This is a genomic window from uncultured Nostoc sp. (assembly GCF_937863485.1).
Lineage (GTDB): Bacteria > Cyanobacteriota > Cyanobacteriia > Cyanobacteriales > Nostocaceae > Nostoc.
This window is the reverse complement of record NZ_CALMFY010000216.1, coordinates 1-83,218: the sequence shown is the minus strand read 5'-3', so window position 1 is coordinate 83,218 and position 83,218 is coordinate 1. Positions and strand designations below refer to the sequence as shown.

At 41.6% G+C, this 83,218-nt stretch carries 70 protein-coding genes, 2 tRNA genes and 5 pseudogenes; 45 read left to right on the top strand and 32 right to left on the bottom strand.

Annotated features, from left to right (window positions below; genetic code table 11):
• The 6 genes and pseudogenes from Q0541_RS29370 to Q0541_RS29345 form a co-directional block, all read right to left on the bottom strand.
• On the bottom strand, positions 1-3,318 hold a 3,318-nt coding region (locus tag Q0541_RS29370; protein WP_298919577.1), incomplete at its 3' end, for a tetratricopeptide repeat protein.
• A gap of 39 nt (positions 3,319-3,357) precedes the next feature.
• Positions 3,358-4,659, bottom strand: a complete 1,302-nt coding sequence (locus Q0541_RS29365) for a P-loop NTPase fold protein (RefSeq protein WP_298919575.1) — start codon at positions 4,657-4,659, stop codon at positions 3,358-3,360.
• A gap of 399 nt (positions 4,660-5,058) precedes the next feature.
• Positions 5,059-5,538, bottom strand: a complete 480-nt coding sequence (locus Q0541_RS29360; RefSeq protein WP_298919573.1) for a plasmid segregation centromere-binding protein ParR — start codon at positions 5,536-5,538, stop codon at positions 5,059-5,061.
• A gap of 5 nt (positions 5,539-5,543) precedes the next feature.
• The gene (locus Q0541_RS29355) at positions 5,544-6,713 is read right to left on the bottom strand and encodes a ParM/StbA family protein (protein WP_298919571.1); all 1,170 of its coding nucleotides are present in this window, start codon (positions 6,711-6,713) and stop codon (positions 5,544-5,546) included.
• A 239-nt stretch (positions 6,714-6,952) separates the two neighbouring features.
• A pseudogene (locus Q0541_RS29350) lies at positions 6,953-7,575 on the bottom strand (DedA family protein).
• Positions 7,576-7,877: 302 nt separating this feature from the next.
• Positions 7,878-8,960: a Gfo/Idh/MocA family oxidoreductase gene (locus Q0541_RS29345; RefSeq protein WP_298919569.1), complete on the bottom strand. Its 1,083-nt coding sequence runs from the start codon at positions 8,958-8,960 to the stop codon at positions 7,878-7,880.
• Positions 8,961-9,299: 339 nt separating this feature from the next.
• Here Q0541_RS29345 and queC point away from each other — a divergent pair, with 339 nt between their 5' ends.
• Positions 9,300-9,977, top strand: coding sequence for a 7-cyano-7-deazaguanine synthase QueC (gene queC / locus Q0541_RS29340; protein ID WP_298919567.1), 678 nt, complete (start codon positions 9,300-9,302; stop codon positions 9,975-9,977).
• Positions 9,978-10,015: 38 nt separating this feature from the next.
• Here queC and Q0541_RS29335 read toward each other — a convergent pair whose 3' ends face one another.
• Together Q0541_RS29335 and Q0541_RS29330 are read right to left on the bottom strand one after the other, a co-directional pair.
• The gene (locus Q0541_RS29335; protein ID WP_298919565.1) at positions 10,016-11,410 is read right to left on the bottom strand and encodes a hemolysin family protein; all 1,395 of its coding nucleotides are present in this window, start codon (positions 11,408-11,410) and stop codon (positions 10,016-10,018) included.
• A gap of 138 nt (positions 11,411-11,548) precedes the next feature.
• Positions 11,549-12,250, bottom strand: a complete 702-nt coding sequence (locus Q0541_RS29330) for a hypothetical protein (protein WP_298919563.1) — start codon at positions 12,248-12,250, stop codon at positions 11,549-11,551.
• Between the two features lie 295 nt (positions 12,251-12,545).
• On the opposite strand from Q0541_RS29330, the gene Q0541_RS29325 reads away from it, so the two are divergent.
• A tRNA-Ile gene (locus Q0541_RS29325) sits at positions 12,546-12,618 on the top strand.
• A gap of 245 nt (positions 12,619-12,863) precedes the next feature.
• Here Q0541_RS29325 and Q0541_RS29320 read toward each other — a convergent pair.
• Positions 12,864-13,298 (bottom strand): hypothetical protein, encoded by a 435-nt coding sequence (locus Q0541_RS29320; protein WP_298919561.1) that lies wholly within the window; start codon positions 13,296-13,298, stop codon positions 12,864-12,866.
• Positions 13,299-13,404: 106 nt separating this feature from the next.
• On the opposite strand from Q0541_RS29320, the gene pyrE reads away from it, so the two are divergent.
• Positions 13,405-14,028, top strand: a complete 624-nt coding sequence (pyrE, locus tag Q0541_RS29315) for an orotate phosphoribosyltransferase (protein ID WP_298919559.1) — start codon at positions 13,405-13,407, stop codon at positions 14,026-14,028.
• A gap of 292 nt (positions 14,029-14,320) precedes the next feature.
• Here the strand turns inward: pyrE and Q0541_RS29310 are convergent, their stop codons facing one another.
• Complete coding sequence (locus tag Q0541_RS29310) at positions 14,321-14,782, bottom strand: DUF29 domain-containing protein (RefSeq protein ID WP_298919558.1); 462 nt, start codon at positions 14,780-14,782, stop codon at positions 14,321-14,323.
• 30 nt (positions 14,783-14,812) lie between these two features.
• Positions 14,813-14,884: transfer RNA gene (locus Q0541_RS29305), tRNA-Thr, on the bottom strand.
• 388 nt (positions 14,885-15,272) lie between these two features.
• Here Q0541_RS29305 and argF point away from each other — a divergent pair.
• The 10 genes from argF to Q0541_RS29255 all read left to right on the top strand — a co-directional run bounded on the left by argF (position 15,273) and on the right by Q0541_RS29255 (position 24,014).
• A complete protein-coding gene (argF, locus tag Q0541_RS29300; protein WP_298919581.1) occupies positions 15,273-16,193 on the top strand; it encodes an ornithine carbamoyltransferase in 921 nt (306 codons plus the stop codon).
• A gap of 268 nt (positions 16,194-16,461) precedes the next feature.
• Positions 16,462-17,067: a transcriptional repressor LexA gene (gene lexA / locus Q0541_RS29295; protein WP_298919556.1), complete on the top strand. Its 606-nt coding sequence runs from the start codon at positions 16,462-16,464 to the stop codon at positions 17,065-17,067.
• A gap of 66 nt (positions 17,068-17,133) precedes the next feature.
• Positions 17,134-18,651 carry a DNA phosphorothioation system restriction enzyme gene (locus Q0541_RS29290; protein ID WP_298919554.1) on the top strand — a complete coding sequence of 506 codons (1,518 nt, stop codon included), beginning with the start codon at positions 17,134-17,136 and terminating at the stop codon, positions 18,649-18,651.
• A 308-nt stretch (positions 18,652-18,959) separates the two neighbouring features.
• Positions 18,960-19,133 (top strand): hypothetical protein, encoded by a 174-nt coding sequence (locus Q0541_RS29285; RefSeq protein ID WP_180277607.1) that lies wholly within the window; start codon positions 18,960-18,962, stop codon positions 19,131-19,133.
• Complete coding sequence (locus Q0541_RS29280; RefSeq protein WP_298919547.1) at positions 19,130-21,202, top strand: AAA family ATPase; 2,073 nt, start codon at positions 19,130-19,132, stop codon at positions 21,200-21,202. Before Q0541_RS29285 ends, Q0541_RS29280 begins: the two co-directional genes overlap by 4 nt.
• Positions 21,203-21,214: 12 nt before the next feature.
• Positions 21,215-21,784: a Uma2 family endonuclease gene (locus Q0541_RS29275; protein ID WP_298919544.1), complete on the top strand. Its 570-nt coding sequence runs from the start codon at positions 21,215-21,217 to the stop codon at positions 21,782-21,784.
• Positions 21,785-21,885: 101 nt separating this feature from the next.
• Complete coding sequence (locus tag Q0541_RS29270) at positions 21,886-22,290, top strand: Uma2 family endonuclease (protein WP_298919541.1); 405 nt, start codon at positions 21,886-21,888, stop codon at positions 22,288-22,290.
• A gap of 3 nt (positions 22,291-22,293) precedes the next feature.
• On the top strand, positions 22,294-22,437 hold the full coding sequence (locus tag Q0541_RS29265) for a hypothetical protein (protein ID WP_298919539.1): 144 nt from the start codon (positions 22,294-22,296) through the stop codon (positions 22,435-22,437).
• 113 nt (positions 22,438-22,550) lie between these two features.
• Entirely contained in the window at positions 22,551-23,024 is a 474-nt protein-coding gene (locus Q0541_RS29260) for a DNA phosphorothioation-associated protein 4 (RefSeq protein WP_298919537.1), read from the top strand.
• Between the two features lie 9 nt (positions 23,025-23,033).
• Positions 23,034-24,014, top strand: coding sequence for an HNH endonuclease (locus Q0541_RS29255; protein ID WP_298919535.1), 981 nt, complete (start codon positions 23,034-23,036; stop codon positions 24,012-24,014).
• A gap of 77 nt (positions 24,015-24,091) precedes the next feature.
• Here the strand turns inward: Q0541_RS29255 and Q0541_RS29250 are convergent, their stop codons facing one another.
• Together Q0541_RS29250 and Q0541_RS29245 are read right to left on the bottom strand one after the other, a co-directional pair.
• Positions 24,092-25,297 carry an AIPR family protein gene (locus tag Q0541_RS29250; protein WP_298919533.1) on the bottom strand — a complete coding sequence of 402 codons (1,206 nt, stop codon included), beginning with the start codon at positions 25,295-25,297 and terminating at the stop codon, positions 24,092-24,094.
• A gap of 123 nt (positions 25,298-25,420) precedes the next feature.
• Positions 25,421-27,019 (bottom strand): DGQHR domain-containing protein, encoded by a 1,599-nt coding sequence (locus Q0541_RS29245; protein ID WP_298919529.1) that lies wholly within the window; start codon positions 27,017-27,019, stop codon positions 25,421-25,423.
• A 181-nt stretch (positions 27,020-27,200) separates the two neighbouring features.
• On the opposite strand from Q0541_RS29245, the gene dndC reads away from it, so the two are divergent.
• Complete coding sequence (gene dndC, locus Q0541_RS29240) at positions 27,201-28,868, top strand: DNA phosphorothioation system sulfurtransferase DndC (protein ID WP_298919527.1); 1,668 nt, start codon at positions 27,201-27,203, stop codon at positions 28,866-28,868.
• A gap of 12 nt (positions 28,869-28,880) precedes the next feature.
• Here dndC and Q0541_RS29235 read toward each other — a convergent pair whose 3' ends face one another.
• On the bottom strand, positions 28,881-29,123 hold the full coding sequence (locus Q0541_RS29235) for a helix-turn-helix transcriptional regulator (protein WP_298919525.1): 243 nt from the start codon (positions 29,121-29,123) through the stop codon (positions 28,881-28,883).
• A gap of 122 nt (positions 29,124-29,245) precedes the next feature.
• On the opposite strand from Q0541_RS29235, the gene Q0541_RS29230 reads away from it, so the two are divergent.
• From Q0541_RS29230 to Q0541_RS29190, 9 genes and pseudogenes are all read left to right on the top strand, one after another.
• Positions 29,246-29,500 carry a hypothetical protein gene (locus Q0541_RS29230; protein ID WP_298919523.1) on the top strand — a complete coding sequence of 85 codons (255 nt, stop codon included), beginning with the start codon at positions 29,246-29,248 and terminating at the stop codon, positions 29,498-29,500.
• Positions 29,501-29,618: 118 nt separating this feature from the next.
• On the top strand, positions 29,619-31,604 hold the full coding sequence (dndD, locus tag Q0541_RS29225; RefSeq protein WP_298919521.1) for a DNA sulfur modification protein DndD: 1,986 nt from the start codon (positions 29,619-29,621) through the stop codon (positions 31,602-31,604).
• A gap of 68 nt (positions 31,605-31,672) precedes the next feature.
• A pseudogene (gene dndE, locus Q0541_RS29220) lies at positions 31,673-32,059 on the top strand (DNA sulfur modification protein DndE).
• A gap of 173 nt (positions 32,060-32,232) precedes the next feature.
• Positions 32,233-33,690, top strand: coding sequence for a DNA phosphorothioation-associated putative methyltransferase (locus Q0541_RS29215; protein WP_298919519.1), 1,458 nt, complete (start codon positions 32,233-32,235; stop codon positions 33,688-33,690).
• Between the two features lie 143 nt (positions 33,691-33,833).
• Entirely contained in the window at positions 33,834-35,135 is a 1,302-nt protein-coding gene (locus tag Q0541_RS29210; RefSeq protein ID WP_298919517.1) for an AmpG family muropeptide MFS transporter, read from the top strand.
• Positions 35,120-35,527: an ABC transporter permease gene (locus tag Q0541_RS29205; protein WP_298919515.1), complete on the top strand. Its 408-nt coding sequence runs from the start codon at positions 35,120-35,122 to the stop codon at positions 35,525-35,527. Before Q0541_RS29210 ends, Q0541_RS29205 begins: the two co-directional genes overlap by 16 nt.
• Before the next feature lie 105 nt (positions 35,528-35,632).
• Positions 35,633-35,824, top strand: coding sequence for a hypothetical protein (locus Q0541_RS29200; RefSeq protein WP_273769310.1), 192 nt, complete (start codon positions 35,633-35,635; stop codon positions 35,822-35,824).
• Positions 35,825-35,946: 122 nt separating this feature from the next.
• A complete protein-coding gene (locus tag Q0541_RS29195) occupies positions 35,947-36,474 on the top strand; it encodes a GNAT family N-acetyltransferase (protein WP_298919512.1) in 528 nt (175 codons plus the stop codon).
• 177 nt (positions 36,475-36,651) lie between these two features.
• Complete coding sequence (locus tag Q0541_RS29190) at positions 36,652-37,410, top strand: HEAT repeat domain-containing protein (RefSeq protein ID WP_298919510.1); 759 nt, start codon at positions 36,652-36,654, stop codon at positions 37,408-37,410.
• Between the two features lie 162 nt (positions 37,411-37,572).
• Here Q0541_RS29190 and Q0541_RS29185 read toward each other — a convergent pair whose 3' ends face one another.
• The 5 genes from Q0541_RS29185 to Q0541_RS29165 form a co-directional block, all read right to left on the bottom strand.
• Complete coding sequence (locus Q0541_RS29185; protein ID WP_298919508.1) at positions 37,573-37,980, bottom strand: phosphomannose isomerase type II C-terminal cupin domain; 408 nt, start codon at positions 37,978-37,980, stop codon at positions 37,573-37,575.
• A 170-nt stretch (positions 37,981-38,150) separates the two neighbouring features.
• Positions 38,151-39,494: a sorbosone dehydrogenase family protein gene (locus tag Q0541_RS29180; protein WP_298919579.1), complete on the bottom strand. Its 1,344-nt coding sequence runs from the start codon at positions 39,492-39,494 to the stop codon at positions 38,151-38,153.
• 372 nt (positions 39,495-39,866) lie between these two features.
• Positions 39,867-42,635, bottom strand: a complete 2,769-nt coding sequence (locus tag Q0541_RS29175; RefSeq protein ID WP_298919506.1) for a family 10 glycosylhydrolase — start codon at positions 42,633-42,635, stop codon at positions 39,867-39,869.
• A 97-nt stretch (positions 42,636-42,732) separates the two neighbouring features.
• On the bottom strand, positions 42,733-44,073 hold the full coding sequence (locus Q0541_RS29170; protein ID WP_298919504.1) for a TIGR03279 family radical SAM protein: 1,341 nt from the start codon (positions 44,071-44,073) through the stop codon (positions 42,733-42,735).
• 79 nt (positions 44,074-44,152) lie between these two features.
• On the bottom strand, positions 44,153-45,070 hold the full coding sequence (locus Q0541_RS29165; protein WP_298919502.1) for an undecaprenyl-diphosphate phosphatase: 918 nt from the start codon (positions 45,068-45,070) through the stop codon (positions 44,153-44,155).
• A 183-nt stretch (positions 45,071-45,253) separates the two neighbouring features.
• On the opposite strand from Q0541_RS29165, the gene Q0541_RS29160 reads away from it, so the two are divergent.
• The 3 genes from Q0541_RS29160 to nadB all read left to right on the top strand — a co-directional run bounded on the left by Q0541_RS29160 (position 45,254) and on the right by nadB (position 48,783).
• Positions 45,254-46,033 (top strand): DUF3120 domain-containing protein, encoded by a 780-nt coding sequence (locus Q0541_RS29160; RefSeq protein WP_298919500.1) that lies wholly within the window; start codon positions 45,254-45,256, stop codon positions 46,031-46,033.
• 498 nt (positions 46,034-46,531) lie between these two features.
• Positions 46,532-46,960 (top strand): photosystem II complex extrinsic protein PsbU, encoded by a 429-nt coding sequence (gene psbU, locus Q0541_RS29155; protein WP_298919498.1) that lies wholly within the window; start codon positions 46,532-46,534, stop codon positions 46,958-46,960.
• 146 nt (positions 46,961-47,106) lie between these two features.
• Positions 47,107-48,783 (top strand): L-aspartate oxidase, encoded by a 1,677-nt coding sequence (nadB, locus tag Q0541_RS29150; protein WP_298919496.1) that lies wholly within the window; start codon positions 47,107-47,109, stop codon positions 48,781-48,783.
• A 1,206-nt stretch (positions 48,784-49,989) separates the two neighbouring features.
• Here the strand turns inward: nadB and Q0541_RS29145 are convergent.
• The 3 genes from Q0541_RS29145 to btpA form a co-directional block, all read right to left on the bottom strand.
• The gene (locus Q0541_RS29145; protein ID WP_298919495.1) at positions 49,990-52,185 is read right to left on the bottom strand and encodes a CHASE2 domain-containing protein; all 2,196 of its coding nucleotides are present in this window, start codon (positions 52,183-52,185) and stop codon (positions 49,990-49,992) included.
• 441 nt (positions 52,186-52,626) lie between these two features.
• Positions 52,627-53,616: a vitamin K epoxide reductase family protein gene (locus Q0541_RS29140; protein WP_298919493.1), complete on the bottom strand. Its 990-nt coding sequence runs from the start codon at positions 53,614-53,616 to the stop codon at positions 52,627-52,629.
• A gap of 148 nt (positions 53,617-53,764) precedes the next feature.
• On the bottom strand, positions 53,765-54,613 hold the full coding sequence (gene btpA / locus Q0541_RS29135) for a photosystem I biogenesis protein BtpA (protein WP_298919491.1): 849 nt from the start codon (positions 54,611-54,613) through the stop codon (positions 53,765-53,767).
• Positions 54,614-55,285: 672 nt separating this feature from the next.
• Between btpA and rimO the strand changes: the two genes are divergently transcribed.
• The 3 genes and pseudogenes from rimO (at position 55,286) to Q0541_RS29120 (ending at position 59,095) form a co-directional block, all read left to right on the top strand.
• A complete protein-coding gene (gene rimO, locus Q0541_RS29130) occupies positions 55,286-56,605 on the top strand; it encodes a 30S ribosomal protein S12 methylthiotransferase RimO (RefSeq protein ID WP_298919489.1) in 1,320 nt (439 codons plus the stop codon).
• A 191-nt stretch (positions 56,606-56,796) separates the two neighbouring features.
• A complete protein-coding gene (locus tag Q0541_RS29125) occupies positions 56,797-58,326 on the top strand; it encodes a DEAD/DEAH box helicase (RefSeq protein WP_298919487.1) in 1,530 nt (509 codons plus the stop codon).
• A gap of 189 nt (positions 58,327-58,515) precedes the next feature.
• Positions 58,516-59,095 (top strand): annotated as a pseudogene (locus Q0541_RS29120) (Uma2 family endonuclease).
• Between the two features lie 10 nt (positions 59,096-59,105).
• Here Q0541_RS29120 and Q0541_RS29115 read toward each other — a convergent pair.
• The 4 genes from Q0541_RS29115 to Q0541_RS29100 all read right to left on the bottom strand — a co-directional run bounded on the left by Q0541_RS29115 (position 59,106) and on the right by Q0541_RS29100 (position 62,502).
• A complete protein-coding gene (locus tag Q0541_RS29115) occupies positions 59,106-60,053 on the bottom strand; it encodes an aldo/keto reductase (RefSeq protein ID WP_298919485.1) in 948 nt (315 codons plus the stop codon).
• A gap of 261 nt (positions 60,054-60,314) precedes the next feature.
• Entirely contained in the window at positions 60,315-60,539 is a 225-nt protein-coding gene (locus Q0541_RS29110) for a hypothetical protein (RefSeq protein ID WP_273769333.1), read from the bottom strand.
• 240 nt (positions 60,540-60,779) lie between these two features.
• Positions 60,780-61,460, bottom strand: a complete 681-nt coding sequence (locus Q0541_RS29105; RefSeq protein ID WP_298919480.1) for a hypothetical protein — start codon at positions 61,458-61,460, stop codon at positions 60,780-60,782.
• A gap of 31 nt (positions 61,461-61,491) precedes the next feature.
• Positions 61,492-62,502: a hypothetical protein gene (locus Q0541_RS29100; RefSeq protein ID WP_298919478.1), complete on the bottom strand. Its 1,011-nt coding sequence runs from the start codon at positions 62,500-62,502 to the stop codon at positions 61,492-61,494.
• A 252-nt stretch (positions 62,503-62,754) separates the two neighbouring features.
• Here Q0541_RS29100 and Q0541_RS29095 point away from each other — a divergent pair, with 252 nt between their 5' ends.
• From Q0541_RS29095 to Q0541_RS29085, 3 genes are all read left to right on the top strand, one after another.
• On the top strand, positions 62,755-64,188 hold the full coding sequence (locus Q0541_RS29095; RefSeq protein ID WP_298919476.1) for a BCD family MFS transporter: 1,434 nt from the start codon (positions 62,755-62,757) through the stop codon (positions 64,186-64,188).
• Positions 64,189-64,258: 70 nt separating this feature from the next.
• Positions 64,259-65,065 carry an inositol monophosphatase family protein gene (locus Q0541_RS29090; protein WP_298919474.1) on the top strand — a complete coding sequence of 269 codons (807 nt, stop codon included), beginning with the start codon at positions 64,259-64,261 and terminating at the stop codon, positions 65,063-65,065.
• 220 nt (positions 65,066-65,285) lie between these two features.
• Positions 65,286-65,825 (top strand): hypothetical protein, encoded by a 540-nt coding sequence (locus tag Q0541_RS29085; protein WP_298919472.1) that lies wholly within the window; start codon positions 65,286-65,288, stop codon positions 65,823-65,825.
• A gap of 68 nt (positions 65,826-65,893) precedes the next feature.
• Here Q0541_RS29085 and Q0541_RS29080 read toward each other — a convergent pair whose 3' ends face one another.
• The 5 genes from Q0541_RS29080 to Q0541_RS29060 all read right to left on the bottom strand — a co-directional run bounded on the left by Q0541_RS29080 (position 65,894) and on the right by Q0541_RS29060 (position 69,340).
• Positions 65,894-66,253 carry a cupin domain-containing protein gene (locus Q0541_RS29080; RefSeq protein WP_298919470.1) on the bottom strand — a complete coding sequence of 120 codons (360 nt, stop codon included), beginning with the start codon at positions 66,251-66,253 and terminating at the stop codon, positions 65,894-65,896.
• A gap of 93 nt (positions 66,254-66,346) precedes the next feature.
• Positions 66,347-66,634 (bottom strand): hypothetical protein, encoded by a 288-nt coding sequence (locus Q0541_RS29075; RefSeq protein ID WP_298919468.1) that lies wholly within the window; start codon positions 66,632-66,634, stop codon positions 66,347-66,349.
• Between the two features lie 108 nt (positions 66,635-66,742).
• Positions 66,743-67,789 carry a chlorophyll synthase ChlG gene (chlG, locus tag Q0541_RS29070; protein ID WP_298919466.1) on the bottom strand — a complete coding sequence of 349 codons (1,047 nt, stop codon included), beginning with the start codon at positions 67,787-67,789 and terminating at the stop codon, positions 66,743-66,745.
• 142 nt (positions 67,790-67,931) lie between these two features.
• The gene (locus tag Q0541_RS29065) at positions 67,932-69,032 is read right to left on the bottom strand and encodes an ArsA family ATPase (protein ID WP_298919464.1); all 1,101 of its coding nucleotides are present in this window, start codon (positions 69,030-69,032) and stop codon (positions 67,932-67,934) included.
• 119 nt (positions 69,033-69,151) lie between these two features.
• A complete protein-coding gene (locus Q0541_RS29060) occupies positions 69,152-69,340 on the bottom strand; it encodes a DUF2862 domain-containing protein (protein ID WP_298919462.1) in 189 nt (62 codons plus the stop codon).
• A 222-nt stretch (positions 69,341-69,562) separates the two neighbouring features.
• Between Q0541_RS29060 and Q0541_RS29055 the strand changes: the two genes are divergently transcribed.
• The 13 genes and pseudogenes from Q0541_RS29055 to rfbD all read left to right on the top strand — a co-directional run bounded on the left by Q0541_RS29055 (position 69,563) and on the right by rfbD (position 81,800).
• A complete protein-coding gene (locus Q0541_RS29055; protein WP_298919460.1) occupies positions 69,563-70,354 on the top strand; it encodes a Uma2 family endonuclease in 792 nt (263 codons plus the stop codon).
• A 57-nt stretch (positions 70,355-70,411) separates the two neighbouring features.
• Positions 70,412-70,823 (top strand): annotated as a pseudogene (locus Q0541_RS29050) (hypothetical protein).
• A 422-nt stretch (positions 70,824-71,245) separates the two neighbouring features.
• Entirely contained in the window at positions 71,246-72,322 is a 1,077-nt protein-coding gene (locus tag Q0541_RS29045) for an acyltransferase (RefSeq protein ID WP_298919458.1), read from the top strand.
• Positions 72,323-72,547: 225 nt separating this feature from the next.
• Positions 72,548-72,664: pseudogene (locus Q0541_RS29040) on the top strand (IS630 family transposase); the annotation flags it as partial.
• An 84-nt stretch (positions 72,665-72,748) separates the two neighbouring features.
• Complete coding sequence (locus Q0541_RS29035; protein WP_298919456.1) at positions 72,749-73,555, top strand: ABC transporter permease; 807 nt, start codon at positions 72,749-72,751, stop codon at positions 73,553-73,555.
• A complete protein-coding gene (locus tag Q0541_RS29030; RefSeq protein WP_298919454.1) occupies positions 73,556-74,281 on the top strand; it encodes an ABC transporter ATP-binding protein in 726 nt (241 codons plus the stop codon).
• Between the two features lie 129 nt (positions 74,282-74,410).
• Entirely contained in the window at positions 74,411-75,586 is a 1,176-nt protein-coding gene (locus tag Q0541_RS29025; RefSeq protein ID WP_298919452.1) for a glycosyltransferase, read from the top strand.
• 255 nt (positions 75,587-75,841) lie between these two features.
• Entirely contained in the window at positions 75,842-76,813 is a 972-nt protein-coding gene (locus Q0541_RS29020) for a GDP-mannose 4,6-dehydratase (RefSeq protein WP_298919450.1), read from the top strand.
• An 8-nt stretch (positions 76,814-76,821) separates the two neighbouring features.
• Entirely contained in the window at positions 76,822-77,982 is a 1,161-nt protein-coding gene (locus Q0541_RS29015; RefSeq protein ID WP_298919449.1) for a glycosyltransferase family 1 protein, read from the top strand.
• Positions 77,982-79,076: a glycosyltransferase family 1 protein gene (locus tag Q0541_RS29010; protein WP_298919448.1), complete on the top strand. Its 1,095-nt coding sequence runs from the start codon at positions 77,982-77,984 to the stop codon at positions 79,074-79,076. Before Q0541_RS29015 ends, Q0541_RS29010 begins: the two co-directional genes overlap by 1 nt.
• A 99-nt stretch (positions 79,077-79,175) precedes the next feature.
• On the top strand, positions 79,176-80,252 hold the full coding sequence (locus Q0541_RS29005; RefSeq protein WP_298919446.1) for a glucose-1-phosphate thymidylyltransferase: 1,077 nt from the start codon (positions 79,176-79,178) through the stop codon (positions 80,250-80,252).
• 73 nt (positions 80,253-80,325) lie between these two features.
• On the top strand, positions 80,326-80,871 hold the full coding sequence (gene rfbC / locus Q0541_RS29000) for a dTDP-4-dehydrorhamnose 3,5-epimerase (RefSeq protein WP_298919444.1): 546 nt from the start codon (positions 80,326-80,328) through the stop codon (positions 80,869-80,871).
• Between the two features lie 38 nt (positions 80,872-80,909).
• On the top strand, positions 80,910-81,800 hold the full coding sequence (rfbD, locus tag Q0541_RS28995) for a dTDP-4-dehydrorhamnose reductase (protein ID WP_298919442.1): 891 nt from the start codon (positions 80,910-80,912) through the stop codon (positions 81,798-81,800).
• A gap of 66 nt (positions 81,801-81,866) precedes the next feature.
• On the opposite strand, the gene Q0541_RS28990 is transcribed toward rfbD, so the two are convergent.
• Entirely contained in the window at positions 81,867-82,607 is a 741-nt protein-coding gene (locus Q0541_RS28990) for a 2-phosphosulfolactate phosphatase family protein (RefSeq protein ID WP_298919440.1), read from the bottom strand.
• Positions 82,608-83,218: the final 611 nt, after the last annotated feature.

Here is an 83,218-nt window from a genome sequence, read left to right as displayed (position 1 = left end):
CGCTTGTTCATATTTGCCCCAGCTTTGATGAATCCAGCCTAGTTGAAAGTAGGCACTAGCTATATCTGCTTGGTATTCTAACTTTTGATATTGTGCCAAGCACTTTTGCTGGCACTCAAATGCTTGTTCATATTTACCCCATTCTCGGTAGCAACTAGCAAGCCAGTCCCACTGGTTTGCTAGATCCTTCTCTTTGTCCAATTGCTCATAGAGGTCACGACTTTGTTGATAGTGGGCGATCGCTTCTTCGTATTTACCCCACTCTTGATAAGTTCTACCTATATTCCACAAATCACTTGCTTCATCTTCAGACTTCTGACGTTCTCTGTCTATATTCAACGCTTGCTGGAAGCATTCTAGTGACTGCTCGTATTTGGTGTGTAAGCGATGACAAATACCTCGATTTCTCCAAAACAGTAGAAAAGCAGATGGATGAATATATAAAACTAGTTTTTCAAAGCATTCCTGATAGTAGTCAATCGCTTGATCAAATTTATCTTGTTCCTGATAACAAGTTGCAATTGACCAAGCTATATAAGCACTATGCCTGACATTTGGCTGAACATTGATTCCTTCTAGAAGTTCAACAGCTTTTGTATATTTATCTGTACGAATATAAGATATTGCGGTGAGTAAGTTTAATGCCCTTTGAGAGTCTTGAGCGCCACTATAATTTTCCAGACTATTTTCTAAAGCAGGTGTCATTTCTTCACCTAGTTCTTTAACCAACTCTCTAAGACTACAAAATATATTAGGCTCTAGCTGATTAACAATATCAATGGCACAACTAACTAATCCTCCCCCTGATTCACCACAAGCAACATAAAGAATAGCTGTCTGTGCTTTTACCCGTATCTCTTCAGTAAGTATTGAGTCATTAGCAAATTCTTTCAGTCGTGCCAGAACTTCACCTTTCTGGTTAAACAGTTCAATTTGGCGTAACAGCCTCAGCAGTTGCTTAGTTGTATCATCCTCAAAGTCTGTATCTAAACCAAGATAAGTAATAACTAATTTTTGAATTAGTTTTTTGCGAGTATTGCTATTGACTTCAACTTGAGTTAAAATCTCACCAGCAAATAGCAAATCTTTCAACCGTAATTCCGACTGGTTACAGTTAGTAGTTGATTCCTCTTGCAAGCCTGACCAGATGATAATCGCATCCTGCGAAGATACATTTTTTATTTTTAACTTACCACCTTGAATTACAGGTTCATAAACCTCAAGATTACTGAAAAGCTGCTCAACTAGCTTATTAACCTGTTTAGGAGAATAAATTCCGTAATAGCCTAAAGCCAGTAGAATCGGCTCATTCCAGCGCGGCTCATGCAAATGTTTACGGATAATTGCTAATATATCGCTTACTTCATTGTCAGCGATATAACGTGCAGCAAAATACTCCTCAAACGTCAGGTGCATAAAACCGTAGACTCCAGGCGCACGTTCCACAAATAGACCTGTGGTTTCCCGCACTTTCCGTAAAAACTCCTGCACGGCTTGCCGTACTGAGTCGGATTCTAGATCAGTATCATTTAGTTCTGCTAGCTTTGCTGCTAACTGTTGTTCAACTTCTGCCTCAGTGACTAAACCAGAAGGCTTTTCCTCATGCATCCAGTAAGCGAGTGGTGCTAAAAATGCCACTACTTCATTTTGGTTCAGCAGCACTTTCGGAGCATCTGGCAACTTCTTACCTAGCTGCCAATCTTCAGTCAAGGTTTGCACTGCCAATTCATAAAGTTTCACCCGGCGGTTAGGTAGGCGTTCACCATTGCGGTGAATCAGTGCCAAAATTGTCAACAGTAGAGGGTTCGCTGTTAAGCGCTTTACACCCTCATTGTCTTTAATTGCCTCTAAAATCTTCCTTGCTTGGTCATCTCCTGCTCTTTGCCATTGCGCCTCACTAGCTTCTGGCTGCTGCGCTCGTTCTATCGCCAAACACCAGCGTTCCAGGAATTTTTCTACCTGTTCGCCACCCATATCTTCAATAGTGAACTCAGCAAAACGGCTGCTCAGTTTCACGTCGCGGTAGCCAGCTATGCGGCTGGTAATGACAAATTTATTAGTAGAAAAAGCATTGACAAACTGATCAATCCTTTCCACAATCAGCCTGCGGCTTTCTTGTTCAAATACCTCATCTAGCCCATCCAGCAGCATTAAGCACTGCCCTTGGTACATTTTTTCTAATAGTAGCGTCGCCATCTCAGTTCCCGCTTCAGCTTCATCTTGAAAGTAAGCTTCCCACTGGCGGTAGAATTGGCGCAGATAGTCCAGCAGACTTAACTCTGGTTCTTGTTGTAGTCGTTCTGCATAGTCGGCAATACGAAAGAAAATTGGCAACAGAGCTTTACCCAATTCTTCTTGGGGTTCGCCACCTATTACTGTTTCATTGCCATCACGTTTCGCTGTGGCAAAATGTAACGCCAGATAGCGCAGTAGCGTTGTCTTACCCGCACCTGGAGCGCCGAGAATCACGCAGTATTGATTCTCCCGCACTGCATGGGATAAATCAATTCTTTGTGTTACTGTTTTGGTGCTAGTCGCGGGTATTGAACTTAGTAAAACTGGTTCGTAATAGGAAGGTTCGTCTAAATCGTAGGGGCTAGAGATGCTCAACCTATGTTCAGCTTTGCGAAATGTAGTCATCTCTTGGTCTAGTTTCGACGTTTCTGTAACTTCCTGTCGCCTTACTGCTTGCAATGAAACATAAATTTGATCCAGAAAAATATCTACTTGGCGCTGGACTTGCATCACACCGCTGATTTTGAGATAGGAATTCTCAGCTATCAACCACTCCAGATAAGGATAGAACAGGGGATTTACGGGTGGACGTGCCTCAAATTTCACTAACTTACCCCGCCAATCCCAGAAATCAGGCGCACGGTTACGAAACTCTTCTAAAAATTCCTCTTTATTCAGCCAAAAAATTATGACTAATTCCCGCCCAAATAGCGAATCTCTCCCTAAATTCAACTGCTTCATCTCTTGTTTCAGGCGTGATGTCGGCAGTTGATCAATTCCAAACGCCATTACCAATTTGCGCTTAGTTTGAGTATCCTGTTCCCCAGTTTCATCTAAACTATAGAGAAAGTTATATAGTGAGTTATCACTGTAAAAAAAGTTTTGAGGTTCATTAAAAGTATGGTCACTCTCAGATAAAAGTAACTTAATTTCCTCGACTACCGGATGTTGTGGGCCACTCTCCGGTGCAATAGCAAAAATTGTCGTTGTTCCACTAGATAATTCTAAGAAATTAACTAGTTTATTTAGCTCTGTTGCGTCAGTTGCACTTATATAATAAGTGGTAGATTCGTTAGAAGCCATTTTTATTGATGAATAATTGCTGATTGCAAGAGAAAAAAGCTATTTTTTTGGAGAGTTAGCAGCTTGCCAACGCTGTAAATCTTCTAATAGAATAGGGTTCACATCAAACCAGGATTTTTTACTGCGATCGTAATAACCTAAGACAAATTTGTTTTGCAAAAGCTCATCACAAATCACAAACTGACCTTTGTTAGGCAAACTATGGGTATTAGTAGTTAAGCAACCTGTGCAGTGAACTTTATCCAGTTCGGGGAAATGGTAATCACTCAAATTGTATTCTCTGCGTACTTCTTGCACAGCCTCTTTAGCAACATCTAAATCTACATATATCAAATTTAGCCTTAAAGAAACTTCACAAGCTGTACGAGCCAGTCGTACCAAGTCACGCATCACACCGCCACTTTTTTCAGAAATTAGTTCTAGCGCATCTGGATTAAATAAACCCTTATAAGCAACACCCAAACTTGCTAAACGCTTATGAATTACACTATTAAGAATGTCTCTACCAAGTTGATTAGGGATTGTAGTAGGACATAAATTCTCATCGCACTCAAATACTGGTGGATTAGTTAAATCTAAGCATTTTTGAAAGCTTTCCATTGGTTGACGAAAGCTTGGAGAATACCTGAGTGAAATTGGAATCGCATATACAATATGGCAACTTAGCTGAGTCAGCAGTGGACTAGCGAACATTTCTAACGCTGTAACTTGATCATGTCGGTCAAGACCATCTACAATCACCAGTAACTTCTGCTTGTTTCTTTTCTCGGCAGCTTCTATGATGGCGTTAACTCGCTCAATGATTTTACTAAGCTGCGGACGAATATTGAGAGTTGTAGTAACTTTTCGAGTTAGACCTTGTTTGAGAATTAGACCTAGTTTTTTGAGAATTTCTGGAAGTTCAAGACCAGTATTTTCAGCGTCTTCATCTTGATAAACTACAGTTTTGAGACTTTCGAGCAAATCATTTAATAAATCGTCTTTTAAACCCCACTCTGGTTGAATAACTTTTTCAAAAATTTTAATTCCAATTAGTACTACAACCTCAGCATAGCCAATGTTGTACTGGTCAAGAGCAGTGACAGTATCAATCCAGATTACTGTATACTTGCTGTTCAAATGTTGTTTTAGTCGCCGCAATTCTGTAGTTTTGCCACCACCCCTGTGACCTGCTAATAAAAATTTAGCTGGGTCGTCTTCCATATCCAAGAAAGTGATTAAATTCTCTACAGGACTATTAGCTCGCTGGACATAAAAATTTCTCAGTTCTTCAGGTGTAGTGAGTGGTTCCTCTGGCTTAAAAAGCTGATAAGCAGGCTTCCAAAAACTGGTATTACTCATGGTTACAAATCTCAACTGACCCGAAACGGTGTTTTGACTTACACTCGTTTATCTCAGTATAACTGGGTAATTTCCGGCTGTAGATTGCTAGAAGTGAAAAACTTTATACTATAGTCCTAAATAATACTTTATCCCACTTTGAGCGCACACTAAAAATTGATGTGCGATCGCTCGTTTTACATAACTTGATTAGCCGCGTAGATGCATAGACGCAAAGCGGCTTCCCGTACCACTTTGTGGAAGCAAGCTACGCATAGCGTCTCCAAAGGAAAAGGGTGGCGGCTCGTTGCCAAATATTGTATCTATACAAAATATATATAAACATTAATAATCCTTAATAGTATTAACTATTAAGGATTGTTGGAAAAAGCAAAAGATGCTCACAAAGCTGATTGTTTCTTAAAAATCATCAAGAAACTGACTAAGGCGACTGATTACGGGGTCAACCTCTTGAGGAGGGGTAGCAACAGTATAAGAAGTATTATTTACTACTTCTAATTGAGTTGGAGACGGAATGAACGATCGATCATTGACTATGAGCGCCAATTGTGCAACTTGTTGAGAAAGTTGCAGTAGATGGTGTTCCATCGCCTCCAAACGATTAGATCCCTTGGCAAAAAAACGTTCCTCAAGTCCAGCCACTTGACGTTGCAGTTCACCAACTTGTTGTTCAATCGGTGTTGTTACTGTTGTTTGTGGAGCAGGTTGTACAGATTCCGGTACACATAAAGATTGCCACAAGGCTTCTTTACAGAGGTCGCTGAAAGTCTTGTCTGGTTGTTTTTCCAAATAACTTTCTACTTGCGCTAACAAGCTTTCATCAGCAAGCTCTGGGTTGAACGTGACGGATTTAACTACCTTTTTTGACCATTGGAACATCAGCTTTATGCCCTAGCAGCGCGATTGGAGGATAATTGTGCCTCTCCATAAATATACTGCCCCAAAGCATTCGCCTGTCGGGAAGGTGCTGCTAAATGAGCATTAATCTTTGCTTCCTTGAGTAGACGTTGAACGTCGTCCCAGAAGAACTCACCACCCCCGCCAGTGAGAATTACATCGGTGACGCGTTCTGGCAACCAGGCTAGCACACGGCTACAGATTTCGCGTGAAAACATCTCTGTGAGGTTGGGAAGAAAATCGTCTAGGTTGGTGGGCTTGCTAGCACCTTTAGGACGGTAATAGCGTTCACCTCTGGGTTTGTTAACAGTGGAAATCAGCGCTAGAGATTGACTATCTGCTCCCTCGATTTCGGCGGACACCAATTCATAAAACTTATTCATACCGAAGTCTTCGCTCTTAGAAGCACCTCTGGCAAAACGGAAGTTATCTACCATCAAAAGATCGACGGTTTGATGTCCAATATCAACGATCGCTACCGATATTTTTGTAAAATCGGGACTGCCAGGGCTTTTTTTCGGTTGAGCTTCAGACCACAGTAGGCTGCCGTAGCCCTCTGGCATTACCCATACCTTACTGACGTTCAGCGACACAGATTCGCCTCGGAAGTTCAACACATGAGGACCACCTACTTGGCTAATCAACTGTGCTTTTTCCTTTTCAAATTGCTCTAAGGAAAGAAAAGGTAGACCCAGTACGACTGAGATATCATCTTTGAGTTTGAAGTAGCCAGCACTTGCTAACACTTTTACCAGTGCAGCTTCTACCTTAGATTGTCCGACTCCTAAATTCGCCCCAAAATCTGCTGCCAGTTGACCAACAGCATATCCATTTCCTTGATACTCCAGCCACAAATCCATTAAGGGGTCAGTAGCCCTGGCTTCAAAAACACCGCCGCGTACCTGTTCTATTGACATCTGCTTCACGTTGGCAGGTACGAACACCACATTGTTTGGTTCACGACTCACACAAGTTTTTGTGGAAGTTCTGCCTAAATCAACACTGAGAATAGTTTTCCCAGGACCACCACCTAGCTTGGCATTAGCGGGAGGATTATTATTAACAGCATTTATGGGAGTCGTCGATGCTAACGGCTGCCTATTCATGGGTATAGCAGCACTATTCATAGGGTTAGCGGCGGAAGGTTGGTCTGTCATGAAAGCTCCTAGTTCAAACTTAACTGTAAAAAGTTGTCATGCTTATCTTACAAAAATGCGAGCAACCATAAATTCTAGGTTGCGTCAAGTGTAGCTAGAAATATGCCAAAAATTAATTCCGGCGATACCTCCGATAAGCTCTGCCAACGCACATCTAGTATTATTTGGCATAGTGTAGGCGAATTTTGGCCAGATGTAACCCCTGCTTTCACTGCTTTCAAACTAAAAGCGTCCGTGTTTCATCTTCTAGTACGTCTTAGCTGGCGCTTGAATATCCAGAAAACAAATGCCAAAACAAAACCCCCAAGTACGATTTTGGATACAGGAGCAAGGTACTTATCTACAAGTTCATACTGACTACCCAACGCGTATCCTGAGTATGTTAGCAAACCCACCCAAGCAGCGCTACCTAAGGTTGTATAAAACAGAAATGGTAGCAAGGGCATATTGCTGATACCTGCGGGAACAGAAATCAAGGTGCGGATTCCCGGTACAAGGCGACCGATTAATACTGCTTTTTTACCTTATCGGTCAAACCACTCTTTGGCTTTGGTGATATCTTTACTGGATATAGCCAGCCATTTACCATACTTATCAGCCTAAGCTTTCAAACGGGTTTCGCCAAAAAGCTTACCCGGATAATACCAAATAAGTGCGCCTAATACAGAACCTAAAAGTCCGGCAAAAAATACACCAATGATATTCAGCTTTGCCCCTTCTGGTTGATATGGACTTGCTGTAAATCCAGCCAGTGGCATGATCAATTCTGAAGGAATGGGGGAAAAAGGTTCTCTAGAAACATTAGTAGGGCAATTCCCCAATAGCCAAAATAGTTGATAGTATTAGTTATCCATTCAAGCATTGAGTCAATTCCTGAAATTGCTGCACTGCTCTAGTCCTTGAAATTGAGCCAGAAATCGCTCACTACGAACCTCACAAAATTAATGAAACGAACCACTAGGTTTTGTTTTCTAATTTTTTAGATCCCCCTTTGTCGGTTTTTTAAAAGGACTAGGAAGGATCTAAAGATTTGATATCAAGTTTAAAAACATACTTTAGGGTTTTCTTCTCAGGTTGGGGCTGTAGTGGAGATGAGGCAGAAAAAAAGACAAGGGAGAAAATTTTATCTTGTCCTCCTCATCCCCCTCTGCCCCTTTTCTTGTTCTAAGCTGTCGGGGTCAACGATTGTACTCTTGGTTCCGATTGCCAATCTAATGGATTCCAAACTCGATCTTCCAGCGCCATCTGCTCAATCAAACTTGCCAGTCTCAGGGCTTTGAGAGCTTGTTCACCACCTACTGAGGGTTGATTGCCACCGTGTACACAGTTAACAAAATGTTCTAATTCTGCACTCAAGGGTTGAATATTGCTGGTGTAGACTTTTTCAATCACACCATCTTGCCTGTAAAGTACTTGTCGGTGGTCGGTGAGACAATTGGTACTAGTTTGTCGGTGAATCAAAATTTCATTCTTGAGAAAATCTGCCTCAGTAAATGAATTTTTGCAATGGGCGACAATCCGGCGAATTTTTCGGTGGGTGACTTTACTAGCAGTCAGAGTAGCAACAATACCATTGGCAAACCCCAAGGTGGCAGTTACGTAATCTAAATAACCAGAGTCCAGGGCACGAGTACCGCTAGCAGTCAATTTCGTTACTGGGGAAGCAGCTAATTCCAAAAGTAGGTCGATGTCATGGATCATTAAATCCAGCACAACCGAAACATCGTTTGCCCGATCTGAGTAAGGACTCATCCTGTGGGCTTCTAGCGCCAGCAATGCCTCAGTTTTCAGCACTTGGCTCAGTTCTTTAAAAGCTGGGTTAAAACGCTCAATATGACCTACTTGCAGGATACACCCAGACTCAGCTGCGGCATTTACTAAAGACTCTGCCTCAGAAATACTGGCTGCGATCGGTTTTTCAATCAAAACATGAATTCCCGCTAACAGACAGTTGATCCCCACGGCATAGTGCAGACGGGTGGGAACAGCTACACAAACTGCTTCCACAAGGGGTAGCAGGTCACAGTAATCTTCAAAAAAACGCACCTTGTAGTTGCTGGCAGTTTCTAACCCTCGCTCAACGTTAATATCTGCCACTCCGACTAGTTCAACATCTTTCATTGAACTCAGCACGCGAGCATGGTGTTGTCCCATGTTACCCACTCCAATCACGCCTATGCGGATCGGTCGTGGCTGGTTGCGCTGTGTGTATGGATTCGGTTCTGCCACTGACATGCTATCTTGCACTATTATTATCTCCTCAACCACCAAATTTAGAGACGCTACGGCCGTTGGCGTTTATACTCGAAAGCCAGTTACGATCCGTCTAAAACCATCCAGATGGTAACATAGAGCCTATGTTTATGAAGAATTTCAAAGTTTGTGATCGGTTCCCGTAATCCAGATATCTTTTGTATAGATAGTTCGGGTTTGCTTTGTATTTTGCACTTTCGACAAAAAATATATGTCTTTTTATTAACTTGAAAAAATTCAATCAGACCGAAGTCTAAATTCTCCTCGACATTGCTTCCTGGCATCTTGTTAAGGTGTAATTTAGCGATTTTAAATCCAAAATTTGCAACCGAGATGAAAGCTGTAATTTTGTTATCTGGGGGATTAGACTCTTCCACAATTTTGTACAAAGCTAAGGCTGATGGCTGTGAATGTCATGCCATTTCCTTTGATTACCAGCAGCGACACCGACGAGAGTTACAGTCAGCCTTTTTTGTTGCTCAAAAAGCTGGGATCGTGAAACATCAGGTGGTTAATTTTGACTTACGACAATGGGGCGGTTCAGCACTTACGGACGACGCCATTGATTTACCCCAGGAACGTTCCCTGGATGAAATGTCTCAAAATATTCCTGTCACCTATGTTCCGGCTCGTAATACCATATTCTTAAGCTTTGCTCTTGGTTACGCTGAAGCGATCGCAGCAGAACGTGTCTATATTGGCGTCAACGCCTTAGATTACTCAGGATATCCTGACTGTCGCCCCGACTATATCCAGGCAATGCAGGAAGTTTTTCGCCTGGGAACCAAACAAGGGCGTGAGGGACAACCAATTAATATTGTTGCACCCCTAATCAACTTGAAAAAAACCGAAATCATCCAACTGGGTAACCAATGGGGAGTTCCTTGGGAGCTAACTTGGTCTTGCTATGTAGGTGGAAATGTCGCCTGCGGCGTGTGTGATTCTTGTCGCTTGCGGCTAGCAGCATTTTCCGAATTGGGACTCGTTGATCCAGTGGCGTATGCTTCTTGAGTGGGGAGTGAGGAGTGAGGAGTTTTAATTCCTAACTCTTAACTCTCAACTCCTAACTCTTCTAAGCGTTGCAGTTGAATTTGATGGAGGCGTGGACCAACAATTGACACCACGGTGAATTCGAGATTTTCATAACAGAAGGTTTCGCCTTTGGCAGGAATTTTTTGTAACTGATACAGCAAAAAGCCCCCTAGTGTTTGGTATTCTCTTGTCAAGGGCAAATTGAGATGCAAAACCTCGTTGAGGTCTTCGAGGTTAATTTGTGCCTGCACCAAAAATTTCTGCTCATCTAACATCTGAATCAGTAAGTCGTCGCTGCTTTCAGGAACGCCTGCGTCGCCAATGATTTCGGCAATGACATCTTTGATTGTCACTAATCCCACAGTAGAGCCAAATTCATTGACTACCATGACCATAGCTGGTTTCTCTTGCTGCATCAGTGGCAAAAGTTCACTCAAGGATGTGTGTTCCGGAACAAACCGGACGGGACGCATCCAAGGTTGGATCTGTGTGTCTAAAGTTAGCTTTCCTACAGCCAAAGGTTGTGCCAAATCTTTAAAATAAACAATGCCACGAACATCGTCCAAAGATTCACCAATTACGGGATAGCGAGAGTAACTAGTGGAAGCCATTTCCTCGAGTAATGTCTGGAAGGTAGCATCTTTTGGCAGGGTGACAATACTGGTGCGGGGGATCATCACATCTTGGGCCATGACATTCCCAAACTCAAAGACATTATTGAGCAGTTCTCGCTCTGCAAGCTGTAAACCAGTAGACCCCCATTCTGTAGAGATAATCAGTTGCAATTCTTCGGGAGTCACAGGCGGTCTCCAGCCTTGACCTGTGTATTGGATACCAAAAATACGCAATAAGCAACGAGTTGATTGGTTGAGAATCCAGATGAAGGGGCCAAAAAAACGCACGATCGCTTTTACCGAAGGCCCCAAAAACCTAGCTAGCTGTTCTGAGTACAGCATGGCTAAGGATTTGGGACATAGTTCTCCGATCACAATTTGCAAATAGGCAATTAAGAAAAAGGCGATGGGAATTGATAGGGAATGAGCCAGAAAGGTAGTCATCACACTGGGTAAAGGCCAGGATTTTAACCATGCATTCACTAGCACGACAATCGTACTTTCTCCAATCCATCCCAGTGCCAAACTAGAAAGGGTAATACCTAACTGGGTGGTAGATAGCAGTCGGTCAATACTACGTTGTAGCATCTCGACAGCGATCGCTGGAATATCCCCAGCCTTAACTAGCTGGTGAATACGCGATCGCCGCACACTCACCATCGAAAATTCCGCCGTCACAAAAAAGGCATTTATGGCAATCAGTAGTAGCACTGACAACAACCGCAGCGCCACGTCTGTCCAAATTAAATTAGGAAAACCACTCACTGCCAAAGCTCGTGTAAAACTCACGCCCTCCATTCTGGGATTTTGGATTTTGGATTTTGGATTTTGAATTAGGTTTTGGGGATTAGGGATTAGGCAAATTGTCTAGTACCATGTGCCCAATCTAAAATCTAAAATCTAAAATCTAAAATCTAAAATTTAAAATTGTCTCTCCTACCTTTCTACAGGAATATTCGATGCTTCTAGCTTCAATTTTTGAGCGGGATAATCAGTCAGAGCGAGTGATATCTTCTTGACATCATCAAGTAAAGCTGTAGGAATGCTCACTGTACCGGAAAATGTTGGTCCATTTGCAGGCAATTCTGTTGGTAAACCCTCTGTACTAGCACTCAGGGTTCGTCCTTTATCATCGGTAACATCTAAAAAACTATACAGGAAGCGCACAGAATCCTTACCTTTATTCTGCATTTTCACTTTCAGTAGCAAATCACCACCAGAGTAGCGGACAGATTGTACAGCCATAGTTACACCTTCACTTTGGGCAGTAACTGGAAAACCTGGCTGGGGTTTTTCTTCAACCACTTGTGGGGGTTTTTCCTCTGGCTTCTGCTTGCTGCTATTGGTTTCTTCATCATCTTCCTCTAGCTTTTCCGATTTAGCAGCCTTGGTCTTACCGTCAATTCGCGCCTTGACAATTTTCAGGATCTCTTCCTCTTTTAATAGCACTAGCCCTCCCTGTTGGGAGCTATTTGTCTTATTGCTGGCAAATTTGGTTGTGGGACGCCCATCTGGTGTGGTAACGCCTTTAAGTGCTGAACTCCCCAGTTCAAACCCCAAAAACGCGCTCACAGAACCTGCTCCCATCATCAGGATTAACAAAATCAAAGTAAGAAGTACAGTAGAATTTATCTTCATCGCTGACAAGCTATCACAAAAGAATGCTGGTCTATTTAAGGATAGTGAAGCTTTTGACCTCAATCCTTAAAGGAACTTAATCAATATTAGTTTGCACTATTTCATGATCTAATTATGTAGTATAAAAATCTGGTAAACTATTGTTGAGTATTCACAGGTGGTAAATCTGTGCTATAATTACGCAATTGGCTAAACTCAATGTATGAGGAATTTTCCTCACTCTAAAATTAGCAAATCAGGTTGACCTAAGAGTTGAAGTAATTGACTCACAGGAAGCCGAAACCCAAGGAAACACGCGCCTTTGGCCGATTGGGGAGGCAGCGAACTCATAATTCGCCTTCAGGCTGGTTCGATTCCAGCAGGGCGCACTGAATCAATAAAAAGCAGTAATATGTTGTATTACCAGATACTCAATGATGATTGGGAGATCAATAATACTACATTATCTTGAACATTGATATCCTGGTTTAACTTCTCCAGTCAGGATTTAATGAGTGCTGAGTCATGAGTTATGAGTTATGAGTCTTAATTAACTCCTCACTTTTTGCCATCCTTAAAACTTTAGGCTAACCTTACTTTTAATTTTTAACTCTCCTCTCAGCACTCAGCACTGTTACCGAGGTGGTAAAGTTTCAAACCGGAATTCAGTTCCCACTTTGAGTTTGTTGCTATTGAAACGAGGAGACATCATCAGCGACGTGTCATAAGGATTTGGTAAATCAAGAGTACGAATATAAGGATCGTTGCCAACTTGCTGAGTCAGGACATCATGATATAAAGTGTTAACCAACTCAGCATCGTGGGCAATTTCATTTTCTGGGAAGGAACCACCGAAACTGGAACCAGATCCTAGAAATGAGTCTAGCTGACGCTTGAGGCTGCCATTTTCGTAGAAATTGCGATCGTGACGAAAAAAAGCTCTTTCAAATACATCATTGGTAGTTTCATAATTGGGTGTTGCCGTTTGGGCAGATGCAACAGAGGGAAAAGCAATACAAGCAGCAAGCAGCACCAAGAAACCACCAAAGGTTTTTAATTTTATACGCACGTTTCTGACTCCTCAATTTTTGTTTTAGGCGAATCTTAATTTATGCTTAAGTTCAGAACTCTGATGAGTTCAACCTTTGGTGTAGCACAACTTTTAATGTTTTGTAATGACGTATCCTACTGAAACTCTTACCCACTCAGATATTTGGGCAACCACTGCTGATTTGACCACCTTGCGCCACAAGCTACTAGATTTATTTTGCCAACTTGCTTATCAAGAGGGTGATTTTCTCCTCTCTTCTGGGCTGCGTAGTTCTTATTACGTCAACAAGACACAGGTAACACTCCATCCTCAAGGCGCTTTGGCAGTTGGACGGTTGTTGTTTCCTTTGTTACCTGTAGATACACAGGCTGTGGGTGGTTTAACATTGGGGGCTGACCCAATTGTGACAGCAGTGAGTCTAGTTTCTGTTTATGAAAACCGACCGATACCAGCGCTGATTATTCGCAAGCAAGCCAAGGGTTATGGGACGAGAGCTTATATAGAAGGCCCCAGTTTACCAGAAGGTGCAAAAGTAGTAGTTTTGGAAGATGTCGTTACAACTGGGCAATCTGCTCTGAAAGCGGTTGAGCGTCTTAAGGAAGCAGGTTATACCGTCAATCAAGTAATTTCACTGGTAGACCGTGAGCAAGGAGGAAGTGAATTGTACCAGTTAGCTGGATTGAAGTTTGAAACTTTGTTTTCGATTCAAGAAGTTCGGGAACGCTACCGGCAACTTGCGAATTCATGAACGACAGGACTTATACTAATTCGTAATTCGTAATTCGTAATTAAGAATTACAGATTTGTAGAAGTCCTGAATATGAAACAATAGAGTTCAGTTAGAGACTAAAATATAAATTTTAGGATTTAGACATTAAGTGGATGGGTGTAAATAAATATAATATGGACTGTCATTGCGAGGAACGAAGCAATCGCAATGACTGAGATTGCTTCGTTCCTTTCTACCAGACGCTACCTGAACGCAATGACATATTACATTTAATTATGCCTGCCTACTTAATAGAAAATAGCAACTTGAATTAATCGGGTAAAAACTCCTCATTTAAGCATTCATCTGCACTAAACGGAGACTCCACAGGAAAAGTATCAAGGGACAAACCAGTTTCATCACTGGCTTGTTTTCTGGCATCTAGATAACACTCCAAGAAAACTTCCTGAAAATACGGCTTTAAACTAGGGCTGTCTTTAAAAGCTCTTGTTAGTCTGCGGCGATGTTCTCTAATTCTTGCTTTCCAGCTATTAAAGCGTTTATTAGACTGAAACTTATACTTGAGCAAGTGCATTAAGACTACAATCAAATTACTATCTAGTGCTTGCTTTTCGCTTCTTCCCATGCTCTCAATTTCTTCAATGAGATTTGCTAAATCGACTTCAGCTAATCTCCCTTCTTTTAACTTTTTAGCAGTTATCTCTATCCATAGATAAAAATCTTGGTCATAAAGACTTGAGTCTGTAAAAGCTGTTGGTTGAGGCACTGTCATTTTATATTAAAACCTGCCAAAATCAATAAAGGCCAGCAGCGGGATTTGAACTCGCGACCTTCCGATTACAAGTCGGATGCACTACCACTGTGCTATGCTGGCGGGTTTTGAGTAGGCGTAGCCCACCGTAAGCATTGCTCTCAAATAGCAACCACAATTTATTATTGTACCATAATCAACTTATTTGTCTAGCTGTAATTCCTAAAAAATATCTCCATCTTCCTAAATTAGGCTAAAAGACCAGAGATTTTGGCAATATCGCTGCTTTTGTGCCCCCAAGATGGTTTAAGCTGCGTAGCAATTGTGATCAAACAGAAAAAAATCAGTGATTTTGATCACTAATAAAGTTGGTAAATTAATATTCATGGCAAAAGCTAACTCAAATTCTGGGCTGGACGCAAAAATATCTGGTACAGTTTTAAAACTGTATTTTTTTGAGCCGGCTGGTAAAGCAACAGAAATATATAATTGTTCTTTACACATCGGAAGCATGGCAGCTTTGATCGGACGAGATTTATTAAGTCTGGCGGACATCAGTCCTACAGAACTTCAAGAACTTCTGCAATTGGCAACTCAACTTAAATCACAACAGCTGAAGTTGCAGTGTAATAAAGTTTTGGGGTTGTTGTTCTCCAAAGCCTCAACTCGCACGCGGGTAAGTTTTACTGTGGCGATGTACCAACTGGGTGGACAGGTAATCGATCTTAACCCCAATGTCACTCAAGTTAGTCGTGGGGAACCTTTGCAGGATACGGCGCGGGTGTTAGATCGATATTTGGATATTTTGGCAATTCGCACTTTTGCACAGCAGGAATTGGAAACTTTTGCTCACTATGCAAAGATTCCGGTAATTAATGCGCTTACCGATGCAGAACATCCTTGTCAAGTATTAGCGGATTTATTGACGATTCAAGAAGGCTTCGGCACCCTTGCCGGGTTAACTTTAACCTACGTGGGTGATGGAAATAATGTGGCTAATTCTCTGATGTTGGGCTGTGCTTTGGTGGGGATGAATGTTAAAATTGCTACTCCTAACGGATATGAGCCAGATTCTAGGATTGTAGAACAAGCAAGAGCGATCGCTAATCACAAAACTGAAGTCCTCCTCACTCATGATCCAGAATTAGCCGCTAAGGGAGCTGCTGTACTTTATACTGATGTTTGGGCGAGTATGGGCCAAGAAGCAGAAGCAGGTGATCGTCTGCCAATTTTCCAGCCTTACCAAATTTCGGAGCAGCTATTAAGCCTTGCTGATCCAGAAGCAATTGTTTTACACTGCTTACCAGCCCATCGTGGTGAAGAAATTACCGGATCTGTTATTGAAGGTTCCCAATCACGAGTTTGGGAACAGGCAGAAAATCGCCTCCACGCCCAAAAAGCTTTACTTGCGAGTATCTTAGGGGCAGAATGAAAAAAGACGCGACGCCAGTCGCTACAACGGGGGGAACCCCCGCAACGCGCTGGCTCATTAATCGCGTCTGTACAGGAGTTAGGAGTCAGAATAGCTAGTGTGCGATTGGCTCCTGACTACTATCTTGGTAAAAAATCCAAAATAAATAGGTAAAAGAAAAGAGAATATTGTTTCTTTTGCCTTTCATATTTTTACTTTTCTCTTGTTATAGGGAGTTTTTTGTAGTACTAATGTTCTAGAGAGATTTATAATTACTTCCCGCAAATTTATGGAACGTCTAACGGAAGCTCAACAAGAACTTTATGAATGGTTGGCAGAATACATCCGATCGCACCAGCATTCGCCTTCAATTCGGCAAATGATGCAAGGGATGAACTTGAAGTCACCAGCACCAATTCAAAGTCGCTTGGAACATTTACGTACTAAAGGATATATAGAATGGACTGAAGGCCAAGCGCGAACGATTCGGATTTTGCGTCCTGTAAAGCAAGGTGTACCAATTTTGGGGACGATCGCTGCTGGTGGTTTAATAGAACCATTTACTGATGCTGTAGATCATTTAGACTTTTCTAATTTCTCATTACCTCCCCAAACCTACGCTTTGCGGGTAGCTGGCGATAGCATGATTGAAGATTTAATTGCTGATGGCGATGTGGTATTTTTGCGTCCAGTAGCAGAACCAAATCATTTGAAAAATGGCACCATCGTCGCCGCCAGAGTTGATGGATTCGGTACCACTTTAAAACGTTTTTATCGCCAAGGCGATCACGTTACCCTCAAACCAGCAAATCCTAAGTACAATCCCATTGAAGTCAGCGCTATACAAGTGCAGGTGCAAGGTTCTCTCATTGGTGTTTGGCGCGGTTACAACTGAGTAATAAGAAAGTGATCTAACTCCTAACTTATTACTTAGGTTCATCACCACGTTTGTGCTTAACATATGTACCTGACGCAAAATCCAGTGCAGCAACTGCCCACTTTCACGGAAAGTGACCACGGGGATACTCCCCGTGGCGCATTTCGATTAAAATTACCACTTGCAAGGGAAAGTAAGGGCAGTTATCACACTTCGCAACCATTACCAGGATGCCCAAAAATGCATCCATCTCTGCAATTGCGGCAATATCAGCGACAAGCGATCGCTAGCTGGTTTACCAACAATGGCAGAGGGACGCTGAAAATGGCTACTGGTAGTGGTAAAACGATTACTGCACTAGCGATCGCTTGTGAATTATATCAGCAGATTAATTTACAAGTTTTGTTGGTGGTATGTCCCTACCGCCATCTCGTCACCCAATGGGCGCGAGAATGTGAAAAATTTAATTTGCAGCCCATTTTAGCCTTTGAGAACTTACGCACTTGGCAAAGTCAACTTTCCACGCAAATTTATAATCTGCGTTCTGGTTCTCAACGGTTTGTGACGGTGATTACTACGAACTCCACATTAATTGGAGATGGATTTCAGTCTCAACTCAAATATTTTCCCGCTAAAACTTTAATTATTGGGGATGAGGCGCATAATTTAGGCGCACCCAAGTTAGAAGAAAGTTTACCGCGCAGTGTTGGGTTGAGACTGGCTTTATCTGCCACACCGGAGAGGTATTTTGATGATTTTGGTACGCAATCTATATTTGATTATTTTGGCCCAGTTCTCCAGCCAGAGTTTACTTTGAGGGATGCGATCGCTCAAGGTGCTTTAGTGCATTATTTGTATTATCCGGTGTTGGTAGAGTTAACTGAAGCAGAAAGCATTGCCTATTTAAAGTTAACTAAAAGAATTGGGCGATCGCTACTGTATCGGGATCGAGAAAATGGCGAATCAGGATTTGAAGATAATGAAGATTTAAAGCCGTTGTTGATGCAAAGAGCAAGATTAATTGGTGCAGCGGAAAATAAATTAACCGCCTTGCATGAATTAATGGCAACTCGCCGCGAAACTACTCACACTCTTTTTTATTGCAGTGATGGTTCACAAGATGCGGGACAACGTTCATCTCTACGCCAAGTTAAAGCTGTTGCTAAAATTTTGGGAGTGGATTTAGGGTACAAGGTAACCACTTATACGGCTCAAACAACTTTACAAGAAAGGGAAACATTGCGCCATCAATTTGAAAGTGGAGAGTTGCAGGGTTTAGTCGCAATTCGTTGTTTAGATGAAGGTGTTGATATTCCAGCAATTCAAACTGCGGTGATTTTATCAAGTTCTGGTAATCCTCGCCAGTTTATTCAGCGACGGGGGCGAGTTTTGCGTCCTCATCCTGCTAAGGAACGCGCGACAATATTTGACATGATTGTTTTACCACCAGATTTAGATAGAGAAACTATAGAAGTTGAGCGCAATCTGTTGAAAAAGGAATTACGTCGGTTTGTAGAGTTTGCTGATTTGGCTGATAATGCTGGTGAAGCAAGAATGAAGTTACTTGATTTACAAAAGCGATATGGGTTATTAGATATTTGATGATCAACCAGAGAATAGTTGTCTTTTTTTGTAAAATTTTTAGAGTTTTGAAAAAAGAAGCATTAAGTATGAAATAATAAAGTTATGAGTTTGATTATAATGGGATGTAAGTAATTTTTAAATTTTCACTTACATCCCATTATAATATAAGTTATTAACATTAATTATAACAGAAAACAATTAAACAATAAAGTATTTTTTCAAAGAAAATTAGGATTTTAAAGATAACACAAACAGTGGCTTTACAGAGGCGAAGGCAGCACTAGGGAAAGTTAAAATATAGATAAAAGTATATTTCAAAATCCAATATGTCACAAGAGGCGAATATCGATGATGTACAGGAGCCAATAACCAGCGCTCCACCGGAAGTACGGCAAATTATTGAGCGGGTATGGAAGCTAGAAAAAGGCAGGCTAGATAAGAAGATTAACAGCCATATAAATGATAATATTTTGGACATTATTAAGGAAGAGGTGCGATGAAGCTGACTTCAATCAAGCTATGCAACTTTCGCTCCTTTTATGGTACGACACCAGAGATGATCCTGGCTGGTGGAGATGTTCACAACACGACAATTATTCATGGCAATAATGGCTCTGGTAAAACTAGCTTGCTAAATGCCTTTACGTGGGTACTGTATGATAAATTTAGTGCAGCGTTTGCATCGATAGAGCAGTTAGTAAATAAGCGTACGATCGCAGAAAATCAAAAAGGTCAAGCTGTAGAATGTTGGGTAGAAATTGGCTGGGAACATGAAGGTAAACGCTATCGAGTTAAACGCGCCTGTCGGGGTTACAAAAACGAAAGTGACTTTGATGCTGGCAAAACTCAGTTAACCATGTGGGTTAGTGGGGACGATGGTAAATGGAATATACCAAATCAGCAACCAGACGATATAATCAATCAAATTTTACCGGCTAGTTTACATCAATATTTTTTCTTTGACGGCGAACGAATTGAACAAATAGTCCGTTCTGATAAAAAAGCTGAAATTGCCGAAGCTACAAAAATTTTCTTGGGTGTGGAGGTAATTAACCGTTCCATCAGACATTTGGGAGATGCTAAAAAAACTCTAGAAAATGAGTTAAAAGCTATTGGTGATTCCGAAACTAAACAACTGTTACGACAGCAAGAAAAGATAGAGCGAGAGCGTGAACGCATTACCAAACGGCAAACGGAAATTAAAGAAGAGTTAGAATATCAACAAACCTTTAAAAAAGAGACAAGTAACCGTTTGAGAGAACTTAGTGCTGCTAAGGAATTGCAAGAAAGATGGCAGAATTTAGAATCGCAGAAAGCGGCGAACCAAGAAGAATATAAAAAAACCAAAGAAGCGCTGAAAAAAGTTATTTCCGCGCGGGGTTATACCGTTTTACTGTCGGAGACTACAGCACAGTTCCGAGGAATTATCAATGATTTGAAGCAGCGAGGCGAGTTAACATCAGGAATTTCGCGGGAATTTGTGAATGATTTACTCAATTCTCAACGCTGTATTTGTGGCGCAGAATTACACGAGGGTAATCATTCTCATACTCATGTGACTACTTGGTTAAATAGAGCAGGTTCCTCAGCGGTGGAAGAAACTGCAATTCGGATGAGCGCACAAGTAGATGAAATTGATAAGCAAGCGATAGGATTTTGGGAAGAAGTTGATAGAGAACAAACTAGGATTAATCAATTAAGGCAAAGTATATCCCAAATTGAAGGCGATTTAGACAATATTCAAGAACGGTTGCGAAAAGATGCTAATGAAGAAATTAGCAATTTACAAAAACGGTTAGATGAAATTGAAAGTAAAATTGATGAATTGAATCGAGAACAGGGTGCAAATCAGCAGCAAATTGCTCAACTTACAACTGAAATTGAAGGTTTAAACAAACAAATTGCTAAACAAAAGCTGAATGAAGACAAGCAAACTTTAGCACAGCGACGGATTAATGCCACTCAAGATGCAATCGAACGGTTAACAGAAGTTAGAAATCGTCAAGAACAACAATTTCGTCTGCAACTAGAAAAGCGAGTCCAAGAGATATTCACAGAGATTTCTGTAACTCCATACATTCCTAGAATTAGCGATAAATATGAATTGACATTAGTAGAAAATACTACAGGGATAGAAGCACCAGTTGCAGCATCCACTGGAGAAAATCAGATTCTCAGTTTATCTTTTATTGCCAGCATCATTGACAAAGTACGCGAATGGAGTGAGAAGCGAAAAATGATGATGATTCCCGATAGTAGCACTTTCCCAATTGTCATGGATTCACCTTTCGGTAGTTTAGATGAAAGTTCGCGGCGACATATTGCGAAAACAATTCCCCAATTAGCGAATCAGTTGATAGTTTTAGTTACTAAGACTCAGTGGCGGGGTGAAGTAGAAGCAGAAATGACAGACAGAATTGGTAGAGAATATGTGCTGACGTATTATTCTTCTAAGCCAGATTGCGAACAAGATTATATTAAGTTGGGTGGAGAAAGATATCCTTTGGTGAAACAAAGTCCGAACGAGTATGAATATACTGAAATTATTGCGATTGAACGTAATGTTTAAAGGATAAAGTATATGATTGCGAGTCCAGACGGAAAGTATATGACTCCCCAGGAATACTTGGAATGGGAAGAACACCAAGATATTAAATACGAATATATCAATGGTGAAGTCTTCGCCATGACTGGGGGTACTATTCCCCATACTAGTATTGCTCTCAATTTGGCTTCGGCGTTAAAAAGCCACTTACGAGGGGGTTCGTGTCGCGCTTTTATGGCAGATGCAAAAGTAGGTGTATCTGAGAACGGGCCGTTTCACTACCCGGATGTTGTGGTGAGTTGTGATGAAAGGGACAGACAAGCTATTAAATTTATTCAGTATCCTTGTCTAATTGTCGAAGTTCTCTCTCTTAGTACAGAAGCTTACGACAGAGGTCGTAAATTTACACAGTATCGCCGTATCGAGACTCTGCAAGAATATGTCCTCATTGACGCTGAAAAAGTCAGTTTAGATTGTTTTCGGTTAAATGATAAAGGAATTTGGGAGTTACATCCTTATGAAGAAGGGGATGAAGTTAATTTAACTAGTGTTGATTTTCACTTTCCTATTTCTTTGGTTTATGAGGATGTTCTGTTTGCAATATAAGTTTTGGAGAAACGAACCGCCAAAGCGCAGAGGACGCGGAGGGAAGAGAGGAGATAAGATGCTGAAATTCAGGTTATCGTTAACTAATTAGAAGATGTTTGATGAGTATTAAAACTGAAGCAACTATTGAAGATTTGTACCACTTACCTGACAATTGTAAAGCAGAGATTGTCAATGGAAAATTGATGCTGATGTCTCCAATTGGGTTTTTACCAGGACGTGCAGGCGGTGAAATTTACGCAAGTCTACGGGATTATGAACGTCTGACAAAAAGTGGTTATGCTTTGCCTGATAATGTCGGTTTTCTTGTCAATCTCCCTAATCGTCGTTCTTTAAGTCCTGATGCCGCATTTTATACTGGTAAACCTACAGGTGGGAGATTCCTCAATGGTGCGCCTGTGTTTGCTGCTGAGGTGAGAAGTGAAAATGATTATGGTGAGACAGCAGAGAAAGATATGGCTAGCAAACGTTGTGATTATTTTGTGGCGGGTACTTTGGTAGTTTAGGATGTGGATGTACTCAAAGAGGAAGTTATTAGAGTATATCGTGCTGGTGATCCTGAAGAACCACAAGTGTATCGCCGTGGTGAGGTGGCGGAAGCTGAACCCGCAGTACCAAGATGGACTATGTTAGTGGATAATTTGTTTATTTAGCGATCGCTTATACACTAGTATAAAATAATATCTCAAATGTGCGTAGGCAAAGCCCGCTGTAGGCATCGCTTTTGGCTTTCGGTTAAAATAGCAACAATGTAAATATTAGTATCATGGCTGAAACTGGCAGAATCAGGGTTGCTAAAGATAAGGCTGAGTTGGTGAAAGATTTAACATCTTCAGATGGTGGAACAGGCCCTTTTCAGACTTTTGCTGATGTAATTGTGTTTGCAGCAGCTTTGGGTGCAAAGCATAAAAAGCGGGTGGCTTTGGGAGAGATTTCTAAAAGAGAACCGTCGCCAATACCCCAAGAACAGTTTATAGTCAGGGGATATAATACGGTAATAAATTTAATAGCAATTGCTGAAACTCAAGATATAAAAGTTTTATCTCTCCAAGAAGGAAACAATAACGAAAAACGTAATTATATTTTTGAAGAATATGCCAATGGTGGACTTGAAATATTACAATCAGAAATCCGGGGTGCAGTAGATTATTCTGAAAGAATTTTATTGATTCTCAGTCATGAAAGGTTTCAAGATAACTCCGAAGAAGAGGATTTTGATTTAAGCAAATTTCTTTCATAAATCATCATAATGAGTAAAGCACAACAGCCAGCAAATCAGCGTAGTTTAGTTTATTATTGTGAATGTTTTTCTCATATTAAGGTATATAAAACTCAGAAAAAGGGTGATGCTCTTAATAAACCCATATTACTTTTATCTATAATTGACCTATTTACACAACATTTAATAACAGATAATCGTATCACCATATCAGATGAATTGATTGATACCTTCAAGAAGTATTGGGAAGTACTTGCATCTAGTACTTTTAAGGGAAGTGATTTTGCCCTTCCTTTTTTTCATCTAAAAAATGATCAGGGGAAATTTTGGCATCTCAAGTATAGTTCTAGATATGATGGTGGTCGTCCGCAAACAATTCCCAAACTTAAGGAAGATGTTGACTATGCATATTTTGATGAGGAACTATTTAATTTCATTAAAGATCAAATTTCTAGGCAAATATTAATTGATGCACTTGTTTCAGCTTGGCTTCCACCTGAAGATAATACGATAGAAAATTTTTTAAACATTAACCAAAATTTTCAAGATATCCCCTTAAAAATAGACAAAACTATTGATTATAGTAATTTAGATGCTAATCCTACATGGAGGTTAAGAAAAGCAGTAATTAGAAATGCTTTTTTCAGAAAAGCAATTGTAAATATTTATGATTACAAATGCGCTTTTTGTGGGCTAAAAGTAACTAAATCTGTAAGTCAAAATATCGTTGATGGCGCACACATCAAGCCATTCTCACAATTCTATGACAGTAGAATCCATAATGGAATAGCACTGTGTAAAAACCATCATTGGGCATTTGATAGGGGTTGGTTTGCTGTAGATGAGCAATACAAAATTATAGTTACTAATGATTTGGAAGAAGCATCTCCCCATGCTAAACCTATGAAAGATTTTCATGGTGAAACAATAGTTTTACCAAACACAGAGCAACATTTTCCAGAACTGGAAGCACTTCAATGGCATCGCCAAAACGTATTTCAATTAAGATGAAATAAATATCAAGCTATACCCATATAAGAGTTTAACTGCCAATATGGGTATAGTTATTAACGCTCAGGTAAGTTTAACTATTCAGTTAACTTCAACATGGGAACTAAAAGAAGGTTAGACCATGTTGAAGCAGAACGCCCAAAGGCGGCTGGATTTCCCCTACCCTCATTTCTGTAGGCGGTTAGCAAGTTATTCAGGAGGGTGTTTCCCATTTCATCCCATAACTTTTCAATAGGACTCTCCCACTTTCCATCTTTGATAAATACACGGAAGGCTGCAAGAATAGGAAATACGAAAGTAATGGGAAGGGTGTGATTAAATTGCTTACCTGTGATGAACTGATAAGTCTTCTTTTCAACGCCGTTTAGCTTACTCAGCCCTTTTTGCCGATCATACTCATCACGAAGGCACTCCTCAATATAGAGTATATCTTTAAGTAAAGGCACAATCTCCCTAAAGTCTTCCTTTTTCCAATTCTTAATGAGAGTTCCGTATGCAGAGCAAGTTGCACTAGGATTTTTAGGTGAACCGTCTGAACCTCGCCAGGGGTACAACTTATTATTAATGCAAGCAAGGCGACGAACCAAATCAGTCACATCAAATTGCTTATTTTCACCCTCTCTGAAAGCAACATAAGATTTACATCCAGCAGGAAGGTATTCTTCGATGATGTCCCAATCTTTAGCTAGGTTTTTAAGACTAAACTCCTCAACACTCTCACTAGTATTACGATACCTGCTGATATTTGATATTTCTTCTTGGCTGATGTTGACCAGCACAAAAATTTGCACACTAGCATCTTCCAACTCTGAGTAGTCAGCCTTACCAGTTTGTTGGTTAAGTTTTGGTTTAGATCCTTTTGATTTTAATTTATCGTAATGACTGCGGGCTTTTGTGATAGCAGTGTAAGTGTGCCCACCATTTACGATACCATTACCTATGAAATTGTCTTCCTGTCCTTCCTCAGGACTAACAAGTAAAAGCTCAACGTCAAATCCTCCACCGGTACCATGACCTTTAACCTGTATTGAGTCTGCAACAATTAAAATTCCATTGTTATAGAAAATAAACTCTTCTGGCTTTTGTGCCAGAGTAGTCAACATACTCTTTACAGTCCGCCGATTTTCGTTGGCTAGTCTGGCATTGGGATCTAGAGGCAAACCTTGAGGCACTTGGCATAGAGGGACTGTTAGATTCCAAATTACTCGACTGGACTCTTTATCCTCTTTGTATGCTTTACAAGCAGCAGTAGCGAAGAAAGGAGCTGTTATTTTTGTAGCCATTTATTTTTCCTGCGCTCTACAGAACGCCTTGCTTATGTTTTATGCCCAACTGGACACTCACAAAATTATACACTCGTACTTTGGCTAAATGCAACTACAGAAACGTCATCTTATATACAATCCTTACAGGACAGATGGAAGTCCTACTTGCTTGGGTTCAACAAACTCGCCATCAAAATTTATAGTTTTATCTTCCACAGTCCTAGCATCAGCTAAAACCTTACGAAGTTCAGCACGTTCCATCTGTTCCTGAATTCCACCCAGGATATAAACCAATAACTTCGCCGCCAAATCTCGTCCAGCAACCTGCACCCGCTTTTTATTTGGGTCATACAAAACCCCATACCACAGAGATTGGGGATATTCCATACCACTAAAACCACCTTGCTGGTCAAACTTCCGCAGTTTCTTAAAAATATCTGCCAGTGAGAAACCTTTTTTAAAGACCAAAATTCCCAACGCTTGCGCCAATGCAACTTGAGCAACCGGACGGAAAAGCATATTTCCTTCACCTCCATCCTTCTCAAAGCTGAACCTCCGCAAAGCTGGTGTATCCTCGTGTTCTAAAATTTTATAACTGGAAAGACTAGCTAAATAATCAAATAGCTTCCTGAATTCCTCAATTCCCTGCTCAAGTTCTTCATCCTCTGGACGCATGGGAATTAGACCTTTCTCCAAGGGTTTCCAGTGGGGGAACTTTTGACCCAAATATCGCTCAGACATATCTTGCAGAGCTTGCAAAGTCGTTAAAACTGTAGAATTGGAAGCCACTGTTGCACTATTCCAATTAACGCGGGGATTGCGCTCTTGTCGTTGTTCTAATAGTGGATGTGTAACTGCAATTTTTCTAGCAACGATCGCAAAACCATCATCTTCATTCAACTGTGTTAGTTGCCCTTTAGTTAAGGGTGCAGCCATCAGGTTCACATGAACAAAAATCGATCTCACCCTCCGCCTCGCCTGGGTGCGAGTTTCCCCAGCCGCTACCGCACAGATGAACTCAATACCAATTTTTTCCTTGGGTAAATTTTGCAAGTAAGCAAGGTCTACTTGGTATTTTTCTATCAAATCATTTACTGTAATAAAACTGTCATCAGCACCTTTATCTTTTTTATAGCGCTGGAGTTTACGAGTTTTGATTAACTCCATCAACCCCTGTACACCCATTAATCGGTGTTGACCATCTAACGCATAAATAGTCACATCATCTTCAGAAATATTTAACAGACCTACCTTACCGTCTTTATCTAGGGGTATAAAATCAGTAGTAGATTTTGTGGCGCGTCCTTCACTATCCCACTCAGCAGCTTTGGGATTATCCACCCACGGTTGATTAATCACCACCAGCACTGGTGGAAATTTATGATTTTGTCGAGCGGCTAAATACTGCACTAGCGGCGCTTGACGTGACCAATCAAGGGGACGCTGCTGAATTTCATCAATACTATCTGCGTCTATCTCGACATTATCAGTCTCTGGATTATACTTTTTTTGAAACAGAGGTAAGCCAGAGGCAAAGTGAACACGACCTGCAAACCATTCCAGTGTAACAGAGCTAACATAAGCCTCAGTACCACCCATCTCGGTTTTTTGAACGAGAATCTGATCTTTTCTCCCTAAAAAGTTTTCCAGCAGTAAAGAAAGTACCTGTTTTTCCTTGTTTTCTCGCTCCAGGTACTCTCTAGCGATGTCAGCAGTTGGGTTAGATGCACTCTCTTTCATGTTAAATTTTAAAAACAGAATAGGATTATGTTGTTTAATTATCCAAAAAATTGGATATTAGTAGTAAAGTTTTTAAAAACTTTTATTCAACCCACGGAGGTGGGTTTTGTCTGTGTAGCCGCGAATTCTATTCGCCCTATTCGCCCGGATATTACGCCAGTGTTTCCAGAGAGAAGGAGAAATGACTACAGCACAACAACCAGAAAATAAAGTTCAGCAAGCACGTACTGTAGCAGAGTTAGTGGACTATATCCAAGCTCTCACCACTGAAATTCAAGAATTGTATTGTTTAGATGAGATACCTTGGGTGGTGGGCTATTCAGGCGGAAAAGATAGTACTGCCACTTTACAGCTTATCTGGAATGCGATCGCAGCACTCCCCCAGGAAAAGAGAACTAAAACAATCCATGTTATTACAACTGATACGCTGGTAGAAAACCCTGTGGTTTCTGTTTGGGTACGTAACTCTTTAGAACAGATGAAAGCTGCTGCTAAAGAGCAAGAAATGCCAATTGAACCCCATTTGCTTTATCCTGCAATTAAGGATACCTTTTGGGTAAACTTAATTGGGAAAGGCTACCCAGCGCCGCGAAACAGATTTAGATGGTGTACTGAACGCCTTAAAATTCAACCATCTGACAGCTTTATCCGTGCAGTTATTAGGTCTAGTGGTGAAGTAATTCTTGTCTTAGGTACACGCAAGGCTGAAAGTACTAAACGTGCTGCTACGATGGCTAAACATAGAGAATGGCGGGTACGTGATCACATAAATACTAATCCCAACCGACCTAACTCATTGATTTATCTTCCTATCGAAGATTGGCGTACTGATGAAGTTTGGATTTACTTAAATCAGTGGCAAAATTCTTGGGGATATAGCAACAAAGACTTGTTCACCATGTATCGAGGTGCTACAGCAGATAATGAATGTCCATTAGTTGTTGATACTTCTACTCCTAGCTGTGGTGATTCCCGATTTGGCTGCTGGGTTTGCACAATCGTTAGTAAGGATAAATCGATGGAGGCAATGATCCAAAATGATGAAGAGAAAGAATGGATGCAGCCTCTATTAGATATTCGCAATGAATTAGACATAAAACAAGACTGGGATAAAAGAGACTTTAGAAGAATTTGGGGAGATGTCCAACTATTTGAGCGCGATAAAGATGGGGAAAAAACTGTTGTACCAATCCCTGGCCCCTACACCAAATATTGGCGGGAACATTGGCTAAGACGATTATTAGAAGCACAAACAAAAACCCGTCGTACAGCGCCAGAAAATATGCGCGACATCACCCTAATTACTCTAGAAGAAATGAGCGAAATTCGCCGCATTTGGCTAGAAGACAAACACGAATTTGATGATAGCTTACCCCGGATTTATCAAGAAGTGACTGGTGAAGAATTTCAAGACCCCCGTCCTGGTGCTGACTATAACCTATTAGGTCGTGATGAATGGGCTGTGTTAGAAGAAATCTGTGCAGATGATAGTATGCACTTGGAACTCATGGCTAAACTTTTAGACACAGAACGCCAATTTCGGAAAATGTCTCGTCGTGTGGGAATCTACGACACCCTTGAAAAATGCTTTGCTACAAGTTCGCGTTCTAAAGATGAAGCAGTTAAAAATGCTCATTTAAAGCGGGATTTGAAAACAGCAGCTGAACAAGGCGATATTGAAAAGGTCAAGCAGCTAACTTTAGCAGATTTTGCCACACCCGATACACAAGCGATGTCTAACGACAAACCGCTACGCGTTTACGCGCCTGATGGAAAAGTTGACGCAACAAACCTTACAAAATCTGATGCTGGGACAAAGACTTGGGGAAACATGAAATTTAAAAAATAGGTACACAGTGCTTTAAGGCTGTGTCTCATCATCAGCATCTCCCAAGTAAAGCCTGATAAACTCTTCTGCTGCGGCTGGATTAATTTGATTCAGCGCATCACGAATTTCTAGTACAGTATCAGCGACAGGATCTCTAATCTCGTTTACCCAACGGTGAACGTTTGGCCGTCCTGTTCCCATTATCACTGCTAACTTGTTTTGGCTAATGCCATAAATGTCCAATACCCGTTTCAGCGCTTTTCCTGCTTTTCCCATGCCTTTGATTTTGTCAAAGGCTTATAACCTAGTAAATGTTACCCATCGGTAACAAAGGGTGTAAGATAGTTATGTTACCTATAGGTAACATAACTATTTGACTAACAAACAGGTAAATTTCGATGAATAAAAGCTTTTTGGCAGATACCTTGCCAACTCCTACATCCCTTGTTTCATCCGATGACTCTACAGCAACAACACCAGCCAGAGAGTCTGTAAAAGTAGTAATTTTTGGAACTAAAACAGGTGTCAACAACACTATTCTCACTCTCTACAAACTAGGTTTTGCTCAAGTGAATGAATGGAGTCCTCTATTACCTAGTTCTAATCCTGGTGAAGTAATGAGTATATTAACAAGGCATATTGTGACGGCCTGACTATAATTTGGCTATTGACAAATGTGGTAGGGTGGGCAATGCACATCCTACACATATTTAAGATTAAAAATCGCAGTTATACAGATTAAACTCGTCTACACGGGTTGAACATAGATTAATGATATTTCTTGAACTCGTTCTACAAAACTTTGGCCCCTACGCTGGAAGACAAGTAATCAATCTTGACCCAAGAAGTGAAGAAAATCCCCGCCCAATTATTCTATTAGGTGGGATGAATGGTGGTGGAAAAACTACCCTTATGGATGCTATACGTCTCGCTCTATATGGACAACGCGCCCAATGTTCTACTCGTGGTAATTTGAGTTATAGCGATTTTCTTACTCAATGCGTTAACAGCAAAACAGATCCACTTAAAGATACTCGTATTGAACTAGTTTTTGAACATATAGAAAACGATGAACCAATAAAATACCGTATTGTACGCTTTTGGACAAAAAACCTTAAAGACGGCAAAGATACATTAGGTATTTTAGGTGATGATGACACCTGGCCTGTTGATTCTTTGGTAAATATTTGGGATGAATATATTGAAAATCTTTTACCATTAGGTATTTCTAACTTATTTCTCTTTGACGGTGAACAGGTTAAAGAACTTGCAGAACAGGAAACACCACCACCAGTTGTAGTAGATGCAATTCGCGGACTTTTAGGGCTAGAGTTGGCAGACCGTTTAGCAGTTGATTTAGATATCTTAGTTAACCGTAAACTTAAAGAAGTTGGTAATAGTAAGGATTTAGCAAACCTAGAGGAAATTGAAACTAGGTTAACCCAACAGCAAGAAGATTATCAAACAACAGAAGAAAAATTAGAAACTCTAAAAAATCAGGTAGAAGAGTTAGAACAAAAGCAGCAAGAAGCCTTTGATAAATTTATTTCTGAAGGTGGAAAGATTGCAGCAGAACGCAATCAACTAGAACTACAACAGGATACAAAAACTGTGGAAATTGAACAAGTACGTCAGTCGATGTGTGAATTGGCGGCTGATGTTTTACCTCTGGCATTAATTCCCAATTTGCTTACTCAAGTGCAAACGCAGGGAGAAAAAGAATTTCGCCATCAACAAGTACAAATATCTAAAGATTTGTTAATTGAGCGAGATCAGCGCTTACTTACTTGGCTAAATCAAGTGGAAATTTCCCCGATACAAGTTGAGAAAATTCAATCTTTCCTAGTCCAAGATGTAGATAGTTTATATGCAAATACTATCCAGATAGAAGCACCTTGGTTATTAGCTGATGATGAAATTTTAAGTCAGCTAGATAATCTCATATATCATTTACAAAATACTAAACTTTCTGCCAAAGAGAAATTAGCTATTCTCAAAAATAAAGAAGAAGAAATTCATACTCTAGAAAGACAAGTGCAAACAGCAGCAGCACCAGAAGATTATACAAAGCTGCGTCAGGCAATAGAAGCGGCACAAAATAAAGTTGTTCAAGCTAAAGCAAATTACGAAACAATTCGCCGTCGTTTAGCTGAATTAGAAAATATTATTGCTAAGTCAAAAAAAGAATTAAGTGAATATACTGTAAAAAATATTAAACATAAAAATAGCGAACATATTATTACCTCTGCGGCAAAAGTTCAAGACACACTCAAGATTTTTCGTGAAAAATTAACTTTGCGAAAACTCAATAAATTAGAGGAAGAAGTGAAAAATTGCTTCCTTTATCTCCTCCACAAATCAGATTTAGTTCATCGTATTACCATTGATACCAAGACTTTCAGCCTTTCCCTTTATGATTTAAATGGTAAACCTGTCCCTAAACATCGCCTCTCTGCTGGCGAAAAACAACTACTTGCGATCGCCTTCCTCTGGGGACTAGCCAAAGTCTCTGGACACCGCCTGCCAGTAGCAATTGATACCCCACTAGGTAGACTAGATTCCTCCCACCGCAGTAACTTAGTTGAACGTTACTTTCCATCCGCTAGCCATCAAGTAATTCTGCTATCTACCGATACCGAGATTGGAAAGAATGAAGTCGAAACACTGCGAGAAAACGAAGCGATCGCTCGTGAATATCTCCTCAAATATGACTCCGCCACCCGCCAAACTACCATACAACCAGGATATTTTTGGTAGTAAATATCGTGAAAAAATTGAGCGATGTCTAACGACAAGCCGCTACGCGTCTACGCAATTTCAAAATTATGGAATCACCAATAGAACGTATTCGTCTCTCCCAAACAGCCAAAGACCAACTTACCAAACTTAAACGCAGCACAAAAATTGACCAATGGAATATCCTATGTCGTTGGGCGTTTTGCCGTTCCCTCGCAGAAGCAACCGCACCCTCACCCGGCCCAAATCCCCAAGAAAGAAACGTACAAAAAACATAGCAGGAGTTTGGAGGGGAAATGTCCGATATTCTCCTCCTCGCCCTCAAGCAACGCTGTCACAATGACGGCTATCCCACCGACAAAGAAACCCTCGCCACCCAATTTCGCTTACATTTGCATCGCGGTATTGGTTACTTAGCAGGCGATCCAAATATCAAGAAAATTGAAGATTTAATTGAACTGGCCATTAAAAATTGAAAGGATATAGCAGTCCTAAATCATATGTGAAAACTTCTTTTTCTTTTTTTGGCGCTCTTGGCGGCAACTCTTGGAGACGCTGCGCGTTAGCGGTTCGTTCATTTTCACAACTCATTTAGGATTGCTATATTAGTTGATTGTTAACTCTTCACTGTTAACTGACAACTAATATTATGCCTGAAGCGCTAGAAATCGAGCGTCATAGAGCTGCGATCGCTCGCACTGATTTATCTCGCCCTGTGCGATTGGCAATAGAATGGGCAATCCTACATCAAGACACCACTTTTTTTGACTACGGTTGCGGCTACGGTGGTGATGTCCAGCGAGTAGGTGACTTAGGCTACAGCAGTACAGGCTGGGATCCTTACTACCATCCCGATGTACCACTCACCGCAGCTGATGTGGTCAATTTGGGTTACGTTCTCAACGTCATCGAAGACCCAGAAGAACGTCGTCAAAGCCTAATCCAAGCTTGGGAACTCACTGGGAAAGTTTTAATTGTCGCCGCTCAAATACTGATTAACGCTCCCAGCAAAATCCAACTTGCTTACAATGATGGCATTGTGACACGCCGCAATACTTTTCAGAAATATTACGAACAAGAAGAACTCAAAACTTATATTGATGAAGTCCTAAATGTAGATGCAGTACCGATAGCACTAGGTGTCTACTTTGTTTTTCGTGATGAAGCCGAAAAAGAGAGTTACAAAGCTATCCGCTTCTTTTCTACCACTTCTACACCGCGAGTCCGCATCCCGACTAAGCGGTTTGAAGACTACCAAAAACAGCTGCAACCACTCATGGCTTTTTTTACCAAGCGCGGTAGACTACCTGCCAAAGGTGAATTAGAAAATGAACAGGAATTACTGAGTGAATTTGGTAACTTCCGCCGCGCTTTTGGTGTAGTTTTACAAGCTACCGACGAAGCAGAATGGGATGCGATCGCTTACCGTCGTTCTCTGGATATCCAAGTTTATCTTGCCCTCACCCACTTTGATCAACGCCCCGCATGGCAGAAGCTAGCCCCAGAAATGCGTCACGATATCAAAGCCTTTTTTAGTAGCTACGAGGAAGCTTGTCAAGTAGCCGACCAAAAACTTTTCAGCTTAGGTAAATCTGGGGTGATTCAAACTGCCTGTGAAAAAAGCAAAATAGGTAAACACACGCGCGGTGCGCTTTACGTCCATGTTTCGGCACTAGCAGCACTTGACCCTGTGCTACGAATTTGTGAAGGTTGCGCTAGCCGTACCATTGGGCGTGTAGATGGAGCCACATTGATAAAATATCACACTGATAAGCCGCAGATATCCTATCTGTGTTACCCTGAGTTCGACACTGACCCCCATCCAGCATTAAAAGCTAGTATAACTATTGACTTAAAAACCCTAGTTGTCACTCACCGAGACTATGCAACTAGGGAAAATCCGCCAATTTTGCATCGGAAGGAAACATTTGTTACCAGCAACTACCCTGGCTACGAAGAATTTGCTAAACTCACGCAGCAAGAAGAGAAATTAGGATTGCTCAATCACAAAAGCGATATCGGTACGCGAGAAGGTTGGGAAAAATGCCTTGCTGCACACAGGGTAGAAATCAGGGCACATCAGGTTTATTCGATTAAGGAAAATTAAGGAATAATCACACTGTTAGAGTATTGCTGATATGTATCTTAAATAAAGTAAATCTTAGCAGGTTTGTGTGCTTACACGAAATTAGACAGTAATTATGGCAAGATAACTGCAATTCAACTAAATAAAAAGGAATCTTCAAGATTGTGCAAGTAAATAATTCGCTGCTACGAATTTTTGGCAGCCCGAAGATGGGAGCTTTGTTATTTCTTGGGTTTTCATCAGGTTTGCCCTTGTATTTAACTAGTCAGACATTACAAGCATGGTTGACCAAAGAAGGAATTAGCTTGGCAGCGATCGCTGCTTTTAGTTTAGTAAAGCTCCCCTATTCTTTAAAATTTCTCTGGTCGCCTTTACTAGATAGATTTGTACCGCCTTTTTTGGGACGACGGCGAGGTTGGTTAGTAATTATACAAGTAGCATTACTGTTAAGTATAGCTGCAATGGCTTTACAAAATCCATCCCAAGGGCTACAACCTTTAATAATTGCTGCTGTGGCCGTTGCTTTTTTTAGCGCCAGCCAAGACATTTTAGTTGATGCTTACCGCACTGATGTAGTGGAAGTACAAGAAAGAGGTGCTGGAGCATCTATTTACTTATTAGGTTATCGTATTGCCATTCTAGTAACCGGTTACGTTACCCTATTTTTGGCAGACAGAATGCCTTGGCAAGCTGTTTACTTGTTGATGTCGCTGTTGATGCTCGTAGGCGTTGTAAGTTCTATTTTTGCACCAGAACCAGTTCTACGCGATCGTCCGCCTCAGACTTTATCCGCCGCTGTCCAATTACCCTTCATTGAATTTTTCCAGCGTCATGGCTGGCTCCAAGGGCTTTTAATCCTAATATTCATTGTGATCTACAAGTTGGGGGATTCTTTACTAAAGAATGTATCCACCCCATTTTTGTTAGATAAAGGCTTACATTTCACTCAAACCGACATAGCATTTCCTGGTGCATTGGGAATTTTCGCCACTATTGTTGGCACCTTGGCAGCAGGAGCAATAATGACCAAAATTGGTGTTAATCGCTCGCTCTGGATATTCGCCATCCTGCAAGCTGTCGGCAACTTGGCTTTCTTTGCGTTGGCAGTAGTAGGTAAAAACTTCTATCTAATGTTAGCTGCCGTTAATATAGAACAATTTTGTGCTGGTCTAGAAACTGCTGCTTTTGTAGCATTTTTGATGAGTCTTTGTAACCAAAGCTTTTCAGCTACACAGTATGCCTTACTTTCGAGTTTACAGGCTTTTAGTAGAGATATTCTCACGGCTCCAGCAGGTACATGGGCACAAACCACCGGCTGGTCTACATTCTTTTTACTGACAGCAATAGCTGCTTTACCGGGATTACTATTATTGCCATTCTTTGCCCCTTGGAATCCAAAGCCAGTGGTAGTATTATCCAGACCAGGATTGGAGAACGAAGAAGAGGATATATGGGGAATCAAGTAGTTATTGCTGTCGGCACATTTATTCTCTTACTCACTGGTTTATTACTTGGCTATGTTCTCTCACAGTTAGTTCTGGGACCTCTGCCGTTTAACCTGCTAACTTTTTTCGGAACACTCAGTCTAATTTTAATTTTTGGTACACTTTATTACGTTTTATTTTGGCAGTTGCGGAGAGAGCAGTCCCGGCCATCAACTATAAATGAAAGCATACCAAACCAGGTAGAGGAGGGTGTATCTGAAAGCTATCTTAAAAACAGGCTAATCGCTAAGTTATCCGGTGATACCGTCGCTGCCGAAAGGTTAATTGAACAGGCAAAGGAGACTTATCCTGGGATGCCGGAGAATTGGTACTGCGAAAGAGTTCTTGATGACTTGGAGCGCGATAGCCGATAATCTGTTATTTTCCATGCCCGGAAAATCGCTAAAATAAATCAAGAATATTTCACAAATCTTCAGCTAGGTTCTCAGAAAAGTTCCGAGCTTGTTTGCAATCTAAATATGGCTATATTTCGTCAGTACATCGCCCCCTTGCTTGCAGTATTAGTATTTTTCTTTGCCCTAGTGGCAGTTAGCGCCCGGATCTTTTTACCCTCCGATATGGCAGCACCTGCACCAATTGAAGAGGTGGGGATAAGTTCTCAACCGACTCCTGCTAATTTGCCACCAGCAGCATATAACTCAGCTAGCTAAGGGACTTCCAGTAAAAAAAAACATCCTATCGTAGGGGCGCAAGGCCAAGATCCCCTACAAATGTAGAAATAATTTTGGATAATTTATTTTTTGTCAGTCCCTAAGTACAATAAACATCAGCAGTGTCTGAGCAACTACTACCGGGGTATATTATTCGCCGTGGCTCCGCTTTGGATCGGGCGTTGCTGCTTAAATTCATGCAGCGAACTTACCAGGATCTTTTTCCCAAAGAGGATTTTTCTCACCTAGAACAAACAGTTAGGCAATACTTTTCTAGTGATACGCCCTTGTGGTGGGTCGATTTTTTGGGTGAGGAAGTGAAGCGAGATCAGGGAGCATCTACCTTGTCCCCTTCATCCCACTCCCCCACTTCCCCTATAGCCTGCCTTTGGGTAGGCAATGCCATAGATCAAGTGCAGGGTAATCGTCATGCTCATATCTTTATCCTCTACGTTGTGCCAGAACATCGGCGGCGAGGTATTGGTACAGCCTTAATGCGATATGTGGAAAATTGGGTTATTCAAAGAGGCGATCGCCAGATTGGATTGCAAGTGTTTCAATCAAACAAACCCGCATTAAATCTTTACAATCAGTTAGGTTATCAAACCCAATCCCTGTGGATGGTAAAATTCCTGAGTGCAGAAAAATAAACTAGAGGATAGCAATCACATCCTTTAGCGTCTGAGTTATAACGGTTCTCGTTTGGATAAAGCTCAACGAGGGAGAATGGAAAGTGGATAATAACGCAACTAATAATATATATAAGGCTTTAACTTATTGGCACATCGCATTATGTGTTAATCCCAAAAAGGGATTCAAATGAAATTATGTATGACGAAGACGATCTAAGCCTACTTGATATTGAGCAGGAACTAGACAGCCCCTTAGATAAAATAGAGCCGCTAACTACCGAATCAGTTGTGGCGAAGCCTGATCCAGAAGTGTTACTAGCCCTGCTGACAAATCCCCAGCCCCAGCAACGAATGTTAGCGGCGCGTGCTTTTTCTGATATTGAAGATGCGCGGGCTATCCCCCATCTGATTCGCCTGTTAACTGATACCTGTCCCTTAGTGCGCGTGAGTGCAGCCTATGGACTTGGACGCAATCCTAGTTCAGAGGCAGTGAGTCCGTTAATTGCTCAACTAAACAATGATTGGAATGGCTATGTGCGTAAAGGCGTTGTTTGGGCTTTAGGAAACTGTCGCGATCGCCGTTCTTTAGCGCCCCTAGCAGACGCCTTAAGAACTGACATTTCCGCAGTGCGTTTGTGGGCTGCTAGCGCCTTAGCACAGATGGCAGAAGTGGGTTATGAAGCAGTTATAGGGGCAATGCCACCATTAATTGAAGCCTTAGTCCAAGACCCCGTGGCAGCAGTGCGGAGTAACAGTGCTTGGGCAATTGGTCAACTGTGCCGCGAACTCCCTTCTAATGTAGTTTATGCCACAGCGATCGATGCCCTAATTCAAGCCTTTGCTGAAGACCAAGATTTGGGAGTCCGGGAAGACGCGAAAGCCTCACTGTTAGGAGTGGGTGATCCCCGTGGCTTGCAGCTGATTGAAACCCTGGAACAAGAAGGGTGGTTTTGATTGGGCATTGGGCAATTCAATTTTGGATTTTGGAATTGACAATTTTGGATTAAATTTCAATTCTTTAATCCAAAATCGTTCGACTGAGCGACTTGCCTTGAGCGAACGCAAGAGCGTCTCCAAGAGTTGCCGAAAGGAGCCGAAGTCTAAAATCTAAAATTCTTACTGACCTTCAGCTCCAGACTTGACCAAATTTAAGTCATAAGGACGCTCAGTATCATCCTCACCCAAATACTCACCATTTTGAATTTCCAGAATAACTAGCGGAATATGTCCAGGATTTTCTACTTTATGTAGTGTTGCAGCAGGGACATAAGTTGACTCATTTCGATTCAGTAATATTTCCGCATCGCCACAAGTCACCTTGGCTACACCGGAGACTACAACCCAATGTTCATTGCGGTGATAATGAATTTGTGGTTTAATGCCGTGCCTGGGCTTGATTTCAACACGACTAATTCTATAGGTTTCTCCCTCCTCGATCACCTCCACCTCACCCCAGTATCGTGTACCTGAATGGGGAGAGAATTCGTTGATATTTGACTGAGTATTATTTTCATTCTGAGCCATAATTAATTTCTCAACCAGATGATTCTGAGTATTTTTAAGTAATCTAGCGTAAAGGCAATAAACCTGCGAAGAAAATGGTCACAGCATCTCTATTGATAACAACTGTTCTAAGTTGCCCCCAGATAAGAGATTTTACTCCGGAATTTTTGAATGCGTGAATTTTGAATTGTTTAACTCCCCGTATACTGAATTCTATAAATCCGATTATTGACTTCTTCTGTTAGTAGTAGACTGCCATCCGGCAACACGAGTAAACCTACAGGTCGTCCCCAAGTGGTTGGTACAGAAGGATTTAGCAAAAATCCTGTGAGAAAATCTTCATAGTAGCCTTGCGATCGCCCTTTAGCATCGAAGGGAACAAATACAATTTTATAACCGGTGCCGCGATCGCGGTTCCAAGAACCACGAAAAGCAGCAAAAGCACCGTTGCGGTATTTTTTTGGAAACGTCTGACCATCATAAAACTGCAAACCCAATGCTGCTGAGTGCGCCTGGAACAGCACATCTGGCGTTTGGGTACGGCCTGCTAAATCGGGGCGTTTACTTTTACCATCCGTTTTTTGACGAGGATCAAGGTTGTTTGGCGTCAGATAGGCATAGGGCCAGCCGTAAAATTTCCCCTTTTGAACGCGTGTGAGATAGTCTGGAACCAAGTCATCACCGATTCCATCCCGTTCGTTAACAGTGGCGTAAAGTTGCTTAGTGATCGGGTGAAAGTCCAACCCCACAGGATTACGCAAGCCGGAAGCGAAAGTCTGCTGCTGGGAACCATCTAAATTCATCACCTGTATCGAAGCCCGTGGTAGGGGTTCTTCATCCACATTGGTTCCTGAACCAACTGAAACATATAATTTCTTGCCATCAGGCGAGACAACGACATTGCGCGTCCAATGGTTGTTATAACCTTTAGCAGGCAAGTTGGCGATTTTTTTTCCCTTACCTGTAATCTTGTTTTCACCTTGAGTATAGGGAAAACGCACCACAGCGTCTGTGTTCCCTAGAAAAAAGGAATTACCTACAAAAGCCATCCCAAAAGGTCTATTGAGTCCGTTGTCCCTACTAGCAAAGGTTTCTCGAACATCGGCTACGCCGTCACCATTGCTGTCACGCAACAGACGAATCCGATTTTGCTCGGTTTCAGTCACTAGAACATCACCACTAGGGGTTAAAGCTAGCCAGCGTGGGGCATCTAGACCTTCAGCAAAGACGTTAACTGTAAAGCCTGGTGGCACCCGCAGCACCGGATTTTGCGGAATGGGCACAACCTCAGGTCGCTTGGAGGCACTTTCTGTTGCGAAGGGTGCTGGTAAATTCTTCAGATTGATCCGGATGGGTGTGGGTGAAAGTGCTTCAGTTCGGACAAGATTTTTTGGCTGTGTAGAATTCTGTGTCAGTTGGGCAGAAGGTACAGATCCTTGCAGCGTGGGATTATCTAAGGAGGCGCTAGTCTGGTTACAGGCTACTGCAAAGGTCAGTAAAAAAACTGGCAGCAAGAAACGCCCAGAGACTTTCATGATTGCAGACACTATACACAATTTTCCTATTCTAGACTTGATACTTAATAACTGTCGCCATTCTAAAGTCCGATTTTTCTTAGTTAATCAACTTACGCAAAAATCGCCAAAAAGCTTAATTTAGCATAGGCATGTAGTGGCTTGCCGCAGGCTACCGCCATCTCTGCGAGAGGCTTTTGCCAACGAGTAGCGTCTCGTAGAGAAGATGCCTTTCCTTCTCTACCAGAGGCTGCGCCCTAAGCGAACGCAAGAGCGTCTCTAAGAGTTGCTATGCCGCAGGCTTTACGGAACACTACGCGAATGCGTAGCGTCTCGTTAGAGAAGAGTGCGAAGAATCGTAAAGGGTGCGTAAGTCCTAAACTTGCCTCTTCACTAAGGACGCAACTGCACCCGCCGTTCCCCATAGCGCAATAGCCTTTCTATAGTTACAAGCCGATTTTCCCAAACTTTGACTTGATAGGAGTTTGACTTAAGTTCTTGACTCATCAATACCCGAAATTGAGACTGGAACCGAGTTAGAGAGGCTCTCGCCACTATTAACTTACTAGCAGAAGGGGAAACGGCAAGCTGATTTAAAGCACTGCGTAAAACTTCTGCCTGGTTGTTAAAATCTGATATTGTCTGAGCAGTTCTTTGTAGTTGGTGATTTTGGAAAACAAATTTCCATTCCCGTTGCAGCGCGGTGTAACGGATGGCGGCAGTTTGAAAAGGTTGGCGGTGAGGAATCGGTTCACTTGTTGTGGATTGAACCTTACCTTGGGTGCTAATAAAGAGTTTTTCTAGCTCGTTGTTAAAATTCTCTGCGGCAAAAAGTGCATAACCACTAACTGGCAAGTCCCTTACCAACTGGAGTTGATCGAATGCTCCAATTGTCGGCAAAGAAAGTAAGCGAATTCCCGGCACTAACAATGTAGCTCCCAATTGTTTAGAGGCAATCCAGGGTTGGGCTAGTCGTTGGAAGCGCGAAGTATCCAGAGCATAAGTCATCGGAACGATTAAATCTACATCTCCCCGCCTTGCCCAAATTTCCCAGTTTTGTTGAATTTTTTGAATCCGCTCTAATTCTGGCAGAGGAAATACTGCAACCGACAAAATCAAATTCGGTCGTTTTTGTCGCAACTGCTGTGAAACTTGGGCAACAAAGCTATCAACTTGCTCGGTGCGAAATCTCGTCCATTTTTGCCACAAGTCTGGTTGGCTGGGGGAAATATTTATCGGATCTACACCAGTAAGTTGCTGAAACTGCGCTCTTGCAGCTTTGCCATAGCCGTAGGTTCGACCTACTGATGGGTCTTGAAAGGGGTAGCGAATGTAGTCTAGCTGTAGACCATCCACGTCATAGCGAGTAACGATTTCCTCGTACAGCTTGAGTAAGTACTGCCGCACTTCAGGGTTGGCTGGGTCAAAGAATGGCTTAGTCTGACCAACGGGAATCATGTTGCCAAGATTATCGTAGTTTGCCCAATCGGGATGAGCCGCCAGTACTGGCCCTGGATAATCAAGATTAACGTTGATAATCTGATTGTGCCGTTGGTTACCAGCAGCAAAAGTCCAAACCCAAGCGTGTAATTCCATGTCTCGCTCATGGGCTAATTTCACCGCATCTGCTAGTGGGTCCCATCCACGAATTAATGGGTTTTGCTCTTTTGCCACTTGGCTGGGATAAATGGTATAGCCAGCATTAACAGTTTCAAAGAAAACGGTATTAATCCCAGCTTGGGCTAGGCGATCAAAAATCTGGGCTAGTCCCGCCTTGCTACCAGCACGGACAATCGTCCCCCGATCTAACCAAACTGCTCTGATTTCTGGTTGAGCCAGCCTTTGATCAACGGGAAACTGCTGCCACAAAATCGTCTTCGCTACCAGCCACTGCTGACGAGCTAGAGCGTAGTTTTTTTGGGCAATCAATTGGGGTAAGTTTTTGGCAATTACCCTTACCTGTACCAAGGCTTGGTCTTTACTTATGCCTAGTCCCCCCAATTTAGTTGACGCCAATTGTGTCGGCTGCTGCTTGACAGATTGGGGGGTATAGGTATCCAGATGCCTAGAGGACTGCTTGTCGTCAGATATTGCAACACCTTCATTAGCTGCATCAGCTGACACCGCTAAATTAGCGCTTTCCACCCGACCAATTAGATTTTCTAGCTCTTGCTGGAGAGCGATCGCTTCATTGTTGTCAATCGGCTCATTGGAGTTAGGTGCAACATCTAGACGCACCGCTTGTTCCAACTGATCAATAGCTTCAGAATTTGAGGGTTTGACTGTAGTCAGCGCTCTAGGGATGGGAGCAGTGGCAGTTTTAGGAGGAGTAGGAGATGACGGAGATGAACTGCCCCCCTGCGCCCTTGGCGCAGCCGCCACCGTTGTAGAACAGTTTTGGGAACCTCCTGCTATTTTTTTCATGCGATTTGATGGTGGTAGCGCTGTCAAATAGTGATTGAGAGCAGCTTTTAACCAGGCATTATCTAAGTCGGCTGCTGAGGCTGCATCTGTTCCCCAGCGCCAGCCCAAAAGGGTGGAACGCTCAGTTGTCACTACAGCAGCAGGATTATCTTTGGAATTCCAAACAGCAGCAGATTCAGTGCCCATATCATTAGGAATCACAACGCCGCCGCGGATTTTGCCAAAGAGTTGAGTTTGATTTGCCCATTCAGGGATATTGGTTTTTGTGGGTTTGATCTGTTCTGTGTCACTGAGGCTGAATCCCCAATAACCTCCCAAAAGCGATCGCAATAACTGCCGCACTCCCGGCGCTGATAGACTACCTACGGGGCCACTGGCAATTAAGCGCCCTCCTTTACTCATCCATTCTTCGAGAGCGATCGCTTGGGTTGGTGTTAATGTCTCAACATTTGGCAAAAATAATACCCGGCGATCGCCCCAATCTGCCACACTCTTGACATCAGTTAGGGGAATTACACAATATTTCACCCCTATTGCCTGTAAGCGGTCAGTTATCCCTGTCCATTGATTTGCATTTTCTTGGCTATGGACTACGCTCAATATAGGTTCTTCAGTCGCCGCCTTTACTGGCAAAATACTAAAACTATTTAAGATTAAAAAATTAAGAATTAATATGAAGAATCCGGCTTTTTTTATTTGTAAATTAGCCTTTTCATGATACTTTTCCCGATTCTTCACTACTGACTCCTGAATGGATTAGTTATTAGGCATTACTTCTTATTTATCATCTAGCATAACAAGAAATTACCTCCGAAAAACAACTGAACTTTGATAACTAAAGCTGAACAGAATTGAAAATACATGTTTTGATTAAATCTTCAACTCCTGCTACTGGAAAAATTTTGGTATTTAGTTGTCCAGCTAATTCCTCAATAGTCATATCATCTAAAAACACTAATTCACCATTTTTTAACATGACATTCGGTAGCAAAATCCCATCACCTAAATCTTGCCCTTGTAAATTTAAAAGCAAATCATGACCAGTTAGTAATCCGGTTACACTGATAGTTTGTCCCCAATAATCACTACATAAAGCACGCATCTTGACTTCTAAACCTTCAACAAAATTTAAGCGTTTCAAAATCGGTTGAAATGCTTTTTCTACGGCGTTGCCCACTACCCAAGTGAATTTTCTTTGAGGATATACTTTTGGCGGGAGTAATTCTGCTGCAACGGTGGCAAATTGTTTGAGAAATAATTGAATCGAACCAACTCCGTTATCAATTTGGGGATATTCTTCATATTCAGATTCGCTGGGTAATTCCTCACCTGCAATCAAAAACCACTCATCGGCTAACCAAACAACGCTGGAGGCGAATTGTTGGCGAAATTGTTCCGAGAGTCTTTGCACTTGGGAAATCACTTCTTTTGCTTTTTCCTTAGTTACGGGTGTGAGTTCGTCTTCTGAAGGCCGAAACCGTGTCAACCCAACTGGCACAACTGCCACCGATGCCACCGCAGGCACTTCACCAGTATGAAAGGACGTTAAATCCTTGAGAGTTTGTTCCAAATGTTTGCCATCATTTATACCAGGACAAACAACCACTTGAGCATGAATTTGTAGTCGCCTTTTTTGAAACCACTTGAGTTGTTGCAAGATTTGTCCCGCACGCGGATTTTTTAGCAGTCGAATTCTGACTTGGGCCTCCGTCGCATGAACAGAAACATACAACGGAGACAAGCGCATTTGCTCAATCCGCTGCCATTCTCTTTCTGGCAAATTGGTTAAGGTAAGATAAGAGCCGTACAAAAAGCTCAGACGGTAATCATCGTCTTTCAAGTACAAGCTGGTGCGCTTACCTGGTGGCTGTTGGTCGATAAAGCAAAATGGACAGCGATTATTGCACTGAATTAAGCCATCAAATAGGGCAGTTTCAAATTCTAACCCCAAGTCTTGGTCGTAATCTTTTTCGATTTCCAGGCTATGAGTTTTACCTGTAGCATCTAAAACTTCTAATTCCAAAACTTCATCAGCACACAAAAACTGATAATCAATTAAATCGCGGGGACGTGTACCATTGATTGCAATGATCGCATCCCCAGCTTCAAAGCCAATCTCTGCGGCGATTGAGTCTGGAAGAACTTTGGTAATTCGGGCAGGATGAATTGTAGTCATAGGGCATGGAGCAAGTGGTATCATTGGGCATTCATCGTCTGGTTTGGAGAAATCACAAATGATAAATGACCAATGAGTATTAACTATTTTTCAACAATCCAGCCGCGATCGCACTGAGGATTACCGATCCAAATGCCAAACGATACCAGACAAATATCCATGTGTTCTTAGTTTGAAGATATCGCAACAACCAGGCGATCGATAAATAAGAAAATGCAAACGCTGATAATGTCCCTACTGCTACCACTAGTAAGTCAATTTTGCCTAGTGCTTCTTTAAAAAATTCATATAAGGTGGCAATAGTCAAGGTGGGAATTCCTAAGAGAAAGGAAAATCTTGCTGCTGTCTGCCTCTCCAGCCCCAGAAATAAGGCAGTTGTTAAAGTTGAGCCGGAACGAGACGCACCCGGTACTAAAGCCAGCATCTGACCTAATCCGATCAGTAGTCCATCTAGAATGGTTATATCTTTAAAATCTCGCTTGCGACTGCCTAATTTTTCAGATGCACCTAGTAAGAGTGCCATCACAATAGAAGCCACAGCTATGGTAGTCATGCTGTTAATCCCGGAATTTTCATTATTTAGTGCCTTCTTCAGCAGAAATCCCCCGACTAGAGCAGGCAAGGTTCCTATTGCTATTCCTACTAATAATCTCCATTCTTCTCGCTGCCAGTCTTTTTCTTGAAAAGCCGCCCAGCCTCCACTTAAAACTTGAGCAATAATTAATCGAAAATAGATTAAGACGGCAATCACACTGCCAAATTGAATTGTCGCTAGAAAAGCTTTTGACCCCAATTCTTCCCAGTGGAAGGCGTTGGTGAACACTTGTAGATGAGCAGTACTGCTAATGGGCAGAAATTCTGTGATGCCTTGTACAATCCCCAGAACAAATGCCTCAAACAGTTGCTGTATCAAGTTCGCTTCAGTTGCCGACCCTCCCACCTGTAACAGTTGCCAGAAGAGTAAATTCATCCCGCCCGCTTCTAAGGTTGTCACCATTAACTAGACTCCTAAAATGGATGCGTACTTTTACGAATTATCCAACTTTACGTTGTTGTACTCAGTTTTTCCGGGTGACATCGAACCTTGATAAAATTTAGATCCAATCAAAATGCCCCCTATGGGGATTTTTAGATGTGATATCTTAAGTAAGATAAAGTTTAGTAACAAATATTAAAAACTTTGATAAATAATACACTGTCCTCCTACACTGCTTCTACCCCTTCTATTGATACCGAGTTGGATTTGGCTGATCTTGGGCAAAAGGGGATCAGGCAATTGGAATCTACACTCTCCTCTTCTCCCTCTCTCCCCTTATCTATTTCTGCCCGACAAACTTGGTTAGTGTTTGCGGCGGCGGTGTTTTTGGTAACAGTACCAGTATTTGTAGAAGCGCCTATAGTGCGATCGCTACCAAGTCTAAGTTTAGCGCTGACAGCATTTTGGGTGTGGCTAAGTTTTACCTTAATGTCACGGACTGCAACTTATGTCTGGGGAGATTTGCTCTTCGGATTTAGCTGGAGTTGGTTAGCAGGAGCGATTTACTGGGGCTGGTTACGTTGGGAACCTTTATGGCATCTGCCAGTAGAATCTATAGGCTTACCGCTTGCTTGCTGGTGTCTGGCGAAGAATTGGGGTAAGGTGGGTAGCTGGTTTTATTTAGGTTCTTTACTCGGTACAGTTTTAACAGATGTATATTTTTATCTAGCAGACTTGATGCCCTATTGGCGGCAAATCATGAGAGTAGATGCAGATGGCGCACCACAAATTTTACAAAATGCCCTAATGCAAGTACAAGCACCTTGGGGACAAACTTGGGCGATAATTCTCGCCTTAGTGCTGTTAACAGTCGGGATTTTACCTTTAGGTCGAAATCAAAGACACTGGTATGCCTTTAGTGGCGCAGTTTTAAGCACAATTTTGGTAGACAGCCTATTTTTGTTAGCTGCGATCGCAGCCTAAATATTCAAAAATTGGGTAATATCAAAACCGAAACTTTTTCCAGCCCAATCTACGGCACATCAAAAATGATGCTGTAGATAATTTATTAGTTAAGAAATATTACATAACAATCGATCAGCATCAAGTCTTCTTGCTAGGGTTTTCGGTATTAGACATCGCCCGGTTTCATGTCTGCTTGGGAGGTAGAATCAGCCACCCCGAAAAGATTTCGTTTAGCTGGGAATGCTACCAGGATCATGGATGGAATACTATTGCAGCTATGCAGGCACTCTTACCACTATGAAAATTTTTGGCAAAAATAGAGTCAAACCCAGTAACGGCAAATATTGTGGATATTAATCCGCTGTATATTAGTTTCTGATGACTGCTGTGTTGATTAAGCTATCAGGTTTTGTCCAAAGTCTAATTGTCTTTGGCGCTCTGACTAATGACTAATGACCGCTGACGCCTGTTAGCTTAAAACTTTTATTTCTGTTTGATGGAAAGAGGTAGAAAATCGTGAAAGGATTGGTGCGTTTATTAACAGTGTTTAGTTTGTTACTTAGTTGCTGGGGATGGTTGGGAACAACTCAGATAGCCCAGGCTGCTAGTTTCAACAGTTTTGCTTTTCCTCAAGTCCCAGTTCTGGCAATTCAGCGGCAGAATCGGGCAGACGCTAAACTAGGAACGGAATTTGGTAAAAAAATTGATTTAAATAATACCAACGTCCGAGCTTTTCAACAGTATCCAGGGCTTTATCCCACCCTGGCTAAGAAAATCATCACGAATGCTCCCTACCAAAAAGTAGAGGATGTATTGGATCTTCCAGGATTGAGCGATCGCCAAAAAGAAACCCTGCAAGCCAACTTCGATAAATTCACCGTGACAGAACTAGAGCCTGCCTTCAACGAGGGAGACGATCGCTTTAACAACGGCATCTACAGATAACTGCACGTTGCAGTCAATGTAGCAAATAGCAGCCCACTCCTGATTCTAGGGAGTGGGATACGATTACGAGTTAGGAGTTAGGAGTTAAAAATTCTAAACTCCTCACTCCTGACTCCTCACTCCTCACTTCTAACTCCCCCATTACCTTGCCTCAGATAGATATTCCTAGCCAATTTGATGTCTTAGTAGTCGGTGCTGGTGCGGCTGGACTATACACAGCGCTGTGTCTACCAAATTCCTTGCGAGTCGGCTTGATTACCAAAGAAACTGTTGCTTTGTCCGCCAGTGATTGGGCGCAAGGTGGCATTGCCGCAGCCGTTTCGCCGGAAGATTCTCCGACGCTACACATTGAAGATACGATCCGGGCAGGTGCGGGTTTATGCGATCGCACCGCTGTAGAATTTCTCGCCCAACTTGCCCCGAACTGTATTCAATCTTTAGTTAACTTGGGGGTTGCTTTTGATCGTCATGGTCAAGCCTTGGCTTTAACTTTAGAAGCTGCCCATTCTCGCAACCGCGTTTTGCACGCCGCTGACACCACAGGGAGGGAAGTTACCACTACCCTCACCGCCCAAGTATTACGTCGCCAGAATATTCAAGTCATTCAGCAAGCTTTGGCTTTAAGTTTGTGGCTCGAACCCGAAAGTGGTCGCTGTCAGGGAATAAGCCTGTTTTATCAAGGTGAAATCACATGGGTAAGAGCTGGTGCTGTGGTATTGGCAACTGGCGGCGGCGGTCAGGTATTTGCCCAAACCACTAACCCGGCTGTGAGTACGGGTGATGGGGTAGCGATCGCAGCTCGGGCTGGGGCGATCCTCCGCGATTTGGAATTTGTGCAATTTCACCCCACTGCCCTGACTAAACCTGGTGCCGATCGCTTTCTGATTAGCGAAGCTGTACGCGGCGAGGGGGCGCACCTTGTCGATAACGAAGGGCGGCGTTTTGCCTTTGACTATCACCCAGCGGGTGAACTCGCACCCAGAGATGTGGTCAGTAGAGCAATTTTCAGCCATTTACAACGTACCGCCGTTGATCTGGCGACTGCCCATGTATGGTTGGATATGCGCCCCATACCCGTTGACAAGATTCGTCACCGCTTTCCCAACATTATCAAAGTTTGTCAGCATTGGGGGATTAATGTCTTCCATGAACCAATTCCTGTGGCCCCTGCTGCCCATTACTGGATGGGCGGGATTGTCGCGGATCTGATGAATCGCACGAATATTAAGAGTTTGTACGCGGTGGGTGAAACCGCTAGTACCGGGGTACATGGGGCAAATCGCCTTGCCAGTAATTCCCTACTGGAATGTATTGTATTTGGGGCCCAGATGGGCCAAATTGAGTTGGAAAATATTGGGCTGCCGTCAGAAACACCAGTGCTGCCATTACGGAAATTTAGTCCTGATGCTAGTGAGTGGCACATCCAGCAAGCACAGCTAGAAGCACTCAGGGAAAAGTTACCACGTCTAGTGTGGGAAAGTGCTGGTATTTGTCGGGAGCAATCACGGTTGGAAACTGCGATCGCCACTATTGAATCTTGGCAGCAAGATTTCGCGGCTTTGCATTTAAGTCAATTCTTGCTTGCTTTACGTCCCGCAGAACCAGCTAGTTTTGACTTACCAGATGTTGAACGGCAATTAGGACTTTGGGCAGAAACCCGCAATTTATTAGATGTGGCTGATTTAATTCTCAAAAGTGCTGTTTTTAGAACCGAAAGCCGAGGCGGACACTACCGTTTAGATTATCCTCAACCAGACCCAAATTGGCAAGTTCACACACTTGTACAAACACATCATTGGTGGAAATCTCCACTATTGTCTTGATTGTAGTTTTCATAACAGGCTTTTAATTCCTTATCCTGTGGTCGCTGCGCCAGGGACGGGTGACGTTCCTACATCATTACTACTAGTACAGCGCGGCGGAAATAAACAACCCATTGAAAAGCCCTAAAGAGCTTATTTTATAATACTTTTGACTTTTGACTTTTGACTTTTGACTTCCGCTTTGCGGTACTAGTCCCCCCATGCTCGATAACTCGCTAGCGCTATTGCTATCAGCGAGTCCCGCTACCATGCTGACTGTCGGGACCACCATAATTTGGTGGGATATATATGTCTTTTAAATTTTGAGAATTGACCTTGGGAGCGATTAAAGCTTTGCTGCTAGTAGTGGGCAAAGTATTAGCACTTGCACTGCTGAAGATACATGTGTAAGTGGCAATTTTAGGTAGTAGGATATAAGCACTTATGCACAATACGATAAACTTTGTAATTCGGAAGTTAGTTTTCATAAATTTCAGTAAAATTACTAATTTTTAATTTCAAAACGTATTTTTTATGGACGATCGTATATTTACTTACTTTTTTGTAAAAAGATTTCAAATTTATTAAATTCTTACAGTTAGTGTACAAGTCATGGTGGTATCTACTTGTAGTTAAAGATTAATCTGCTGGTATTAAATAGTTTTGATACTTAATTGGTATTCTTAAAGATGCTGTTTTCACATCAGTCGAAAGTTAGATATGTTGATAAATCCGATCAAAATTTCGCCTAAATCACTATTTTATTAATAGTATCTTTATGTTCATCAGTATAAACACTATGTTTTTTAAAAAATGAAGCTCATAAAAATCTCAAAAAATACTTATTTTTTTGTAGTAGGTTAAATTTAATTACAGTAAAGATAAAACAACAAAATTCCCAGATAACAAAAATTTTAAAAACGTTTGAACTATAAAATACCGTAATAAACCGAGTAAATATAAGTATATTTATTGAAAGTAAAAATACTTTTAAAATTAAGATAGTTTCCTAATTACCTTTGATGACTAATTCCTTTCCTACCTATGTTCTTAGGTTTAGTCAAAAGCCTTGCTAGGTCTCTATATTGCCTAAAAAGCCACCTCTAGGCATATACACAATGGTTTTTCAAGACAGTGCCTTGAACGTGTTTCAAGTCCACATTCCTAATTTTAGGGTAAAAATATTGACTAAAGTGAGAAAAGTCTGGAGGCTTGACTCTTGACTAATTAAGCAAACTCGTAGCGATTTTTACCCAGGCGCTTGGCACGATACATTGCTGCATCTGCTTGTTTCATCAAAGTTTCACTGTCTTGACTGTTGTATGGGTAGACACTAATGCCAATACTGGCAGAGATTCGGATTGCATCGCCGTCTACAACAATTGGCTTGATAATATTGCTTAAAATTTTTTCAGCGACTTTAGCAGCTATTTGGACATTAGGAATTGCCCGTAAAATTACAGTAAATTCATCGCCACCCAAACGAGAAACTGTATCACTAGCGCGTAAAGATTTGCTGAGTCGTTCAGCGATAGTCATTAGCAAGCGATCGCCTGTCTCGTGCCCCAGAGTATCATTGACTTGCTTAAAGCCATCTAAATCAATAAACAGCACTCCCAGCAACAAGTTGTCGTCTTGCGCCCCGTGTAATGACTTGTAAAGTTGTTCGGCAAAAAATTTGCGATTGGATAGACCAGTGAGCGGGTCGTGATTTGCTAAGTAACGCAAATGGTCTTCTTTGAGTTTGAATTCATCGTTAGAGCGGGATAGTTCAGCAGCGGTACACTTGAGACGTTGCTCTGTGAGCTTGTGCTGAGTAATATCTCGGATGACCCCAACTAAAAATAAATTGCCAGCTGCATCTTTGTGAAGCGATCGCTTAGTGGCGATTTTATGAGTCTGACCATCTGCATTCGTAAATTCTTCTTCATGCTCCTGGGGTTGCTGAGTCTCGAAAACAAGATCATCGTGTCGTCGAAACACATCGGCTTCATGTTTCGGCAAAAAGTCATAGTCTGACTTTTCAATTAATAAGTTATTTGAATAACCGATAAATCGACAATATGCCTCATTTAAAACAATCCACTGATGTTGTTCATTTTTCACAAAAATTGGATCAGAAATTGTGTTGATTACGTGATACAAAAATTCTTTGGAACGTTTCCACTCTTCCTGCATGTGGGCAATATGACTGGTTATCCAAATAGCTGAACTACCAAAGCTAAACAGTGAGGGAATAATCGGTATCCACCACCCATACAAGAAAGCAACGTACGCACTCAGGCTTAATACAAAACAAGAAACTAGGATACTGATCAGGTTCCTAGTTGCGTGTCGTATCCGCCATGTCGTCACGGCTCCCAGATAAGACCAGATAAAAATCCACAAATTTTCCACTAAGTCAGGCCAGACTTTGAGTAAGGGTCGTCCTTGCAGAGCAGCGGAGATTAACTCACTAATAAAATAAGCTTGTAGTTGAATACCAGGTACAGGCTTTGCCGTCCCCCTCAGACTGCTGGAGTAAGGAATAAATACAAAATCTTGAAGACTGGGTGCAATGGAGCCAATGAGTATAATCCGATCTTTAATTAAGTTTTCTTCGACTTTATCTGCCAGTACATCTTTCATCGATACCTGGCGAAAACTATCAAATTCTCCACATGAACTTTGACATTTGGGTTTGGGAAAATTGGTCAAAATTTGGTAGCCTCCAGCATCAGCTCCCACATAACCACCATCATTAGCCTGAAAACGAGTAAATACTGCCTTACCCAATTGCAAATACTCAGGGTTGCTTTTTGCTTTGCTGGGAGTAATATTTTCTGACTTTAAATACAATTTAGCCAACTTCAGGGCAAAACTTTCGTGTACCTGATTATCAACGTGCCAATACAACAAGCTGCGACGGACTTTAACATCAGAGTCATACAGCACGTTGTTAAAGCCCACTTGATTTTGATTTAATCCCAGTGGAGGTAAAACACTAACGTTTTTGTCATTTGCTAGTTGTTCAATACCAATCAAGTTGGGCATTGACTTATAAGCATTAGGCAGTTCTTGATTAACAGGCTTTACTGGCAAATTTCGGTAGATATCTAAGCCAATAGCACGGGGTTTGTGGACGTTTAATTTTTGCAACAGTTGGGCAATATTTGTATCTGGAATCGGCCAACCTACTTCGTTTAAATAAGCCTCATCAATTACTACGATAGTAATACGATCTTCTGGCGGTTCATTTGGACGTAAGCGAAAAAATTGATCCAAAGCTGCTAACTCCAAAGATTGCAATAATCCGATGGAGTGCAAAAGTAGGACGCAGACTGCAACGATAGCGGCAGTAATTAACTCCCTGTGTCCTCGACGAAGCGATTGTTTCAATCCAAAGATTAACTTCACACAATGCTTGCCTAGCTGCTGATTCATTCCCATTACCTAGTAGTCTGTCAAGAACTAATTGACGGATAGAGGTGCTAATGTTAATAACGTTACTTTTCAAACAACCTCTAAGCTCGACTTTATCCATTTTTTGAAAACATCAACGCTGAAGGTGAAACCTTTGTGGGACAGTAGTTTTACTTTATGAAGTTCAACGATAACTAATGACATGGAAAAAGTTTGTGCTAAAAAGCTAGGGTTTTTGCCGGATAAAGAAAACTTAGGTGCTCATTTTGGATAAAGTCGAGCTAAGGTGTTTACGGATAAAAGCCGCTGGAAAATTAGGAAAAAGCGTATTGGACAACACCTCTTGTCTATTACCAAAAATAAAAAAGCCAACTGGAAACAAACTTTGCTGTATTCATCCAGTTGACTATAGGGTGCGAACTACATGGTACCGCTAGGTCGGTGCAGGCTTCCTCAAGGCAATTACTTGAAATACTTGAAGTTACGGGGGCCTGTGTAACCAGAAACTTTCGCCAGTTCCTCTAAGTTTTGGACTGCGCTATACCTTGTACCATTGATGATCCAAGTGGGGAAGCCTTCAATTTTTGCAGCTTTACACTCGTCCGCTATCACGTTTGGATTATTGGCAGAAGCACACTCAACCTTAGCAATTTCCTTGTAAGCTTCTTGGCCAAAGATCAGCTTTTGTTCGTGGCAATGGGGACACCACCAAGCAACATATTCTTTAGCACCGATGTTTGTCAAGTGACGCGCCAGCTGAATTTCTGCCTCACCAGAAGTAGTGGTAATTTCCCAACCAACTCCAGGTTTAGGTTCCTTCTTGTTGGGATCAAAGGAAATTTTTACAGGTTGTCCAGAAGTTGATTCAACTGGGTTATCAGCTACTGGATTCACGCCAGCATAGACGCCTAAAGTCCCAATCAGCGTTACCATCCCCACAATAATGGCGGTAAAGAAGATTTGCCCAATATCCTCCCAAGTCCGACCGATGATTGTCAGTACCAAAAGACTCAGAGAAAACAAAGCTGAACCAATACAGTAGGGACAAGTGGCTTTGATTTGAAATGCCAGCAGGTACATTAAGTAGCCACTAAAGACAGACATAGCGATCGCTCCAGCCAGCAGCAGCAACCAGGTCAAGTTTTCTAAATTTGAGCGCGGCTGATTATTTTGCTCTCGGTTAACTGCCAAGGGAGCCAAAGCCAGTACTACCATACTGGTGTATGCCAAAAACCCAAACAAGGCTAATGGCTGACCAAAAACTGTTGCCCAAGCACTGGAAAGCACATCATTACAGCCTTTGACACCAGCCTGTGCCACACAAGCTGCACTGTTTCCTGTTAACTTTTCTATGGTGAGATAACCTGTTGTCAGAGCACCACATCCAGCGATCGCGGCAATCAATGGCCGCGACCATCTATGAATCCAAGGAGTAGAACGGCGGCGAATCATAAACTGCTATTGGGGATTGAGGATTGGTAAAAGTTAGGAGTTAAGAGTTAAGAGTAAGGAGTGAAAAGTTAAGAATAAGGAGTTAGGAACAATTAATTTAAAACTGATAACTCATAACTCCTAACTCCTAACTCTCTTTCGCCACTCCCTAAGAATGTAACTTCACTTGTTCTGCTGATTTGCTTTCATTTTTGGAGTTCCAATTGTGACGTGCGGCTTCTACAAATTGGCTGACGCGAATTGGGTCTATTGGTTGCTCTATGCGTCCGTGACGTTTCAGGGAACTGGAAACTATTACACCATCTGCTGACTGCATCAATGTATCAATATTTTCCCAATTGGCCCCACTACCGATGAACACTGGCGTGCCAGATGCTGCATCACAAGCTAGTTCCAAATCTTCTAAGTTAGGAGGGCTACCAGTAGCCCAGCCTGACAAAATCACCCCGTCTGCTAAACCCCTTTCAATGGTGTCTTTCACGGCGACTGTGAGATTTGGAGAACTCAAAGGACGGGCGTGCTTCACCAACACATCGGCCAGGATTTTAACATCAGAGCCTAACTCCCGTCGATAGCGGAGTAGTTGATAGGCTTCTCCCTCAATTAATCCCTGGTCGGTTGCCATCACCCCTGTGAGAACGTTGACACGGATGAATTGCGCTTGTACACAGCTAGCGATCGCCATTGCACTTTTGGCGTCGTTTCGCAAAACATTTAAGCCTATAGGCAAAGGCACTAAATTTTGTATCCGCTGCACCACAATGGTCATCGCACTCACAACCACTGGATCAACTTGGTTTTTGGTAAACGGCGCATCGAAAAAATTCTCCACGATCAGTCCGTCAACCCCTCCGCTTGCCAAGGCTGCGGCTTCTTGTTCGGCGCGGTCAATCACCGTTTTTAGGCTACCTCCCCAACGAGGTGAGGTCGGCAGTGGTAGTAGGTGAACCACGCCAATAATCGGTGAGCGAGTTTTAAATAGTTGATATAAGTCCACGTCTTTAATCCGCCTCGCAAAGTCCAGAGTCCACAATTTTTTGACTATTGACTATATGACCCTTGACTCTTGACTTCTCATTAACTAGTCAAATGTGTTTTATGATAGTCGGTTTCCTGCCTCCTTCCTTAGATGGAAATTGGCATCAAACCTCCCATAAGATATGTTAAGATAAAACTTGGCTACAAGAGGAGTTTGCCACTCACTAGACGCGAGGCAGCTTTCCGTGGTTTAGGCGTCTCGTCCGCGCACTGTCGTAGGACTTGCCAATCGCCAGGGTAGCATTACTGCTTTATAGGCGTAGTCGCTTTCGTCGATTTCCCTGAGGGTAGCGACTTCTCACAACAAGCCCTTTGGGCGGCTTCCCGATGGGTAGGTTAACAACGCACACGCTGCGGTAATGTAAAATACCAATAGGCGAATTGTTAAAAAAGATTACGAGTGTCAAATGTACCCAAAGACACTTCAATTTACCCTGGGGAACAGATTGATAGGAATATCATAACATGACCTCTATTTTTATTTATTGATAGGGTTATGAGTCCACAGACAGTTGTTGACAGTGGGGATTTGCCACTGCACTGTTTTCATGAGGATGCTGATAGCAAAAAAGCGAAGTTAGCACTTGAATGTTTGACTACAAGAAGAAAAAAATGAAGATTTTTTCAAAATATGGGTGACAAGCCAACAATTGCCATTTCTCACTTGGGCTGCGAGAAAAATCGAATTGATACAGAACACATGCTGGGAATGCTCGTAGAAGCAGGCTACGGTGTAGATACAAATGAAGAGTTAGCAGATTACGTTATTGTTAATACCTGTAGTTTTATTGAAGCAGCGAGACTTGAATCTGTCAGAACTTTGGTAGAACTGGCAGAGGCAAACAAAAAAATTGTAATCACTGGCTGTATGGCGCAACACTTCCAAGAACAACTTTTGGAGGAGTTGCCCGAAGCAGTAGCGGTGGTGGGCACAGGCGATTATCACAAAATTGTAAATGTAATTGAGCGTGTAGAACAAGGTGAGCGGGTCAAACAGGTTAGTATCGAACCAACCTACATTGCCGACGAAACTACACCGCGCTATCGCACGACAACCGAGGGCGTAGCTTACCTGCGGGTTGCAGAAGGATGTGATTATCGTTGTGCATTTTGTATAATTCCTCATCTTCGAGGAAACCAGCGATCGCGTACTATTGAATCTATAGTCGCCGAAGCGGAGCAGTTAGTTAGTCAAGGGGTAAAGGAAATTATTCTAATTTCCCAAATCACTACTAATTACGGTTTGGATATTTACGGTAAGCCAAAGTTAGCCGAATTACTTCGCGCTTTGGGGAAAGTAGATATACCGTGGATCAGAATGCATTACGCTTATCCCACGGGACTGACCCCAGATGTGATAGCGGCGATTCAAGAAACACCCAACGTCTTGCCTTACCTGGATTTGCCCTTGCAGCATTCTCATCCAGATATTCTCCGCGCCATGAACCGTCCTTGGCAAGGACGGGTAAATGATGGGATTATAGATCGCATCAAAACGGCGCTACCAACAGCCGTACTGCGGACAACATTTATTGTTGGTTTCCCAGGAGAAACAAGCGAGAATTTTGAGCATCTATTAGAGTTCGTCCAGCGGCATGAATTCGACCATGTTGGTGTCTTCACCTTTTCCTCTGAGGAAGGAACCCCAGCTTACAAGCTACCAAATCAGTTGCCCCAATTGGTGATGGACGAGCGCCGATATCAACTTATGGAACTCCAGCAACCGATTTCTCAAAAGAAAAATCAACAGGAAGTAGGCAAAATTGTTGATGTCCTGATTGAGCAAGAAAATCCTGAAAGTGGTGAATTAATCGGTCGTTCAGGTAGATTTTCCCCAGAGGTTGATGGTCTGGTGTATGTCAAAGGCCAGGCAAAGTTAGGAACCATCGTGCCAATAGCGATTCACCACGCTGATACATACGACCTCTATGGTCAAGTAGTCAATAACTAAATTGTCATTTGTTTTTTGTTAAATGACCCTTACGGGTTCGCCCTTCTGGTGAGGTATTTCCTCATCGGGATTTTCCCTAAGATTCCGCTGGCTGACCAATGACTAATGACCATTGTACAGACGCGATTAATCGCGTCTCTACTGACTAAATGACTAATCCAAAAATCCTTAGAAAAAATTTAGGAGAATTAATGACTCTTTCATTTCAAGAATTAGGCATTTCCCAAGAACGTGTCGAACAAATAGAAAAAATCGGTTTTACCGAACCAACTAACATTCAAGTGCAAGCAATTCCCCAATTGCTAGCTGGTCGTGATGTGGTAGGTCAATCTCAAACTGGAACAGGCAAAACAGCAGCATTTTCACTGCCAATTTTAGAGCGGCTGGATATTAATCAAAAAGCCGTGCAAGCCATAGTTTTAACGCCAACTCGTGAATTAGCAATGCAAGTTCACGATGCGATCGCTCAGTTCATCGGCGATGAAGGATTGCGGGTGTTAGCAATCTACGGTGGTCAATCAATTGACCGCCAAATGTTACAACTCAGACGTGGCGTTCACATGGTAGTGGGCACTCCAGGACGGGTGATCGATTTGCTCGATCGCGGCTGTTTAAAGCTCGATCAAGTGAAGTGGTTTGTGTTGGATGAAGCTGATGAAATGTTGAGCATGGGCTTTATCGACGATGTGGTGAAAATCCTCTCGCAAGCGCCCGTAGATCGCCAAACAGCTTTATTCTCGGCAACAATGCCACCATCGATTCGGATGTTAGTGAACAAGTTCTTGCGATCGCCTGCTACTGTCACCGTTGAGCAGCCAAAAGCCGCTCCCAACAAGATTAATCAGGTAGCTTATCTGATTCCCCGCCACTGGACAAAAGCCAAAGCTTTACAGCCGATTCTGGAAATGGAAGATCCAGAAACAGCTTTAATCTTTGTTCGCACCAGACGCACAGCCGCAGAACTCACCAGTCAGTTACAAGGCGCTGGTCACAGTGTAGATGAATACCACGGTGACTTGTCGCAACAAGCACGGGAACGGTTATTAAGCCGCTTCCGTAACCGTCAAGTCCGCTGGGTGGTAGCAACTGATATTGCCGCCCGAGGGTTAGATGTCGATCAACTCTCTCACGTAATCAACTACGATTTACCCGATAGCGTAGAAACCTACGTCCATCGCATTGGTCGTACTGGTCGTGCTGGTAAAGAAGGAACAGCAATTTCTTTAGTTCAGCCATTTGAGCGGCGCAAACAGCAAACATTTGAACGTCATAACCGCCAAAATTGGCAAGTGCTGACGATTCCCACACGGGCACAGATTGAAGCGCGACACATTCTGAAATTGCAAGAACAGGTGCGGGAAGCTTTGACAGGTGAGCGTTTGGCTTCATTCTTGCCGATTGTCAGCGAACTGATTGAAGAATACGATGCTCAAGCGATCGCCGCAGCGGCACTGCAAATCGCTTACGATCAAACTCGTCCCGCTTGGTTGAGTTCAGACGTGGAAATTCCCCAAGAGGAATCTTCCGCTCCCAAACCCAGACTGGGCAAGCGTCGTGAATCTTCCAGCGATCGCCCTCGTTCTGCATGGAAATCAGATAGCAGCACTGGTGAAGAAAGACATTCTTCTCCCAAGCCAAAACTGCGGACAAGTGGGCAGGATTCTTCTGCATCCCCTAGTAAAAAGATAGGTTCACCTACAGCTAGAGAATCAGCTTCTTAGTCAAGAGTTAGAAGTTAATCAATTTTGGATTTTAGATTTTTTCTTCAATCCAAAATCCAAATCTAAAGTTGGAGAGTTGAGAGTTAAGAGTCAAGATTTTGACTTTGGCTCTTGACTTTTTAGCTTTTTGGGTAACTTTTTCTACCAGTTTCTAGGAAGATAAATTAAAGATGCATTCTTCGTGGTCTTATGTTCACTATTCCAGACTTAGAGCAACTACAAGCAGAGCATCCAGAATGGCAGATGGAGCTGGTAGACGGAAATATACTGATTATGGGCCCATCAGATTATGAATCAGAGGAAATAGGTATAGAGTTTGCAAGACAGATGGGTAATTGGGTACGCCCACAGAGACTAGGACGGGTAACGGGTTCTAGCGCGGGTTTTATTTTGCCTACATTAGAAAGTGAAAACGGAAAAGAAGCTGATAACGAAAAACGAAATCTTCGCGCTCCCGATGTATCTTTTGTTCGTGCTGATAGAATGAAAACAAGCAAGCGCGACTTTGTGGAATTGGTGCCTGACTTGATGGTAGAGATAAAATCTAAGTCAGACCGGATCAAACCACTGGTAGAAAAGATTCAGCTATTCTTACAACTTGGAACTACGGTTGGTATGCTGATTGATCCTGACAAATTGACACTCACCGTTTATCGGCTCAACCAAGAACCAATAGTTTTGCAGGACAACGACAAACTAGACACTACCAGACTTATTACCAGGTTGGGAGCTAGTAGTGTCAGAAATTTGGCCTCCTGTGTTTGAGTAGTTCAAAAATATTACAGCCAAGGACGACTAACTAGTTCTAACTCTCCAATTTCATCGTCGCTCAATCTCCAGCCCAAAGCGCCAGCATTCTGCCGCACCTGTTCGGCTGTCTTCACCCCAGCAATGGGAATAACGTTCCCCTGAACAATTAACCAGTTGAGAGCTACTTGGGCAGGGGTGCGATCGTATTTTTCCCCGAAGTTGCGTAGCAAAGATATGACTGGGGCAATTTTTTGCAGACCTTCTTTCTTAAATCGCGGGTCTATTTTCCTCGCACCAGTGGGGGTTTCAGTACTATCAATAGTGTACTTGCCTGTAAGTAATCCTTGTGCTAGAGGACTATAAGCCAAAATAGTCACACCCAAATCACGCGCAGTTGCCATAATACCTTTGCTTTCAATTTGGCGACTGAGTAAAGAATAGCGTACTTGGTTCACAGCCAAAGGCACTCCACGGGCCGCCAATATTTGATGCGCGTCTCGCATTTGCTCTGCTGAGTAATTACTCACACCGATTGCGGCAATTCTGCCCCGCTTCACTTCATCCGCTAGGGCATTCATCAAAGTTTTTTGACTTAAAAAGAAGGCAAAAGGCCAATGCACTTGGTACAGGGCGATTTGCTCTAATTGTAAACGTTTGAGGCTGTCTGTTAAAGCATCAGAGACGGATTGGGCTGTAAATCGCCACGGTAGGGGGCCAAATTTTGTGGCGATTTGTACAGGTTGTTGTGTCTGTTGCAAAAATTGTCCCAAAAATTTCTCTGATAGTCCCATTCCGTAGACTTCGGCAGTATCAAAGAAGGTAACACCAGCCTCTAAGGCTGCTGTAAAGGCTTCTTGTAACTGTTCTGGGCCGTAGGCATTGCCATAATTCCAAAATAGTTTATCACCCCAAGCCCAAGTGCCTATGCACAAGGGTGTAACAACTGGGCCATTTTGCCCCAATGTGATATTTTCCACGGTTGCAAAATTTAATTTATTTACATTTCTTTACTTTTATAGTCTATCGTCATAGACAAAATTGGGTATAGGGAAGTTGATGTAGTATGTTTACGGTGCGCCAGCACTTGGCCGTAACTCTTGTTGTGCGTAGGCGTAGCCCGTCGTAGACATCGCGGCTTGCATAAAGATTTACAAATTACACCTGAGAATCTACTATTCTCAGAATAAAGGGAGGTTAATAACCTCCCTTTTATAATAGTTGAGTGTATTTACTTGTATTTATGAATTAGATGATTTATCCTGCTTGGCTTTTTTGATTAATTCCATGTAGACATTAATCTCACTAATTTCTAAATCATGCTCAACTCTGGTTACTTTCCATCTCTCCTTTTTTAGGTAAACTTCCTCTCCTACTCTGGGAGTAAATTGGAGATCATAGAATTTTTTGAGAAAATCTTTTTGGTTTTCTTCCCATAATATTACTTTGACTGGTTCTTTACTCATTGCTTATGCCTTTTTTGTAACTAGATGAAGGTAAGTAGTTTGAGGACATACATACGGCAAGTTTATCTTACTAATTCAATGGAATAGCGTAGTTAAAACCACATTTTCACATTGATATTTTTATGGGGTTCGATTGCGTCCGATAAAGTTACAGCGCAATACCATAACTATAGTAAGTATTCAGGCATATTTTCAGAATATCATTTCATTGCCATACTTCGGACAAAAATTGAGCAGGTTTTATACCTCAAACCCTGATTCAGCCGTGGGCGGGATATTATTTTCAAAGTCAGATGTGGAGCTAACTTTGAAAAAATAGCTCGTTCCTTTGAAACTGTTCAAACAAATGTGCCGAGTATTGTTCATTAGAATTCTCTCCTTATTCAATTCGTTTTCTCTTGACAATGCTTTTTTCGTCGATTCTTCATTGTTTATATTTGATGGATTTGAAAAATATATTGGACTGTTAAAAATAATTTTGCGTTGAACAGCAGCAATAAGATTGCGTGCATAATAGTCACTGGGTACACAAATTAACTCTTCATTTATTTTGCAGAGAAAATTATTTGTAAGTTCTACTGCGTTAACAAATCCCTTTAAAGCAGCTTCTGTTGGCTCTCTATCAATATCCCACATCAGAGAAATCAGATTATGCTGTAATCTAACTGCTAAACGCAAACAATCTTTTTCTACTTCATTTAAAGCGTGCTGGTGAGTTAAATCGAGAATCGGTTTTTTTGTTTCATCAGCTAGTTCATAGTATTTTTGCTCCAAGTTTGTATATTTATCAGCTAGTTCATTTGCAACAGTTCTATGATGCTTGGCTGCTTGTCTATCACTTTCCCCAACAGCGTGAGTAGTAAAAGCACCAACAACAGCTCCAACAGCTAATCCAAGAGCGCCGAAAATAAAAGGAAGCATAAAAACTATGTAATCCTCTGAAATTTAATTCCTATTTTTCTGTGGGAAGATGAGGCAGCTGAGAACCAGCAAGCAATTTACTATCTGCTGATGTTAATCCTAGAGATTTAGCAATAGCGACTGATTCACCTAACCGTTGCATAGCCCCTTCTATTCCTGGTGCAATTGGACGATTTGTAATTTCTTGATTAATTACTTCTGCTTGAGCTAAAAACTCTAGATTTTTCTGATGTTCATAAATCAGTTCGTTCTCAATTGCTTGTAATCTTTCTAATTCTTGTTGAGTTAAAGATTCATAATAGATTTTCACCGTTTGTTTATGGTCATCAAGGATTTTGAAAAACTCGTAAACCATACCCACAGTTCCAACAACAGCTAAAACTGGTGCGGCTGCGGTTAAAGCGATCGCAATTGGTGGACAAGCTGCTGCTACTGTTGTGGTTACAAATGCTGTCACACCCCCAACTGTGCCGCCTTTTACGGTATCTTTCAATGTTCCTATAGCGGCTTCTTGTGCAGAAATTTCACCTCGAACTACGCGCAGCGCGTTGGTTAGTAACGAAAATGGTGCTGTCGTCGCTACACCAATTACTGCTCCTAGAGGCGCGGCTTTAACACCTGCTTTGACTGCACCTGTTAGGTTGTCAAAATACCATTTAGCATCTAGTCTTATTTGCTCCTGCGAAGTCATGGGTTTATTGCCACGGGCTAAATTATCTTTGGCGTTTTCCCACTTGATATTTTTGGGATCATTTGAGCCACCTTGGCTGTGGGGTTTGACGTGACTAGCGTGTTTATCTAAGAGGTATTTTTGGATATTAACATCAGTAGATTTGCCATCAATCCCTGCTCTTTGAGATGGAGGGATTTTATCTAACATTTCTTGGGCTTGCACTCTGGTTCTGATCGGATCACCAGGTCGAATCCCACCTTTATATAATCTACGGGCTGCACTTAAAGATAAATCCTGTAATCGGGCATGTTGAACGTTAATGTTGGCAGCAGCGTTAAAAGCAGAATTATGCTTTTGTTGGTTAGACATGGATAAACAAATATATTGTGATGTATTACGTTTCTTTGCTTCATACCAAAGCATGGTATGGGCTTATTTTCTTATGGTTCCCATTTGGGCATCAGATGCGATCGCCTCCGATGAAGTCATGAGCATCGTAATCGGTCACATTTGAGCGCGATCGCAACTTTCACTTTTCGTTCGCTGATTTCGAGCAGGTAGGGTTTATCTTTATTTAAAGAGAGAGAGATTAAATCCTATAAACCATACAAAAAACTAGCTATGGCAAGTGGTGAAGTATTTGATACCAAAACAAAATCCCTATCTGTGCCAAGGGTAAACCTACTGACCATGTTTCGGCTGGGTTTATTTCAAATGGGGTTGAGCATGATGTCCATTTTGACTCTGGGGGTACTCAACAGAGTCATGATTCAAGAAATAGCAATTCCGGCAACGCTGGTATCAGTAGTTCTAGCACTGCCTTTATTTGTTGCTCCTTCCCGTGTCTGGTTCGGCCAGATTTCCGATGCCAAGCCGTTATGGGGATACCACCGCACAGCTTATGTTTGGGTGGGCGCGGCAATATTTGCGATCGCAGCATTTTTAGCTGTACAAGTGATGTGGCAGATGAATTTTGCTGGAAATAGTAGAGGTGCTTGGGTATGGACAACCCAAACAATCGGCTGGACAGCACTTTTGGCTTTAGTTTTCGCTGTATATGGTCTAGGAATTTGTGCTAGTGGTACTGCCTTTGCTGCTTTGTTGGTGGATATATCTGAAGAAGATAACCGTTCCAAAGTAGTTGGTGTGGTCTGGTCGATGCTAATGGTGGGGATTATTGTTGGGGCAATTATCAGTGCCAGCTTGCTGAAACAGTTAACGCCAGAAACAACGGTAGAAACCTTACAAGCAGCAATCAACAGGTTGTTTACTATCGTTCCAGCAATTGTATTTGGTTTGGCGATCGCAGCGACATTGGGCGTAGAAAAAAAGTACTCCCAATACTCAACTCGTTCCACACTGGTGAACCGGGAAGACAGCATTACTCTAGGCAATGCTTGGAAAATATTGACAGCTAGCCCACAAACAGGTATATTTTTCACCTTTTTATTGGTGATGACTATCAGTTTGTTTATGCAAGACCCGATTTTAGAACCTTATGCTGGTCAAGTATTTAAAATGCCCCTAGCGGAAAGTACCAAATTAAATATTTTTTATGGAACAGGTCTACTGATTGCCTACGGGGTTACTGGCTTTTACATTGTCCCGCGTTTAGGTAAGCGCAGAACTGCACGTCTAGGCTGTATGTTAGTAGCATTCTGTTCAATATTGCTAGGTATATCAGGATTCACAGCTAATGCAGCAGTTCTCAAACTAGGTTTGGTATTGTTCGGTTTAGCCACAGGTTTCTTAACAACGGCAGCAATTAGCTTGATGTTGGATCTCACAGCAGCAGAAGCCGCAGGTACGTTTATTGGGGCATGGGGGTTAGCGCAGTCACTCTCTAGAGGTGTGGCGGTGGTAATCGGAGGTACAGTTTTGGATATTGGACGCAAACTGCTACCTAGCCTAGAGTTAGCTTATGGACTGGTATTTGTTCTGGAAGCTGTGGGAATGGTGCTGTCGATTTGGTTTTTGAATCGGGTGAACGTCACAGAATTTCAAACAAGTACAAAGCTTGCGATCGCTTCGGTTTTAGAAAGCGATTTAGATTAAACTAGAAACTTAAACCAACCCGAATCTACCTAATCTTGGCTCAGGAACGTCTTTGCGCGAGAATTAATCAATGAGTGATTTTTGGACAACAATTCTTGATTTTGCCCAAATTACCACTACCAGAGTGGGGAAGCAGCTTATGCAAGATTTTGGGCAAGTACAGGCTGACCAAAAAGCTGATGGTAGTTTGGTGACACAAGCAGATAAATGGGCAGATCAGGAAATTCGGGATGCGATCGCTTCTAATTTTTCTGGTTACGGCATTTTGAGCGAAGAGAGCGATCAGTCATTTCCCGGTACGGACTGGTGCTGGGTAATTGACCCTTTAGACGGTACAACCAACTTTACACGCGGCATTCCCATCTGGACAATTTCTCTGGGTTTACTGTATCAAGGCACACCCATTTTTGGTTATGTTTACGCACCACCGTTGAATCAAGCTTTTCATGGTTTCTGGGCAGGTTCATCTGGTTTAGCAACGCCAACAGGAGCATTTCTCAACTACCACCCGATCCACACCAGTGCTGATAGTCCCAGCAACAATCACTTTTTTAACCTCTGTTCTCGTAGCACCGCAGTAATCAAAAACGGCTTTCCCTGCAAAATTCGGATGTTGGGTGTGGCTAGCTATAACTTTTTGACAGTTGCCACTGGGGCTACTCTGGGTGGTATTGAAGCGACACCAAAAGTTTGGGACTTAGCGGGGGCTTGGGTAATTGTCCAGGCTGCTGGCGGGGTTTGGTTATCGCTCAATTCTGAACCGTTTCCGTTGTCACCAGGAGAAGATTATAGCGATCGCTCTTTTCCCACCCTTGTTGTCAGTCGTCCCGAATTAGTTCCGGTATTTCAACCTTTTCTAGATGGCGTAAAAATTTAACTAGTCCGCCGCTCTTGTACCTGGAAACAGTGATTTTGTTAACCAGCCTAGTGAGCGGCGACATACCCGACATTAAAGTTAACAAAGCCCTAGTCAGACAGAGAATTGAGTATAAATAAAACTGGTAATAATTCTGATTTTAGTTCAATATCAGTGTAGTTACTAATCTAAATAGCGTTGTGACTTCCATCACACTGCTTGATTTAGTATAAATAATTTTATGTTGTCTAATTTAGATTTAATTCGAGAGTTTGTGCAAAACTCTATCCAGAAAAAAGAAGTTTTGTTGTCAAATCCTTCTTTGACAGCGCAAACAGTGTACAAGACTAACCAACTGACACTAAAAGCTGAAGGTGTGATTGCTACCGTCCAACTATCTAACACACTATCTGAATTCTGGATTTCTCCAAAATCATCCCAGTGGGAATTGCTAAATCAGGCATTAGCAGAATATAGTTATCTCCTCAAAGGAAAAGTAGATAGTCGGGGTTTCTATCAGTATCAATACTGCGAAGTTCCCAAAGGCTATCGGATGCACTGTACTCAATCTGTGCTTATATGGCGAGCTTGGTGGAAATATCGCAAGTATACTTTAAGACCAGGGATTCCATTAGAACTTCTGATCAGGACACGAGAATCATGGTATCCAATTAGAGATTTAATCATTAGCGACGGACTTCTTTATATCAAAACTTTAGGAAGCGAGATAGCACTTGACTCAGATGACCTGGTTACTTGGTTAAGCAAAATTGACAGCTGAAAGTGAGTAATTGTTGAAAAATGCTGAGATTTTTTTCTAGACTTTGAGACTATAACTGTAACTGGTTTTTAATAAACTGTTTCATCTTCTTTACGCCATGCTGGATCAACAATACAAATAAATACCAGAGGTTCGATGCCAGAGTTATAAATAAATTGCCGCATATTAGGAGGAATATACACAGCGTCTCCCGGCTGAACTATCTGGGTTTCATCATCAATGTGCATTTCTCCCGTGCCATTGAGAATATAATAGACTTCTGAGGTAGAGAGCGAGTGGGGCTGAGAGGTTTTTCCTACTGGCAGTGTTGCATGAGCCAAACTATAGCGCAATGCCAGAGGTTGCTTATCTGGATGTAGCAGTTCTCGCAGAATGGTGTTATCTCCAGCGATGAATTCCGGACAGTCCTGAAGTTTTTGAACTAGCATGAATCAATTTTTGGTTTAAGGTTTTGAATTAGTTAAGAGTCAAGGATCAAGGGTGATTAATTATTCTCCCCCTGCTCCCCTTGCTCCCCCTGCTTAGTACAGATAAGGATTCGTCTTCGGTTGATAGTCAGAACAATTGATCGCTTCTTCTGTGTTGGCAATAGATGGGCGTACAGTACATTTAAGACGGTAATTGTCGGTAAAAAATTGACAACCAGTACAAGGGATTTGATGCATTTGCTTGGCTGTAGTCACACTATCTCGCACCGCCGCCCAGAGACTAAAAACAACGAGAATACTTACACTCCAAGCACCGACAAAGCAAATCGGGATTAAAAAAGGTTGAATCCCATGAATGAGGAAAGATATCAGTTGAAACACAGTATGTCCCGATACAAATTAGGAGTTAGAAGTATATTAACTCCTAACCAAGGCGGAGCGTCTCCCGCTTTGCTCCTAATTCTTAACTTCTCACTATAGAAGTATAAGTTAAACGCCAGCATGACCCAGCGCTAAACCAGTGACGAGCATTCCCAGAACAAGGAACGGTTGGGCACTGGCTTGGTACTTAACATCATTCTTTACAGGGTCACGCAGGAAATACATATCCTGTAAGGTGATTTGTGGGATGATTAACAGTACTAGTATTGCTGCATACAAATTCTCATGGATGCTGACGAGATAAGCTGCAATCAATCCTTGAAATACATCAATCGTCACTACACAAATCCAAGCCGCAGTGGTGATGCCAAACATTACGGGTAGTGAATTTAATCCTAGCTGGCGATCGCCCTCTACACTCTTAAAATCATTGACAATGGCAATACCCAATCCAGCCAAGCTGTAGAACATTGTCAAAATCACAATTGTGGAATTGAGATCACCAAACAAAGCGTGTCCTGTAGACCAAGGTAAGGTGATATAGCTTGCACCCAAGGCGTAGCTGCCTAGCCAGCCGTTTTGCTTGAGTTTCAGGGGAGGTGCAGAATAAATGTAGGCGATCAAAGAACCGATGATCGCGATCGCTGTAATTGTCGGGAATTCATGACCAGACCACATATCTAGCACAAATGCCAGAGCAATACCAGCAATCAGTAATACCCAAATCTGAATAATTACCTGGGGTAGGGGAATTGCCCCAGAAGGAATGGGGCGATAGGGTTCATTGATGGCATCGATTTCGCGATCGTAGTAATCATTGAGGATTTGGGTGTAACCTGTCATTAATGGCCCAGCCAGCAGCATACAGGTTGCTACCTTCAGCACATTTTCCAGTGTCCAAGTATAGTTACCCGAAGAAGCCGCACCACAGACTACACCCCAAATTAGGGGAATCCAGGTAATCGGCTTCATTAGCTGTAAACGAATTTTCCAAATTGAAGTTTCCCCTGGCGCTGCACCTTTCATCCCCAGTAGCTGCCTAGTTTTCGCACTGCGCGAGGCAGATGTGAGCGCTTGCTCATTGACATTATTTGCCCCTGAGTCTAGTGCCTCAGATGGGTTGGGGTCTGGGGTAATGGGAGTTGATTCTGACATAAGGTTTATTAATGAGTTAGAAGTTAGGAGTTAGGAGTTATGAATTATTAGTTAGGAGTTAGAAGTTATAAATTATTATTTTTATTTCTAACTCCTGACTCGTGTACAGACGCGATTAATCGCGTCTCTACTCCTAACTAACTTAAAACGAAATTATCAAATAATTATTCTGAAACTTTGCTCCAGCAACAGGTCTGCCACTCAGAGCCGGGGGTAGGGAAATATTCCGTCGCTGGTCTCCTGCTTCTATAGTGACTTCTGGGCCATATTGGGTGAGCTTGACCTGTTTTTTGTCAAAACCTGGCAAGAATAAGCGTACTTGACGATTGGGGATGTCTATTTCAATTGGTTTGGGAGCCTGTAACGCTTGTGCTTCAAAGTTGGGTAGCGCGTCTATCAGTGGTTGCCAGTCACCTGTTGGCGAGTCGGGAACAACGCTCACAGGTAAGGGGATAAATTCCTCTGACAGGTTGACATTTGTCTCAGTAGACACAAGCAGAACACCACCGACAGTTAAACCGATTTGTTGAGCACTACCCCACAAATAACGAGCATTTGCTACCTCAATGGGGTCTTCTGTGGTCACTAAGAAAGCAGCGAGACGCTTGGGGTCAGCAAGAGCGGCTCTCCCCTTTTCTAAGAAATTATTGACTTGGTTAGTGGGTCCTGCAAAGTTATCTGCTGTCCAGTTGACATTGAAAAAGCTGCCAATCAAGGGTTGAATCAAGGGTGATTCAGTAATCGTTTTCCCCAAATCAGAGTTGAGAAACAATTGCCGAAATCGCCGGACATACCAACTGAGAGATTCTGGCAAACCCAACGTTCGCAACGTTAATGAGTCACCCGTGCCATAGTAGACGATCGCGTCATATTTGCCACTGGCATCATATTCGCGGATAGCATTTAGGGCCAGGGCGCTGTCCATACCTGGCAATACTACCAGTTCTTGACCAAAAACGTCTTTGAAGATGGGCGTGCGGAGATATTGCGCCTCAAGTTTCTTCACTTCGTCCCAGTTACGTTCTAACAGTACAGATGCTTGAAACTGGACTGCTTGCAAATTGGGAGCAATTTCCTGTGGATCGGCAGCAATGGGAGTACCCAGCAGAATTGGTAATGCTGGTTCCGGATGTCCTGCTAGGAGTACGCGCTTGCCTTGACTTGCCAATAATTTGGCGGCGGCGATCGCAATTTTGGTACGAGCGGTGCCGCCTTTGCCCAAAAATGTCAATATTAGAGCCATTATTCGATTCCTATTTTCACCGCCGATCTTTTCAACTCCAACTTAGCACTCAACAAAGACTCTCAACCTGTGCTTTCAACTTCAGAGTCCAAAATAAACCCCGCTTTGAATTCTTTTTACTACACAGGTTTGATTTCATCTTCAAAAAACCAAGTGGAAGAATTGTCGTCAAACAGCACCACTACACCAATACCACCATCGGTGACTTTGTAGCCTTGGATGATACCCACTTGTCCTAGTTTTTTTACAATGGGGGGAGAAACGCGATCGCGCAAACGAAAGACTTTAACCTTTTGTCCGATTTCCATGCCTGATTACAATGCAATAAACCTTCGTCTCAGTGTAGCGGAATCCGTGACTCAGCTCTCATAAATTCAGGGGAAATGAGGGAATCAGGGGGAGAATCATAACTCCAAGCTCCTATTAATCGCGTCTCTCGAAACTCCTGTACAGACGCGATTAATCGCGTCTCTCGAAACTCCTGACCTAACAGCTTAAAATTAAATCAACAACCAAGCAGGTAGATACCCATGTTTGTCACAGCGCAACAGCTAGAACAGCAGATGCCCGATGCAACTCGGTTGTTAAGTGATGAGCCAGAGATGGAAACTTCGTTGCACTATATGCAGCTACTGCTGCTAGTAACTTCCCTTGAGTGGCTGTGGCGTGACTGTAATGATTTCTTTATAGGTGCGAATCTAACGATTTATTTTAGCCGTCAGCAGTTGCGAAATCGAGATTTTCGAGGCCCAGACTTTTTTTTGGTCAAAGACACCGAAAAGCGATCGCGCAATTCCTGGGTAGTCTGGGAGGAAGATGGTCGTTATCCAGATTTGATTATTGAATTACTTTCTGAAAGTACGGCTGATATTGACCGGAATTTGAAGAAAAATCTTTATGAAAATCGATTTCACACACCAGAATATTTTTGGTTTTCACCGGAAAATTTGGAATTTGTGGGTTTTGAATTGGTAGGTAACAAGTATCAAAAAATTACCCCAAATACGCAAGGATGGTGTTGGAGCGATGTGCTTAGGCTGTATTTAGGCGTAGAAGGAGATAAATTGCGCTACTTTACACCCGATGGTGATTTAGTTCCAACACCAGAGGAAGCTGCTATTGCGGCGCAACAGGTGGCTGTTGAGGCACAGCAACAGGCATCGGAAGCACAGCAACAGGCATTGGAAGCACAGCAACAGGCATCGGAAGCACATCAACAGGCATCTGAGGCGCAATTGCGGTTTGAACAAGAACATCTGCGATCGCAACGGTTGGCGGAACATTTGCGATCGTTAGGAGTGAATCCAGATAGTTTGAGTTAAGCAACAAAAGTAGCAGTCATATATTAAACAGATCCACCCCGTCCGCCACAAGAAACGATGCCTACGATCTATGACTTACCCAGTGAATTAGTCGGGGAATCAGGTTTGCCAGATGAATTTCACCGCATTCAGGCGGATTTGCTCAGTGAGACTTGTCAGCCTTTGACTTATTCATCTGAATAAATTTTCCTTACAAGTGAATTAAATCTTTACTACGTCTACGATCGCTATGAAAATCATTTGCGTGCCTTTCAAACTCATAAGCACTCGCTACGAGGTAATATCTTTACCAGAGAACCGCTTATGGTTGGAAGAGTTAGAACTAAGATTAGGTCTTTGGCAAGGCACTTATCAGTAGACCACAGGTTTGTGGTTGCATTGGTATAATACAGCGGGTTGGGTGCCGACGCGAGGAGAACAAGCAGAACAAGAGTGCCAACGAGCAAAAAGAGAGCAATTTGCAGAATAGTTGCGATCGCTGGGAGTTGATCCAGATAGTTTAAGTTAAGCATCAAAGGTAGTAGTCATATATAGGAGTAATCCGCCCCCTTTGCGCCAAGAAACCATCCCAACTTCGGAACCTGACTAGTTCACAAATAGTTAGGATTGCCTGTTAATATTTTTGCGAATTGAATCGTAATTTTTCTTCTGCTATCTAAAATATTTTGACAAAAAAAAATTATTTGCTATCTAAATATTTTCTTTACTAAATAATTCTTTATATTTTTTCTTTTATTTTAGGGAAAAAATTAACACTTTTAGTTTTATTATATGGTATCTTTAGAGCCTGATAAACATTTTTTTGGGCTACTCTATAAACATCATTTTCATAATAATAACTGCTGCGGTTTTAGTAAGCTTATCAAGGATTGTTCCAATATGTAAATTTTTATGCAAAAAAGAGTTCTCGTTTTAGATTATTTGCGCGGTCTAGCTGCTGTAGCTGTTGTTTTTGGGCATTTTCTTTTAGAGACTAAAGTGCAAAATATTAATTCTTATAGTATTTTGTATAATTTAACAGAATTTCTAACTTTCAAGCGGTACTGGTACTATCCATTTATTGCAGTCCATGTGTTTTTTTTAATTTCAGGCTTTGTCGTTCCTAAATCATACGAAAATGATGGTTCTGTTCAAAAGTTTTTTATCAAACGGATTTTTAGAATTTACCCTTCATACGTTATTGCGTTGATTGCAACAACACTAATTACTAATTTTTTTACAATAGAACCTTTTATTGGGACTAAACAATTTATTGTAAATCTCTTTTTTTTACAAGATTTACTAGACTATAAGACTATTCTTGCTGTTGCTTGGACTCTTTTAATTGAATGGAAATTCTATTTCTTAGTGCCTATTTTGAGTTTATCAAAAAGCAGCAGTATTTTCACTTATTTTGCCTGTTCTGCTTTTGTTTTTTCGTGGTGTCTGATTCCTATCGATTTAATTCATTATATAGAACATACAAAATTTCATTTATTAGCAGTTTGGTGCAATATTCTAACTGATCAGTCTCCGCATTTGTTGATTGTTTTACTTGGAACTGTATTGGCGAAAGGCTATCTGGAACTCTGGTCTAGTAAAACAGCAACTATTGTTACTTTAATCACTATTAGTGCAATCTTCTTTGCATTTTTCAGGTTGTATCTCAAGTACGAACCTTCTGATGTTAGCTTGATTCATTTAAATAGCTTTATTTGTGCATTTTGTATTTTCAATTTTGCTTATGCTCTTCGAGCAAAGATACCTTATATATCTTTTTTAAAATGGCTTGGAGATATTAGTTATGCTCTTTATGTTATCCATCTGACTTTGGGTAAGTATGTGTTAAATTTTATAATTAATTACATCCCCAACTATCCGACAAGCGCGGTTTGCATAACATTGTGCTTCTGCTTGGTTGTTTCCCATTTTATACATATTCTGATTGAAACAAGGTTTATCCGCTATGCAAAAAAGCTGACTGGATGATGACTGTAAATATTTATATAGCAATCCGAAATCATTCCTGATAAATATCGAAATGAAGTATTATTAACGACTAAGTATAAAATGCAGTAATGTGGATGCATTAGCGTAAAGCCTACGGCATAGCAACTCTTAGAGAGGCTGCGCCAACGCTTACCGCGCAGCGTTCCGCAGGAAAGCTCACCGTTTGCGCAGCGTCTTGCAGAGAAGGTATTACTAGAAAAGTTTATCGAAAATAGCTAAGACAAGCGTGAACTCCAACGAGCAATGGCAGCCAAGATGTTGCTCTGTGGATATAAACATGAAGCAATTATACCACTCCTTCTCGATTTAAAATCAGCTTTTAGTGGTAAGCTAATATGTCGAAGTGCGCTCCAATAGTATAAAATGCGCGAATAACTTGCCTGTTGTGTGTGGTGGTTTTTGAAGATGAGACTTTCGCTTAAAAGTAATTCAACTTGGTTACAAGTGCAGCGTTATTGGGAATTACTGCACGTTTTGGTATCGCGGAATCTCAAAGTACGTTATCGGGGGTCGTTTTTAGGTGTATATTGGTCACTGTTAAACCCATTGATCATGACAGGTCTGTATACCGCGATTTTTGGGGCTACCTTTGCATCATATTACAACAATTCCATACTGAATTACATGTTGGCAGCGTTAACGGGGCTGGTAGTAATCAATTTTTTCTCAGCTTCTACGTCCCAAGCTTTAAGTAGTGTAGTGGCAAATGGCTCACTGTTAAACAAGATTCGTTTGCCAGTAAGTATTTTTCCAGTGTCAATGATTGCAGCAAATGTATTTCAGTTTGCGGTTGGGACATTACCGTTACTGGCAGTAATGACTTTGGTCAATACTAAGAGTTTAGTGAATTTGCTAGCGCTATTTTTTCCCTTTCTGGCGTTAGTTTTAGTTTCTATGGGAGTCGGATTTCTAATGAGCGCTTTATATGTGTTTTTTAGAGATTTACCTTATTTCTATGAGTTAGTTGCATTTATGATTTGGATTGGTAGTCCTGTATTTTATCCATCTGCTATTGTTCCACCCCAGGTAAAGCCGTTTTTAAGGTTAAACCCGTTAGCACCCATTATTGAAAGTCTGCGTCAGATTACATTATCAGGAGCGCCACCGGACTTGAGTTTAATTTTGGGTGCCTTGCTCAGTGGCATCATTATTTTGTCAATCGGATGGACTTGTTTTCAATTGTGGCGACATCAATTTATGGATTTACTGTAAATGGAAGTAATTCGTCTAGATAAAGTTTCGCTGTGGCGACGAACTCAAGAAGAGTTTTCTTATGACCTCAAAAAAACATTACTATCTGTTTTAGAGGGAAAATATCGTAAACCTGTAAAAAAAATAGTCCTAGATAAGATTGATTTGGTAGTCGAAAGAGGAGAAAAAATAGGTATTATTGGAGCAAATGGTTCTGGGAAATCAACGTTATTGAAAATAATTTCAGGAATTCTTCAGCCAACTACTGGATTAGCAAGAGTTCGCGGCAAAATTGCGCCGTTGATTGAGCTAGGAGCAGGATTTGATCCAGAAATTTCTGTAATGGACAATATTATGCTTTATGGAGTGCTACTGGGGTTTTCTAGAGCAGAAATGAGAGAAAGAGCATATTCTATTTTAGAGTTTGCAGAACTGCATGATTATGCATTAGTTCCCGTGAAGGGTTTATCTTCAGGTATGGTAGCACGATTAGGCTTTGCTATTGCTACTGATGTACAGCCAGACATTTTGATTTTGGATGAAGTACTATCAGTTGGAGATGAAAGTTTTAAAAATAAATGTAAGCGAAGAATAGAAAATCTTTGGAATGCAAATGCAACTGTATTGGTAGTATCCCACGATTTAAATTTTATAGAGCAGGGTTGTAAAAAAGTTATTTGGTTAGATAAAGGGGTAATTAAATTTATTGGAAATGGATATGATGCTATCAAACTTTATTTAAATTAATTTGACTTAAATTTAAGCTAAAATTTAAATATTAATAATCTAGTTGTTGACAACTATTTAAGTTATGCAAAGGACTAAATTTTTTATAAAATTTATTATCTACGTCTTGAAATTAAAGGAGATCAACAAATGAAAATTGCTCAAATTAGCTCTTGGAATGTTCCTTGTGGTATTGCTGGGTATACTAAAGGGTTAGTTAATGGAATTTTAGAGAATGGTATTACCTGCACAGTAATACCAATTGAAGAACAAAAACTGAAGTACATGACTAAAGATGAAATTAAAGAATATTTCCAATCGTATACTAAGCAATTAATTGACTATGATATCATTCATATTCAACATGAATTTAGTTTCTTCGCTGGTTCTTATGGTTTGAATGGCTCAATTACTAATTTTCATAGTTTTTTAAAAGAAATACTAAATCTAAATAAAAAAGTATTTGTTACGTTTCATTCAGAACCAAATTTTTTACTAGAATCTTATCCTAGTTTAGCTGGTTTTGGCAAGAAAATTCTTAAGAAATTAGAGTGGGAATATTACATATCTTCTTTATTTAATTTTAAAAATAAACTAAATGCCATTGTTCACACTAAAAAAACGCGTCGAATTTTCGTAGATAGTGGCTTTGCAAAAAACTCCGTTCACATTATTAAGCAGGGAGTTCCATTTTCACATAATCTATATAAGATAAACAATTTGGATAAAATTGCTTTAAAAAAGAAATTAGGCTTTCCTGATGACGCTATTATTCTTTCAATGTTTGGATTTATATCTACTTATAAAGGTTATAAAACAGCATTAGAAGCACTAAAAACATTGCCAAAAAATTATTATTTGGTAATTACAGGAACTTCTCACCCCAATTCTACTGATCTTGCTCTGGATGGAATAGTTAAATTTATTAATAGATACCAAAGAATGAGTAGCCGTATAAAGCTAACAGGATATTTAGAATTTGAAGATTTGCGTAGTTATTATAATATAACTGATTTTTGCTTGGCTCCATATGAACCTAATACAGTATTGTCGTCCTCAGCTGCTCTAACTTGGGCTTTATCGTCAGGCAAACCTGTTATCGCTAGTAAAATAGCTTCTTTTGAAGAATTGAATGAGGAAACTAACTGCCTACATTTGTTTACACCAGGTGCTGCTGGAGAATTAGCTTATACAATTCAAAATTTAACTTTATCTAGTGAGCTAAATCAGCAGTTAGTTGCTAACGGCTTAATTTACTGTGAAGCCAACCAATGGGCTAATATCGCCAAAAAACATTTAGAAATATACGAGGAAGGAAAACTTTAGTTAACCTTTATAGGTAGACAGTCTCCCAATTATTTATTCACCCTATTTTTAGTACTATTTTATTTTTTAGCTTGTTGTTTAAGTTAATATAAACTTTGTTTGAGGAAATTTACAGGAATTATCCTCAGCTTTTAGAAAGGTGAATTTATGTATGACCATAATTTTTTCTACAGAGATATACCCTATTTTTGGATAATTTAAAAATTTTATGTCACTTAACTAAATTTTTTAATTATTGTGATTTATTCAAAATCTATGATCAAAAAAGCTCTAATCACGGGACTAACTGGACAAGACGGCTCCTACCTCGCTGAACTACTCCTAGAAAAAAGATACGAAGTATACGGCTTAGTCCGCCGTTCCAGCACTAGTAACCTAGAGCGTATTACTCACCTTTCAGGCAATATTCAAATTGTATCTGGTGACCTTCTGGATCAATCTTCCTTGATGGATGTAATTGCAGAATCACAACCTGATGAAATCTATAACCTTGCTTCTCAAAGCTACGTCCCTCTTTCTTGGACTCAACCAGCCCTTACTGCTGAATACACCGCCCTTGGTGTCTCCCGTCTCTTAGAATCTATCCGTCGCTGCAAACCTGATGCCAGATTTTACCAAGCATCCAGTAGTGAAGTTTTTGGTCAACCTGACGAATCGCCCCAAACTGAACGCACCGCCTTCCGTCCTCGTAACCCCTACGGTGTTGCCAAAGCTTACGCCCACTGGATGACCATTAACTATCGGCAAAAATACAATCTCTATACCTGCTGCGGTATTACTTACACTCACGAATCCCCTCGACGCGGTACAGAATTTGTATTTCGCAAAATTACACACACAGCTGCTCAAATTAAACTGGGTCTGGCAAATGAACTAAAATTAGGCAACCTAGATGCTCGTCGTGACTGGTGCTACGCCAAGGATGCTGTTTACGCTATGTGGCTGATGTTGCAGCAAGAACAACCCTATGACTACATCATCGCCAGCGGTGAAACTCACTCTGTCAAAGAACTCGTTGAGTGTGCTTTTAAATGTGTTGGTCTAAACTGGCAAGATTATGTCTCAATTGACCCCGCATTTTATCGCCCTGATGAACCAGTACAGTTAATTGGTTCCATTGATAAAATTAAGAGTGAGTTAGGTTGGCAGCCTGAGCATTCCTTTGAACAATTGGTCGAGCTAATGGTTGATTATGATCTAAAAAAATTGAGTAAGGGCAAAGCTTAAATATTCTGATGCTAAAAATTGTAGTTGATGCCACCCCAGTGGAGCCAAAACCAAGTGGGGTTGGCTTTTATGTTGCTAATTTAATATGCGCTCTCGATGCACTACAAAAAGAGGAAAATTTTCAGTTAGGAGTAGTCTATCAACCAGGTTTAAAGAAGTGGCTTCGGGGTGACTTCAGTTTTCCTGAATCCCTGAAACATTATTCTCAACGGCATCTTCTGCCTTTACCTGTAAGAATTTCAGATTTATTATTAGCTTTAGCCTTTAGACCTAGTTTATCTTACTTTGAAAAATATTTAGGTTTCCCAGACATAGTTCATGGCACTAACTATTCAGTGTATCCATGTACAAAAAGTTTAAAGGTAATGAATATATATGATCTAACTTTTATTAAATATCCTAACTATATAGATTCAGTTGTCAAAAAGTATACAAAAAAAGTTAGACGTTGCTTGCAATGGACAGACTTAGTTTTAACAATTTCAGAAAGTTCTAAAAAAGACATTGTTGAGCATTTGCAGGTAGATCCAAAAAAAGTCTATGTTACCCCTTTAGCTAGTCGCTACTATCCTGATTACTTATCTGCACAAACTACTGAGGAGCTAGAAAAACTAGTTAACTATGATTTTTCTCAACCATATTTACTTTTTATTAGTACAATAGAACCAAGAAAAAATATTAATACAATAATTTCGGCATTTAATTTTTTAAAAGAGCAATATAAAATTCCACACCAATTAATATTGATTGGTAAGAAAGGATGGAATTACGAGCCAGTGTTTGCAGCTATTGAGAATTCACCTTGGGCAAACCAAATTCATCATCTTAATTACCTATCTAATGAATTAGTTGCATTATTTTACTCAAAAGCTGATGTCTTCGTATATCCATCTCACTATGAAGGGTTCGGTTTACCCGTATTGGAAGCAATGACTCTAGGTACTGCTGTGATCAGTTCCAATACTTCCTCTATTCCAGAAGTTACAGGAGATGCAGCTATTCTAGTTGACCCTAATAACCCTATCCAAGTAGCGGAAGCCATACTGAAAGTAATCAGTGATTCCCAGTTACGCCAAGAATTAATTAATAAAGGGAAAGCCAGAGCAAAATTATTTTCCTGGGAAAGAACGGCACAAGAAACATTAAACGCTTATAGAACCATTCTTTAATGAAAATAGTGGATAATATCTCTGCTAAACAATTAATTATTAACTTATCTATTCTACTGTCTCAACCAACAGGTATAGGTAACTATGCTCAAAACCTTTTTCCTTATTTAAAATCTTTCCAACCCACTCTATTAGTAGCGCGAAAATATCCCGATTTTGACTGCTATCCAATCCCGTCAAACTTAACCCCAGACCACGGCACAAAAGGTCATTTTAACCGCCTGCTTTGGACACAATTTCAACTTCCGCAAATATATAAAAAACTCAAATCGAGTCTCTTATTCTCTCCGCTGCCGGAAGCACCCCTTTATAGCAACTGTCGTTTTGTCGTCACGTCTTTTGACATGATACCGTTGCGCTTTCCTAAACGCTTTTCACCACTCACACCCTACCACCGCTACTACACTCCCGAAGTTCTTAAACAAGCACAACACATTATTTGCATCTCCCAGACTACGGCTCAGGATATCACCAACTTTTACGGAATTTCTGCAAACAAAATTACCTCCATCCCCCTTGCCTACGATCGCACTCACTTTTGCCCCCTGAACCTCCCTAAGCGCAACTACTTTCTCTACATTGGTCGCCAAGACCCTTACAAAAATATACAGCGACTGATCACTGCTTTTGCTGCGTTACCTAATAGCAAGGATTATGAATTGTGGTTAGTAGGGCCAAGCGATCGCCGTTATACCCCAATTTTAACAGCGCAAGTTGCAGAACTAGATATAACTAATCAAGTGAAATTCCTAGACTATATTCCTTACAGCGAATTACCAAAAATTATCAATGAAGCGATCGCTCTGGTTTTCCCCAGTCTCTGGGAAGGTTTTGGTTTACCTGTCCTGGAAGCAATGGCTTGTGGTACTCCCGTCATTACCTCCAATCTCTCCTCCTTACCAGAAGTAGCTGGCGATGCAGCGATTCTGATCAATCCCTACAACACCGGAGAAATTACAGAAGCGATGCAGGCTATTGCAACTGATTTAGAGTTGCGATCGCGCCTTTCTAGCCAAGGGATCACTCACTCTCAACAATTTAGTTGGGAAAAAACAGGAAAAGCAACCGTCGAAGTTTTATCCCGCTACCTATGAAAGATAAACTAACGCCAGAATGTTAGATATCAGGATTTGGGATTTTGTCAAGATTTCAGATTATCTTGACTAATGACTTACAACTAATCCTCAATCCTGATGAAAGCACTAATTCTCTCTGGCGGGAAAGGTACACGCCTACGTCCCCTCACCTACAGCGGAGCAAAACAACTTGTACCAGTTGCTAATAAACCTGTTTTATGGTATGGCATTGAAGAAATGGTCGCGGCTGGTATTACTGATATTGGCATCATTATCAGTCCAGAAACTGGGGCAGAAGTCCAAGCAAAAACCGGAAATGGAGAAAACTTTCGAGCGAACATCACCTATATTGTACAAGACCAGCCACTTGGACTTGCTCACGCCGTCCAAGTGGCCCGTCCGTTTTTAGCTGATTCTCCCTTTGTTATGTACTTGGGTGATAACCTAATCCAACTAGGTGAGTTAAGTTACTTTCTGCAACAATTTAGCCAACAACAGCCAGATGCTTTGATTCTCTTGCGTTCAGTTGCCAATCCTAGCGCCTTTGGTGTGGCTCAGATAGATGAAACAGGACGGGTATTACAGTTAATTGAAAAACCCAAAGTTCCTCCTTCAAATCTGGCATTGGTAGGGGTTTATTTCTTTTCTCACCTCATCTATGATGCGATCGCAAATATCCAACCTTCCACCAGAGGCGAACTAGAAATCACTGATGCAATTCAATACCTAATTAATCAAAAAAAGCAGGTTGTAGCTCACAATCTCCAAGGCTGGTGGTTAGATACTGGTAAAAAAGATGACTTATTAGAAGCTAACCGATTGATTCTCGACACCTATCTGACAGCATCAGTTGTCGGCGAAATTGATGCCCAAAGTCAGATTATTGGCCGAGTCCAAATCGGTGCAAAATCTAAAGTAATTAACTGCACAATTCGGGGGCCAGTAATCATTGGTAACAATTGTTATTTAGAAAACTGCTTTATTGGCCCTTATAGTAGCATTGCTAACAATGCGATACTCATTGACACTGATTTAGAACACAGTGTGATTTTAGAAGGTGCTAAAATTGCTGGAATTCATCAGCGGATTATTGATAGTGTGATTGGACAACGGGCACAATTGACTCTTGCACCTCGTCGCCCCAAAGCCTTGCGATTTCTAATTGGCGATGACTGTAAAATTGAACTAACGTAATTTACTTGTAAAAAACAGTAAAAGTATTATCACTGCACTACCCTTGCATGATTACGAATTACAAATTATTTTAATGAACATTGTACATAGCAAAATTCCCGAAGTTATACAACTTGAACCCCAAGTATTTGCAGACGATCGCGGTTTCTTTTTTGAAGCCTATAACCACCAAAAATTTGCTCAACAGACAGGTATTGTTGCCAACTTCGTCCAAGATAACCATTCTTACTCTAAGCAAAATGTCCTGCGTGGGCTGCACTACCAGATCCAACAACCCCAAGGTAAACTCATTCGTTGTGTTGTCGGTACTATCTTTGACGTAGCCGTAGATATTAGAAAAAGTTCGGCTACCTTTGGGAATTGGGTAGGTTATGAACTCAGTGCTGAAAACAAACGCCTAATGTGGATACCACCAGGCTTTGCTCACGGCTTTCTCGTGCTTTCAGAAATAGCTGAAGTTCTCTACAAAACTACAGATTACTACGCACCCCAAGGCGATCGCACCATCCTATGGAACGATCCAGATTTAGCTATAGATTGGCCTCTGAATGCGCCACCGATTTTATCAGCTAAAGACCAAGCCGGGAAACCTTTTAAAACTGCTGAAATATTTGATTAAGCTTGATGAAAGAGCGTTAGGTTCGAGAACTAATTAGGATGAGTAAATCAATTTTGCTGATTGGTTGCAACGGTCAAGTGGGTAAGGAACTGCAACAAATCCTCTCATCCTCCGGCAATATTATCTCAGTGGCACGCCCAACAGTAGACCTTGCCCAACCTGATACTCTGTGCAGCGTTATCAGATCCAACCAACCGCAAATCATCATAAACGCTGCTGCTTATACTGCTGTGGACAAAGCAGAAAGCGAACCCGAACTTGCTAGCGCTATTAATGCGATCGCACCCCTAATTATTGCTCAAGAAAGCCAAAAGTTAGGAGCTTTGCTAATTCATATTTCCACCGATTATGTTTTTGATGGTAATGGGTATCGCCCTTACCTAGAAACCGATGCAACTAATCCTTTGAGTGTCTATGGTAAAACCAAACTTGCTGGAGAAGAAGCAATTCGGGAAACTTGCGCCCATCACCTCATCCTCCGCACTGCTTGGGTTTATGGAACCTTTGGCAAAAATAATTTTGTCAAAACCATGCTGCGACTAGGTGCAGAACGCCAAGAACTCCGTGTTGTTGCCGATCAAATTGGTAGCCCGACTTGGGCGCAAGATATAGCCACAGTCATAGCCCAGATGATTCCCCAGTTAACCCCAGAAATTAGAGACACTTATCACTACACTAATAGCGGCGTTGCTAGCTGGTATGATTTTGCCGTTGCCATTTTTGAAGAAGCCCAACAGCTAGGCTTCCCTTTAAAAGTTGAACGTATTGTCCCGATTACAACCGCGGAATATCCGACACCAGCCCGTCGCCCTGCTTATTCCGTCCTTGCTTGTGGAAAAATTTCAGCAATTCTAGAAACACATCCCCCCCATTGGCGAGAAAGACTTCGACAAATGCTCACAAATTTGAAAATAGGGCATAGGGCATAGGGCACTTGTACTGAGCGACTTGTACCGCTCGTCTCCCTCATTCCCCCAGTCTTCAATCCCCATTCTCTATCTTTTTTGACTTTTTAAAACTCCCGTCTCTTGTTGTATGGGCAGGACATCTAAAATATCAGTTTGGGAACAATATTTTAAATCTTCTTGACACTCAAGACGCAACAATCGTTGACCGTGACTAGCTTGGTGAAGTAATCCCAATAAGTTATCTTGCCACTGAGAGTAAAGAGCGATCGCACTAATTACTTCATCGTTACCAGCTAATTCCTCCAATGACAACGTGGTTTGCTCTAAAAGACTATGAGCGATCGCACCTGCACAAACTGTATCCTCTAAAGAAAAACTGCCTTCCCAACCGGAACCGACAATCCAAACTGTCTCTGGTTGCAACTCTTGGAGAAATTGCACCACCGCCGCCCGGTTAATCAAGGCTGCTGCTAATAGATTTGGGGAGTCTTGCACCCGTTGTAAAGCACGGGTGCCATTGGTGGTACTGATAAACAAGCGCCGCCCCTGCACCAATTCTGGTGTGCAGTCGAGGGGAGAGTTACCCAACTCAAAGCCAGGTACTTTCGCGCCGCCGCGTTCTCCAGCCCGTAGCCGTTTTTCCGGGGGCCATTTTTCGCTAACTTCTATTAATTGATCTAAATCGCTGAATACTTGTACAGCTTCGCCTCCAGCTGCCAAAACTGTCGCAATTGTGCTAGTGGCTCGCAAGACATCGACTGCGATCGCACATTCTGGCGCTTCATCCGTTGGAGTCAATTCAGGAGTGTGGTATACGAATAGCTTCACGCGCTGGATACACCTGGTTTAATACTACTGCCGCAAATAACATTCTACCTAGTTGGTGTCACTTAACTATAGCCCCAATTGCTCGTGGAGCATTTTTTCCCATCAAAATGCACGATGCATGACATTTTATACATAAATGGATGTGGGAAGTAGGGAAGAAATCTTAGGACTTACGCAAAGGTAACGTATTTTCGTCATTGCAAGCGTTGCGTTCCAATGATCGATCATCGCTGCGTAAGTCCTGAATCTGACTTTTCACGGTATTTGGAAAACCTCATTTCTATTTCTCTCTCCTAAAAAGAGAGACTTTAAATTTTCCCCCTTCCCGCGTCGGCAAAGGGGTTAGGGGGTTAGGTTTTTCGTGGGCTTTGCCAGATGACCTAAATTGTCAGGCAAGAAATCCACTCACTAGGGGCAGGGTTTTAAATAAATCTTAAGAGTCCCTAATCCCTAACTCAAAAAGCCCATTTTTATGCTTTTAGACTTTCATACTTGCTGCACTATCTTGTAATCTAAAACAAGAACACACCTTCTAAAAGGGGAAAAAGTTACAGCTTCAAGATTACAGCGCAAAGGGACGGATATTCACTCATTCCCCATTACCCCTTATC

Bases quoted from the DNA above. Each gene is read 5' to 3' on its own strand.
- Q0541_RS29365 (WP_298919575.1), bottom strand. From the start codon at position 4,659: ATGAGTAATACCAGTTTTTGGAAGCCTGCTTATCAGCTTTTTAAGCCA.
- Q0541_RS29360 (WP_298919573.1), bottom strand. From the start codon at position 5,538: ATGTTCCAATGGTCAAAAAAGGTAGTTAAATCCGTCACGTTCAACCCA.
- Q0541_RS29355 (WP_298919571.1), bottom strand. From the start codon at position 6,713: ATGACAGACCAACCTTCCGCCGCTAACCCTATGAATAGTGCTGCTATA.
- queC (WP_298919567.1), top strand. From the start codon at position 9,300: ATGAAAGCTGTAATTTTGTTATCTGGGGGATTAGACTCTTCCACAATT.
- Q0541_RS29335 (WP_298919565.1), bottom strand. From the start codon at position 11,410: ATGGAGGGCGTGAGTTTTACACGAGCTTTGGCAGTGAGTGGTTTTCCT.
- Q0541_RS29330 (WP_298919563.1), bottom strand. From the start codon at position 12,250: ATGAAGATAAATTCTACTGTACTTCTTACTTTGATTTTGTTAATCCTG.
- pyrE (WP_298919559.1), top strand. From the start codon at position 13,405: ATGACGTATCCTACTGAAACTCTTACCCACTCAGATATTTGGGCAACC.
- Q0541_RS29310 (WP_298919558.1), bottom strand. From the start codon at position 14,782: ATGACAGTGCCTCAACCAACAGCTTTTACAGACTCAAGTCTTTATGAC.
- argF (WP_298919581.1), top strand. From the start codon at position 15,273: ATGGCAGCTTTGATCGGACGAGATTTATTAAGTCTGGCGGACATCAGT.
- lexA (WP_298919556.1), top strand. From the start codon at position 16,462: ATGGAACGTCTAACGGAAGCTCAACAAGAACTTTATGAATGGTTGGCA.
- Q0541_RS29290 (WP_298919554.1), top strand. From the start codon at position 17,134: ATGTACCTGACGCAAAATCCAGTGCAGCAACTGCCCACTTTCACGGAA.
- Q0541_RS29285 (WP_180277607.1), top strand. From the start codon at position 18,960: ATGTCACAAGAGGCGAATATCGATGATGTACAGGAGCCAATAACCAGC.
- Q0541_RS29280 (WP_298919547.1), top strand. From the start codon at position 19,130: ATGAAGCTGACTTCAATCAAGCTATGCAACTTTCGCTCCTTTTATGGT.
- Q0541_RS29275 (WP_298919544.1), top strand. From the start codon at position 21,215: ATGATTGCGAGTCCAGACGGAAAGTATATGACTCCCCAGGAATACTTG.
- Q0541_RS29270 (WP_298919541.1), top strand. From the start codon at position 21,886: ATGAGTATTAAAACTGAAGCAACTATTGAAGATTTGTACCACTTACCT.
- Q0541_RS29260 (WP_298919537.1), top strand. From the start codon at position 22,551: ATGGCTGAAACTGGCAGAATCAGGGTTGCTAAAGATAAGGCTGAGTTG.
- Q0541_RS29255 (WP_298919535.1), top strand. From the start codon at position 23,034: ATGAGTAAAGCACAACAGCCAGCAAATCAGCGTAGTTTAGTTTATTAT.
- Q0541_RS29250 (WP_298919533.1), bottom strand. From the start codon at position 25,297: ATGGCTACAAAAATAACAGCTCCTTTCTTCGCTACTGCTGCTTGTAAA.
- Q0541_RS29245 (WP_298919529.1), bottom strand. From the start codon at position 27,019: ATGAAAGAGAGTGCATCTAACCCAACTGCTGACATCGCTAGAGAGTAC.
- dndC (WP_298919527.1), top strand. From the start codon at position 27,201: ATGACTACAGCACAACAACCAGAAAATAAAGTTCAGCAAGCACGTACT.
- Q0541_RS29235 (WP_298919525.1), bottom strand. From the start codon at position 29,123: ATGGGAAAAGCAGGAAAAGCGCTGAAACGGGTATTGGACATTTATGGC.
- Q0541_RS29230 (WP_298919523.1), top strand. From the start codon at position 29,246: ATGAATAAAAGCTTTTTGGCAGATACCTTGCCAACTCCTACATCCCTT.
- dndD (WP_298919521.1), top strand. From the start codon at position 29,619: ATGATATTTCTTGAACTCGTTCTACAAAACTTTGGCCCCTACGCTGGA.
- Q0541_RS29215 (WP_298919519.1), top strand. From the start codon at position 32,233: ATGCCTGAAGCGCTAGAAATCGAGCGTCATAGAGCTGCGATCGCTCGC.
- Q0541_RS29205 (WP_298919515.1), top strand. From the start codon at position 35,120: ATGGGGAATCAAGTAGTTATTGCTGTCGGCACATTTATTCTCTTACTC.
- Q0541_RS29200 (WP_273769310.1), top strand. From the start codon at position 35,633: ATGGCTATATTTCGTCAGTACATCGCCCCCTTGCTTGCAGTATTAGTA.
- Q0541_RS29190 (WP_298919510.1), top strand. From the start codon at position 36,652: ATGTATGACGAAGACGATCTAAGCCTACTTGATATTGAGCAGGAACTA.
- Q0541_RS29185 (WP_298919508.1), bottom strand. From the start codon at position 37,980: ATGGCTCAGAATGAAAATAATACTCAGTCAAATATCAACGAATTCTCT.
- Q0541_RS29180 (WP_298919579.1), bottom strand. From the start codon at position 39,494: ATGAAAGTCTCTGGGCGTTTCTTGCTGCCAGTTTTTTTACTGACCTTT.
- Q0541_RS29170 (WP_298919504.1), bottom strand. From the start codon at position 44,073: ATGACTACAATTCATCCTGCCCGAATTACCAAAGTTCTTCCAGACTCA.
- Q0541_RS29165 (WP_298919502.1), bottom strand. From the start codon at position 45,070: ATGGTGACAACCTTAGAAGCGGGCGGGATGAATTTACTCTTCTGGCAA.
- Q0541_RS29145 (WP_298919495.1), bottom strand. From the start codon at position 52,185: ATGAATCAGCAGCTAGGCAAGCATTGTGTGAAGTTAATCTTTGGATTG.
- Q0541_RS29140 (WP_298919493.1), bottom strand. From the start codon at position 53,616: ATGATTCGCCGCCGTTCTACTCCTTGGATTCATAGATGGTCGCGGCCA.
- rimO (WP_298919489.1), top strand. From the start codon at position 55,286: ATGGGTGACAAGCCAACAATTGCCATTTCTCACTTGGGCTGCGAGAAA.
- Q0541_RS29125 (WP_298919487.1), top strand. From the start codon at position 56,797: ATGACTCTTTCATTTCAAGAATTAGGCATTTCCCAAGAACGTGTCGAA.
- Q0541_RS29110 (WP_273769333.1), bottom strand. From the start codon at position 60,539: ATGAGTAAAGAACCAGTCAAAGTAATATTATGGGAAGAAAACCAAAAA.
- Q0541_RS29105 (WP_298919480.1), bottom strand. From the start codon at position 61,460: ATGCTTCCTTTTATTTTCGGCGCTCTTGGATTAGCTGTTGGAGCTGTT.
- Q0541_RS29100 (WP_298919478.1), bottom strand. From the start codon at position 62,502: ATGTCTAACCAACAAAAGCATAATTCTGCTTTTAACGCTGCTGCCAAC.
- Q0541_RS29095 (WP_298919476.1), top strand. From the start codon at position 62,755: ATGGCAAGTGGTGAAGTATTTGATACCAAAACAAAATCCCTATCTGTG.
- Q0541_RS29090 (WP_298919474.1), top strand. From the start codon at position 64,259: ATGAGTGATTTTTGGACAACAATTCTTGATTTTGCCCAAATTACCACT.
- Q0541_RS29085 (WP_298919472.1), top strand. From the start codon at position 65,286: ATGTTGTCTAATTTAGATTTAATTCGAGAGTTTGTGCAAAACTCTATC.
- Q0541_RS29080 (WP_298919470.1), bottom strand. From the start codon at position 66,253: ATGCTAGTTCAAAAACTTCAGGACTGTCCGGAATTCATCGCTGGAGAT.
- chlG (WP_298919466.1), bottom strand. From the start codon at position 67,789: ATGTCAGAATCAACTCCCATTACCCCAGACCCCAACCCATCTGAGGCA.
- Q0541_RS29065 (WP_298919464.1), bottom strand. From the start codon at position 69,032: ATGGCTCTAATATTGACATTTTTGGGCAAAGGCGGCACCGCTCGTACC.
- Q0541_RS29060 (WP_298919462.1), bottom strand. From the start codon at position 69,340: ATGGAAATCGGACAAAAGGTTAAAGTCTTTCGTTTGCGCGATCGCGTT.
- Q0541_RS29055 (WP_298919460.1), top strand. From the start codon at position 69,563: ATGTTTGTCACAGCGCAACAGCTAGAACAGCAGATGCCCGATGCAACT.
- Q0541_RS29045 (WP_298919458.1), top strand. From the start codon at position 71,246: ATGCAAAAAAGAGTTCTCGTTTTAGATTATTTGCGCGGTCTAGCTGCT.
- Q0541_RS29035 (WP_298919456.1), top strand. From the start codon at position 72,749: ATGAGACTTTCGCTTAAAAGTAATTCAACTTGGTTACAAGTGCAGCGT.
- Q0541_RS29030 (WP_298919454.1), top strand. From the start codon at position 73,556: ATGGAAGTAATTCGTCTAGATAAAGTTTCGCTGTGGCGACGAACTCAA.
- Q0541_RS29025 (WP_298919452.1), top strand. From the start codon at position 74,411: ATGAAAATTGCTCAAATTAGCTCTTGGAATGTTCCTTGTGGTATTGCT.
- Q0541_RS29020 (WP_298919450.1), top strand. From the start codon at position 75,842: ATGATCAAAAAAGCTCTAATCACGGGACTAACTGGACAAGACGGCTCC.
- Q0541_RS29015 (WP_298919449.1), top strand. From the start codon at position 76,822: ATGCTAAAAATTGTAGTTGATGCCACCCCAGTGGAGCCAAAACCAAGT.
- Q0541_RS29010 (WP_298919448.1), top strand. From the start codon at position 77,982: ATGAAAATAGTGGATAATATCTCTGCTAAACAATTAATTATTAACTTA.
- Q0541_RS29005 (WP_298919446.1), top strand. From the start codon at position 79,176: ATGAAAGCACTAATTCTCTCTGGCGGGAAAGGTACACGCCTACGTCCC.
- rfbC (WP_298919444.1), top strand. From the start codon at position 80,326: ATGAACATTGTACATAGCAAAATTCCCGAAGTTATACAACTTGAACCC.
- rfbD (WP_298919442.1), top strand. From the start codon at position 80,910: ATGAGTAAATCAATTTTGCTGATTGGTTGCAACGGTCAAGTGGGTAAG.